100 protein-coding genes, 1 tRNA gene and 1 riboswitch (2 of these 102 cut by a window edge) are annotated in these 115,343 nt (G+C 63.9%); of the genes, 58 read left to right on the top strand and 43 right to left on the bottom strand.

The genetic code is table 11. The features are described from left to right. Positions 1-7, bottom strand: partial view of an ABC transporter permease gene (locus BFN03_RS14900; RefSeq protein ID WP_232320287.1) — the 5' portion only. The gene continues 1,046 nt to the left of window position 1, outside the view; only the first 7 of its 1,053 coding nucleotides appear in the window; the start codon lies at positions 5-7; its stop codon lies off the left edge, out of view. A 223-nt stretch (positions 8-230) separates the two neighbouring features. On the opposite strand from BFN03_RS14900, the gene BFN03_RS14895 reads away from it, so the two are divergent. Beyond that, positions 231-644 (top strand): VOC family protein, encoded by a 414-nt coding sequence (locus BFN03_RS14895; protein ID WP_070379655.1) that lies wholly within the window; start codon positions 231-233, stop codon positions 642-644. Between the two features lie 13 nt (positions 645-657). Here BFN03_RS14895 and BFN03_RS14890 read toward each other — a convergent pair whose 3' ends face one another. Continuing rightward, the gene (locus BFN03_RS14890; RefSeq protein WP_070380956.1) at positions 658-1,338 is read right to left on the bottom strand and encodes a TetR/AcrR family transcriptional regulator; all 681 of its coding nucleotides are present in this window, start codon (positions 1,336-1,338) and stop codon (positions 658-660) included. Positions 1,339-1,436: 98 nt separating this feature from the next. Here BFN03_RS14890 and BFN03_RS14885 point away from each other — a divergent pair, with 98 nt between their 5' ends. Beyond that, a complete protein-coding gene (locus BFN03_RS14885; RefSeq protein ID WP_070379654.1) occupies positions 1,437-2,171 on the top strand; it encodes an NAD(P)-dependent oxidoreductase in 735 nt (244 codons plus the stop codon). Then, the gene (locus BFN03_RS14880; protein WP_070379653.1) at positions 2,168-2,899 is read left to right on the top strand and encodes a DUF4386 domain-containing protein; all 732 of its coding nucleotides are present in this window, start codon (positions 2,168-2,170) and stop codon (positions 2,897-2,899) included. The genes BFN03_RS14885 and BFN03_RS14880 overlap by 4 nt, the downstream gene beginning before the upstream one ends. Before the next feature lie 166 nt (positions 2,900-3,065). Here BFN03_RS14880 and BFN03_RS14875 read toward each other — a convergent pair whose 3' ends face one another. Next, positions 3,066-4,148 (bottom strand): sulfite oxidase, encoded by a 1,083-nt coding sequence (locus BFN03_RS14875; RefSeq protein ID WP_070379652.1) that lies wholly within the window; start codon positions 4,146-4,148, stop codon positions 3,066-3,068. 175 nt (positions 4,149-4,323) lie between these two features. Between BFN03_RS14875 and BFN03_RS14870 the strand changes: the two genes are divergently transcribed. After that, positions 4,324-6,591: a thiamine pyrophosphate-dependent enzyme gene (locus BFN03_RS14870; protein ID WP_070380955.1), complete on the top strand. Its 2,268-nt coding sequence runs from the start codon at positions 4,324-4,326 to the stop codon at positions 6,589-6,591. Positions 6,592-6,642: 51 nt separating this feature from the next. Here the strand turns inward: BFN03_RS14870 and BFN03_RS14865 are convergent, their stop codons facing one another. The 3 genes from BFN03_RS14865 to hutG all read right to left on the bottom strand — a co-directional run bounded on the left by BFN03_RS14865 (position 6,643) and on the right by hutG (position 9,644). Further along, a complete protein-coding gene (locus tag BFN03_RS14865; RefSeq protein ID WP_070379651.1) occupies positions 6,643-8,040 on the bottom strand; it encodes a cytochrome P450 in 1,398 nt (465 codons plus the stop codon). A 184-nt stretch (positions 8,041-8,224) separates the two neighbouring features. Then, positions 8,225-8,428 carry a transcription antiterminator/RNA stability regulator CspE gene (gene cspE / locus BFN03_RS14860; RefSeq protein ID WP_070379650.1) on the bottom strand — a complete coding sequence of 68 codons (204 nt, stop codon included), beginning with the start codon at positions 8,426-8,428 and terminating at the stop codon, positions 8,225-8,227. Positions 8,429-8,639: 211 nt separating this feature from the next. Next, positions 8,640-9,644, bottom strand: a complete 1,005-nt coding sequence (hutG, locus tag BFN03_RS14855; RefSeq protein WP_070379649.1) for a formimidoylglutamase — start codon at positions 9,642-9,644, stop codon at positions 8,640-8,642. Between the two features lie 255 nt (positions 9,645-9,899). Between hutG and BFN03_RS14850 the strand changes: the two genes are divergently transcribed. Further along, the gene (locus tag BFN03_RS14850; protein WP_070379648.1) at positions 9,900-11,369 is read left to right on the top strand and encodes a peptide MFS transporter; all 1,470 of its coding nucleotides are present in this window, start codon (positions 9,900-9,902) and stop codon (positions 11,367-11,369) included. A gap of 33 nt (positions 11,370-11,402) precedes the next feature. Here the strand turns inward: BFN03_RS14850 and BFN03_RS14845 are convergent, their stop codons facing one another. After that, positions 11,403-11,864: a GNAT family N-acetyltransferase gene (locus BFN03_RS14845; RefSeq protein ID WP_070379647.1), complete on the bottom strand. Its 462-nt coding sequence runs from the start codon at positions 11,862-11,864 to the stop codon at positions 11,403-11,405. A gap of 95 nt (positions 11,865-11,959) precedes the next feature. Between BFN03_RS14845 and BFN03_RS14840 the strand changes: the two genes are divergently transcribed. Both BFN03_RS14840 and BFN03_RS14835 read left to right on the top strand, forming a co-directional pair. Continuing rightward, positions 11,960-12,454, top strand: coding sequence for a GNAT family N-acetyltransferase (locus BFN03_RS14840; RefSeq protein WP_070379646.1), 495 nt, complete (start codon positions 11,960-11,962; stop codon positions 12,452-12,454). A gap of 20 nt (positions 12,455-12,474) precedes the next feature. Further along, positions 12,475-12,999: a GNAT family N-acetyltransferase gene (locus BFN03_RS14835; RefSeq protein ID WP_157109626.1), complete on the top strand. Its 525-nt coding sequence runs from the start codon at positions 12,475-12,477 to the stop codon at positions 12,997-12,999. A 28-nt stretch (positions 13,000-13,027) separates the two neighbouring features. Here BFN03_RS14835 and BFN03_RS14830 read toward each other — a convergent pair whose 3' ends face one another. Next, entirely contained in the window at positions 13,028-14,005 is a 978-nt protein-coding gene (locus BFN03_RS14830) for a TIGR00341 family protein (protein ID WP_070380954.1), read from the bottom strand. A 147-nt stretch (positions 14,006-14,152) separates the two neighbouring features. On the opposite strand from BFN03_RS14830, the gene BFN03_RS14825 reads away from it, so the two are divergent. The 3 genes from BFN03_RS14825 to BFN03_RS14815 all read left to right on the top strand — a co-directional run bounded on the left by BFN03_RS14825 (position 14,153) and on the right by BFN03_RS14815 (position 17,602). Beyond that, positions 14,153-15,091, top strand: a complete 939-nt coding sequence (locus tag BFN03_RS14825) for an ABC transporter ATP-binding protein (RefSeq protein ID WP_070379644.1) — start codon at positions 14,153-14,155, stop codon at positions 15,089-15,091. Further along, positions 15,081-15,869, top strand: a complete 789-nt coding sequence (locus tag BFN03_RS14820) for an ABC transporter permease (protein ID WP_070379643.1) — start codon at positions 15,081-15,083, stop codon at positions 15,867-15,869. The genes BFN03_RS14825 and BFN03_RS14820 overlap by 11 nt, the downstream gene beginning before the upstream one ends. 263 nt (positions 15,870-16,132) lie before the next feature. Beyond that, positions 16,133-17,602, top strand: a complete 1,470-nt coding sequence (locus tag BFN03_RS14815; protein WP_070379642.1) for an MFS transporter — start codon at positions 16,133-16,135, stop codon at positions 17,600-17,602. 94 nt (positions 17,603-17,696) lie between these two features. Here the strand turns inward: BFN03_RS14815 and nhaA are convergent, their stop codons facing one another. Next, the gene (gene nhaA / locus BFN03_RS14810; protein ID WP_070379641.1) at positions 17,697-19,019 is read right to left on the bottom strand and encodes a Na+/H+ antiporter NhaA; all 1,323 of its coding nucleotides are present in this window, start codon (positions 19,017-19,019) and stop codon (positions 17,697-17,699) included. Positions 19,020-19,632: 613 nt separating this feature from the next. Here nhaA and BFN03_RS14805 point away from each other — a divergent pair. Continuing rightward, on the top strand, positions 19,633-19,917 hold the full coding sequence (locus BFN03_RS14805) for a DUF2277 domain-containing protein (RefSeq protein ID WP_070379640.1): 285 nt from the start codon (positions 19,633-19,635) through the stop codon (positions 19,915-19,917). Here BFN03_RS14805 and ipdC read toward each other — a convergent pair. Genes ipdC through echA20 form a run of 4 tightly spaced genes read right to left on the bottom strand, consistent with a single transcriptional unit; the run spans position 19,886 to position 23,387 of the window. Beyond that, entirely contained in the window at positions 19,886-20,959 is a 1,074-nt protein-coding gene (gene ipdC, locus BFN03_RS14800; RefSeq protein WP_070379639.1) for a (3aS,4S,5R,7aS)-5-hydroxy-7a-methyl-1-oxo-octahydro-1H-indene-4-carboxyl-CoA dehydrogenase, read from the bottom strand. The genes BFN03_RS14805 and ipdC overlap by 32 nt on opposite strands. Continuing rightward, entirely contained in the window at positions 20,956-21,717 is a 762-nt protein-coding gene (gene ipdB / locus BFN03_RS14795; RefSeq protein WP_070379638.1) for a cholesterol ring-cleaving hydrolase subunit IpdB, read from the bottom strand. The genes ipdC and ipdB overlap by 4 nt, the downstream gene beginning before the upstream one ends. Beyond that, a complete protein-coding gene (gene ipdA, locus BFN03_RS14790) occupies positions 21,714-22,607 on the bottom strand; it encodes a cholesterol ring-cleaving hydrolase subunit IpdA (protein WP_070379637.1) in 894 nt (297 codons plus the stop codon). The genes ipdB and ipdA overlap by 4 nt, the downstream gene beginning before the upstream one ends. A 3-nt stretch (positions 22,608-22,610) precedes the next feature. After that, positions 22,611-23,387: a (7aS)-7a-methyl-1,5-dioxo-2,3,5,6,7,7a-hexahydro-1H-indene-carboxyl-CoA hydrolase gene (gene echA20 / locus BFN03_RS14785; protein WP_070379636.1), complete on the bottom strand. Its 777-nt coding sequence runs from the start codon at positions 23,385-23,387 to the stop codon at positions 22,611-22,613. 114 nt (positions 23,388-23,501) lie between these two features. Between echA20 and BFN03_RS14780 the strand changes: the two genes are divergently transcribed. From BFN03_RS14780 to BFN03_RS14755, 6 genes are all read left to right on the top strand, one after another. Next, positions 23,502-24,278 carry an SDR family oxidoreductase gene (locus BFN03_RS14780; RefSeq protein ID WP_070379635.1) on the top strand — a complete coding sequence of 259 codons (777 nt, stop codon included), beginning with the start codon at positions 23,502-23,504 and terminating at the stop codon, positions 24,276-24,278. Continuing rightward, complete coding sequence (locus tag BFN03_RS14775) at positions 24,275-25,189, top strand: SDR family oxidoreductase (protein WP_070379634.1); 915 nt, start codon at positions 24,275-24,277, stop codon at positions 25,187-25,189. The genes BFN03_RS14780 and BFN03_RS14775 overlap by 4 nt, the downstream gene beginning before the upstream one ends. 150 nt (positions 25,190-25,339) lie before the next feature. Then, positions 25,340-26,203 (top strand): LLM class F420-dependent oxidoreductase, encoded by an 864-nt coding sequence (locus BFN03_RS14770; protein WP_070379633.1) that lies wholly within the window; start codon positions 25,340-25,342, stop codon positions 26,201-26,203. Between the two features lie 89 nt (positions 26,204-26,292). After that, positions 26,293-27,540, top strand: coding sequence for a glycosyltransferase family 4 protein (locus BFN03_RS14765; protein ID WP_070379632.1), 1,248 nt, complete (start codon positions 26,293-26,295; stop codon positions 27,538-27,540). Continuing rightward, positions 27,534-28,274, top strand: coding sequence for a class I SAM-dependent methyltransferase (locus tag BFN03_RS14760; protein ID WP_070379631.1), 741 nt, complete (start codon positions 27,534-27,536; stop codon positions 28,272-28,274). The genes BFN03_RS14765 and BFN03_RS14760 overlap by 7 nt, the downstream gene beginning before the upstream one ends. Beyond that, positions 28,271-29,359: a prenyltransferase gene (locus BFN03_RS14755; protein WP_157109625.1), complete on the top strand. Its 1,089-nt coding sequence runs from the start codon at positions 28,271-28,273 to the stop codon at positions 29,357-29,359. Before BFN03_RS14760 ends, BFN03_RS14755 begins: the two co-directional genes overlap by 4 nt. Here BFN03_RS14755 and BFN03_RS14750 read toward each other — a convergent pair. The 4 genes from BFN03_RS14750 to BFN03_RS14735 form a co-directional block, all read right to left on the bottom strand. Then, positions 29,335-29,997 carry a class I SAM-dependent methyltransferase gene (locus tag BFN03_RS14750; RefSeq protein WP_070379630.1) on the bottom strand — a complete coding sequence of 221 codons (663 nt, stop codon included), beginning with the start codon at positions 29,995-29,997 and terminating at the stop codon, positions 29,335-29,337. The two genes, BFN03_RS14755 and BFN03_RS14750, sit on opposite strands and share 25 nt — an antisense overlap. A gap of 49 nt (positions 29,998-30,046) precedes the next feature. Further along, positions 30,047-30,712 (bottom strand): GNAT family N-acetyltransferase, encoded by a 666-nt coding sequence (locus tag BFN03_RS14745; protein WP_070379629.1) that lies wholly within the window; start codon positions 30,710-30,712, stop codon positions 30,047-30,049. Positions 30,713-30,830: 118 nt separating this feature from the next. Continuing rightward, positions 30,831-31,286: a nitroreductase family deazaflavin-dependent oxidoreductase gene (locus BFN03_RS14740; RefSeq protein ID WP_070380952.1), complete on the bottom strand. Its 456-nt coding sequence runs from the start codon at positions 31,284-31,286 to the stop codon at positions 30,831-30,833. Positions 31,287-31,362: 76 nt separating this feature from the next. Then, positions 31,363-32,526, bottom strand: coding sequence for a steroid 3-ketoacyl-CoA thiolase (locus BFN03_RS14735; protein WP_070379628.1), 1,164 nt, complete (start codon positions 32,524-32,526; stop codon positions 31,363-31,365). Between the two features lie 162 nt (positions 32,527-32,688). Between BFN03_RS14735 and BFN03_RS14730 the strand changes: the two genes are divergently transcribed. Then, positions 32,689-33,945 carry a cytochrome P450 gene (locus BFN03_RS14730; protein WP_070379627.1) on the top strand — a complete coding sequence of 419 codons (1,257 nt, stop codon included), beginning with the start codon at positions 32,689-32,691 and terminating at the stop codon, positions 33,943-33,945. Between the two features lie 76 nt (positions 33,946-34,021). Here the strand turns inward: BFN03_RS14730 and BFN03_RS14725 are convergent, their stop codons facing one another. Genes BFN03_RS14725 through BFN03_RS14705 form a run of 5 tightly spaced genes read right to left on the bottom strand, consistent with a single transcriptional unit; the run spans position 34,022 to position 38,586 of the window. After that, positions 34,022-34,435, bottom strand: coding sequence for a nuclear transport factor 2 family protein (locus BFN03_RS14725; protein WP_070379626.1), 414 nt, complete (start codon positions 34,433-34,435; stop codon positions 34,022-34,024). A 10-nt stretch (positions 34,436-34,445) separates the two neighbouring features. Beyond that, complete coding sequence (locus BFN03_RS14720; RefSeq protein WP_070380951.1) at positions 34,446-35,309, bottom strand: TIGR03619 family F420-dependent LLM class oxidoreductase; 864 nt, start codon at positions 35,307-35,309, stop codon at positions 34,446-34,448. 14 nt (positions 35,310-35,323) lie between these two features. After that, positions 35,324-36,529 (bottom strand): thiolase domain-containing protein, encoded by a 1,206-nt coding sequence (locus tag BFN03_RS14715; protein WP_070379625.1) that lies wholly within the window; start codon positions 36,527-36,529, stop codon positions 35,324-35,326. After that, the gene (locus BFN03_RS14710; protein ID WP_070379624.1) at positions 36,529-37,593 is read right to left on the bottom strand and encodes a thiolase domain-containing protein; all 1,065 of its coding nucleotides are present in this window, start codon (positions 37,591-37,593) and stop codon (positions 36,529-36,531) included. Before BFN03_RS14710 ends, BFN03_RS14715 begins: the two co-directional genes overlap by 1 nt. A 12-nt stretch (positions 37,594-37,605) precedes the next feature. Continuing rightward, positions 37,606-38,586 carry a Zn-ribbon domain-containing OB-fold protein gene (locus BFN03_RS14705; RefSeq protein WP_084385631.1) on the bottom strand — a complete coding sequence of 327 codons (981 nt, stop codon included), beginning with the start codon at positions 38,584-38,586 and terminating at the stop codon, positions 37,606-37,608. A gap of 79 nt (positions 38,587-38,665) precedes the next feature. On the opposite strand from BFN03_RS14705, the gene BFN03_RS14700 reads away from it, so the two are divergent. Further along, positions 38,666-39,703 carry an LLM class F420-dependent oxidoreductase gene (locus BFN03_RS14700; protein WP_070379622.1) on the top strand — a complete coding sequence of 346 codons (1,038 nt, stop codon included), beginning with the start codon at positions 38,666-38,668 and terminating at the stop codon, positions 39,701-39,703. Positions 39,704-39,778: 75 nt separating this feature from the next. Here the strand turns inward: BFN03_RS14700 and BFN03_RS14695 are convergent, their stop codons facing one another. Both BFN03_RS14695 and BFN03_RS14690 read right to left on the bottom strand, forming a co-directional pair. Then, positions 39,779-40,696, bottom strand: a complete 918-nt coding sequence (locus BFN03_RS14695; protein ID WP_070379621.1) for a bile acid:sodium symporter family protein — start codon at positions 40,694-40,696, stop codon at positions 39,779-39,781. 135 nt (positions 40,697-40,831) lie between these two features. Continuing rightward, entirely contained in the window at positions 40,832-41,566 is a 735-nt protein-coding gene (locus tag BFN03_RS14690; protein ID WP_232320546.1) for a crotonase/enoyl-CoA hydratase family protein, read from the bottom strand. Positions 41,567-41,754: 188 nt separating this feature from the next. Here BFN03_RS14690 and BFN03_RS14685 point away from each other — a divergent pair, with 188 nt between their 5' ends. Beyond that, entirely contained in the window at positions 41,755-43,410 is a 1,656-nt protein-coding gene (locus BFN03_RS14685; protein WP_070379619.1) for an acyl-CoA synthetase, read from the top strand. Next, positions 43,411-44,526: an NAD(P)H-dependent flavin oxidoreductase gene (locus BFN03_RS14680; RefSeq protein ID WP_070379618.1), complete on the top strand. Its 1,116-nt coding sequence runs from the start codon at positions 43,411-43,413 to the stop codon at positions 44,524-44,526. Here the strand turns inward: BFN03_RS14680 and BFN03_RS14675 are convergent. From BFN03_RS14675 to BFN03_RS14665, 3 genes are read right to left on the bottom strand one after another with little or no spacing between them, the layout of a single operon-like run. Then, a complete protein-coding gene (locus tag BFN03_RS14675) occupies positions 44,519-46,102 on the bottom strand; it encodes a long-chain-fatty-acid--CoA ligase (protein WP_070379617.1) in 1,584 nt (527 codons plus the stop codon). The genes BFN03_RS14680 and BFN03_RS14675 overlap by 8 nt on opposite strands. Then, positions 46,099-47,220, bottom strand: coding sequence for an acyl-CoA dehydrogenase family protein (locus tag BFN03_RS14670; RefSeq protein WP_070379616.1), 1,122 nt, complete (start codon positions 47,218-47,220; stop codon positions 46,099-46,101). Before BFN03_RS14670 ends, BFN03_RS14675 begins: the two co-directional genes overlap by 4 nt. An 11-nt stretch (positions 47,221-47,231) precedes the next feature. Continuing rightward, positions 47,232-48,434: an acyl-CoA dehydrogenase family protein gene (locus BFN03_RS14665; protein ID WP_070379615.1), complete on the bottom strand. Its 1,203-nt coding sequence runs from the start codon at positions 48,432-48,434 to the stop codon at positions 47,232-47,234. A gap of 247 nt (positions 48,435-48,681) precedes the next feature. On the opposite strand from BFN03_RS14665, the gene BFN03_RS14660 reads away from it, so the two are divergent. Beyond that, positions 48,682-48,873: a ferredoxin gene (locus BFN03_RS14660; protein ID WP_070379614.1), complete on the top strand. Its 192-nt coding sequence runs from the start codon at positions 48,682-48,684 to the stop codon at positions 48,871-48,873. 143 nt (positions 48,874-49,016) lie between these two features. Here the strand turns inward: BFN03_RS14660 and BFN03_RS14655 are convergent, their stop codons facing one another. After that, a complete protein-coding gene (locus BFN03_RS14655; protein WP_070379613.1) occupies positions 49,017-50,177 on the bottom strand; it encodes an RNA-guided endonuclease InsQ/TnpB family protein in 1,161 nt (386 codons plus the stop codon). A 116-nt stretch (positions 50,178-50,293) separates the two neighbouring features. Here BFN03_RS14655 and BFN03_RS14650 point away from each other — a divergent pair, with 116 nt between their 5' ends. From BFN03_RS14650 to BFN03_RS14600, 11 genes are all read left to right on the top strand, one after another. Then, positions 50,294-51,211 (top strand): 3-oxoacyl-ACP reductase, encoded by a 918-nt coding sequence (locus tag BFN03_RS14650; RefSeq protein ID WP_070379612.1) that lies wholly within the window; start codon positions 50,294-50,296, stop codon positions 51,209-51,211. 573 nt (positions 51,212-51,784) lie between these two features. Beyond that, entirely contained in the window at positions 51,785-52,549 is a 765-nt protein-coding gene (locus BFN03_RS14645; RefSeq protein ID WP_070379611.1) for an MlaE family ABC transporter permease, read from the top strand. Positions 52,550-52,569: 20 nt separating this feature from the next. After that, positions 52,570-53,421 (top strand): MlaE family ABC transporter permease, encoded by an 852-nt coding sequence (locus tag BFN03_RS14640; protein WP_070379610.1) that lies wholly within the window; start codon positions 52,570-52,572, stop codon positions 53,419-53,421. A gap of 12 nt (positions 53,422-53,433) precedes the next feature. Then, positions 53,434-54,609 (top strand): MCE family protein, encoded by a 1,176-nt coding sequence (locus BFN03_RS14635; RefSeq protein ID WP_070379609.1) that lies wholly within the window; start codon positions 53,434-53,436, stop codon positions 54,607-54,609. A 2-nt stretch (positions 54,610-54,611) separates the two neighbouring features. Next, a complete protein-coding gene (locus BFN03_RS14630; protein WP_070379608.1) occupies positions 54,612-55,628 on the top strand; it encodes an MCE family protein in 1,017 nt (338 codons plus the stop codon). Positions 55,629-55,630: 2 nt separating this feature from the next. Continuing rightward, positions 55,631-56,686 (top strand): MCE family protein, encoded by a 1,056-nt coding sequence (locus BFN03_RS14625; RefSeq protein WP_070380950.1) that lies wholly within the window; start codon positions 55,631-55,633, stop codon positions 56,684-56,686. Beyond that, positions 56,683-57,966, top strand: a complete 1,284-nt coding sequence (locus tag BFN03_RS14620) for an MCE family protein (protein WP_070379607.1) — start codon at positions 56,683-56,685, stop codon at positions 57,964-57,966. The genes BFN03_RS14625 and BFN03_RS14620 overlap by 4 nt, the downstream gene beginning before the upstream one ends. Further along, the gene (locus BFN03_RS14615) at positions 57,963-59,222 is read left to right on the top strand and encodes an MCE family protein (RefSeq protein WP_070379606.1); all 1,260 of its coding nucleotides are present in this window, start codon (positions 57,963-57,965) and stop codon (positions 59,220-59,222) included. Before BFN03_RS14620 ends, BFN03_RS14615 begins: the two co-directional genes overlap by 4 nt. Next, positions 59,219-60,637 carry an MCE family protein gene (locus tag BFN03_RS14610; protein WP_070379605.1) on the top strand — a complete coding sequence of 473 codons (1,419 nt, stop codon included), beginning with the start codon at positions 59,219-59,221 and terminating at the stop codon, positions 60,635-60,637. The genes BFN03_RS14615 and BFN03_RS14610 overlap by 4 nt, the downstream gene beginning before the upstream one ends. Then, positions 60,604-61,422 (top strand): hypothetical protein, encoded by an 819-nt coding sequence (locus tag BFN03_RS14605; protein ID WP_157109624.1) that lies wholly within the window; start codon positions 60,604-60,606, stop codon positions 61,420-61,422. The genes BFN03_RS14610 and BFN03_RS14605 overlap by 34 nt, the downstream gene beginning before the upstream one ends. Next, positions 61,419-61,967 carry a h domain protein gene (locus BFN03_RS14600; RefSeq protein ID WP_442971850.1) on the top strand — a complete coding sequence of 183 codons (549 nt, stop codon included), beginning with the start codon at positions 61,419-61,421 and terminating at the stop codon, positions 61,965-61,967. Before BFN03_RS14605 ends, BFN03_RS14600 begins: the two co-directional genes overlap by 4 nt. 36 nt (positions 61,968-62,003) lie before the next feature. Here the strand turns inward: BFN03_RS14600 and BFN03_RS14595 are convergent, their stop codons facing one another. Both BFN03_RS14595 and BFN03_RS20665 read right to left on the bottom strand, forming a co-directional pair. Next, positions 62,004-63,551 (bottom strand): alpha,alpha-trehalose-phosphate synthase (UDP-forming), encoded by a 1,548-nt coding sequence (locus BFN03_RS14595; protein WP_070379603.1) that lies wholly within the window; start codon positions 63,549-63,551, stop codon positions 62,004-62,006. 48 nt (positions 63,552-63,599) lie between these two features. After that, entirely contained in the window at positions 63,600-63,770 is a 171-nt protein-coding gene (locus BFN03_RS20665) for a hypothetical protein (protein WP_198163275.1), read from the bottom strand. A 169-nt stretch (positions 63,771-63,939) separates the two neighbouring features. On the opposite strand from BFN03_RS20665, the gene BFN03_RS14590 reads away from it, so the two are divergent. Then, a complete protein-coding gene (locus BFN03_RS14590) occupies positions 63,940-65,643 on the top strand; it encodes an ABC transporter ATP-binding protein (protein WP_070379602.1) in 1,704 nt (567 codons plus the stop codon). Beyond that, positions 65,640-67,388, top strand: a complete 1,749-nt coding sequence (locus BFN03_RS14585; RefSeq protein ID WP_070379601.1) for an ABC transporter ATP-binding protein — start codon at positions 65,640-65,642, stop codon at positions 67,386-67,388. The genes BFN03_RS14590 and BFN03_RS14585 overlap by 4 nt, the downstream gene beginning before the upstream one ends. A 29-nt stretch (positions 67,389-67,417) precedes the next feature. Here the strand turns inward: BFN03_RS14585 and BFN03_RS14580 are convergent, their stop codons facing one another. Next, entirely contained in the window at positions 67,418-68,353 is a 936-nt protein-coding gene (locus BFN03_RS14580; RefSeq protein ID WP_070379600.1) for a methionyl-tRNA formyltransferase, read from the bottom strand. A gap of 110 nt (positions 68,354-68,463) precedes the next feature. Here BFN03_RS14580 and BFN03_RS14575 point away from each other — a divergent pair, with 110 nt between their 5' ends. From BFN03_RS14575 to BFN03_RS14560, 4 genes are all read left to right on the top strand, one after another. Then, complete coding sequence (locus tag BFN03_RS14575; protein WP_070379599.1) at positions 68,464-69,267, top strand: alpha/beta fold hydrolase; 804 nt, start codon at positions 68,464-68,466, stop codon at positions 69,265-69,267. 203 nt (positions 69,268-69,470) lie between these two features. After that, complete coding sequence (locus tag BFN03_RS14570; protein ID WP_232320544.1) at positions 69,471-86,189, top strand: non-ribosomal peptide synthetase; 16,719 nt, start codon at positions 69,471-69,473, stop codon at positions 86,187-86,189. A 159-nt stretch (positions 86,190-86,348) separates the two neighbouring features. Beyond that, positions 86,349-87,698 carry a lysine N(6)-hydroxylase/L-ornithine N(5)-oxygenase family protein gene (locus tag BFN03_RS14565; protein ID WP_070380947.1) on the top strand — a complete coding sequence of 450 codons (1,350 nt, stop codon included), beginning with the start codon at positions 86,349-86,351 and terminating at the stop codon, positions 87,696-87,698. Next, positions 87,695-87,934: an MbtH family protein gene (locus BFN03_RS14560; protein WP_070379598.1), complete on the top strand. Its 240-nt coding sequence runs from the start codon at positions 87,695-87,697 to the stop codon at positions 87,932-87,934. The genes BFN03_RS14565 and BFN03_RS14560 overlap by 4 nt, the downstream gene beginning before the upstream one ends. 94 nt (positions 87,935-88,028) lie before the next feature. Here BFN03_RS14560 and BFN03_RS14555 read toward each other — a convergent pair whose 3' ends face one another. Further along, the gene (locus tag BFN03_RS14555; RefSeq protein WP_070379597.1) at positions 88,029-89,462 is read right to left on the bottom strand and encodes a threonine/serine ThrE exporter family protein; all 1,434 of its coding nucleotides are present in this window, start codon (positions 89,460-89,462) and stop codon (positions 88,029-88,031) included. A 1-nt stretch (position 89,463) separates the two neighbouring features. Continuing rightward, positions 89,464-89,844: a nuclear transport factor 2 family protein gene (locus BFN03_RS14550; protein ID WP_070379596.1), complete on the bottom strand. Its 381-nt coding sequence runs from the start codon at positions 89,842-89,844 to the stop codon at positions 89,464-89,466. A gap of 90 nt (positions 89,845-89,934) precedes the next feature. Between BFN03_RS14550 and BFN03_RS14545 the strand changes: the two genes are divergently transcribed. Further along, a tRNA-Thr gene (locus BFN03_RS14545) sits at positions 89,935-90,009 on the top strand. A gap of 55 nt (positions 90,010-90,064) precedes the next feature. Here BFN03_RS14545 and BFN03_RS14540 read toward each other — a convergent pair. Beyond that, positions 90,065-90,877 (bottom strand): hypothetical protein, encoded by an 813-nt coding sequence (locus BFN03_RS14540; RefSeq protein ID WP_070379595.1) that lies wholly within the window; start codon positions 90,875-90,877, stop codon positions 90,065-90,067. A gap of 173 nt (positions 90,878-91,050) precedes the next feature. Between BFN03_RS14540 and BFN03_RS14535 the strand changes: the two genes are divergently transcribed. Then, complete coding sequence (locus tag BFN03_RS14535) at positions 91,051-91,536, top strand: hypothetical protein (protein ID WP_157109623.1); 486 nt, start codon at positions 91,051-91,053, stop codon at positions 91,534-91,536. Positions 91,537-92,468: 932 nt separating this feature from the next. On the opposite strand, the gene lpqV is transcribed toward BFN03_RS14535, so the two are convergent. Continuing rightward, positions 92,469-92,912 (bottom strand): lipoprotein LpqV, encoded by a 444-nt coding sequence (lpqV, locus tag BFN03_RS14530; RefSeq protein WP_070379593.1) that lies wholly within the window; start codon positions 92,910-92,912, stop codon positions 92,469-92,471. Positions 92,913-93,144: 232 nt separating this feature from the next. Here lpqV and BFN03_RS14525 point away from each other — a divergent pair, with 232 nt between their 5' ends. The 3 genes from BFN03_RS14525 to BFN03_RS14515 all read left to right on the top strand — a co-directional run bounded on the left by BFN03_RS14525 (position 93,145) and on the right by BFN03_RS14515 (position 94,961). Further along, positions 93,145-93,639, top strand: coding sequence for a hypothetical protein (locus tag BFN03_RS14525; protein ID WP_157109622.1), 495 nt, complete (start codon positions 93,145-93,147; stop codon positions 93,637-93,639). 580 nt (positions 93,640-94,219) lie between these two features. Then, positions 94,220-94,597: an ArsR/SmtB family transcription factor gene (locus tag BFN03_RS14520; RefSeq protein WP_232320284.1), complete on the top strand. Its 378-nt coding sequence runs from the start codon at positions 94,220-94,222 to the stop codon at positions 94,595-94,597. Beyond that, positions 94,566-94,961, top strand: a complete 396-nt coding sequence (locus tag BFN03_RS14515; protein WP_070379590.1) for a VOC family protein — start codon at positions 94,566-94,568, stop codon at positions 94,959-94,961. Before BFN03_RS14520 ends, BFN03_RS14515 begins: the two co-directional genes overlap by 32 nt. Before the next feature lie 40 nt (positions 94,962-95,001). Here the strand turns inward: BFN03_RS14515 and BFN03_RS20465 are convergent, their stop codons facing one another. Beyond that, positions 95,002-95,487: a hypothetical protein gene (locus tag BFN03_RS20465; protein WP_232320283.1), complete on the bottom strand. Its 486-nt coding sequence runs from the start codon at positions 95,485-95,487 to the stop codon at positions 95,002-95,004. 332 nt (positions 95,488-95,819) lie between these two features. Here BFN03_RS20465 and BFN03_RS14505 point away from each other — a divergent pair, with 332 nt between their 5' ends. Together BFN03_RS14505 and BFN03_RS14500 are read left to right on the top strand one after the other, a co-directional pair. Further along, on the top strand, positions 95,820-97,031 hold the full coding sequence (locus BFN03_RS14505) for a PucR family transcriptional regulator (RefSeq protein ID WP_198163274.1): 1,212 nt from the start codon (positions 95,820-95,822) through the stop codon (positions 97,029-97,031). A gap of 179 nt (positions 97,032-97,210) precedes the next feature. Next, positions 97,211-98,023, top strand: a complete 813-nt coding sequence (locus BFN03_RS14500; RefSeq protein ID WP_070379588.1) for a class II aldolase/adducin family protein — start codon at positions 97,211-97,213, stop codon at positions 98,021-98,023. Between the two features lie 23 nt (positions 98,024-98,046). Here BFN03_RS14500 and BFN03_RS14495 read toward each other — a convergent pair whose 3' ends face one another. The 3 genes from BFN03_RS14495 to BFN03_RS14485 form a co-directional block, all read right to left on the bottom strand. Then, positions 98,047-99,210, bottom strand: coding sequence for a cytochrome P450 (locus tag BFN03_RS14495; protein WP_070379587.1), 1,164 nt, complete (start codon positions 99,208-99,210; stop codon positions 98,047-98,049). Between the two features lie 191 nt (positions 99,211-99,401). Next, positions 99,402-99,716, bottom strand: a complete 315-nt coding sequence (locus tag BFN03_RS14490) for a DMT family transporter (protein ID WP_070379586.1) — start codon at positions 99,714-99,716, stop codon at positions 99,402-99,404. 10 nt (positions 99,717-99,726) lie between these two features. Then, positions 99,727-99,791, bottom strand: a riboswitch (guanidine-III (ykkC-III) riboswitch). 92 nt (positions 99,792-99,883) lie between these two features. Next, positions 99,884-100,309, bottom strand: a complete 426-nt coding sequence (locus BFN03_RS14485; protein WP_070379585.1) for an HIT family protein — start codon at positions 100,307-100,309, stop codon at positions 99,884-99,886. Positions 100,310-100,354: 45 nt separating this feature from the next. Here BFN03_RS14485 and purD point away from each other — a divergent pair, with 45 nt between their 5' ends. Then, on the top strand, positions 100,355-101,608 hold the full coding sequence (gene purD, locus BFN03_RS14480; protein ID WP_070379584.1) for a phosphoribosylamine--glycine ligase: 1,254 nt from the start codon (positions 100,355-100,357) through the stop codon (positions 101,606-101,608). Between the two features lie 14 nt (positions 101,609-101,622). Here the strand turns inward: purD and BFN03_RS14475 are convergent, their stop codons facing one another. Beyond that, the gene (locus BFN03_RS14475; RefSeq protein ID WP_070379583.1) at positions 101,623-102,693 is read right to left on the bottom strand and encodes a methyltransferase domain-containing protein; all 1,071 of its coding nucleotides are present in this window, start codon (positions 102,691-102,693) and stop codon (positions 101,623-101,625) included. Positions 102,694-102,867: 174 nt separating this feature from the next. Further along, the gene (locus tag BFN03_RS14470; protein ID WP_070379582.1) at positions 102,868-103,704 is read right to left on the bottom strand and encodes an alpha/beta hydrolase; all 837 of its coding nucleotides are present in this window, start codon (positions 103,702-103,704) and stop codon (positions 102,868-102,870) included. 119 nt (positions 103,705-103,823) lie between these two features. Here BFN03_RS14470 and BFN03_RS14465 point away from each other — a divergent pair, with 119 nt between their 5' ends. From BFN03_RS14465 to BFN03_RS14440, 6 genes are all read left to right on the top strand, one after another. Further along, positions 103,824-105,020 (top strand): pyridoxal phosphate-dependent aminotransferase, encoded by a 1,197-nt coding sequence (locus tag BFN03_RS14465; protein WP_070379581.1) that lies wholly within the window; start codon positions 103,824-103,826, stop codon positions 105,018-105,020. Positions 105,021-105,191: 171 nt separating this feature from the next. Then, positions 105,192-105,605 (top strand): DUF1707 SHOCT-like domain-containing protein, encoded by a 414-nt coding sequence (locus BFN03_RS14460; protein WP_070379580.1) that lies wholly within the window; start codon positions 105,192-105,194, stop codon positions 105,603-105,605. Between the two features lie 98 nt (positions 105,606-105,703). After that, positions 105,704-106,333: a TetR/AcrR family transcriptional regulator gene (locus BFN03_RS14455; protein ID WP_070379579.1), complete on the top strand. Its 630-nt coding sequence runs from the start codon at positions 105,704-105,706 to the stop codon at positions 106,331-106,333. Positions 106,334-106,355: 22 nt separating this feature from the next. Next, positions 106,356-107,777 carry an adenylosuccinate lyase gene (gene purB, locus BFN03_RS14450; RefSeq protein ID WP_070379578.1) on the top strand — a complete coding sequence of 474 codons (1,422 nt, stop codon included), beginning with the start codon at positions 106,356-106,358 and terminating at the stop codon, positions 107,775-107,777. A 14-nt stretch (positions 107,778-107,791) separates the two neighbouring features. Then, positions 107,792-108,490, top strand: a complete 699-nt coding sequence (locus BFN03_RS14445) for a dienelactone hydrolase family protein (RefSeq protein WP_070380945.1) — start codon at positions 107,792-107,794, stop codon at positions 108,488-108,490. Positions 108,491-108,570: 80 nt separating this feature from the next. After that, positions 108,571-108,987, top strand: a complete 417-nt coding sequence (locus BFN03_RS14440; protein WP_070379577.1) for an HIT family protein — start codon at positions 108,571-108,573, stop codon at positions 108,985-108,987. Position 108,988: 1 nt separating this feature from the next. Here the strand turns inward: BFN03_RS14440 and BFN03_RS14435 are convergent, their stop codons facing one another. Continuing rightward, complete coding sequence (locus BFN03_RS14435) at positions 108,989-109,750, bottom strand: NRDE family protein (protein WP_070379576.1); 762 nt, start codon at positions 109,748-109,750, stop codon at positions 108,989-108,991. A gap of 92 nt (positions 109,751-109,842) precedes the next feature. Here BFN03_RS14435 and BFN03_RS14430 point away from each other — a divergent pair, with 92 nt between their 5' ends. From BFN03_RS14430 to BFN03_RS14405, 5 genes are all read left to right on the top strand, one after another. Beyond that, positions 109,843-110,337, top strand: a complete 495-nt coding sequence (locus BFN03_RS14430; RefSeq protein ID WP_070379575.1) for a MarR family transcriptional regulator — start codon at positions 109,843-109,845, stop codon at positions 110,335-110,337. Positions 110,338-110,348: 11 nt separating this feature from the next. Further along, positions 110,349-111,230: an ABC transporter ATP-binding protein gene (locus BFN03_RS14425; RefSeq protein ID WP_157109620.1), complete on the top strand. Its 882-nt coding sequence runs from the start codon at positions 110,349-110,351 to the stop codon at positions 111,228-111,230. After that, the gene (locus BFN03_RS14420; protein WP_070379574.1) at positions 111,190-112,005 is read left to right on the top strand and encodes an ABC transporter permease; all 816 of its coding nucleotides are present in this window, start codon (positions 111,190-111,192) and stop codon (positions 112,003-112,005) included. The genes BFN03_RS14425 and BFN03_RS14420 overlap by 41 nt, the downstream gene beginning before the upstream one ends. A 748-nt stretch (positions 112,006-112,753) precedes the next feature. Continuing rightward, entirely contained in the window at positions 112,754-113,572 is an 819-nt protein-coding gene (locus BFN03_RS14410; RefSeq protein WP_232320541.1) for an ABC transporter ATP-binding protein, read from the top strand. Then, positions 113,532-114,347 carry an ABC transporter permease gene (locus BFN03_RS14405; RefSeq protein WP_070379572.1) on the top strand — a complete coding sequence of 272 codons (816 nt, stop codon included), beginning with the start codon at positions 113,532-113,534 and terminating at the stop codon, positions 114,345-114,347. Before BFN03_RS14410 ends, BFN03_RS14405 begins: the two co-directional genes overlap by 41 nt. Positions 114,348-114,353: 6 nt before the next feature. Here the strand turns inward: BFN03_RS14405 and BFN03_RS14400 are convergent, their stop codons facing one another. Continuing rightward, on the bottom strand, positions 114,354-115,343 hold the 3' portion of the coding sequence (locus tag BFN03_RS14400; protein ID WP_070379571.1) for a D-2-hydroxyacid dehydrogenase. 42 nt of this gene lie beyond the right edge of the window; 990 of the gene's 1,032 nt are visible here — the last part of the coding sequence; its start codon lies off the right edge, out of view — the gene reads right to left on this strand; the stop codon is at positions 114,354-114,356.

Raw genomic sequence — 115,343 nt, 5'->3', positions numbered from 1 at the left:
CGCGCATGAGCACTCCCCGGAGGCGGGCGGATAGAAATTCATCAATCAATGAATTGAAGGTAGGCGCTGCCCGGGGAGACGTCAAACCTTCGACTCGGACGCTATGGAATCGTGACCGGCGTGGCGGGGAATTCGGCCATGGTCCCGTTCCGGCCAGAAGACCGATCTCGAGGACGATGATGGGCACTGCGGCCTGGTCGCTTCCATTACCGACGAGACGGGAGAACATCATGTTGCTCGACGGCATCAACCACATTGCGTGGATCTCCAAGGACGTCGCCCGTTTGGCCCAGTTCTATGCCGAGGTGTTCGATGCCGACGTCGGGCCCACGCGTCCCCACGGCCAGGGCGGGAACGAAACGATGACCAACATTCGCATCGGCCCGCATACCGGGCTGAACATCGTCGTCATCGAAGGCAACACCGAACCCGAACGCCAAACACCGATGTGGGGGCGTGGCCGCATCGACCACTTCGGGCTGCAGGCCGCCTCGCCCGAGGCGTTCGCCACGATTCGGCAACGACTTATGGACAACGCTGCCAGTGACGGCACCATCAACGACTTCGGCGCCGTCCACAGCATCTTCTTCCGCGACCCCGATGGGCTCGAGGGTGAGGTTGTGATTGCTAAGCCGTCGAGCTAGGTCGCCGATGCCGTCATCGAACCTTGCTGCGTAGCGCTTCGAGACCGTCGAGGATGAGGTCGAGTCCGAACTCGAACTCGTCGGCGTAGTTGTAGCCGGGTTTCATGGCATGGTCGACGATCATCTCGGTGAGATACGGGAACTCGTCGGCGGGCATGTGGTCGAGGATCGTCTCGGCGACGTCCTCGAGCTCGCCCGGTCCCTCGAACGGCAGATTGAGCTCCTGCAAGACGAAGCCGTACAGATAGCTGTCGATCAGCGAGATCGCATGGGCCGCGCCGGCGATGTCGAAGCCACCTCGGCGCAGGATTCCGATCACGGCATCGTGGTGTCGGAGGGTCGCCGGCCCGGGATTGCCCCTCGAGTCCATCAGACCGATAGCCCACGGGTGGCGAACAAGGACGGCGCGCGCCGAGATGGTCCGCTCGCGCATCGCTGTCCGCCACTCGCCGTCGCTTTCCGGCAGATCGATCTCGGCGAAAACGGTGTCGACCATTCCGTCGAGGATGGCGCCCTTGTTGGCGACGTGGTGATACAGGGACATCGCCTCGACTCCGAGGTGATCGGCGAGTTTGCGCATCGAGAGTGCGGAGACCCCTGCGCGGTCGGCGAGGTCGACGGCCGCGGTGAGGACCGCGTCGAGCGTCAGTGGCGAATGGGGTCGTGCACGACGCGCTGATTTCTCTGTGGGCAAGGGGCCTCCTGCTCGGGTGAACAACTTCAGGGATTGACCCACCTTACTGCGTAAGGTTACCTTACAGTGTAAGTCAGTACTCGACGTGAGGAGATCGCATGGAAACCGCTGATACCCGAGAGAACGGAAACCCGAAGGCAACCGGGAAGGTGTGCATCGTCGGCGCCTCAGGCAAGCTGGGCCGCTACATGGTGCGGCACGCACTCGATCGGGGGTACGACGTCGTCGGCGTCTGCCGCGAGAAGAGCGTGGGCAAGCTAGCGGAGTTCGACGGCCGGATCACCGTCGTCCCCGGAGCGACCAACGATCGCGAGGTCATCGCGAGAGCGGTGGCGGACTGCGACGGCGTCCTGACCGTGCTGGTGCCGTGGGGCATGAGCCACTACGCCTCGGGTACCGCGCAGGCCGTTCTGGACCACGCGCGCCCGGGTGCGCGGCTCGTGTTCTCCTGCGGCTGGCACATCACCCGCGACGGCAAAGATGTCTACACACGCAGGCTGAAGGCGTTCGTCGCGGTTGTCAGTCGGTTGGCCAGGCTCGCGCGGGTGGTGGACATCGACGATCAGGTGGAGGCGTGCCGGCGAATCTTCGCCAGCGACACCCGGTGGACCGTTGTCCGCGGCAGCGACCTGGAAGAAGGTGAGAGCCAGGGGCTGCCGGTCTGGAGCAGGCATGTCGGAGATCCTGTGCTCGCGAGCAACTTGACCCGCCGCGTGGACTTCGCGATGTTCATGGTCGAGGCCCTGCGTGACGACGCACTCGTGCAGGAGGCGCCGGCCATCGTCGGATGCCGGACGCCGTCCGCGCTCGCGTACGCCGAGGGGGCAGCATGAGCGCCACACTCGCATCGTCGGTCACCGCGTCGCCCGCCCAGCCTGCGGGGCCGACTACCGACCGCCTCGCGCGGACCACCGGCTGGTTGTATCTGGCACTGGCTGGATTGGGAATGCTGGGACCGCTCACGCTGGAATCGTTCGTCGTTCCCGGCGACGCTTCCGCGACGGCGGACTCGATCGCGCAGTCGCCGTGGCTCTTCGACATCAGCCTCGTCACCTGGATCGCGATCGTGGCGGTGGACGTCGTACTGTCGGTGACTCTCTACCTGCTGCTGGCACCGGCGGGCCGGGCGCTCTCGCTGACGGCGGCCGCATTCCGGCTGGTCTACTCCGCTGTTCTGGGGGCGCTGCTGATCCTGCCGTTTCTCGCCCGCGCACTGCTTACCGATGGGTCGGGGGATGCGGTCGACCCGCAGAATCAGGCGCTAGCCGCGCTCGAGGCCTTCGCTCGAGGCTTCCTGCTGGCTCTCGTGTTCTTTGGATTCCATCTCCTGACCCTCGGACTACTCCTACTCCGGTCTCGCTACGTCCCACGGATATTCGGTGTTCTTCTGGTGGCGGCGGGTGCCGGCTATATCGCAGACAGCTTGCTGCAACTGATCACCGACGCCGGTGGCGGTGCGATCTCCGCCGTGTTGCTCACTCCTGCCGTCATCGGCGAGATCGGGCTCGCCGTCTGGCTGCTGGTCAAGGGTGTCCAGACCGGGGGAGTCCGGACGCGGTGATCCGGGTGTCTTCGCTGCCGAGGCCGGGTGGTCCGGACGCCCGCCCGCCTGACTCGAGCTCGCCGGATGTGACATTGGTGCGATCAGACCGAACTGATGTCACATTGGACAGCAGGCACGGGTGAGGCGGTGACCCGTGCGGGCACGTCCGTCCGCCGGATTGTCGTCAGGTGACGGTCAGATTCGCGCTGGGCCAGGAGTTGTTGACGTATCCGTGTGGGTTCCACAATTGGGCGGCCGATTCGGGTTGCATGGCAGCGGTGGTGTCCCAGGCCCGCGCGGTGATCGTCAGCGGTCCGGGTGTCGCGTCGACGACCTGTGACCAGCGGCGCCACGACCACGGACTCACCTCGGCGGCGAGTTCCGCTTGCGCCCACGTGCGACCGCCGTCGAGGGATACGTCCACCCGGGCGATCCCGCGACCGTCCCCCGCCAGCGCGTATCCGTGGACGGAAAGTGGCCCCGCCGGGACGGTTGCCCCATCGGCCGGCTCGAGAATGTCGCAGTTCAGTGCGACCGAGGAGAGGGGGATGCCGTCGCCTGGGCGCGCGGAATCGGGGTCTGCGTCGGCAGGGAGGATGTGGTACACGGTGGACTGGAAGTAATTGTCGGACGGGTGGTCCTGAACCTTGATGCCGGTAATCCACTTCACGCTGCGGGCACCGATGTACCCCGGAACCACCACCCGGACCGGGCCGCCGTGAACCCGGGGGAGGGGTTCGGAATTCATCTCCCATGCCAGCAGAACTTCATCCGACAGGGCTTTGGACAGCGGGATCGAGCTGCCGTATTGCTGTGGTGGTGTCGCCTCGTCCGCGACGTCCGGAGCGGTGAACTCCACGTGAAGGGGCCCGTCGGTGCGCACTCCGCAGGCGCTCAGGACGTCCGACAGTCGCACTCCGCGCCACTCGGCGGTGGATGTCGCCCCAGATTCCCAGGGTTCGCCCGGGATATCGCGCACCGCGATGAGGCCCGCCCTGCGGTTGCCCGCACATTGCAGTGTCGCCACGAGGCTGCGGGTCTCGAAACGGCTTTCGAGGTCGGAGAGCGTGAAGTCCTGTTCATGGTTCACCAGTCCGGTGACCGAGAGTCGCCACTTCTTGCCGGGAATGTCAGGGATCTCGCCGTGGTTGCGGCAGTAGAACGTGTCCAAGGCGGTGACCTCGCCGTCCACCAACGCCGAACCTGCAGGTTCGGCGTTATACGGGGACTCTTCGTGGACTAGCATGTCTTCGCGTTTGCCCCACATATGTGCACCTGCAATTCATCTGTGTGCGTGCCGATCTCGTCTGGGCGCGAGCGGTGATACTTGATATCGACTGTAACAAAATCGGGGTTCGGGGAACCTTCTACAGAACGACCTCCCCTCGGCGCCTGTAGAAGGCAGAGTGGACGTATTCCGCCGATTTCAGGAGACGCGATTCATGGCTGAGCCCATCGACGAGTACTTCACCACCACTGTCTCTGCGATGAGTCCTGTCTCTGCGACGAGGCGCGGTGCAAGTGGCGGTTTCGGCGACCGGAACGCACCGCTTCGCGAAGGAGACTTGCTGACGGTAGGGCAGGCGCTCGGGCTCTTCGATTCGCAGTTGGGCAGCCGCCATCTCGATCTGGCGGCGCGGTGGCTTCGATCGCGTGGGGACGGCTTCTACACCATCGGTTCGTCCGGCCACGAAGGGAACGCTGCGGTGGCTGCTGCTTTGCGTCCTACCGACCCGGCTCTGTTGCACTACCGGTCCGGCGGGTTCTTTCTCGAGCGGGCGAGACGGATTCCCGGTAGTGACCCGCTGCGCGATGTCCTGCTCGGGGTCGTCGCGGCTGCCGAGGAACCGATGTCGGGCGGGCGCCACAAGGTCTTCGGTCGCCACGATCTCAACGTGATTCCGCAGACCTCGACGATCGCCTCGCATCTGCCGCGTGCGGTCGGGGTGGCCTTCTCCATCGGCAGGGCCGCCAAACTGCACGTTGCCTCGCCTTGGCCCGCGGATGCGGTCGCAGTATGCAGCTTCGGCGACGCCTCCGCGAACCATTCGACCGCGGTGGGCGCGATCAATACGGCTATTGCGGCCGCGTATCAGGGTCTGCCGCTGCCGCTGCTCTTCGTCTGTGAAGACAACGGGCTCGGGATCAGCACGAAGACCCCGGCAGGGTGGATCGCGTCCGCATTCGGAGCCAGCGAAGGCCTCGAATACTTCGCGGCCGACGGCTCGGACCTATCGGCGGCATTCGCCACTGCATCTGCCGCAGCGCAATGGGTCCGAACCCATCGGCGTCCCGCGTTCCTGCACCTGCACACCGTACGGCTGATGGGGCACGCCGGGTCCGACGTCGAATCCGCCTACCGCAGCCCGGACGAGATCACCGCGGACTTCGACCGCGACCCGGTGCTGTGCACGGCGCGACTGCTGCTCGAGGGCGGTCACCTGACCCCCACCGAGGTGCTCGATCTCTACGAGAACAAGCGTGCCGAAGTGCTCGACCTTGCCGAGCGGGTTGCCACGCAGCCGCAACTCGGCAGTGCCTCGGCGGTGATGGCTCCGTTGCGCGAGAGCCTCGACGAAGCCGCCGCCGCCACCCCTCGGGATCTCGAATCCGCTGGTCGTACGACGGTTCTCAGAACGCCTCTCCCGGAGGACGAGGGCCCCTTGACCCTAGCTTCGTCGATCAACCGAGCCCTGCTCGAGATACTCGCGCTCTATCCGGAGGCGATGGTTTTCGGTGAGGACGTCGGCCGCAAGGGCGGCGTCTACGGGGTGACCAGGGGACTGATGAAGAAGGCTGGCGCCGCCCGAGTATTCGACACCGTGCTCGATGAGCAGGCGATCCTGGGCCTCGCCCTCGGCGCAGGGGTGTCGGGGCTGCTGCCGATCCCGGAGATTCAGTATCTCGCCTATCTGCACAACGCCGCAGATCAGATCCGTGGGGAGGGTGCCACGCTGCAGTTCTTCTCCGACCGGCAGTATCGAAATCCGATGGTGGTGCGAGTCGCCGGGTACGGCTATCAGAAGGGGTTCGGGGGACACTTCCACAACGACAACGCGCTAGGTGCGCTACGCGACATCCCCGGAATCGTGATCGCCTCACCGGCGCGTCCGGACGATGCGGCAGCCATGTTGCACACTGTCGCAGCGGCCGCGCACACCGCAGGGGTGGTGTGTGTATTCCTCGAACCGATTGCGCTGTACCACAACCGGGATCTGTTCGCCGATGGCGACGAGCAGTGGTTGGCGCCGTACCCGGGCCCGGTGACCCGAGCGCAGAGCGAAGTTGCGATCGGAAGGGCGCGAACCTACGGGGACGGAACGGACCTGACCATCGTCACGTTCGGAAACGGGGTGCGGATGAGCCTGCGGGTTGCTCGCCGGCTTCAGAGGGAGAACATCACTGCGCGGGTGGTGGACATGCGATGGCTTGCGCCCCTGCCCATGCCGGACATCCTCCGCGAGGCCGCCGCCACCGGTCGGGTACTCGTCGTCGACGAGACCCGTCACTGCGGGGGTGTGTCCGAGGGCGTGATCACCGCGCTCGTCGACGAAGGCTTCACCGGTCGCTTAGCCCGGGTCACGAGCGAGGACAGCTTCATCCCTCTCGGTGACGCCGCACTCGAGGTTCTGCTGTCCGAAGACACCATCGAGGCTGCTGCGATCGCACTTGTCCGATCGCCGAATGTCACAGCGGTGCAGTCCAAGTGAACCGATGTGACATTGGGTGGGCGTGGACGTCGAGGAGCACGGCAAAGATGGTCAGCGCCGGCGTAGCTGCAGGGTGAACCCCTCAGGCATCAGGGTCAGCCGTTCGGATACCTTCAAGCGGTAGTTGGGGTCACCGACGATTTGGTAGCGGTGCAGGATCGTGCCGAGGACGAGCACTGCCTCGTGCAGAGCGAACTGGCGGCCTATGCACGCCCGTTTGCCGGTGCCGAACGGTTTGTACACGTGCGCAGGACGGGCCCGGACGCGTTCGGGAAGGAAATTGTCCGGGTCGAATGCCTCGGGATCGTCGCCCCACACGGGATCGCGATGTAGGGACGGGATGAGAACGAGGACCCAGTCGCCGACGTTCATCGGATACTTGCCGACGAGGGTCGTAGGGACCTTCGCTTCGCGGCCATATGCGGGAGCGGTCGGCCACAGCCGCAACGACTCGTCGAGCACGCGTCGCACATAGCGGAGTTTGGCGATCTGCTCGAATGTCGGGGCCTCGTCACCCCAGACGGTGTCCACCTCGGCCTGCGCCTTCGCGAGGACCTCGGGGTGCCGCGACAGGTAGTACAGGGCGAATGACAATGCTCCGGAGGTTGTTTCGTGTCCCGCAACGAGAAAGGTGACCACCTGGTGGCGGATGTTCAGTTCGTCGATCCGATTGGGGTCATTTTCTCTGGCGGCTCTCAGCATGAGTTCGAGGAGGTCCTCGGGACCGGCTTCGGCACTGTCACGGCGGCTGCGGATCACCTCGTCGACGACCTCCGCCAGGTACTCGATGTTGGCGACGTTGCGGCGATCGGACCGCCGGGTCAGGAGACGCCCGAGAGTAGTCGCTCTTACGAGTGAAGTGCGTTGCGAATGGCTGAGCGCATTCACCATCGCCTGCACGAATGGATGTGGGCGTTCCCGCTTGAACGAGTCGAACGAGTAGCTGAACCCGGTGCGGCCGATGGTTTCGAGGGTCACCTTCGTCATGTCCGAAGACACGTCCACAGCCCCGCCGTCCACGAACTGGTCCCAGTGCTCGGTCAGTTCGCCCGCGACGTCGAGCATCGTGTCGTGGTACGAGCGCATCGCGGACTTGGTGAATGCTGGAACGAGGAGATGGTGGGCCTTGTCCCAGTTCGGCTCGTGGTCGTACGCGGTGAAAAGGCCGTCACCGCCGATCTCGCGCAGCGAATCGACACCGGGTGCGAGGTGTTTGCCGAACCGGGAATCGTCGGAGAGTTCGGCGACCATTTCGGAACCGGACACGAACACGAACCGAATACCGAACACCCGGCGTTCGAAGATGGGTCCGAGTGGCCTACCGGCCTCCATCGAGTTCTGCAGTGGAGTCCGGATACTGAGCCCGAACACATCACCGAGGACCGGGACGCGCCAGCGTGGATGCGGAATTCTTGCCTTTTGCGCAGCAGGCGCTGATTCGACGCTCATTGGCGACCTTCGTATCGATGGCTGTGGTGCTGAATCGATGTCTGATACGCAAGGTATCACCTACCGGACCGGTGTCAAGTAGTGCGCAGAGCGTGCTGCTGAGGAGCTCACCATGGTCGGGTGGCCTACCCAGCAGAACAGGGGCCGCGTTACTCGGGGTGCGGCCCCGAGTTCGAGCGGTCTGTCAGAGGGCTCGAACGTTCTGAGCCTGCGGGCCCTTCTGGCCCTGGCCGACCTCGAACTCGACGCGTTGGTTCTCGTCGAGCGTCTTGTAGCCGCTGCCGGAGATCTCCGAGTAGTGCACGAACACGTCGGCACTGCCATCGTCCGGTGCGATGAATCCGAAGCCCTTCTCGCTGTTGAACCACTTCACAACGCCCTGCGCCATATCTATCTCTCCCTGAAACTGTCGGGATCTCACATCGAGATCTCGATCGGTGGAAACTCCATCCTGTCATCCCTGAGCCGGAACGGCCTGTTTTCCGTCGGCGGGTCTGGCGAAGTGTTCGGCGGCTGCCATATGGGTGGGTGCTCGAGGACGTGTCACCGGCAATCCGATGCGGATATTGATACTCGCCGGTAGTCGGCAGGACGGTGACTCATTTCAGGCCCCGCGCAGCGCTGCGGGCCGGTAGGGAACCCAGTACCGGTGGTGGAATTCGCTTGGTGACGATTCGGTGGATCAACCGAGCGGCGGTTCGCGCCGTGCGATTGTCGACATCGAAGGCCGGATTGAGTTCGGCCACATCGCAGACTGCGAGCTTTCCGCTTGCTGCGATGGCATCGCAAACGAACTGGATCGTCTCTAGCGGAACACCGTACGCGGCGGGAGCGCTCACTCCCGGGGCGACGCTCGCGGGAAGAACATCGAGGTCGATGCTGAGGTAGACGAGATCTGCATCGGACAGGAAGTTGCTGACGAAGACCGCCACCCGATGGCGGTCGGTGACGGAGCAGTCGTCGTCGAGGAGATATCGGGCGTCCAAACTGTGCGCTGCCTCGAACAGCGCGGTGGTGTTGCTCGGCTGGCTGATGCCGAGAACGGAGTACTGCAGCGAAGTGCCGGCAGCTCGTTCCCGCTCGATCATTTGACGGAACGGGGTACCTGAATTCGCGACCGGATCGGCACGAAGATCGAAGTGGGCGTCCAGATTCAGTACTCCGATCCGTAGATGGGGGCTGCGAGCGGACGACTGCGCGAGACCGAGGTACGTCCCGTATGCGACCTCCTGGCCTCCCCCGAATACGAGCGGGAACTGGCCGGCGTCCAGAGCCGCTGCGACTGTTGCGCCGAGCGCCTCCTGGCCGGCTTCGAGCTGGTCGTCGGCGACCACAATCGTGCCGGCGTCGCAGGCTCGGATGGGCTCGGCGACCGCCATCGACGACAGCGCATTTCGCAGGGCGTCCGGTCCCGCGGCGGCGCCTCGACGTCCCTTGTTCCGCGCTACCCCTTCATCACTCGCAAATCCTATGAAAACACAGGCACAGGAATGGGATTCGTCTCTCAGGGGCGTTACCGCCTGGTGCCACCGCAGATGTTCCTGTGTGGTTCCGTCCACCTGTCCGGTCCAGGTGGGTGGGGGAGCAACCGGATTCTCGGTCATCGTGCACTCCTCGGGCGTCGAGTGGAGGGTTCGGGTACCGGACGTCGAGCGGAACTCTGACGAAAGATATCCGTGTCTTGCCACCTGTCCTGGTCCCAGTGTGCTCTGCTTCGCTCGATATTTCGCCCATGTACGCAACCGTGCATGGAGAAATTCGTCAGATGTGTCCCTCGCGGCAGCCAGCAGATGCAGTCCGGCCAGGTCACCGCTATCTCGGGAGAAACCCGGAGCTCGCCAAGTCTGTAATCTTTAGCAATGGGAAACAGTTCTGTTTCGGAGCAGGACCAAGCGTCTGGCAGCACCTTCCTGGGGCAGCCGGCCGCGCTGGCGAACCTGTTCGGTGTCGAAATGTGGGAACGGTTTTCGTTTTATGGGATGACCGCCATCCTCATCTACTACCTCTATTACCCGGTCACTGACGGTGGCCTTGGTATTTCCCAGGCGGCCGCCACGAGCATCGTCGGTGCATACGGCGGAACGGTGTACTTCTCGACGATCATCGGTGCATGGGTGGCAGACCGACTACTCGGATCCGAGCGCACCCTCTTCTACAGCGCGGTGCTCGTCATTATCGGGCACGTAGCGCTGGCAACCCTGCCCGGACTACCCGGCGTCGGTGTCGGGCTGGTGCTCGTCGCGCTGGGGAGCGGGGCGGTCAAGGCGAACGCCACCTCCATGGTCGGCGAACTGTACGGAGCTGGCGACAACCGCCGCGACGCCGGGTACTCGATCTACTACATGGGGCTCAATCTCGGGGTGTTGGTCGGCCCGTTGCTGACTGGGCTGGTCAATGACATTGCCGGTTTTCGCATCGGATTCGCACTGGCCGCGCTGGGCATGTCGGTGGGACTGACCCAATACGTGCTCTATCGCGGGCGGCTTTCGGGAGTGAGCGCAGAGGCCGCGAACCCGCTGCCAAGGTCGGACCGGCTGAGGTATTCCGCAATTGCCTTGGGTGTGGTGGTGGTCGTCGTGGCGGCATCTGTGACGCATTTGCTCACTGCCGACAACCTCTCCGGCGTCGTGATCGTGGTGACGGTGCTGGCGGCATTCGGGTACTTCACGATCTTTCTGTCGAGCAGGAAGGTTACCGCCGTAGAACGCAGTCGGATTGTCGCGTTCATCCCGTTGTTCATCGTCAGCGCGGTCTTCTGGTCCTTGTTCCAGCAGCAGTTCACGGTCCTGGCGATTTACGCCGACCAGAGACTCGACCGCAACGTGTTCGGTTGGGAATTCCCGGCCGCATGGGTACGGTCGATCACCCCGGTGTTTCTCATCATCTTTGCGGGACTGTTCGCAGCCATGTGGACAAGACTCGGCCCACGTCAACCGACCGCCCCGATCAAGTTCGCAGCCGGCACGGCTTTCACGGGTCTGGCGTTCTGGGCATTTCTGATGTTCGCCGGGAGCGGGCCGAATGGTGCACCGCTTCTCGGAGTCGTCTTCATATGCTTGTTGCTCACCTTCGGTGAACTTCTCATCGCACCGGTAGGGCTGTCACTGGCTTCGAAGCTCGCGCCGGCCGCGTTCCATACACAAACGGTCGCCCTGTACTACCTGTCGATCGCCCTCGGCACCGCCGCCGCCGGCACCCTGGCGCAGTACTATGACGTCGACAACGAGGTTCCCTACTTCGCGACGGTCGGGTCGTTCTCGGTAGGGGTCGGCGTGATCACGGCGCTGATTTCACCGTGGATCATTCGGAGAATGCGCGGTGTGCGGTAGGTGGTTGCCGTGACGGTCGTCGAGTAGTACCTGTCACAGCGGCAGTGTCATGAAGGTGCTGTTCGGGTCGTCGAGGTAGTCGCCGAAAGGCGGGCACTCGATGAAGCCCGCTCTGGCATATAGACGTCGCGCCGGTGCGAAGAAGTCCATAGAGCCGGTCTCCAACGAGATCCGTGTAACCCCTCGACTCCTGGCATCCTGAATCAAGTATTGGAGCAGAGCGTGTGCAACTCCTTGCCCCCGTAGGCGGGGATCGGTGCGCATACTCTTGAGCTCCTCGTGGCCCGGTTCGAACTGGGCAAGCGCGCCGGTCGAGACAACCTCATCGCGATGTCGGACAACCCAGAGACGGACAGACGGCTTCATGAGCCCGGACATGTCGAGAGCATGCTGGCTTTCATCAGGTGCCGTCGGAGCGATGTCGTCGAGGTGCGCCTGCAGGAAGGCAGCAAGACTCTTGTCGCCAAAATCAGCGCGCTCGACTACCAGATTCACACGCGAATTCTGACATGCGCAGATGCCATACTTTGGTCAGTCCCTACGTACCGTCGACACATCGATTGAGGGACAGTCGAAGTGAGAGACCACCCATGTTGAACATCGAGCTGGCGGAAGCCGAAGACGCCCGGGCTATTTTGGCTTTGCGACATGCAGCCACGGCGTGGCTCGCCGAGCGTGGGATACGACAGTGGGACCACAGTGAGATGCCGATGCCCACAGTGCTCGAACACGTTGGACGAGGTGAGTATTACGTTGTCCGTCGGGAATCGGGCGGATCCGTGCTCGGTGCGATCCGTCTTGTGTGGTCGGATCCGGAAATCTGGGGCCACCAGCAAGAATTCTCCGGATACGTGCACGGGTTGGTGATCGACCGTTCTCAATCGGGTACGAAGCTCGGTTCACGGTTGCTCGAATGGGCCGCCGATCGAGCCCGTGATGCCGGCGCCGAGCTATTGCGGCTCGACTGCACCGAACACAACACGGCACTACGCGAATACTATGCGCGAGCCGGATTCGTCGAGGTCGGGCGACGCGACTTCGACGACCTCTGGTACAGCCTCGTTCTGCTCGAGCGCCGTATTTGACGGGAAGAATCGAGCCGGCGATGAAGGGAACTCCCATGTTGAATGTCGACTTGGCGACAGAGGAAGACGGCCATGCAATCCTGGCGTTGCAGAATGCGGGCGAAGCCTGGCTCGCCGAGCGCGGGATTCGGCAATGGGATCGCCGCGAGATGTCCCTGCCAACCGTGCTCGAGCACATTCGACGGCGTGAATACTACGTAGGCCGCGAAGAGCCGGGCGAGGCGGTACGGGCCGCATTTCGGCTGTTGTGGTCGGACGAGGCTGTCTGGGGGCATCAGGCCGAATTCTCAGGCTATGTGCGCGGTTTGGTCATCGACCGTTCCTGTGCCGGCAGGGGGCTCGGTTCGCAGTTGCTCGATTGGGCCGCCGAACGAGCTCGCAATGCCGGTGCGGCGCTGCTGCGCCTGGACTGCGGTCAGGACAATGCTGCGTTGCGCGATTACTACGCGCGGGCCGGATTCGTCGAAGTCGGCAGACGAGACTGCGACCCCCACTGCGGATACGGTGCCGTTCTACTCGAGCGCCGAATAACGAACGCTCACTGACGCGATCGTGACCGGGGTTGAGCGGGCCCTACTCACTACCTTCGATGCGCGCACCGACAGCGTGCAGGACGATGATGCCCGGACCCCAGGGCACCACTTCGGCCACTGATTGTTCGAGGTCGGAGATTGGCGGTAGGTTTCGTGGACCCAGGACTTCGATGACCGCGGTATTGCCTTGCCAAGTGACAGATCCGACGACGGCGTCGGGAGTGTCAGCCAGCCATTGTTGGGTCGATTTGCGGATGTCGTCGGCCCAAACGGTGGCCAGTGAGTTCAAGACCATGGGTATGGCGACGACGACCAGTGCAGCACCCAGTATGGCGTAGATCCGGCCGCGCCGGCTCGAGGCGCTGGAGTCGGATTCGCGAGTGTAGCCGGCGACCGCGAAGACCACGGTCGACGTGATCACCATGGCGACCACGTTGGACGCGAAAAGTACCAGGGCACCGGCGGCCAGCGAGGGTGCGCCCGATCCCAGGCAGACACCTATCACCGCGAGCGGGGGCACGAGGGAGATCGCGATGGCAACCCCTGGTAGTACGTCACCGACATCGCGACGGGTGACGGCGATTGCCCCGGCCAACCCGGTGGCTATCGCGGCCGCGAGATCGTTCAAGGTCGGCGAGGTCCGCCCGGAGACTTGTGAGTTGGTCAGCACGTTCGTGGGGTTGGGCAGCACCTGTGAGAAGAGGTATCCCACAACCGCGACCAGCACGACGCCGGCCAGAACATACAAGATGTTGCGGACCACTGGCCGGCCTCGGCCGGTGACGATGCCGAGACCGATCCCCAGGATCGGTGTCGACAACGGGGCGATGATCATTGCGCCGATCACGGTCGCGGTCGAATCTCCTACGACGCCGGCCGCAGCGATCACTCCGGAGAGGGTGAGCATGATCCAGAAACCTGACCGCTTCGCCCTGCTGTCGCCCGTGTCGAGATCCAGGCGATCCTCGAGTTCCGCCAAACTTCGTCGTTGGCTGTCCGGTACGAGAGCGAAGAGCATCATGGTCCTTTCGACCGGGCCAGAGGGTCTCTCGCAACCGTAAGCCCTCGTCCGATCGAATCGGCGTATTGCGGATCCGGCGATTGTCAGGAGACTCACCCTGCTGAGGTGATGCCCCGGTGTGAACAACTGTTCAATAATCGCTGCATGGATCCTGGTGATGTGAAGGCGTCAGCGTCGGTTATCGACGTCGCGGGTCTCACCCGCCGATTCGGGTCCCGCCGAGGCGTGACCGACCTCGATTTCTCGATAAGTGCCGGTGAAGTGTTCGGGTTCCTCGGACCGAACGGTGCCGGGAAGTCCACCACGATCCGGCTGTTGCTCGGCTTGTATCGGGCCGACTCCGGAACCATGTCCGTTCTCGGCCACGATCCCGTGCATGAAAGCGTGCACATCCACCGGCGTGTGGGTTATCTGCCCGGCGAGGTCGCCCTCTACCCGATGCTGACCGGACGCCGCCACCTCGACACGGTCGCGCGGATACGCGGCCTCACGGATTTGTCGTACCGTGACGAGCTGGTCGAACGCTTCGGCGCCGAACTCGACGCCCCGGTGCGAACACTGTCCAAGGGCAATCGGCAGAAGATCGGTCTGGTGCTGGCCTTCATGCACAAGCCGGAGTTGCTGATACTGGACGAGCCGACGTCAGGGCTCGACCCATTGCTCCAGCAGGAATTCGTAGTGCTGGTCCGGGAAACCGTTGCGCAGGGGCGGACGGTGTTCTTGTCCTCGCACGAGCTCGACGAAGTGCAGAGGTTGGCCGATCGGGTGGCGATCATCAGGGAGGGCCGGCTCGTGGTCACCGACACCGTTGAGAGGCTGCGGCACAATGCACCGCGCACCGTCGAGCTTCGTTTCGACCACGACATCGACACCACGGCGCTGTCGAACCTCGAGGGAGTTCGCGTTGTCACCGACGTCGATCGCCGGGTCACTCTCGCGGTCGCAGGACCTATTGCCCCACTCTTGCGAGTGGTCGCCGACCTCGAACCTGCGGATATGACCGCTCGCGGCGCCGATCTCGACGAGCTGTTCCTGACCTACTACCGCCAGGAGCCTAAAGGGGAGGCCACCGATGCTCACTGAGCTGACCCGACTGGACCTACGACTGCGCCGCCGATCGCTGATCGGCTATTCGTTGGGGATCGCGGTGTATACGTTCGTTATCGTCGCGCTGTATCCAGCCTTCAAGAACGACGCGGGGCTCGACGACTTTGCACAGAGCAACGCCACGATGGCCGCTCTGTTCGGTGTCGGCGACTCGTTGACGAGTTCATCCGGGTGGCTGAACGCCAACCTGTACGCCAACTTCCTGCCTTTGGTGGTGCTGCTCCTCGGAATCGGATACGGGGCATCTTGCTTGGCCGGACAGGACGAGGACGGCACCCTCGGCGTCATGGTCGCTATGCCGATCTCTCGGCGACGTATCGCCGGCCAGAAATTCGCCGCGCTGGGTCTGATCGGAATCCCGGTCGCCATCGTGGCCGCCCTGGTGGTCATATTGGGGCGGGGTTTCGAGTTGACGGTGGACCTCGGGAATCTCGCTGGGGTCACGCTCGGTGTCCTGCTGCTCGGCATCTGTTTCGGTGCACTTGCCATGCTGGTCGGCGGGTTGAGTGGAAGCCGTGGTCTGGCATTGGGCATTTCCTCGGCAGTCGCAGCAGCGTCCTACCTGATCAACTCCCTTGCCCCCATCGTGGATTGGATTCGGCCGGCGCGTTATGCGTCGCCGTTCTACTACGCGATCGGTGACAACCAACTCGAGAACGGTTTGCGCCTGTCCTACGCCGCGGTGCTGGTCGCGGTTGCACTTGCCCTGTTCGCTGCGGCCGTCCTCGCCTTCGAGCGCCTCGACGTGCACTGAAATTCGTCGGGCGCCGAATTTTGTCGGGTGCCGAGTCGTCGCGGTGCTCCGGGAATCGGAGGACGCCGGGTCCGCCTATACTTCTCACGCCTCAACGATCTGAGAAGTGAGCGAGAGTTTGTCGCGGCGTCATCACGTGCCACAGGCACGTAATCCCACTCTCTTACGTTGTTAAAGATCGCTAGAGATCGCCCGCGCCCACCCTTGGAAGCCGACGACGTCTGATTGGGACTGCGCGGGTCGCCACATCGAGAGGATCGCTGATGACTGCAACCGCAGATGCCATCGTGAAGACACAGGTACCGGACTTCGAGTATCAGAGACGGGGGCGGTGGCTCGACCACTGGAATCCCGAGGACGAGCGATTCTGGGAATCGGGCGGCAAGAGGACAGCCTGGAAGAATCTGGCACTGTCGGTGTTCTCCGAACACCTGGGGTTCAACGTCTGGGTGATCTGGACCATTGTCGTCACCAATATGGGTAACGCTGGGTTCGCGTTCATGCAGGGTGAGCAGGCGCTGAACAACGCATTGCTATTGACGTCCGTCCCGGTGCTGGTCGGCGCGGCGCTGCGGGTGCCATACACCTTCGCGATCCCGAAGTTCGGTGGCCGCGCATTCACCGCGTTCAGTGCATCCATGCTGTTGTTCCCGTGTCTCGGACTGGCGTACTTCATCAACCAGCCGAACACCTCGATGGGTGTGTTCCTGGTATTGGCCGCGCTGGCCGGCTTCGGAGGCGGTAACTTCTCCTCCTCGATGGCGAACATTTCCTTCTTCTTCCCGGAGGGTAAGAAGGGCGCGGCGCTCGGCATCAACGCCGCGGGAGGCAACCTCGGTGTCGCGGTGACCCAGCTCGCTCTTCCGCTGGTGATCGCGCTGGGCACGACAGTCGTCGCAAAGTCGCCGGAAGGCTACCGACTGGGGCTTACGATGGCGGCCCTGATCTGGGTGCCCTTCATCGTGCTCGCCGCGATCGGAGCCCTGCTGTTCATGGACAGCATCACCAGCGCCAAGCCTGACGGCCAGTCATACAAGCTGGCGATGACCAACAAGCACAACTGGGTGATGGCTTTCCTCTACGTCGGTACGTTCGGATCGTTCATCGGTTTCTCGTTCGCCTTCCCGACCCTCATCCGGGCAAACTTCCCCGAACTCGAGAACGTCGGAATTCTTGTCGCGCTCGGTAACCTGGCGTTCCTCGGGGCGCTGGTGGGCTCGTTCACCAGGCCGTTCGGTGGCTGGCTCGCCGACCGAATGGGTGGCGGCGCGAAGATCACTCTCGGCGTGTTCGTCAGCCAGGCCGCGGGTATCGGACTGATTCTGATCGCTCTCGAATTGCACAGCTTCCCGCTGTATCTGGCAGCGTTCCTGATCCTGTTCGTCCTCACCGGTATCGGCAACGGCTCGACCTACCGAATGATCCCGACGATCTTCAGTGCCCAGTCCAAGAAGAGGGCCGCCGAGATCGGGCAGGACCCTGCGGAAGCTGCGGCGTCGGCGAAGCGGCAAGCCGGTGCGGCTCTCGGTGTGGTCGGTGCGGTCGGCGCCTTCGGTGGATTCCTGTTGCAGCAGGCCCTGCGCCTGTCCAATATCCACCTGGGCAGCATGACGCCCGCGTTCGGCGCCTATGCAGTGCTGTTCTTGGTGATGGGCGGCGTGACGTGGTGGTTCTACCTGCGCTCGGAGTTCGCGGTGCAGAGGATCCCGTCACTGGCGTACGCGAACGTATAGTTCGTCGAGTTCTCGAAGACGTCGGCCGCGCCGTTGCGGCCGACGTCTTCGTGTGCGGTGCGGATCTGGCGAATGGGCACCCGGCTCGAGCGATTCAGGTCACGTCCCGATCCCGGGTCTCCGAGTACACGTCGGGGATTCCGTCGTGGTCCGCGTCCAGCTCCTCCTGCTCGGCAATCTGTCGGTAGGCGCGGTTGCGGATCCGCAACACGATGGCGGCGAGGAGCGCGGCGATCAGAGAACCGAACAGCACGCCGATCTTGACGTAGACGTCTCGCTCACCCGTGCCGTAGGCGAGTTCGCCGATCAGCAATGACACCGTGAACCCGATCCCGGCCAGCATCGCGACGCCGAAGATGTCGATCCACCGCAGTCCGGAATCGAGTGTCGCCCGAGTGAATCGGGACATCATGAAGGTGGTGCCGAAGATTCCGAAGGTCTTGCCCAGCACGAGGCCGGCGATGATGCCGAGGGTGATCGGGTCCCGCAGGGCGTCTTGCAGCCCACTCAGTCCTCCGATGGTGACCCCGGCCGCGAAGAACGCGAACACGGGCACCGCGAAGCCTGCGGAGACGGGACGAATCCGGTGCTCGAAGTGCTCGGCCAACCCCGGCCCTGCATCGGGCCCGCCCGCGGCCTTGCTCCGCATCACGGGCACGGTGAAGCCCAGTACCACTCCGGCAACCGTGGCGTGTACGCCGGATGCATGAATGAGCGTCCATGCGGCCGCGGCAAGCGGAAGCAACACCCACCACGACCGAATCCTCCGCTGCACCGCAAAGGCGAAAGCGGCCAAGGGGACCAATGCCGCTGCCAATGGCGCTACCGACAAGTGGTCGGTATAGAAGACGGCGATGATCGTGATCGCGAGCAGATCGTCCACCACTGCCAAAGTCAGCAGGAAGATGCGCAGCGTCGAAGGCAGGTGGGTGCTGACGACGGCCAGGATGGCGACGGCGAACGCGATATCGGTGGCCGTTGGAATTGCCCACCCCTCCAGTGCGCCGTCGCCGGTACGAAGGTTGATCAAGACGAACACCAGCGCCGGCAGCGCCATCCCGCCGAGCGCCGCGGCGATCGGCAGCGCGGCCCTCGCGGGATCACGAAGGTCGCCGGCCACGAACTCCCGTTTGAGTTCCAGGCCCACGACGAAGAAGAAGATCGCCAGCAGGCCGTCGGCCGCCCATGTCCCCAGGGACAGGTTCAGATGCAGCGCTTCCGGGCCGAACGTTATATCCCCGAGCGCGGTGTAACCGTCTTTCCACGGCGAGTTCGCCCACACCAGGGCGACGACGGACGCCACCAGCAAGAGTGCACCGCCGACGGTCTCCTTCCGGAGGATCTCGCCGATGCGTGAGGCTTCCGCCCACGATCCGCGAGGGAACAGGGGAGGTCGTGTTGTTGGCGAAGTGCTCACAAAGATTCTTTTTCTTTCTGTACGGGAGGCGTAGACCGGGCCAATCCTGCGATACCAGGTCGTATTCCCTGCACCGCAGCACGACCGCAACGCGGGAGGTTGCGGATGTCTACGCCGAGTAGCAACCGCATCCGCCGCGACGGATCAATGGACCTACACGGACCAATGGAACTGATTATCCGTTTCCACTCCCCGGCCGTGGCCCCTCCGTGTCGGAGATCGATCCTCCAGGTCGGCAGCGGGTGTGACGAGCTGCCGAGACAGCGGTGCCGGGCGGACGTGCTGTACCAGGGAACCGGACCAGCATATCCAACTGCCACGACCCGTCCAGTGCACGGTTGCGTGGGTGACTTGTCCCGTCGGCGGTGATGCACTCCGCGGACGGCAGGGTTGCCTTCGTTGCCTCGGGAGAGTCTTGGCCGGGGTGCAAACCACCGTGCCGTGCACGGAACCCCACGCTCGATCGCGATGCGTGTCATGAGGTCCCCAATTCGTCAGCACATCGAAAAATGACCGACCAGACTTCCCGGTGCACCACTTCCACTCTATCGCTGCATACCGTGGATCAGGTCAGACATCCCACGGACGTGCGATGCATGGCTATCGTCGAATCATGTGCCGAAACATCACCGAGCTACGCGGACTCGAGCCGGCGGCTACCGCAGAGGAGATCGAAGCGGCGGCGCGTCAGTACGTAAGAAAGGTCAGCGGAATCCAGAAGTTGTCGGACGCCAACCGCGAGGCTTTCGAAGACGCGGTTGCCGTGGTTGCGGAGGCCACTACGAAGTTGCTCGAGGCACTGCCGCCCCGGAAGCAGCCGCCGCAAACGGTGCCCCCGCTGCGGCGACCGGAGGTGCGGGATCGCATCATCGCCGCGAAGGCCGCGTCGTCAGGCTGAGCGCCTCGATGCGGTCGGCGGCGTCGGCAACGATCGTCTCGATGAGGTCTTTGCAGGTAGGGAGATCGTCGAGCAGGCCAACTACCTGGCCGGACGCGAGAACCCCCGCGTGGGTGTTGCCGTCGACGAGTCCGGCTTTGAGCAACATCGGAGTGTTGGCGGCCATGATGATCTGCTGCCAGGTGCGATCGCTAGACCTCTTCATGGAGAGACCGTCCCGGACGAGTGTGGACCACTTCATGCCGGTCATGGCCTTGAACTTCGATGCATTGCGGGCCGCCGCGACCAGGCCGCGCAGGTTGCCCGAGTGTTCGAGGCTGTCGACGAGGTCGGTATTGAGCACCCTGTGGGGCATGCCGTCCACTTTGCGGGAGACGACAGTGTCCTGTAGTCCGCGTGCCAGGTATTCCCGTTTCACCGAGTCGGGCACGGTCGATTCCTGGGTGAGCAGAAAGCGCGTGCCCATCGCAACACCGGCGGCGCCGTACGCCAGCGCGGCGGCGAGTCCGCGCCCGTCGTAGAAGCCACCGGCCGCGACGACGGGTATATCCACAGCGTCGAGCACCGACGGCAGTAGCAGGGTGGTCGCCACCGGGCCCGTGTGTCCGCCACCCTCGCCGCCCTGCACGATCACCGCGTCGGCGCCCCATGACGCCACCTTCTTTGCGTGCTTCGCGGCCCCGATCGACGGAATGACCACTACGCCTGCTGCCTTGAGTTGGGCGATCAGCTCCTTTTTCGGGGCGAGCGCGAACGATGCGACGCGGACGTTCTCTCGGATCAGCAGTTCGATGCGCTGTGGAGCGTCGGCGGCGTCGGCGCGAATGTTGACGCCGAACGGCTTGTCAGTGAGCGTCTTCGTCTTCGCGATGGCCGCTTCGAGTTCGGTGTATGTCATGGTCGCCGACGCCAGGATGCCGAGTCCACCTGCATTGGCGGTGCCGGCGACGAGTCGGGATCCGGCGACCCAGCCCATCCCGGTCTGCACGACGGGGTGCTCGACGCCGACCAGTTCGGTCAGTGCCGTTCGGAGAGTGCTCATACCGACACCTCCCGGTCCCGAAGGCTGCGGGGGTCGAGAACCTCGCGAATCAGCCGCAGTTCCTCTTCGGTGGGTTCGCGGGTCGGGGGGGCGTCATCCAATCCGGCCACTTCGAACGAGGTGTTGTCGGCGACCTGCTCCGGGGTGACGCCGGGGTGCAGGCTCAGGGCGCGGAAGGTGTGTCCGGGTCCGCCGAAGTCGAAGACCCCGAGGTTGCTCACGACATGATGGATGTGGTGGAACCGGTATGCGGGATTCTCGGGGTCGACGTGGTCATAGCCGACACCGGAGACGATGTCGACGCTGTCGCAGAACACCCGTGAAGAGTGCTTGCCCACCCAATAACTGGTGGCGTGGTTGATGGTATTTCCGGGCGCCCCCCGGACGCCGAACATTTGACGGGTCGGCTTTTGCAGGGGGCCGAAGGCGGAGAGATTCTGGTTGCCGTGACGGTCGATTTGGTTGGCTCCCATCACCACATGTCGCCGACCGGACGCGACCACGTCGAATACCTTGCGGAAGGGCATCCACCCCTCGATGGCTGCCTTCGTGCCCAGCTCGGGGGTGTCCGCGAGAATCAACGCCTCACCGTCGGTGATCAGTAGGTCGGGCTCGGTCGTGAGCCTGGCCAGCCTGGCCCCGATCAAGGGTAGGGTCGCCATCGGGCTGGCCATGATCTCACCCGCCCCGGAGAAGATTTCGGCGCACGCGATCGCGCAGTACTCTGCCCGCGTCACTCCAGCGATCGTCTGGCTCATGCCTGGTTCTCCTCTGCGAACTTCTTCACGGCCGACTGATAGTCGTCTTCGCTGCCGGACAGGAAGGTGTCGGCGAACTTCTCCCACGACTGGGGGTCCTTCGCCGATTCGGCGTAGTGCCGCTGAAACTTCTCGTCGCGGCCGTAGTCGTCGCCGGCGAGGGTGAAGTGTGCGCCGTTCGGTGCTTCGACGACGCCGTCGACCATCATCCTGTTGAGAATGAGATTTTGCAGCGGAACGGATTTCACCAGTTCCTCCGTCTCGACCACCCGCTCGACCGAAACGAACCGCCTGTCCGCGGCGCCGCAGAAGAGGTCGTCGAAGTAGGGATCTACGCCGGTGTAGGCAGCGTTGCCGTGCTTGTCCCCGAGATTCAGGTGCACCAGTGCCGCATCGAGTTTCAGTGCCGGCATCGCGATCAGCGTCTCAGTCTTGCCGGACGCATCGGGGTATGGGGACGTGACGGTGCGTAATTCGTCACCCCAGAAGTTTCGAACGTCCGAGCCGAGTCCGGCGCGGATCGGCAGGAACGGTAGCCGGGCGGCAGCCGCCTCGAGGCCGCACTTGACCATGCCCTCGTCCATCTCACGGACCTCGATCTCGCCTTTGGTGCGGGCCTTGGCGAACCACGGATCGTAGAACGGCGGCGAGTCGAGCGAGACGAAGCCGTAGTAGGCCTTCTTGACCTTGCCGGCCGAGCACAGCAGGCCCAGGTCGGGTCCACCGTAGGTGACGACGGTGAGATCGGTGACGTCTGAGCGCAGCAGCGCGCGAACCAGCGCCATCGGTTTGCGGCGGGAACCCCAACCGCCGATGCCGATCGTCATTCCGGTGCGGAGTTCGCCCACGACGTCGTCGAGCGACATTCTCTTGTCACGTTTGCCGGTCATGGTTCAGCCTTCCCGGGCGTTCGAGTTGGAGCGGGGCTTTCCGGTCTCGACGAATTCGTCGCGGTGCTCGTCGGAGACACCGATCAGATTGAGCTCGAAGGTGTAGCCCTGCTCGAGGCGGTAACTGCTCTTCACGTCGACGGGATCGATCCCGTTGATGGCTTCCTTGGCGCACCGGATCACACGGGTGTCCTTGGCGGCGATCTTGGCGGCGATATCTCGGGCTGCGTCATCCAGCTTCTCTCGTGGGACGACGTCGTAGACCGAACCGAAGTGCTGAAGTTGCTGCGCGGTGACGTTTTGGGCGGTGTAGTACAGCGTGCGCATCAAGTGTTGCGGAACGAGTCGAGCAAGGTGGGTCGCGGCACCGAGGGCTCCGCGATCGACCTCGGGAAGCCCGAAGACGGCGTCGTCTGACGCGACGATCACGTCGGCGTTCCCGACCAAGCCGATGCCGCCGCCCACACAAAAGCCGTTGACCGCGACCACCACGGGTACGGCGCAGTCGTAGACCGCGGCGAATGCGGCGGCGCAACCGCGGTTGGCGTCGACCAAGGCACCGTAACCCTCCGTGGCCTGCATTTCCTTGATGTCGACCCCGGCGTTGAACCCACGTCCCTCCGCTCGCAGGATCACCACGTGGGTGTCCGGGTTCCGACCGGCGTCGAGTACGGCCTCGGCCAACTCGAACCAACCCTTCGACGGGATGGCGTTCACAGGCGGGTAGTCGACGGTGACCGTGGCGATGCCGGTTCCGTCGGTGGTGGAGGTAATGCCCATGGCATATTCCTAACGTCAGCTACCAAACCAAGCGATTGCTTGGTAAGTTAGCACACGTGCGGCCCGGAGTGCGCTGAGCTGGGTCGGCGGGGACACGCGACAGCGGAGGTATTGGTGACTTCAGGGCTAGACGGCGCGGTCGTGCTCGTGACCGGTGGTGTTCGCGGGGTCGGTGCGGGTATCAGCCGCGCCTTTCTGTTATCTGGCGCGACGGTGGTGACCTGCGCCAGGCGCCCGGCGGAGTCGACCGTGGAGGCGGCGGGACGCTCGGTCGAATTCTTCCCGTGCGATATCCGCGATCCCGCGCAGGTCCACGGTCTCGTGGACCGGATCGTGGAACAGCACGGTCGGCTGGACATCCTCGTCAACAATGCCGGCGGATCGCCGTATGCGCTGGCGGCCGAGGCAAGCCCAAATTTCCATTCCAAGATCATCGAGCTGAACCTCCTTGCACCACTCCTGGTCTCGCAGATCGCGAATGCGGTTATGCAGAAACAGGACTCGGGTGGTGCAATCGTCAACATCTCGAGCGTCAGCGGTTCGCGCCCCTCACCCGGCACTGCGGCATACGGTGCCGCGAAGGCCGGCATCGACAGCCTCACCGGCAGCCTTGCGATCGAGTGGGCGCCGAAGGTGCGTGTGAACTCGGTGGTGGTCGGCCCGGTTCGTACCGAGTTGGCGCACATCCACTACGGGGACGAGAACGGCATCGCGGCGGTGGGGGAGACAATCCCGTTGGGGCGCATGGCCTGCCCCGAGGATGTCGGCAACTGCGCGGTGTTCCTGGCTTCACCGTTGGCTGCATATGTCAGCGGATCGACTCTGACCGTCCATGGTGGCGGCGAACTCCCCGCATTCTTGGCGGCGGCAACAACCGAGGAGAGCAAATGAGTGGATTGGTCGACGGCCGCGTCGTGATCGTGACGGGAGCCGGGCGCGGTATCGGAAGGGCACATGCCCTGGCGTTCGCCGCCGAAGGTGCAAAGGTAGTGGTCAACGATATCGGGGCTGGTCTCGACGGCTCGGCTACCGGGGAAAGCCCCGCAGAGCAGGTGGTCGCCGAGATCGTGTCCACCGGTGGCGAGGCCGTCGTCAATGGTGACGACGTCGCGGACTGGGCTGGTGCCGCGAACCTCGTACAGACGGCCCTGGACAACTACGGCCGTCTCGACGTGCTGGTCAACAACGCCGGGTTCCTTCGCGACCGCATGCTTGTCGGGATGAGTGAGCAGGAGTGGGACGCTGTCGTGCGGGTGCATCTGAAGGGGCACTTCGCGACCTTGCGTCACGCCGCCGCGTACTGGCGTAGTGAGGCGAAGGCCGGAAACGTTGTCGACGCTCGTATCATCAACACGAGTTCCGGTGCAGGGCTTCAAGGTTCGATAGGGCAAGGTAACTATGCGGCCGCGAAGGCCGGCATTGCGGAGATGACGATTCAGGCCGCGGCGGAACTGAGGAACTACGGCGTGACGGTCAACGCGATCGCGCCCGCGGCGCGTACCCGGATGACGGTCAGTGCGGGTGGCGCGATGGCCGAGGCGATGGCCGCACCCGAGGAGGGTTTCGACGCCATGGCGCCGGAGAACATCTCCCCCCTCGTCGTCTGGTTGGGCAGTGCCGAATCGAAGGACGTCAGCGGACGTGTGTTCGAGGTCGAGGGCGGGAAGATCACCGTCGCCGAGGGGTGGCGGCACGGTCCCAGCCAAGACAAGGGCGCGCGATGGGATCCGAGGGAGATCGGACCCGTCGTCGCCGATCTACTCGGCAAGGCAGAGGAGCCCGTTCCGGTCTATGGCGCATGATCACGTCGTTCGTAGCAGAGGGACGTCGTCACCTATCTGTAACCCGGGGCGCCCGAAAGGTGCGTGAATAGTTATGTGTATTCATTGATGCGGCAAGCGTCTAGTTATTAGCCTGCAAAGAGGAAACGGGCTCGGGGCCGAGGAGAATTCGTGAAGTTCGGTGTCTCGCTTTTCACGAGTGACCGCGGGATCGGACCTGCCTCTGCTTCGCGGGGTGCGGAGGCACACGGATTCGACTCCTTCTATGTCCCCGAGCACACGCATATTCCGGTGGCGCGCGTTGCGCCGCATCCTCGAACTGGTGACGCGTCGTTGCCGGACGACCGATACATGCGCACTCTCGACCCGTGGGTGGCGCTGGCGTCGGCGTCGGCGGTCACCGAGCGGATCGAACTGGGGACTTCGGTGGCCTTGCCCGTGGAACACGACCCCATCGCGCTGGCCAAGACCATTGCCTCGCTCGACCACCTCAGTGGCGGCCGTGTGATTCTCGGGGTGGGGTACGGGTGGAACCTGGACGAGCTTTCCGACCACAACGTCCCGCCGAGTCGGCGCAGGACGATGCTGCGCGAGTACCTCGAAGCGATGCGCGCCTTGTGGACCCAGGACGAGGCGTTTTATGAGGGTGAGTTCGTGAGTTTCGGTCCGAGCTGGGCATGGCCCAAGCCGATGCGTGTGCCCCCGGTCATCGTCGGGGCCGCGGGGACCGAGAAGAACTTCAGGTGGATCGCCAAGTCTGCCGATGGTTGGATGAGCACCCCACTCGAGCCGAAGATCGACGACCGTATCGAGGCATTGCAACGCATGTGGCGCGAGGCGGGCAGGGAGGGTGCTCCGCGGATCCTGGTGCTCGACGGCAGACCCGACGTGGACAAGCTGATGCGGTGGAGAGACCTCGGTGTCACCGAGGTTGTCTACGGGTTGCCGGATCGTAGCGAGCAGGACGTCCTGGCCTACCTCGGACGCCTCGCCGAGAAACTGGACGGATTACGCGAGTCCACCGCGGCGGGGTAACCGAGTGCGTTTGGATTGGCTACGGGCACTCGCGAGTGTGAAGATGTTCTGGCATCGTTTGCCCGCTGCTCGAGGAGAGGCCGACCTACGTGCGCATTGCACTCCTGTCGTATCGAAGCAAGCCCCACTGCGGTGGGCAGGGTGTGTATATCCGTCATCTCAGCCGTGAGTTGGTAGAACTCGGCCATCAGGTCGAGGTGTTCTCGGGCCAGCCGTACCCTGAGCTCGACCCCGGAGTGACGCTGACGAAGGTTCCCAGCCTCGATCTCTACCGCGAACCCGATCCGTTCAGAACGCCGCACCTGCGCGAGTTTCGTGACGCCGTCGATGTGCTCGAGGTCGTGACTATGTGGACGGCGGGCTTTCCCGAGCCTCGCACTTTCAGCCTGCGCGCCGCACGACTGTTGAGAGAACGCGCGGACGAGTTCGACGTGGTGCACGACAACCAATGCCTGGGTTCCGGACTCTTGAAAATTCGAGAATTCGGTCTGCCAGTGGTGGCCACGATCCACCACCCCATCACCCGCGACCGAGAACTGGACCTCGCGTCGGCGAAATGGTGGCGCAAGGCCGCGGTGCGGCGGTGGTACGGCTTCCTGCGCATGCAGAAGCGCGTGGCGCGAGCCCTCCCGACACTGCTGACGGTCTCGCAATCGTCCGCTGGCGATATCAGCGCCGCCTTCGACATTCCCCCCGAGAACCTGCGAACCATCCCGCTGGGGGTGGACACCGAGGTTTTCCGTCCACCGACCGCGCAGCGCGTACCCGGCCGGGTGGTTTGCGTAGCCAGTGCCGATATGCCGCTCAAGGGGGTTTCGACGCTCCTCGAAGCGATCGCGAAGATGCACACCGAACGCGCCGTGGAACTGGTACTGGTCGCCAAGCTCGCGCCAGAGGGGCCGACCGCGAAGCTGATCGAAGAGTTGGCCATCGGCAACTTTGTCCGCACTGTGTCGAGCATCGACGACACGGAACTGGCTGCCTTGCTGGGATCGGCGGATATCGCTTGCGTCCCCTCGCTGTACGAGGGCTTCTCGCTCCCCGCCGTCGAGGCGATGGCGTGCGGCACCCCGTTGGTCGCCAGCCGTGCGGGGGCAATTCCTGAGGTCGTGGGCACGAACGGCGAGGCCGGTATCCTGGTCCGTCCGGGCGACCCCCAAGAACTCGCGGATGTGCTGGGTGCATTGCTCGACGACCCGCAACGTAGATCCGAACTCGGGGTCGGCGGCCGTCGGCGAGTGCTCGAGCGCTACAGCTGGGCAGCGGTGGCGGCAAAGACAGCGCAGGCATATGTCGGCGCGATTGCGCAGGCTCGTGAAGGAGATCGATCGTGCTGACCGTGGACTTCGAACGACTGGGTGTGGTGCCGGGCAACAAGGTGATCGACATCGGAGCGGGCGCAGGCCGGCACTCGTTCGAAATGTATCGACGTGGTGCCGATGTCATCGCCTTCGATCAGAACGCCGATGAGTTGGCTGACGTCGAGAAGATGTTCGTCGCGATGGCCGAAGCCGGAGAAGTTCCTGCGGGAGCCTGCGCCCGCATCGAGGTCGGTGATGCGCTGAACCTGCCGTATGCGGATGAGACGTTCGATGTCGTATTGATCTCCGAGGTCCTCGAACATGTTTCGCGTGACGGCCGAGCCATCTTCGAGTTGACGCGGATCTTGAAGCCGGGTGGTGTTGCCGCGGTGACGGTTCCGCGCTGGTTGCCGGAAAAGATCTGCTGGGCACTGTCGGATGCGTATCACGAAGTGGAGGGTGGGCACGTCAGGATCTACCGTGCCGATGAGTTGGCGGAGAAGTTGGAAGCCGCCGGGCTGAAGGTCACGGGTAGCGACCACGCCCATGCCCTGCACTCTCCGTACTGGTGGCTCAAGTGCGCGGTCGGGGTGGACAACGACGACAACCCCCTTACGAAGGTCTATCACCAGATACTGGTGTGGGACATGATGAAAGCCCCCTGGATCACGCGTACCGCAGAGAAGATCCTCAATCCGGTGCTCGGCAAGAGCGTGGTGTTCTATCTCGAGAAGCCGAGGGAATCGAGCGTGGTGAGGGCGACGCGGTGACGCCGCCGCTGGTTCCGTCGGTACCGAATGTGGTGTCCGGGAGCCAGATCAGGCAGACCGCAAAATCCATCGCAACTGTTCAAGAACCGTCCGGCGCACTACCGTGGTTTCCTGGCGGGCACACGGATCCGTGGGATCACGTGGAATCAGCCATGGCCCTGGCAGTTGCAGGACTGATCGATGAAGCGGAAGGCGCGTACGACTGGTCGCGCCGGACGCAGCGTTCGGATGGGTCGTGGCCGATGATGTTCCGCGATTCGGTAGTGGAGAATCACGATTCCGACAGCAACTTCTGCGCTTACCTGGCGGTCGGGGTGTGGCACCACTACCTCATCACGGGCGATCAAGATTTCGTTGACAGGATGTGGCCGTCGGTGCGAGCGGGCCTCGACTTCGTCGTCGACATGCGCTCATCGGGCGGCGAGATCTACTGGGCCCGGGGGGAGAACGGCCAGGACTGTCAAGAGGCCCTGCTGACGGGGAACTCGAGCATCCACCACAGCCTGCACTGCGGACTCCTGTTGGCCCGTTTGGTCGATGATCCGCAGCCCGAATGGGAATTCGCGAAATACACCCTCGGCCATGCGATCAGGCACCACCCGGGGTCATTTTCCATCAAGGATGAATACTCGATGGACTGGTACTACCCGATTCTCGGGGGAGCGGTCCGCGGTGGAGCTGCAGTCGCCCGCATCGTGTCGCGGTGGGACGAATTCGTCGTGGAGGGGCTGGGTATCCGCTGCGTGAATCACCGTCCCTGGGTGACGGGTGCCGAGACGTGTGAGCTGGTGTTGGCGCTCGACGCAATCGGAGAAGACGAGCGTGCGCTCGAGCAGTTCGCCGCGATGCAGCACCTGCGCGACCCGGACGGCTCGTATTGGACCGGACTCGTCTACAGCGACGGCAAGCGATGGCCGGTGGAGCAGACCACCTGGACGGGCGGCGCGATGATCCTCGCTGCGGATGCGCTGTCGCGCACCACGCCCGGGCACGGAATCTTCCGGGACGCTGAGTTGCCGGTCGGACTGCCGATCGGGTTCGACCGCTGCGGTGACCACTGTCAGGTCAGTGGTTCGCCCGTCTGACCGCTCACCCGTTCGAGGACCCGCAACGATCCGGTAGCCGAGACTTCCTTGAACTGCTCTGTTGCCAGGGCTCTTTCGTAGATCTCGAACGGGGGCCGTCCACCGTCCGCCGGGTTCGGGAACACGTCGTGGATCAGAAGAGCGCCCCCGACCTCGACCCACGGTGCCCACCCCTCGAGATCTGTAGATGCCGCCTCCGACGTGTGACCACCGTCGATGAACACGAAGCTGACGGGGGTGCGCCAGAACTCCGAAACCGCCGACGATCTGCCCAGGATCGCTATCACGTACTCCTCGAGCCTCGAATCCGCCATCGTGTGCCGGAACCGTCCGACGGTGTCGAGCAGCCCCGTGTGCGGGTCGACGAATGCCGGTTCGTGGTACTCCCAGCCTGGCTGGTGTTCCTCGGAGCCGTGGTGGTGATCGATCGTGACGATTCGGGCGTCCCTCGCTTTGGCCGCGGCCGCCAGGTAGATCGTGGACCGGCCACAGTAGGTGCCGATTTCGACGCCAGTATCGCCGTGTCCCAGATACCGCATGGCTGCCTCGTGGAGGGCGGTGCCCTCATCCTCGGGCATGAAGCCCGGTGTGGCGTCTATGAGTTCGAGGATGCGGCGGTTGAGGTGTTCAGTACTCACAGCTACGTGGTCTCCGTTCCGCCACCCGTCGCACCGGGATGTCTGGGAGTCAGGCGGGCGCGCGGACGACGAGGGTCGTTCCCGGGAACTCTGCCGCGAACTCGCGACGGCTGTGTTTCACGGCGGCGGTGCCGTAACCCTTCTTCCGGGAGCCGGGGTCGATCCAGATGGCGACGTCCACCTCGTGTCCGGACAGTTCCCCGAAGATCAGCCCCACGGCCCGGTTCTCAGCAGTGTCCTCACAGACGAACCACGCTGCGGACTCGTCACCGATACGGCTCACCCCCTCGGTACGTTCCTTCTCGATGCGATCCTCGGACCACCGGACGCCCGCGTCGTCGACCTGCTCGGCGCAGCGGCGTCGGAACAGCGCAGCGTCAGCCTCGCTTTGTGTGAACGGACGTAGCCGGACCTGCTGGCCAGTACTTGCCGGGCGGTCCGCCGCCGTCCACTCCAGCGTGGAGTCGAGGTCTTCGAGTTCGTTTTGGGTACGCCGCCGTTCGACTTTGGTCAGGCGGCGAAATGTCAGGTTGAGGACGGCTTCCGCATACGCCTCGGATGTGTCGAGCAGGCCGGCCACAGCCGTCAGTGCTTCACCGTGGTCCTCGCTCTCGACTACGGCATCGAGAATCTCGTGGCGCCGTTCGAATGCGCGCAGCAACGCCGCGGTGAGCTCTCGACGATCGTGGACTCGATCTTGAACTTCGGTACTCATTCTGCAATTCCTCGCGTTCTGCAGTTCCCCGCGCTCGGCCATGATGCAAGTTGCGTGTGGGTCCATACTGCAAGATGTTTTCCCGCCGCGGCACCCTTACTCGGCGGTACGTACATCGCTATCGGGGATCGCAGATGACGACGGGAATGGTGCGGTCTGTCCAGGACTGGTAGCTGTCGAATTCGGGGTACATGTCGACCAGTCGCGGCCACAGCCGAGCCCGTTCATCGGGTGTGGCGACCCGTGCGGTCATCGGACGAATCCGCGACCGCACCTGGACCGTTACCTCAGGGTTCGCACGGAGGTTGAGATACCACATCGGGTGTTTCGGAGCGCCACCCTGTGAGGCGACGAGGACGATGCGGTCGTCGTCCTCGAGGAACAGCAGGGGACTGAGCCGCGGCTCACCGCTCTTGCGGCCGGTCGTGGTGAGGAGAGTGACGGGGATTCCGCGGGGGAAGGCGCTGCCGAACCGAAATTTGCTACCCAGCCGCCCGCCGGTTCGCAGGTACAGCGCGACGTTGATCTTCGAGCTCCATTTCATGAGGACCTTGCCCGTCGCCATCCACTTCATGAGTGCGAGCGACCACTTCAGGATCGGGGCGAACGGTTGACGGGGCGCGCGAGTCTGGGATTCCACGGTCGACAGCCTAGACCCTCTCGATGATGGTGCCGGTTGCAAGCGCTCCGCCCGCGCACATCGTGATCAGCGCCGTCGACCCGTCGGTGCGCTCGAGTTCGTGCAGCGCAGTGGTGATGAGCCGAGACCCGGTGCTACCCACGGGATGTCCCAGTGCGAGCGCGCCGCCATTGACGTTGACCTTGTTCATGTCCGGTTCGTGCACCGACGCCCAAGACAACGGCACCGAGGCGAATGCTTCGTTGACCTCGAACAGATCGAGGTCGCCGATCTTCATTCCGCTGCGCTCGAGAACTCGCGTCGTGGCCTGGACGGGCCCATCGAGGTGGAACTCCGGTTCCGATCCGACGAGTGCCTGGGAGACGATCCGTGCTCTCGGTGTCAGTCCGAGCGCCCGCGCTTTGTCCTCGTCCATCAGCATGACCGCGGCTGCCCCGTCGGAAATCTGTGAGGATGTTCCCGCGGTGTGGATGCCGCCGTCGAGAACCGGTTTCAGCTTCGCCAGCGACTCCGCGGTGGTGTCGCGCAGGCCCTGGTCTCGATCGACGATCCGCGTCTCGCCGGTGAGGTTGCCATCCTTGTCCACGACCGGTGCGGTCACCCTCAGTACCTCGCGGTCGAATCGCCCCTCGTCCCACGCCTGCTTGGCGCGCGCCTGCGACCGCACCCCGAAGGTCTCGACATCCGCCCGGGTGATCCCGCGGCGGCGAGCTATGCGTTCGGCGGCTTCGAACTGATTGGGAAGGTCGATGTCCCAGTCGGCCGGTCGGCGGGGTCCGGCGTTCTCACCGACGTTCGCGCCCAGCGGCACCTGGCTCATCGCTTCGATCCCGCACGCGATTCCGATGTCGATGGCGTCCGTGGCGATCAGGCCGGCGATCAGGTGGTTGGCCTGTTGGGCTGAACCGCACTGGCAGTCGATTGTGGTGGCGCCGACCTGCCAGGGCAGTCCCGCGTGCAGCCACGCTGTGCGGGTGATGTTGTTCGACTGTGCGCCGGCCTGGGTGACGCAACCGCCGATCACCTGCTCCACTGCCGCGGGGTCTATCCCGGAGCGGTCGAGAATTCCGCGCTGGGCTGCGCCGAGGATCTCGGCGGCGTGCAACCCGGACAGCCATCCGCCGCGCTTTCCGATCGGGGTTCGTACCGCCTCGACGATTACTGGTGTGCCCACGGGCAGGGCTCCTTTCCTTGTTCTCAGAAATTAGAACAGGTTCAGTCGAGCTTGCAAGGTATGAATGTTGTTCCCTTTGCTAGTCGCCTGGCTTGTGATTCAATGCTAGTAGAACGTGTTCCATATTACAGAGTGCGTATCGCTTCAGGGCAGGAGACAGCAGTGGCGCAGCCCCATCTTCCAGAGGGTTTCGACATCACCGATCCGGACATCTACGCAGAGCGAATCCCGTACGAGGAGTTCGCCGAGCTGCGAAAGACGGCGCCGATCTGGTGGAACCCGCAACCGCCGGAAGTCGGCGGATTCCACGACGACGGCTATTGGGTCGTGAGCAAACTCGAGGATGTCAAGGAGGTGTCACGGCGCAGCGACGTCTTCTCGACGCACGAGAACACCGCGATCGTCCGCTTCGCTGACGACATTCCCCGCGAGAACATCGAGATGCAGCGTGCCATCCTCATCAACAAGGACGCTCCGGAGCACACCAAGCTCCGCAAGCTCGTCTCCCGCGGGTTCACCCCCCGAGCGATCAACAGCCTGCGCGAAGAACTGACCGAGCGCGCGGAGAAGATCGTGAAAGCTGCCGCAGAGGCGGGAGCCGGCGACTTCGTCACGCAGGTGGCGTGTGAGCTTCCGCTGCAGGCGATTGCGGAACTGTTGGGCGTGCCGCAGGAGGACCGCCTCAAGCTCTTCGACTGGTCGAATCAGATGACGGGGTATGACGATCCCGAATTGGATATCGATCCAGAGGCAGCCTCGATGGAGATTCTCGGCTATGCCTATCAGATGGCCGACGAGCGCAAGAAATGCCCGGCGAACGACATCGTGACGACGCTCATCGAAGCGGACATCGATGGCGACGAACTCGCGCCGGAGGAGTTCGGGTTCTTCGTCATCCTCCTCGCGGTGGCCGGCAACGAGACCACGCGCAATGCCATCACGCACGGCATGATCGCCTTCCTCGACAACCCCGACCAGTGGGAGCTGTACAAGAAGGAGCGTCCAGCCACAGCCGCCGACGAGATCGTGCGGTGGGCCACCCCGGTCACGTCGTTCCAGAGGACCGCGCTCGAAGACACCGAGCTCGGGGGAGTGCAGATCAAGAAGGGGCAGCGAGTCGTGATGCTGTACGGCTCGGCCAATTTCGACGAGGACGCCTTCGATCACCCCGAGAAGTTCGACATCATGCGGAAGGATAACCCGCATGTCGGCTTCGGTGGCACGGGTGCGCACTACTGCTTGGGTGCGAACCTCGCGCGACTCGAGATCGATCTGATCTTCAATGCGATTGCAGATCATCTGCCCGACATCAGCAGGCTGGGCGATCCGCGGCGCCTGCGCTCGGGATGGCTCAACGGAATCAAAGAGTTTCAGGTCGACTACCAGACCGGTTCGGGTGGCTGCCCGGTCGCTCACTGACACCACGATCGTACTGCGGCCCCGATCCTGTACAGGATCGGGGCCGCAGTACGTGTCCTGTCGAAACCGACTGCCTTCAGACTTGACGTAGTGTCTTCATCGCCCGATCGACCTCCCAGAATGCGCGTAGGGAGGTGATCTTGCCGGCGTCGTTCACCCGGTAGATGAACACGCCCTCGGCGTCGATCTGCGCTCCCGCGACCGTCGATCGAACGGTCCCGATGTTCACGTTCTCGTTTCCACACACCAGAGAATCGTCGATGAGGAACTCGAGCGATTCCGTGTTCCCGATCGTCATATCGTAGAACCGGGAGATCGCCTCGATTCCGCGGTGTCCCTTGCCTTCCGGATCGAACCCGGAGGGTCCGACGGGATCTTCCACACACGCGTCCTCGGCGAACAGGGCCAGCCACTCCTCCTTGCGCTTGGCACTGGCCGCCTCTCGGGAAGCCTGCCCTGCGAGGCGGGCCGGATGGTCGGCTCTCGTCATCTTCGCACCCCTATTCGATGTACTTCTCGGCGAACCTGTGCAGCGACTCCTGCTTTGCCTCGAGAGGCCCCTCGAAACCGATACCGTCAAAGATCCAGGGGACGACGATGGTGTCGGTCACGCCCGCGTCAGCGAGCTGCGCGTAGCCGTCTTTGCCGAAACGGTCGATGCAGACCGCCTGGATCTCGAAGGGTTCTCCGGCCCTGCCGTATTGTTCGCGAAGTTCTCGCAGTCGGGCGATGACCTGCACGAGATCGTCGTACTTGATCATCGCGGACGTCCACCCGTCGCCGACACGGGCCGCCCGGCGCAGTGCTACGTCGGTGTGACCGCCGACGTAGAACGGTACCGGCCTGGTCGGCGCCGGGCTCATCTGCAGTCGGTCGAAGTCGAAGAACTTGCCGTGATACTCGACCATCCCGCCGCCGAGGATCAGTTTGATGACTTCGATCATCTCGTCGACGCGGGGCCCCCGATTCTTGTACGGTACTCCGCACCACTCGAATTCCTCAGGTGCCCAGCCGATCCCCACGCCAAAGCCGAATCGATTGCCGATGAGGTTGGCGACCGAGCCGACCTGGCGCGCCAAGAGCACCGGATTGCGCGAACCGAGCTTCAGTACCTGCGTGTAGAACTCGATCCTCGACGTCACCGCACCCAGCGCCGCAGCTGCGATCAGTGGATCAACCCACGGAGTTTCCTCGTTCCACATCCGTGACCCGTCCGAGGTGTACGGGTAGTCGGCGCTCTGCTTCTCCATGAAGAACAGGGAGTCTGGCAGTGCGATGGATGAAAACCCACACTCCTCAGCCGTTTTCACAAGAGCAGGCAACTGATCGAGCGGGTTCATTGCGACGCCGACGGTGAACTTCACGTTGGTACCCCCTGCTAGTTGTTCGGTCGGTCGGAGCCGACCACCCACATCGAGAAGTACTGTGAGCCTCCGCCGTAGGCGTGGCCGAAGGCTTTGCGCGCGTTCTGTACCTGATGATCCCCGGCGCGGTGCATCACCTGCATCGCCGCTTCGGCGAAACGGATCATGCCGGACGCGCCGATTGGGTTGGACGACAGGACACCACCGGACGGGTTGACCGGAAGCCTGCCGCCGATCGCCGTTTCCCCGGCCTCGGTCAACTTCCATCCCTCGCCCTCAGGAACGAAGCCGAGGTTCTCGAGCCACATCGGCTCGAACCAGGAGAAGGGGACGTAGATTTCGGCGGCGTCGATTTCGTCGAGCGGATCCGTGATGCCTGCGGCCTTCCACAGCGCGGCCGCGGCCTGACGGCCTGCCTGGGGATTTACCTGGTCTCGTCCCGCGTACGTGGTGGGCTCGGTGCGCATCGAAGTGGCGTGGATCCACGCGACCTCCCGCCCCTGCGCCGTCACCTCGGACGCGGCTTCCTCGTTGCCGATCACCATCGCGCAGGCGCCGTCGGATGACGGGCAGGTCTCGTCGTAGCGGATGGGATCCCACAACATCTGCGAGGCCTGTACGGATTCGAAGGTGATGTCGGGTTGCTGCAGGTGGGCGTAGGGGTTGAGACTGCCGTTGAGCCGGTCCTTCACCGCCACCATTGCGCCGATGTGCTCGGGTGCGCCGGAGCGTCGAATGTACGAGCGGACATGCGGCGCGAAGTAGCCACCCGCGCCGGCGCCCACGGGCATGTTGAACGGGATGGGAATCGACAGCGCCCACATCGCATTCGACTCGGACTGTTTCTCCCAGGCAGCTGTCAGCACACGCTTGTGAACGCCGGCCTTGACGAGGCTCGACGCGACGACCGCTGTCGACCCGCCCACCGAACCCGCCGTATGGACGCGCAGGAGTGGTTTGCCGTTCGCGCCCAGGGCATCGGACATCGCGAGTTCGGGCATCATCGAACCCTCGAACAGGTCGGGAGCTTTGCCGATTACTACGGCGTCGATATCGTCCCAGCCCACCCGCGCATCCTCCATTGCGCGGTCGATCGCCTCACGAACCAGGCCCGACATGGACACATCGTGGCGCTTCGCGACATAGCGAGTCTGACCGGTGCCGAGCACCGCGGCCAATTGCCCTGTTCGGGCCGGACCAGAAGTTGTGTTGTCGGACATCAGTTCCGCCCCTCCATGACTGCGACCAAATTCTGTTGCAGCACAGCGCCACTGGTAGCGTGCGCCAATGTTCGCTCGGCGTCGCCGTCCATGATGGCTTTGGCCGCGTAACCTATGCGTTCGAGTCCGGCGGCGAACATCGGGTTCCCGCTCAGGGGGCCGCCGGACGGATTGACAATCGTCGCATCGGTGAGCCCGATGGCCTCGCGCAAGATCAGCTCCTGATGGGTGAATGGTCCGTGAAGTTCGGCGACGTCCAAGCCGCCGAGGTCGCCTCCGGTCGCGCCGCGCGCGGCGGCAGTCGTCGACGGTGAGACCGTCAGGTCGCGGGCCCCGAAATTGGGGGAGTCGATCCGATGATCGATCCCGGTGATCCACGCCGGGCGCTCGCAGAGTTGGCGGGCACGGTCCCCCGATGCGAGGACGATCGCTGCTGCCCCATCGGTGATCGGTGCGCAGTCGTGCGCGCGAAGGGGGTCGGCAATGAATGGGGTGTCGAGCAAGGTCTCTACGTCTACGCGTCCCGACAGTTGCGTGTTCGGATTCGTTTCTGCCGCCGCCCTGCTGCGTACGGCTACCGCGGCCATTTCTTCGGCCGTCCACTTGCCCGAGTCGAGTCCGAGCCGAGCCTGAAGTCCGGCGATGGACACCGAGTCGAGTCCTAGCGGTGTCACCAGATAAGGGTCGAGTTGCATCGACAGTGTCTTGCGAAGGTTGCCCGCGGAGGACTTGCCGAACCCGTAGACGAGCGCGGTGTCGACCTCTCCGGTCATGATCTTGACCCAGGCCTCGTACAGGGCCCAAGCGGCGTCCATCTCGACGTGTGACTCGTTGATCGGCGGCACCGCGCCGATGGAATCGACCGCGGAGATGAAGGAGAATGCTCTGCCGGCCAGGTAGTCCGACGAACCCGAGCACCAGAACCCGATGTCGGACTTCGTGATTCCAAGCTCCTCGTAGAGCTCTTGGAAACAAGGGACCAGCATCTCGACGCCGTTGGTGGTGCCGGTGGTCTCGCGCACGTGCGGTGCATGCGTGAATCCGACGACTGCGATATCTGACATTGTGTCGCGCCCCTACAGGTGGTGTTTGAAGGTTTCGTAGTCGGCGTCGGGCTCACCCGTCGGCCTGAAGTACTCGATGTTCTCGAGGGTGTAGCCCCACTCCTCGCGGGGTTTCCACTTGGCTTCCACCCGCATGCCCATCCGAACGTCGGCGGCGTCGCACTCGAGGATCAGGTGCAAGAACGCGATGTCCGCGCCGTCGAGCAGCACGTAGGCCGCGACATACGGGGGCTTGATCCGTTGCCCGAGGAAGGGGACATTGACGATGCAGAATGTGGTGACGATGCCCCGGTCGGGCAGTTCCACCTGTTCCTTGGTCGGGATGCCATCGGTGGGGTTGGCGCCGCGCGGCGGGATGTACACCTTCCCGCCCGGCCCGGTGCGGCCTCCGATCAGCTTTCCCTCCTTCAGCCCTCGGAGGTAGAAGCTCTCCTCCGCGGACGCCGAATGCATGAAGTCGAGGTCGACCGGAGTCGTGATCATCGTGACCGGTTCGGCGTCGACCGGGGCAGGTTGTCCGTCTGTCGATTCGCCCGGCTCGAAGCACACGATGTCGTGGATACTGCCGGTACGTTCCTCGGCCCATCTCGCGCGCACCCGCATTCCGGTCCTCATCCTTGCGGGAGAGCCCACGTCCACTGCGTGCAGGAGCGACGTGTCGGCGCCGTCCAGCATGATCAGGGCCCAGGCGAACGGAGTGGTGAGTGGCTGTCCGGCAATGGGTTCCGGCATCCATGTCCAGCTCACCACGGTCCCGGCATCGGAGACATCGACGAAATCGGTGAGGGGCTCCGCGGTGCGCGCGTCGAATTCGGGCGGCGGTACGTAAACGCGCCCGTCCGACCCTCGGGCACCGATGACCCTGCGGTCACGCAGCGCGGTCACGAAGGCTCCGATCGTCGGACCCGTCGATCGCGTGTAGTCGAAGTGAAGTTTCAGCGGGGCGCTCAACGGTTCGTTCGAGAATTTTTCTGTCACGGCGCTCTTTCCCATGCTCACAACTTCGAGTAGAACAGGTTCTAGTGTTTGTGGCAAGCACCACTTGTGACGACGGACGATACGGAGGCCTTTGATGAAGCTCGGGTTGCAATTGGGGTACTGGGGAGCGCAGCCGCCGGCGAACGCGCCGGAGTTGATCGCCGCCGCGGAGGCGGGAGGGTTCGACGCCGTGTTCGCCGCCGAGTCGTGGGGTTCGGACGCCTTCACCCCTCTCGCCTGGTGGGGTTCGAGCACCGAACGGGTGAGGCTGGGTACCTCGGTCGTCCAGATCTCCGCGCGCACGCCCACCAGTACCGCCATGCACGCTCTGACGCTCGACCATCTCAGCGGAGGCCGGGCGATCCTCGGACTCGGTGTGTCCGGCCCTCAGGTGGTCGAGGGGTGGTACGGACAGCCGTTCACGAAACCCCTTGCACGCACGCGTGAATACGTCGAGATCATCCGGAAGGTGCTCGCCCGTCAGGAACCGGTCACCAACGACGGCCCGCACTTCCCGCTGCCCTACACCGGACCCGGTAGTACCGGTCTGGGCAAGCCGTTGAAGCCGATCACCCACCCACTACGCGACGACATTCCGATCTGGCTCGGAGCAGAAGGCCCCAAGAATGTGGCCCTCACTGCCGAAATCGCCGACGGTTGGCTCGCCATCTACTATTCGCCGCGCCTTGCGCCGATGTACAACGAATGGCTCGACGAGGGGTTTGCACGCGCCGGCGCACGTCGCAGCCGGGAGGACTTCGAAGTGGCCGCTACCTGCCAGGTGATCGTCACCGAAGACCGTGCCGCCGCCGTCGCCGGGCTCAAACCGATCACCGCTCTCTACGTCGGTGGGATGGGCGCCCCCGAACTCAACTTCCATGCGCAGGTCTACACACGCATGGGTTATGGCGAGGAGGTCGAGGAGATCGGCCGACTGTTCCGTGCCGGCCGCAAGGAGGAAGCCGCCGCCGTCGTACCGGACGAGATGGTCACCGAGACAATGATCATCGGCAACCTCGACGAGGTTCGCGCCGACGTCAAGCGCTGGGCCGATGCCGGAGTCACCATGCTCCTCGTCTCCTGCCACAGCGCCGACCACGTCCGCCAATTGTCGTCGGCGGTTCTCGGCTGATCCTCTGTCGGTGACCCCCATCGGGGCGAATATGCCTCTCATCGACTCTAATGCGCTGAGAGGCACATTCGCCCGCTAGTGTTTCTCGGCCGCCCTTTCGGCTTCGTGGGGGATGGGGAGGGTGCTCGCTGCCCCGGACCCTCTGCCCCGGCTGATCAGCCAGCCGAAGATCGCGGCGGCCGGGAACATCACCACGCCGTAAACGGCGCCGGGGATCGCGATGTCGACGCTGCCGAGGACGCTGATCGCGATCGCGATCGCGAGGGTGCTGTTGTGGATGCCGATCTCCATCGAGCACGCGATGGACTGGCGCTTGTCGGCGCCGAGGAGCTTCGGAATCCAGTAGCCCACAGTCAAACTCGCGAGACAGAACAGTGTTGTTATCGCTCCGACGTCGGCCAGGTAGCTGCCGACGTTCTCGCTCTCGGCCGCGATGGTGCCGACGATGACGAGCACCAGGACGCCTGCCGACGCGATCCGCACGGGACGGTCCATGCGCCTCGCAAAGTCGACGCGTCTGGCGCGCACCAGCATGCCGATCACGACGGGGACGAGCACGATCGCGAAAACCTGCAGCACCTTGGTGAACTGCATGCCCATCGAGGTCCCGGTGTCCGGGTCGAAGTAGCCGAGCGCGAAGTTCGTGACGATCGGAAGCGTCACCACCGCGATCACCGAGTTCACCGCGGTGAGAGTGATGTTCAGTGCGACATCACCCCGGTAGAGATGGCTGAACAGGTTCGCCGTGGTCCCGCCGGGCGAGGCGGCGAGCACCATCATGCCGACCGCGAGCAGCGGTGGCAGATCGAACAGCAGCACCAACCCGAACGCGACTGCGGGCAGTATCAGCAACTGGCACGCCAGCGCGATCGTCACGACGCGGGGATGACGTGCGACGCGGGCGAAATCGGCCACCGTCAACGACAGCCCGAGTCCGAACATGATGATCGCCAGTGCCGCGGGCAGGCCAACGGTGGCCAGAGGTGAATCCAAGTCGATCGCCGTCCTCGTGTGGGGGTGTCTCGCGCACGCTAGCGGGACCGGAACGTCCGTGTAGTCGATTCGCCCGAATTGGCCACGCCTATTCTGCGAGGCGAACTCTGACTAGCCGTGCGCGATCCCCCAGAGCTACCGCCCTTCGAACTTGGGGCGGCGCTTTTCGGCAAAGGCGCGTGGGCCTTCCTTCGCGTCGGCGCTCTTGAAGACCTCGGTACCCAGGGCGGCATCGATTCGGAATGCCTCTTCCTCGTGCATACCTTCGGTGTCGCGAATAGTCTTCAGGATCGCTTGAACCGCGATGGGGCCGTTGGCGGCGATGAGGTCGGCGATCTCGAGGGCCTCGTCGAGCGCCTGCCCGTCCGGGACGACGTGTCCGATGAGGCCGATCTCCTTGGCCTCGGCCGCCTTGATGTGACGCCCGGTGAGCAGGATGTCGGCCGCGACCGTGTACGGAATCTGCCGCACCAGGCGCACTGCGGATCCACCGAGAGGGAACAGCCCCCACTTCGCTTCGGAAACGCCGAATTTGGCGCTCTCGCCGGCTACGCGAATGTCGGTGCCCTGGAGGATCTCGGTGCCGCCCGCGATAGCGGGGCCTTCGACGGCGGCGATGAGCGGCTTGGTGAGTCGTCGGCCCTTGAGAAGTGCCTCGATCTTCGACAGGTCCCACCCACCGCCGGAGAAGGAGTCGCCGGGGTGTTGCGTGGTCATGGCCTTGAGGTCGGCGCCCGCACAGAACGCTCCGCCCGCACCGGTGAGGATGGCGACCCGGATGTCCGGATCGGAGTCGACCTGATCCCACGCGTCCCTCATGATCGCCATCATTTCGCCGGACAGCGCATTCTTCGCCTCGGGGCGGTTCATCGTGACGATCAGAACGTGCCCGCGCTTCTCGACGAGGCAGTGCGGCGATTGCGTCGAAGCGTCGGAATCTTGGGTTGTTGTGGAGGAGGTGGAGGACGTGGAGGACACTGAAAATCTCCCGAAGGGTGTGTGAGCTGGCTCTCAAATTGGGTCTTGCCAGGAACGGTAACACGTTCTACTTTGTTGACGTGGCCCTTAATATCGCAGACCTCGTAGAGCACACAATCGACCTCGTCCCCGACCGTGTCGCGCTTCTGTCCGGCGATCGAGAGGTGACATATGCGCAGTTGGAGGACCGGGCCAATCGCCTAGGCAATTACCTGCGCGAACAAGGCGTTCAACCCGGAGACAAGGTAGGCATCTACTGCCGTAACACCATCGAAGCGATCGAAGCCATGGTGGCTGTCTTCAAGATCCGCGCCGTGATGGTGAACGTCAACTACCGCTACATCGAGAACGAGTTGCAATACATCTTCGACAACTCGGACATGGTTGCGCTCATCCACGAGCGTCGATACTCCGACAAGGTAGCCGCGGTCCAAGCTCGGACGCCCCAGCTGAAGACCACCATTGTCGTCGAGGACGGCACCGATCTCGACTACGACGGAGTCGAGTACGAGTCTGCGCTGGCGCAGGCTTCACCCGATCGAGACTTCGGTGAACGCAGTAACGACGACCTCTACATGCTCTACACCGGCGGCACCACGGGGAAGCCCAAGGGCGTGATGTGGCGCCAAGAAGACGTGTGGCGAGTGCTCGGTGGCGGCATCAACTTCCTCACCGGCGAATACGTCCAGGACGAGTGGGAACTCGCCAAGGTCGGCGCCGAGAACCCCAGCATGGTCCGCTTTCCGATTCCGCCGATGATCCACGGCGGCAGCCAGTGGGCAGTGTTCCACAGCCTGTTCGGCGGCGGCACGTGCGTCATGCACCCGGAGTTCGACGGTCACGAGATCTGGCAGGTCATCGACAAACACAAGGTCAACCTCATCTTCATTACCGGTGACGCCATGGCGCGTCCGATGCTCGACGCCCTATTGGAAGGCAACAAGGAGACCGGTGAGCCGTACGATCTGTCGTCGTTGTACGTGATGGCGAGTTCGGCGGCGCTCTTCTCGCCGAGCATCAGGGAGAAGTATCTCGAGCTGCTACCGAACCGGATGATCACCGATTCGATCGGTTCGTCCGAGACTGGCTTCGGCGGCCTCGCGGTGGTCGCGAAGGGCGAATCCCACGGCGGCGGCCCGACGGTGAAGATCGACGCGTCCACCACGGTTCTCGACGACGACGGCAACCCGGTGAAGCCGGGTTCGGGTGTGATCGGGGTCCTCGCGCGCAGTGGACACATTCCGCTCGGCTACTACAAGGACGAAGAGAAGACGAAGGCCACCTTCAAGGAATTCAACGGGATCCGCTACGCCATTCCCGGTGACTTCGCGCGGGTGGAGGAAGATGGCACGGTAACCATGCTCGGTCGCGGTTCGGTGTCGATCAACAGTGGGGGCGAGAAGATCTTTCCCGAGGAGGTCGAGGGCGCACTGAAATCGCATCCCGACGTCTTCGACGCCCTCGTCGTCGGTGTTCCGGACGACCGGTTCGGTCAGCGTGTCGCCGCGGTCGTGCAGGCGCGCGAAGGCGCCCGGCCGAGCCTGCAGGATCTCGCCGCTACGGTTCGCAAGGAGCTTGCCGGATACAAGGTTCCACGCAGTCTGTGGTTCGCCGACCAGATCAAGCGTTCGCCGGCCGGTAAGCCCGACTACCGGTGGGCCAAGGAGCAGACCGAGGCTCGTCCGGCCGACGACCAGAACGGCAGCAGCGAGTCCGAGAACGGCCGGGGTGCGTAGATGCACACAGGGCTCAGTGAGAAGTTCGGCATCGAGTACCCGATCTTCGGGTTCACACCGTCCGAACACGTGGCCGCGGCGATTTCCCGGGCCGGCGGCCTGGGAGTCCTCGGCTGCGTCCGCTTCAATGATCCCGAGGAACTCGACTCGGTTCTGACGTGGTTGGACGAGAACACCGACGGCAAGCCGTACGGTGTCGACGTCGTGATGCCGGCGAAGGTTCCGACCGAGGGCACGTCGCCTGACCTTGAATCGCTGATCCCTGCCGAGCACCGTGCGTTCGTCGACCGAACCCTGTCGGAACTGGGTGTACCGCCGTTGGATTCGGGCGTAGAACACGCGGCGGGTGTTCTCGGCTGGCTGCATTCGGTGGCGCGCTCACACGTGGATGTGGCGCTGGGCCACCGTATCGCGCTGATCGCCAATGCCCTCGGATCGCCACCGAAGGATGTGATCGACCAGGCCCACGAGAAGGGTGTGCCCGTGGCGGCGCTTGCCGGTGCGGTCGAGCATGCGCGTAGGCACGTGGCTAACGGAGTCGACCTCGTCATCGCGCAGGGCTACGAGGCCGGCGGGCACACCGGTGAGATCGCGTCGATGGTGCTCGTTCCCGAGATCGTTGATGCTATCGGTGATTCCGCCGCAGTCCTCGCGGCCGGGGGAATCGGGAGTGGGCGCCAGGTTGCGGCAGCGCTGTCGCTGGGGGCGTCCGGTGTGTGGATGGGGTCGTACTGGCTTACCACGACCGAATACAAGCTGGGCGGAGCGTCGGCCGATAAGCCCTCGGCCGTTCAGCAGGCCTTCATTCGGGCAACATCCTCCGACACGGTTCGGTCGCGGATCTTCTCAGGTAAGCCTGCTCGTTTGCTCAAGACCAAGTGGACCGAAGCCTGGTCGAAGCCGGAAGCGCCGGCGCCACTGCCGATGCCGCTTCAGAACATCTTGGTCAGTGAGGCGCATCAGCGGATCTCCGCCTCCGAAGACCCGGACGTCGTCGCGATGCCGGTGGGTCAGATCGTCGGACGGATGAACGAGATCCGTCCGGTGGCCGAGGTGATGGGCGACCTCGTTGCAGAATTCGACTCGGCGGTCTCTCGCCTCGAGGGCTTCAAATAGTGTCCCGGTAAGGGCTGTAGCCGGCCCCGTCGCGAATCCAGACGGGGTCACTGCAGCGCTCCGCTTCGGCGCTGAGCACTCGGGTGAGAACTTTGAACGTTGCGGTCCTGGGAAGTTCGGTACACACCCGGATCAGGCTCGGGCGTTGCTTCGGGCCCAGATCGGACTGTGCGTCCAAGAAGCCGGCGAAGGCGACGGGATCGAAGTCGCGCGTCGGAACGACCGCCGCCATGACGCGATCTCCTACCTCTGGGTCGGGTACCGCATACACCGCGACCTGGGCGAAGCCGTCGTAGCGCTGCAGGATGCGCTCGATGGGCGCGGAACCGATGTTCTCGCCATCGACACGAAGCCAACCAGAACTGCGTCCGGCGAAGTAGACGAAACCGTCCGCGTCCCGGTAGGCGAGGTCGCCGCTCCGGTACATGCCGCCACGGATCCGTTCGGCATCGGCGGCGGGATCGTTGTAGTAGCCGGCGAACGCCCCAGGGCCGGTGGTGTTGACGAGTTCACCAGTCGCCGCATCGGCATTGACCAATCGACCGGAAGCGTCGAACTCTGCCGGGGGGCAGGGATTCCCGGTGTCGCTGCTGAGGATCGCGACTCCGTCCGGGAGCTTGCCCAGCGAGCCCGAGGGCGCTCCGGGTGTGGAGGAAATGGCGATTCCGCCTTCCGTGGAGCCGAACCCGTCGACCACCGCAGTCCCGAACCGCCGCGAGAATGCGGCGACGGCGGATGCAGACCCCTCGTTGCCATACATCAATCGGAGGGTGTTGTCAGCGTCGTCCGGCAGCTCGGGCGTCGCCAGCACGTATGACAGCGGCTTGCCGACATAGTTTGCGTACGTGACTCCGTACTTGCGGACGTCGCTGAGAAAGTTCGACGCTGAAAACTTGCGTCGCAATGCAATCGAGCTGTGTCCGGCCAGTGCGACGGACCACGCTGCCATCATGGCGTTGGAATGGAACATCGGCATCGACATGTACACCACATCGTCCGGCGACAACCCGAAGCGCTGGGCGAGCATGATCCCGGGACCGGCAACCTTCGCGTGGGTGCAGCGAACCGCCTTCGGGTCACCGCTGGTCCCCGAGGTGAAGATGAGCATGAACAGATCGTCGGGCGTTGCTGCCCGAGGGGTGAATTCGGTGTACCCTTCGGACAGCAAGACCGACCAGGCCTCGGAGTCCACATCGATGACCGGAACCGGGAGATCAAGTCCGTCGAGTAGCCCTGTACTGCCGCGTTCGGTGAAAATCACCTGACAGTCAGCGAGTTCGATGTCGCGTGCCAGCGCTTCCCCCCGGCGGGTGGTGTTGAGACCCACCAGCACGGCGCCGGAGAGCGCCGCCGCGCCGGCGAGTAGCGAGAACTCCGGGACGTTCTCCATCAGCACGCCGAGATGCGGGGGCTTGTTCGCATCGAGCAGATCCTCGAGAATCGCTGCTCGATGCGAACTCCCCCGCACGTGATCGGACCACGACAAGAAGTGGTCGCCGAAGTGCAATCCGTGCTCGTCGTCGTCGGCGACGCCCAATAGTAGATCCGTCACCGTCGGCGCGAGCACCGCTGTCATGCGGGGACGGTAGCCAACTCGGAACCGAGGGTCCGCAATTGCGCGGTGGCCGAACCCAGCCGGAACTCGAGAGCCTTGGCGGCCAAGAAGTACCGGTGTACGGGGTGGTCTTCGTCGAGTCCCACGCCGCCGTGGACGTGGATGACGGTATGAGCGACCCGGTGCCCCGCATCGGAGGCCCAGAAGTTGGCGGTCTGGACGTTTCCCTCGCCGGGCAGTCCCTCGCTCAGACGCCACGCGGCCTGCCACAACGTGAGCCGGACGCCTTTGACATCTATGTAGGCGTCGGCGAGCCGTTGCGCCACGGCCTGGAAGCTTCCGATGGGACGGTCGAACTGCACTCGTTCGCGAGCGTATGCCGCGGTGAGCGTCAGCGCCTGGTCGAGCACTCCGTATTGATACGCGCAGGCGCCGAGCGAACCACGCTCGACGAGCCAGTCGACGATCTCACCGCCCTGTTCGATGGTTCCGAGAAGTCGGTCTTCGCCCACCACGACACCGCGCAGGGCCAACTCTCCGACGCTGGACAGGTCGACGGTCTGTTGACGGGTGACGGTGACACCTGCATCGTCCGGCCGGACGAGGAAGACGGCGACACCCTCGGGGGTCGCGGCCGGGACCAGGAACAGATCGGCCGACGGCGCAGCGTCGACTACGACCTTTGTGCCGTCGAGCGTCCAACCCCGAGGGGCGCGTTCGGCGCGTGTGGTGGGCGCACCCGGGGTGTCGCACAGCTCTTCGTCGAGCGCGACGGTGAGGATCTTGTTGCCCTCCGCTGCCTGCGTTCCCCATTCGGAACGCTGTTGCTCGGCGCCATATTTCGCGATGGCACCGGCGGCCATGACGATCGTGGACAGGTAGGGGACCGGGGCGACCGCGCGTCCGAGTTCGATGAGGATGCTGCACTGTTCGAGCACACCGAACCCGTCGCCGCCCACGGACTCCGGGAGCGCAGCGCTGAGGATGCCCGATGTCGCCAGGGCCGACCAGAGGTGACGGTCGAGCCGGTCTTCTGCCGCGTCGAGTTCGCGCAGCCGATCGTTGGTGACGAGTTCAGAGGCGATGCCGCGGGTGAGGCCGGCCAAGTCCTTCTGGGCCTCGGTATGTGTGAAATCCATGGTCGTGTGTCCTAACGCTTGGCTGGGGGCAGGCCGAGGGCGGTCATTCCGATGATGTCGCGTTGCACCTCGTTGGTTCCGCCGCCGAAGGTCAGGATCAGCGACGAGCGGTGCATCCGCTCGAGGCGTCCACGCAGCAGGACGCCGGGAGAGTTCTGACGCAGTGTGGCCGACGGCCCGAGGATCTCCATCAGGAGCCGGTATGCCTCAGTGGCGAATTCGGTGCCGTACACCTTGTTCGCGGATGCGGCTTCGCGACCGGGAGCGTGATCTGTGTTTGCGCCGTCCGCCGAAGTACCCGAAGCGATCTCCCAGTTCATCAACTTCAGGTACTCGGCCTTGGCATGCACCCGGGCGAGGTTGATCTGGACCCATTCCTGGTCGATGACACGGCGACCGTCGGGCAACTTGGTGTTCTGGGCCCATTCGCGCACTTCGTGCAGGGCGGTCAAGACCGGACCGGCGGATGTGAGGGCGACGCGTTCGTGGTTGAGCTGGTTGGTGATCAGAGCCCAGCCGCCGTTCTCGGGTCCCACGAGCGCCGTCGAGGGAACGCGCACGTCCTGATAGTAGGTGGCGCTCGTATCCGGGCCGGCCATCGTGTGGACCGGGGTGTACGAGAAGCCTTCGGCCGTCGTCGGAACAATCAGAACACTGATGCCCTTGTGCTTCTTGGCGTCGGGATCGGTACGGCAGGCCAGCCAAACGTAGTCGGCGTAGGCGATCAGGCTGGTCCACATCTTCTGACCATTGATGACGTAGTCGTCGCCGTCCTTGTTGGCGGTGGTGCGAAGCGCGGCGAGGTCGGTTCCCGCTCCGGGTTCGGAGTAGCCGATGGAGAAATGCAGCTCACCCGCGGAGATCTTGGGCAGGAAGTACGACTTCTGCTCGGGTGTACCGAAGTGCATGATGGTCGGCGCGACCGAGTTGATAGTGAGGAAGGGGACGGGCGCGCCGGCAATGGCCGCCTCGTCGGTAAAAATCAACTGCTCCATCGCCGAACGCTCCTGGCCGCCATACTCTCTGGGCCATCCGAGAGTCAGCCAGCCGTCCTTGCCCATCTGGGCAACGACCTCACGGTAGACGTTGCCCGCCCCGTATTCTCCGGTTGTGGCGGCCAGGGCTTCGCGGCGCTCCGGCGTCATCAGCTTCGCGAAATACGCCCGCAGTTCTTCCCTCAGCTCTTGCTGCTGCGGCGTGTAGGTGATGTGCATCGAAATACCTCTCCGGTCGAGAGCTGGAATCAGCGAAATCTGGCACAGGTTCCAGTCACTGCGGCGCAATGGCGGAATCGGTCCCGCCTGGTCCCGAAGCGAGCCAGGTGGGACCGCTCGCAGTCGTGAAACGAATCATTGCACACGACTGGAACAGGTTCTAGTCTAATGAGAGTAATGGTGTGCGACCACAGCCCGGTCGCGCCCATTGCGTAGGCAGTGCGACGAGGAGAGATGAGGGTTTTTTATGGAGGTCAGAGTCGATTTCGACCGTTGCGAGGCCAATGGCGTCTGTGTGGGGATCGCGCCGGACATCTTCGAGCTCGACGACGACGAGCAGTTGCACATCACGAGCCCAGTTCCGCCCGCTGACCGGGAGGATGACGTGCGCACCGCGATCGCTCAGTGCCCGCGGGCTGCGCTCACCGAGCATCCCTGACCGTTGTTGCCCCGAATAGGAACACGTTCTACAGTTGATCCGTCCTGCCGTCTGGGCGGGGTTCCCGACTTACGGCGAGTGCACGGAACCAGGAGAGCGTGTTCTTAACGGTTCCCCACGGCTGAAGCCGGGGGATTTCAAGCTCAGGCCGCACATTCACCCGACCCGGAGGAGGGATGCACATGTCTTATGCCGTCGACGCTTGTGTGGCCCCGTTCTGCCACAGCCAGAATCACTCTGGCGGCGTTCCTGTCCCGGTCGTCGGTGTGTCCGCAGCATCGGCACAGGAAAGTGCGTTCATCGAGTCCGAGTTGCTGCTTGGCTCTCGCGAAACACCTCGAACACGTCATCGTCGTGTACGCGGGCTTGACCAACACCACCTTCCGGCCAGCCCGCAGACCACGGTCGACAAGTTCGCGTTTCGCCGCCCCGATCGCGGCGTCGGCGGCTTTACGGGCCATCGTCGACCTGGCCAGGAACTTCGGTGCGAAATCCTCCACCGCAAGCAACTGGTGGTTGTCGACGACCTGTTTGGCCCATACCCGCGAATCGTGCCGGGTTTGCCGGGCCGCTTTCTTGTGCAAACGCGCGGCCTCCCCTCTCGCCCGCCGGTATCCGTTCGACTGGGGACCACGTCTACCGCTGTGCCGTCGCGCCGTTTTCCGTTGGGCCTTGGCGAGTTCGGCGGCACACCGCTGCCGGTGCCCCACATAGGGCAGGTCGTGGGCCCTGTCGGTGGTGGTTGCGGTGGTGGTGACACCCCAGTCGATCCCGACCCGGCTCCCGGGGTCGACCTCCGGGGCAGGTGCGTTCTCGCGTCGGACGACGAACGAGGCGTACCAGTGACCCAGGCTGTCTCGAAAGACGCGAACGGAGGCCGGTTCGGACGGCAGCTCCCGGGACCACACCACCGGGATCGTGACGCCCTTCGGCAACACCAATCTACGATCCCGGATGGAGAAGCCTCGAGTGTTGTACTCGAGCGACGGCAGCGTCTTCTTCCGGGCCTTGACCTTCGGGCGCCCACGGCCTTTCACCGTGAAGGAGTGGCTCAGGGCCTGCGTGTAGGTCCGGAGCATCTGCTGCTGGGCGTTCTGGGAGCCGTCTCGCAGCCAGTGGCTTCCCCTGCGGGCTTCGGTGAGGAGCTTGCCCAGCTTCTTCAGGTCCGGCCCGTTTCCCGACTTCTGTTGGTGGACGGCTTCGTTCCACAGGAACCGGCAACGATGCCATTCGGCGAGCAGTGCGCGTTCGGCCTGCGCACCGGGGCGCAGGCGGTAGGTGTAGCGCACCACTTCTTCGGCCACGACCGGAAACCTAATCGACACCACCGACACAAAAGGAGAATGCCCATGTCGGATGCAATACCTGGCCGCCCTTTCCTCCCCGCGGCTAAAGCCAGGGGTTTCCCGGGCGGTGTTCGATGAACGCTGTAACCGACCGTGATGTGAGCTTGGACGGCAAGGTGGGCGTCGTGACCGGTGCGGGATCCGGTCTCGGCAAGTTCGAGGCGATTGCACTCGCACGTGCCGGCGCGTCCGTCGTGGTCAATGACTTGGCCGTCGGCGACGCCGTGGAGGAGACCCTCGAGGAGATTCGGAAGCTGGGCGCGAAGGTCGAGTTCGTGGCCGGCGACATCGGCGAACGATCCACCGCGGACGCGATCATGGAGGCGGCACACGACCGACTCGGCGGCCTCGATGTCCTCGTGAACAATGCGGGCATCACCCGAGATCGAATGTTGTTCAACATGTCCGATGAAGATTGGGATCTGGTTCTCAAGGTTCATCTTCGCGGCCACTTCCTGCTGTGCCGGTCTGCCGCATCGTATTGGCGGGCCAAGTCGAAGGAAACCGGGTCGCTCGTGTACGGGCGGATAGTCAACACGTCTTCAGAGGCGGGTCTGCTGGGACCTGAGGGGCAGGCCAATTACGGAGCGGCCAAGGCCGGTATCACGGCATTGACGCTCTCGGCTGCTCGCGGGTTGTCCCGCTACGGCGTCCGCGCCAATGCGATCTGCCCTCGCGCCCGGACATCGATGACGGAGAACGTCTTCGGTGAGGCTCCTGCGGAGGGAGTCGATCCTCTGTCGCCGGAACACGTGGCCTCTCTGGTCGCGTATCTCGCATCACCCGCCGCAAGTTCCGTCAACGGACAGGTCTTCGTGGTGTACGGACCGATGGTGGCATTGATGGCGGCACCGGTCGTGGAGCGACGCTTCGACGCGGTGGACGGGCAGTGGACACCCGAAGCGCTCGCGGCCGAACTCGGCGGCTATTTCGGTGATCGCGATCCGTCCAGGATGTTCTCCGCTTCCGCGGCTCTGCGCGAGCTGGGTTGATCTCACGCGCCGGAGCGTCTTCGCGACAGGAGGTTCACGATCCGCATCTTTCTTGCCGGCAATTCGCTCCTGATGGGTGATACTGAGGTCGCCGCAGACGGCTCCAAGGGGGAGGAGGCGGGGTGACCTTGAATCGGGGTGCGCGAAAGCGTGCCGAGATCGACAAGAAACGTGTTTCATTTTCTGGTGTCGGCGCCGGAGGTGAACGTTCGCGATGGCCCCGTTCGGTTGCGGCCGGATACCCGTGGCCCGACGCCGCCGATGTGCTGGCGTCGATTCACCGAATACGCTCTGCGCCGACTGCGAATATTGATCAAACTGGTTGTGCTATACGTTATTCAGAGAATTGATCTGGAGTCGTAGATTGTCATTGCGAGTCGTTTCGGAGAATTTCCGCAAACATGTTCGGATGAATCCCCTCTTCGCTGTGGGTTGGGTATCCAAAGATCCTGACCGATGGTTGCTTTTTCTTTTGACAGGTAAACACGTTCTCATTAGTATGATCCGGGTCACAGGCAGGGTCGCCTAGTGAGACGGTCTGTGCCAGGCGCGATCTGAAACGGGGAGGGGTGGATGGTGGACCTCCTCGAGGTGCCGTTACGTGCGGTCGGCGGGTTCTTCATGATGGCAGGCGAGACCTTGAAGGCAATGTTCCAGAGGCCCTTCCAGCGCCGCGAATTCGTCGACCAGGCCTGGTTTATCGCCCGGGTCTCGATGCTGCCCACGGTATTGGTCGCCATTCCCTTCACAGTCCTGGTGAGTTTCACGATCAATATCCTTCTCCGCGAGATCGGGGCGGCGGACCTCAGCGGCGCCGGTGCCGCGCTCGGTACCGTCACTCAGGTCGGCCCTATCGTTACCGTGCTGATCGTGGCCGGCGCCGGCGCGACTGCAATCTGCGCAGATCTCTCCGCTCGCACCATCCGCGAAGAAATCGACGCGATGCGTGTGTTGGGTATCAATCCGATCCAACGACTCGTGGTACCCCGCGTGTTGGCGTCGACAGGGGTGGCACTCCTGCTCAACGGCTTGGTCTGCACGATCGGCATTCTGGGCGGCTTCGTTTTCTCGGTCTACATCCAGGACGTCAATCCGGGCGCGTTCGTCAACGGCATCACTCTGCTCACCGGGTTGGGTGAGCTGGTGATCTCGGAAGTCAAAGCCGGCCTGTTCGGCATGATCGCGGGCCTCGTCGCCTCCTACCTGGGTCTCAACGTCAAGGGTGGCGCGAAGAGTGTCGGTGACGCGGTCAACCAGACCGTGGTGTTCTCGTTCATGGCACTGTTCGTGGTCAACGTTCTCGTTACAGCCGTCGGCATCAAGCTGACGAGCGGGTGATCGACATGGCGGTGAAGTAGATGGTGCTGGCTGCAACCGGGCGCTTTCCTCGAACTCGCCGACGATTCGCGTCGGCATCTCGTTCAATCGATCGGCTTGGTGAACAGGCGCTGTTCTTCGTGAGGGCCATCGGTTCGGCGCCACGCGCCTTGATTCACTACCGCCGGGAGACACTGCGGCTGATCGCCGAGATCAGCATGGGTACGGGTGCGTTGGCCGTCATCGGTGGCACGGTTGTGATCGTCGGCTTCCTCACCCTGTTCACCGGCGGCACCATCGCCGTGCAGGGCTTCAGTTCGCTCGGCAACATCGGTGTCGAGGCACTCACTGGTTTCTTCGCGGCATTCATCAACGTGCGCATCGCGGCCCCCGTCATCGCGGGCATCGGATTGGCCGCCACGATCGGCGCCGGCTCCACCGCCCAGCTCGGCGCGATGCGGGTCTCGGAGGAAATAGACGCGCTCGAGACGATGGCGATCCCGTCGATCCCCTATTTGGTGAGCACCCGCGTGATGGCAGGAATGATCGCGATCGTCCCGCTGTACGCGCTGGCGGTCATCGCGTCCTTCGTCGCGAGCCGGTTCGCTACCGTTGTGCTCTACGGCCAGTCAGCCGGCGTCTACGACCACTACTTCTCCACGTTCCTGATACCAACGGACATCTTGTGGTCGTTCGCCCAGGCCATCGTGATGGCGATTGCGATCATGCTCATCCACACGTACTACGGATTCAACGCCTCCGGCGGCCCCGTCGGTGTTGGAGTCGCTGTCGGCAATGCAGTGCGTTCTTCGCTCATCGCCGTCGTGACCGTTACCCTGCTCATCTCGCTCGCCATCTACGGCGCGTCCGGCAACTTCAACCTCTCGGGATAGGACTGCCGGTAGATGACCGACTCGGGTGTGAAGAAGAAGCTTGCGGCGCTCGTGCTCGTCGCGAGCCTTGTCGCAATCATCGCAGTCTCGCTGGCGATGTTCAGCGGGACCTTCACCAAGTCCGTGCCCGTCACCGTCACGTCGAATCGCTCCGGGCTGGTGATGGACCCTGACGCGAAGGTAAAGCTCCTCGGCGTCGAGGTCGGTCGCGTCGGATCAATCGAGTACGTCACGAACGGCGCAGAGCTGAAGCTCGACATCTATCCCGACATGTTGTCGTTGATCCCCTCCAACGTCTTGGTGGACATCACCTCCACGACAGTGTTCGGCGCGAAGTACGTGAATCTCACGATGCCCGCTGACCCGTCGTCCACCCATCTGCAGTCCGGCGACGTCATTTCCTCCGACAACGTCACCGTCGAGTTCAATACCGTCTTCCAGCACCTGTCCGACGTGCTGGCCCAAGTACAGCCTGAGAAACTCAACGCCACCCTGGGTGCCATCTCTACTGCGCTGCGAGGCCGGGGCGATGAACTCGGCGCTCTGCTCGAGCAGGGAGACGAGTATCTGGCAAAGATGAATCCGAGTCTTCCCCAGTTGCAAGAGGATCTGTCGAAGGCGGCACAGGTCAGTGCCGTATACGCCGACACCGCACCGGATCTGCTGCGAGTGGCCGACAATGCAACGGTGACCAGCGCCACCATCGTGGACGAACAAGACAACCTGGACGCAGTGCTGCTCAACGTCATCGGCCTGTCCGACACCGCCAACATACTGCTCACCGACAACGAGCAGAACACGGAGTCCCTCCTCGACCTCCTTGTCCCGACGACGGAACTGCTGGATGAGTACTCGCCCGGATTCACCTGCTTCATCGTGGGGCTGAACGACCTGATCCCACTGGCGGAAGAAATAATCGGAGGCAATCAGCCGGGCATCGCCATGAATTCCGGCTTCGTGTACGGGCAGGAGCCATACACCTATCCGAAGGACCTGCCAAAGGTCAATGCGACAGGGGGGCCGGCTTGCCACGGTCTTCCGAATCCCGACCCGAATGTGAATGCGAAGTTCGTGGTTGCCGACACGGGAACGGTGCCGTTCGTGCCCTCGACTGAGGTCCAGTTCAACCTGCCAAAGGTTTTCCAGCTTTTGTTCCCGGGCATGTATCCCGAGCAAGGCGGGCGGTAACTGTGCGAGCAACCTCGGTCAAGCTGCTGATATTCGCGACGGTGATGTCGATGATCTTCGCTGGTCTCGCCCTGGTGTTCAGTCAGTACCGGTTCAGTAGTTCCCACGGCTACCACGCCGTATTCACAAGCGTTTCCGGACTCGCCGCCGGTGACAAGGTGCGAATTGCCGGCGTTCCGGTAGGTGCCGTCGACAAGGTGAGCATTAACGACGACAACCTGGCCGTGGTCGATTTCAGCGTCGACACCAAATACTCGTTGTTCGACGGCACCAAGGCGACAGTGCGGTACGAGAACCTCGTCGGCGATCGCTACATGGAACTTCTCGAAGGGGCAGGGTCGGTGGAACCACTGGCTGCCGGCGCCACGATCCCTGTAGCCAACACCTCTCCCGCTCTCGATCTGGATCTGTTGCTCGGTGGCTTCAAACCGCTGCTGCGGGCACTCGATCCGCAGCAGGTCAACGATCTGTCCGCGGCGCTGGTTCAGGTGTTCCAGGGGCAAGGGGGAACGTTGGTGTCGTTGCTCGGCAGCACGAGTTCATTCACGAACACTCTGGCCGACCGGGATGAATTGATCGGCGATGTGATCGACAACCTCAATGAGGTTCTCGGCACGATCGACGAGCGTGACGACCAGTTCCGATCGACGCTGGACTCGCTTCAGCAGTTGGTCAGTGGACTTTCGCAAGATCGCGAGCAGATCGGCGACGCCATCCCTCGAATTTCCACGGCCACCGGAGATCTCGCGAATCTACTCGAGGGCGCACGACCCCCGCTCCAGAGCACGATCTACGAAGCGAACCGGACCGCCACCCAACTCCAGGCCGGAGAAGAGCACGTCGAGTGGGTCCTGCAGAACCTACCGGACGCCTATCGCAAGCTCATCCGAATCGGCACGTACGGCAGCTTCTTCCAGATGTACGTGTGTAGTGTCCGGTTCAAGTTCTCCGGACCGGACGGAGCGGATCTGATCCTCAACTTGCCGGGCGCTCAGACGACGGGGAGGTGCGCACCGTAGTCATGAAGAGTGAACGCGATCCCGTGCAGGTGGGAATCATCGGTATTGCCGTGACGGCCATGATCGTGATTGCCACCCTGCAATACGATCAGCTGCAATTCCTTTCGGGTGGAGCGCAGTACTCGGCCAGATTCGAGGACGCGGGCGGTCTGATGACCGGCGATACCGTGACGCTCGCCGGTGTCGACGTGGGCAAAGTTGCCGAGGTCGAACTCGACGAACAACACGTGCTCGTCACGTTCACGATCGAGGACGGTATCGCCCTCGGCGATGCGTCCGAGGCGAATATCAAGACCAATACCGTCCTCGGGCGCAAGTCGCTCGAGGTCACACCTCGCGGTCAGGACACGATGCCCGTCGGGTCGACGATTCCGTTGGAACGCACGAACTCTCCGTACTCGCTCAACGATGCGCTCGGAGACTTCACCACGACGGCGTCAGAGCTCGATACGGACGAGATCAACGATGCGCTCAACGCGATGTCCGGTGCGCTCGAGAACACCCCGCCCGAACTCCGCACGGCTCTCGACGGGATGACCCGGTTGTCCGAGTCCATCAACTCTCGGGACGAGAGTCTGAAGCAGCTGCTCTCGCGCGCGGAGAACGTGACGGGAATCCTTGCCGAGCGCAGCGACCAGATCAACTCCCTGATCGTGGAAGGGAACGAGTTGTTCGCCGAACTCGATCTGCGGCGGGCGGCGATCAGTCAGCTGATCGTGAATATTTCAGCGGTGTCTCGGCAGTTGACCGGTCTGGTCCTGGACAACCAGGAGCAGATGAAACCGACACTGGACAAACTGAACTCGGTGGTCGACGTTCTGCAGAGGAACAACGAAAATATCGCGCAGGCTCTCGAGGGCCTCGCACCGTACGCGACTCAGCTCGGCGAGACTGTCGGTAGCGGACCGTTCTTCATGGCCTACGTCTACAACATCGGCATCGGGAATCTGCTCCAGGGACTGAGCGATGCGGTGACCTGGCCGGAGCACCTTCCGAATGACCTCGAAGCCTTCACCGAGTCGGGTCCGTCCTTCGAGCTGAGAGAGCCCCAGCCATGACCATCACGGATGCTGTTCGTACCCGGAAGACCTGGTGGATTCGGGCAGGTGTCGCCGCCGTCGCGGTGTCGCTGGTGGTCGGTGCCGTGGTGATCTTCGTGCCCAGAATCTTCCAGGTCACGATCACCGCAGACTTCCCTGCCACCACCGGTCTGTATTCGGGAGACGACGTACGCGTCCTGGGTGTCAAGGTGGGCACGATCGACAGCATCGAACCCGGCGCAGACTTCTCGCGGGTGACGATGTCCGTCGACAGGAGCGTCGAGATTCCTACGGACGCCCTGGCCGTCATCGTCGCTCCTAGCCTGGTGTCGGGGCGGTTTATCCAACTGACGCCGGTGTATGAGGGCGGGCCGACGATGGCCGACGGCGCGAGCATCCCGATCGAGCGCACGGCCGTGCCCGTGGAGTGGGACGAGATCAAGACCGAGCTGACCAAGCTGTCGGAGGCGCTCGGCCCGCAGGGGGCCGACCCGCAGGGCGCGCTGGGTACGTTCATCGACACTGCCGCTGACAATCTCGACGGAAACGGTGAGTCACTGCGCAGCACCCTGCGGGAACTGTCGGAAACCATGCGGATCCTCTCGGACGGCCGGACCGACCTTTTCTCCACCGTCCGCAACCTACAGACGTTTGTGGCGGCCCTGTCGTCGAGCAACGAGCAGATCGTCCAGTTCGAGGGCCGGCTCGCATCGGTATCGAGCATGCTCGCCGACAATTCCGATGAGCTCGGAGCGGCTCTGAACGATCTCGACATAGCGATCGGCGACGTCAACCGGTTCGTGACGGAGAACCGGGCCAGCTTGAGCGAACAGGTGGCCCGCCTCGCCGACGCCACCCAGGTGCTCGCCGACAAGCGGCCCCAACTCGAACAGGTTCTCCACGTCGCCCCCACAGCCCTTGCCAACTTCAACAACATCTACAAGCCGGCGCAGGGGTCGGTGGTCGGCGCGATTGCGTTCTCGAACTTCGCTAACCCCGTCAACTTCATGTGCGGCGCCATTCAGAGCCTGGAATCCAATCAGTCCGACCGCAGCGCCGATCTGTGTACACAGTATCTGTCTCCGGTACTCAACTCCCTGACGGCGAATTACCTGCCCATTCTGACCAACCCGACCACTGGAGTGAATGCGTTTCCGGACCAGATCGAGTACAGCCCACCCAGCCTGGAGGCATCCATGCCGCGGCAGTCTGCTCCGGTGATGACCATTCCGGGGATGCCTCCCGTCGACGTACCCAAGAGTCTGCGAGACCTTCTGACACCGGGGGGTGGGCGATGACAAGACATTCGGGCGCTCGCCGCACCGGTATCGCGGCAGCGGTGGTCGTGGTGTCCCTGACGCTGAGCGCATGCGAGTGGGGAGGGCTGAACTCTCTTCCGTTGCCAGGGACGGAGGGTAGAGGCGACGACGCCTACACGGTCGAGATCCAGATGCCCAATGTGACTACGCTGTCCCAAAACTCGCCGGTACGCGTGAACGACGTGACGGTGGGCACCGTGACCGGAATCGAGGTTCAGGACTGGCATGCGCTCGTGTCCGTCTCGATCAACGGTGACGTCCAGTTGCCGGCGAACGCGACCGCCAAGATCGGCCAGACCAGCCTCCTGGGCTCTCAGCATCTCGAACTGGCTCCGCCCGTCGACACCGAGCCCGAAGGAAGGTTGGAGGACGGCGACGTCATCCCGATCGAGCGGGCGGGCGCCTACCCGACCACGGAACAGACGCTGTCGTCGTTGTCGGTGGTGCTCAACGGTGGCGGGATCGCACAGATCCGCGACATCACCCAGGAACTCAACGCCGCACTGGACGGGCGCGAAGAGTCGATCCGGGATCTACTTCCCAAACTCGACCAACTCGTCACCAGCCTCGACCAGCAGAAGGGCGACATCATCGGTGCGATGGAGGGTCTCGACCGGTTGTCGGAGACCGTCAACGCTCAGAAGGCCACCCTCGACGCGGCACTGGACGGCATCCCACCCGCACTGGCAGTGCTCGTGGAGCAACGCCAGAATCTGACGACCGCACTGGTCGAGGTCGGCAAGCTCAGCGACATCGCGAGTCGGCTGGTGGAGAGCAGTGGTGAGAATCTGACCGAGAATCTGCGCAATCTCACACCGGTTCTGCGGGAACTGGCGAACTCCGGAAGCGCGCTCACCGGGGTGCTGACCCTGCTGCTGACGTATCCGTTCCCGATGACGACGATCGACAGAGTGATCAAGGGGGACTATGCGAACCTCATGATGACGATCGACATGACCAACGAGCGCATCGACAAGAACTTCCTCACGGGGACGGCTCTTCAGGGATCGCTCGGTGGTGTCGAGGGTGCGGTGGGCGCGCTTGCCGGAGTGGCCGGGGAGTCGAGCGATCCGTTGCGGGCGCCGTTGCTGCCGCCGGCCGATCCGGCACCCGCGTTGCCGCCGATCCCCGGGCTTCCCCAGATACCAGGGCTTCCGCAGATACCGGGGCTGCAGATACCCGGACTGCAGATACCTGGACTTCCGCCGCAACTCGGAGGGGTGCCGGCACCATGAGAATGACGCGGTTCGTCCGAATTCAGTTGATCCTCTTCTCGATTCTCACCGTCATCGGCCTGACGGTGATGTCCATCCAGTATGTGAGGGTGCCGATGCTGCTCGGCATCGGCCGCTACGAGGTGACGGTAGAGCTGCCGGCCACGGGAGGGTTGTACCCGCACGCCAACGTCGCGTATCGCGGCACCAATATCGGCGTGGTCGAGGAGGTCACACTCACCGCTGCCGGTGTCGACGCGAAGTTGTCACTCGACAGCAACTACAAGATTCCGGCCGATGCCGACGCCGCCGTCAAGAGCGTGTCGGCGATCGGGGAGCAGTATGTCGATCTGATTCCGCGGGTCGACGGTGCCGACGCCGACGGACCGTATCTCGCGGCCGGAGACGTGATCCCCCTAGGCCGCACAAGCATCCCGCAGGATGTCGGCGAGATGCTCGACCAGGCAGACGTTCTGCTTGCGAGCATTTCGGACACTCGCCTCCAAACGGTGATCGACGAAGCGTTTATGGCATTCAATGGGTCGGGCCCAGAGTTGCAGCGGCTCATCGACTCGGCGCGGCTCTTCGTCGAGGAGGCGGACGCGAACAGTGAGGCAACCCGAGACCTGATCGACCGGGCTGGTCCTCTGCTCGACACGCAGATCGTCAGCAGCGACGCGATCCGTTCTTGGACAAGAGACTTGTCGATCTTCACCGATCAGCTACGAGCAAGTGATCCGAATCTGCGGTCGGTACTCGAGAAGGCTCCGGGCGCAACGCAGGAAACCACTCAGCTGTTTCAGGATTTGCAGCCAACCCTGCCGATCCTGCTCCGGAATCTGGTGAGTGTCGCCGAGGTCGGGGTCATCTACAACAAGAGCATCGAACAGGTCCTGGTCATCTACCCGCCGCTGACCGCGGCGCTCGTGACATCGGCGACGGGCGGACCAGTCGAGGACGGCGCGATCGTCGACTTTGCGCTGCAACTGACGGATCCCCCAGCCTGTACTACGGGATTCCTGCCCGCGGACCAGAGGCGCAGCGGCGACCAGACAGATCTGATCGACACACCGAACAACCTGTACTGTAAGACCGCCCCGGACGACCCGTCCGTCGTGCGCGGTGCACGAAACCTGCCGTGCATGGAGTTCCCTGGCCGCCGCGCGCCGACCGTTGAGGCATGCCGTGACGGCGGCTGGGAGCCGGTGGGCAACAACCCACCCTACGGGCCGGTCATGCCCCCGGATGTACCGTCATACATTGCGGTTCCGAGTTCATACGAAGGCGCCGATAGTGCACCGGTCGCGTCCGTTCCCTACGATCCGGCTACCGGTAGCTTCATCGGTTCGGATGGAATGACATACACCCAAACGGATCTGGCGGGGCAAGGGAAGGACTCCACGTGGCAGACGATGATGACAGACCAGCAGCTTTGAGCTCCACTACGAACGGGCACCCGGCAGAGTCCGTGGACGGATCGACGACCGTACGGGCGCCCGCACAGGCGGGTCGAAACCGGCGAAGGGCTGTCCGCCACGCGGGCCCGCCGGAGGGGAAGGCCGAGGCTCCGGATCCGGTCGTGCTGACGAAATCGGCTGGGCCGATCCCAGAATCCGCTCCTGCCGAGTCCGCGACGGAGCGTATTGCGACGAGTGGACCCTCGTCGGTGTCGGTTGCGGCACCGATGGCGCCGTCGACCGGCAGCGCATCGCCTGCCGCGGAACCGAGGCCCCGCAGTCGGCCGAGGTTCTCCCTCGGGTGGGGATTGACCGGATTGTTGATTGTCGCGCTTCTCGCGGCGACGGTGGTTCTGCTGTTCGACCACCGTTCCGCACAGGAGCGGGACAACCGCCGCCAGGCGTTCGTCGATACTGCCCGGCAAACCGTTTTGAACCTCACCACCATTCACCCCGAGACCGCGAAGGAGGACGTCGACCGGATTGTTGCCGGTGCATCCGGCGAGTTCCTCGACGAGTTCAGGGGGCGTGAGGGACCGTTTGTGGATGTCGTGAAGGCCGCGGAGGTGACCACAACAGGCGAGATCGTCGAGGCGGGCATCGAGTCGGAGACCAACATCTCGGCAAAGGTACTCGTGGCCGCCCGAACAATGGTGACCAGTGCGGACCAACCGGCACCCTCACCGCGCGACTTCCGAATGCGCGTGACCGTTAGCGAAGTCGATGGCAAATTGACGGCATCGAAGGTGGAGTTCGTCCCATGACCGAGAACAATGCTGGGAGCCCGACGGAACCCGCGACCGTCGAAAGCGGGACGAAGCTGGCCGGGAACAATCCGATGGTGCTGAAGATCGTGGCGGCGGTCGTGGTCGTCGCACTCGCTGCGGTGGTGGGTTTCCTCTCGTACGACCGTTGGCAGGACGATTTGGCGCAGCAGGCACGCACCGAGGCCGTCGAGGCCGCAAAGGATCAGGCCGTGGCGATGCTGGCATACGACTTCACCGACGTCGACGACCAATTGGCCTCTGCTGCGGACGGTCTCACGGGCGGGTTCCGTGACGAGTACACCACGCTGGTGCGAGACACTATCGGCCCCGGAGCCAAGGAGAAGCAGCTCACCGTGCAGGTAAGCGTTCAGGCCGCTGCTCCGGTGTCGACCACGCCGACCGAGGCCGTAGTCCTCCTGTATCTCAACCAGATCACCACGAGTGCCGAGGCCCCCGAGGCCAGAACCTCGGGTAGCCGGGTGCGAGTCTCGTTGCAGAAGATCGATGATCGTTGGCTCGTCGATCGGCTCACTCCGGTGTAGCGGCGTCGGGGCTCAGGAGCCGGCTGAGCCGCCGAGTCAGTTCTCTCCGGTGGACTGCCCCGAGTAGTTCGATTCGCCGGCCTCTGCCGGCTCGATCAATGCGGGACCCGCCGCGCCGTCGTGAGCGAGGGCATTGAGGAACGACTTGGCCCACCGGTCGACATCGTGAGTCAGTACCTGTCTGCGTAGGGCACGCATGTGGCGGCGGCCATCCTCGCGCGGCTGGAACAGGGCCTGCTCCATTGCGTCCTTCACGCTGTCGAGGTCGTGGGGGTTACACAAGAACGCCTGCCGCAGTTCGGCTGCCGCACCGGTGAACTCGCTGAGCAGTAGGGCTCCACCGAGATCGCTGCGACAGGCCACGTACTCCTTGGCGACGAGGTTCATGCCGTCGCGCAGCGGTGTCACGAGCATGACGTCGGCGGCGACGAAGAAGGCGATCAAATCGTCGCGGGGGATGGGCCGGTGTAGGTAGTGCACCACGGGCTTGCCGACCTCGCCGTATTCGCCGTTGATCCGCGAGACCATGCGCTCGATCCCGTCGCGCATCTGCACGTAGCTCTCGACCCGTTCCCGGCTCGGCGTGGCGAGTTGAACCATGACCGTCTCGGTTGGGTCGATTCGGTGCTCGTCGAGTAGTTCCTTCAGAGCCGACAGCCGGACATCGATCCCCTTCGTGTAATCGAGGCGATCGACGCCGAGCATGATGTATTTGGGGTTGCCCAGTTCCTTGCGGATTGCTCGGGCGCGGTCGCGGATGGCTTTCGACCTGGACTGTTCGTCCAGCTTTCCCGAGTCGATGGAGATCGGAAACGCGCCGACACGCACCGTGCGGAAACCCACCTGCACGACGCCCAGCTTGGACCGGACCCCCACGTTTCCGCGGGATGTCTGCTGCCCCGCGAGTCGCCGTGCCAGGAACAGGAAGTTCTGGGCGCCGCCCGGCAGATGGAAGCCGATCAGGTCGGCACCGAGGAGACCCTCGACGATTTCGGTGCGCCACGGCATCTGCATGAACAGTTCCACCGGTGGGAACGGAATGTGCAGAAAGAACCCGATGGTCAGGTCGGGGCGCAGCATGCGCAGCATCTTGGGCACGAGCTGCAGTTGGTAGTCCTGCACCCAGACGGTGGCACCGTGGGCCGCAGCCTTCGATGTGGCCTCCGCGAAACGGCGGTTGACCTCGACGTAGGTGTTCCACCAGTCCCGGTTGTATTCGGGCTTGACGATGACGTCGTGGTAGAGCGGCCACAGGGTGGCGTTGGAGAAGCCCTCGTAGTATTCGGCGATCTCCTGGGAGCTCAATGGGACCGGGTAGAGCTCGAGTTCATCCTCGACGACGGGGTCGAGTTCGGCGTCCGCGACGCCCGCCCAGCCGACCCACGCGCCCTGGTTGCGGCGCAGGATCGGCTCGAGCGCCGTGACGAGGCCACCCGGACTGCGTTTCCAACGTGTCGTGCCGTCCGGGAGGCGTTCGAGGTCGACCGGTAGTCGGTTCGCGACCACGACGAAGCTAGCTTGCTCGGAGACAGGATCAACTCTCGAGCTCGAGGACGGTTCTGACGATTCCGAGCTTGCAGCCACTGGCTTCCTTCGCAGTCGAAGTGGATGACTTCTCAGTCGAGCCCTTTTTCAGTCGAGCTTGTTGGGTCCGATTCCGAGCATGGCGAGCAGCATCCTGCACTCGTCGGCATTGTCAGCGTAGGCAGCAACAACGCGCTGTGCCTGATGGGCAGTCTCGTCGGCCAGAGGTTCGAGTTCCTCGTCCATGGTGTCGTCTACGGCGGTCGTCTTCGCAACCATCACTAAATTCCTCTCGGGCTTGCATCTTCCGGCGTGCGCAGAAGTGCGTATCGGCGACTCTATGAGAACCGGGCACGTCGACGCCAGTTGCGCATCGATTAGGGTTCATCAGTTAGGGTCCACTTACTTTATTGGTGGGCGTGAGACGCCGGCGTTTGGAGTTACACGCGTGAAGACTGGTGGCACCGCAATTCTGTATCGCACCCTGGTGCGCAGCCGTGCCCGGCTCGGGATCGGCACCGTTCTGCTCTGCGTTCATCAGGTGGCAGAAACGTTGGTCCCGATTTTGATCGGCGTCATCGTCGACCGAGCTGTCGCAACCGGTGACGTCGTCGCACTCTCGGTGTGGCTGTGCGCGCTGGCGCTGCTGTTCGTTGTTCTGACCATTTCGTGGCGCTACGGTGCGCGCTTCGTCGTGGTGGCAATGCAGAACGAGGCGCACCAGTTGCGGATGGAGGTAGCTCGCCGGATCCTCGACCCTCGCGGTGTGCGCACCGATCTCCGCGCAGGCGAGTTGCTCTCCGTATCCACCTCCGACGCCGACCGCACCGCCTGGATAGTCGATATCGCACCGCGTGCGGCCGCAGCCCTGACTGCGGCAATCGGTTCGGCGGTCGCCCTGCTTGTGATCGACGTTCAGCTCGGACTCGTCGTTCTGCTGGGCACCCCTCTCATACTCGGGCTTCTCCAACTCGCGGCGCCACTCATCACCCGCCGAGCCACTGACCAGCAGGCCTCCGTCGCAAGGGCATCCGCCATGGCGACAGATCTGGTGAGCGGCTTGCGTCCGCTACGGGGGATCGGTGCAGAGAGCTCGGCCTCTTCGCGATACCGGAAAGCCAGTCGTGAGGCCCTCGGCGCCACTGTCCACACGGCCAAGAGCTCCGCGATCTTCGTTGGGGTGTCCATGACCGTCAGCGCCCTGCTCGCTGTCGGTGTGGCTGGGGTTGCGGGCTGGTTCGCACTTCAAGGCCGTATCACCATCGGCGAATTGATCACCGTTGTAGGCCTGTCCCAGTTCTTCATCGAACCGCTCGGTGAGCTGGCAGGCCTGCCCGGACTTCTGGCGCTCGCACGTGCGTCGGCGGATCGTCTCGCGCTCGTCCTGGACGCACGGCCGATGCTCCCCGCCGCGGCCGGCCACATGCCCGACGGCTTTGAGCTGAGCCTGACCGGGGTGTCGTACAGGTCGCTGCGCGCCGTGGATCTCCGGGTCGCGCCCGGAGAATTGCTGGGCGTCGTGGCCTATCGGCCCCAGGATGCAGAGGCGTTGGCTGCGTTGTTGTCGGGTCAGATTCCGCCCGATCACTACGAAGGCGAGTTGACGGTGGGCGGAGTGCGCCTGTCGGATGTCGATCTAGCGCATGCACGGCGGGCGGTACTCGTCGAACCGCACCACGGTGATCTGTTCTCCGGCACTCTCGCGTCGAACGTGACCGCGGGTAGGTCCGACTCCACGTCTACGGAGGTGAGGGCAGCGCTCACCGCCTCCGCGGCAATCGATGTGATCGACGCCCACCCGGCAGGCATCGAAGGCGAGGTGGCCGATCGGGGGACCTCACTGTCCGGCGGGCAGAGACAGCGGGTGGCCCTCGCTCGCGCACTGGTGTCGCGGGCCCCGGTGATGGTGCTGCACGATCCGACGACGGCCGTGGACGCGGTCACCGAGCATTCGATCGCACGCGGTATCGCCGATCTGCGTCATCGGGACATCACGGCCGAGCAGACCACGATTCTCATCACGAGTAGTCCTGCCCTGCTGTCTGTGACCGATCGGGTGGTCGTGCTCGACGAGGGAACGGTCGTCAGTGAGGGAGCACATACCGAATTGGTGGCCGAGGACCCCACCTACCGGCGGGTGGTCCTGCGATGAGTGACCTGCTGCCCGTTGCGAACGCACGCGACACCTGGGCCTGGCTGGCATCGGAACTAGGCCGACGGCGCACTCGAAGCATATGCACGCTGCTGGTCGCAGCGACGGCAGCGGGCATGGCATTGGTGCCTGTCTACGTATTCGGTGTGCTCGTCGACCGGGTTGCGGCTGGCGCGCCACCGTCGACGATCGGATGGGTCGTTGCAGTAATCGCCGGGGCAGCGGTTGTCGGCGGCGTCTGTGCCGGGTTCGCGTCGTATCTGATCCGCAGTGTGGGCGAGGCGATCCTGGCGGATCTGCGAGAACGCACTGTCGACCGCGCGCTGCGGTTGCCGATCCAGACCGTCGAGCGCGTCGGCAAGGGCGACTTGCTCTCGCGGGCGGGCGACGACGTCGCGGTGATCGGTAAGGCCGTAACCGATGTCGTGCCCAGTCTGGTCGCGGCGGTCCTGTTGGTCGTGCTGAGCATGATCGCGATGCTCGGCATCGATTGGCGGCTCGGACTCGCAGGCATGGTGGCGCTCCCGATGTATGCGCTGGCGATGCGCTGGTACCTGCCTCGATCTGCGCCGGTCTACGCCGCCGAACGTGTCGCGATGGGGGACCGTTCACAGGCCCTGATCAGCAGCATGCAGGGCGCCCGCACCGTGCGCGCCTACGGCCTCGAAGAAAGCCACCTCGAGCAGATCAACGGTGCGTCAGGCAAGGCTCGTGACTTGTCGGTGGGCGTGTTCTCGCTGTTCACGAGGTTGATCGGGCGAGGAAACCGGGCCGAGTTCGTGGGGCTTGCCATCATTCTCGCCACCGGTTTCGCGTTGGTCAGAGCGGATATCGTCACCGTCGGGCAGACCACCGCCGCAGCGCTGCTCTTCCATCGGCTGTTCAACCCGATCGGCATGCTGATGTACACGTTCGACGAGGTGCAATCGGCGGGTGCGAGCCTGGCGCGGCTCGTCGGCGTCGTGAAACTCGAAGACGAATCTGGCGGGGGAGCGGTCGCTGTCGTCGAGCCCAGGGATTCGACGCTCGAACTCGCCGGGGTTCGCCACACCTACGACGGCGGCCACGAGGTGCTGCACGGCATCGATCTGCGGGTGGGACCTGGTGAACGAGTCGCCCTGGTCGGCTCGACCGGAGCGGGCAAGAGCACCGTCGCGGCGATTGCGGCCGGGTCGATCTCCCCGACTTCCGGTTCGGTGACAATCGGCGGAAGCGCCCTGTCGGAATTGGGGCAGGCGACTCTCCGGCGCCGGGTTGCCATTGTCAGCCAGGAAGTCCACGTGTTCGCGGGACCCTTGATCGACGACCTTCGGCTCGCGGCCCCCCATGCTTCCGAGGAGGATGCGGCGATGGCGCTGAAGACCGTGGGCGCGGGTGGCTGGGTGAATGCCCTAGACGACGGCATTCAGGCCGTGGTCGGAGAAGGCGGACACGAACTCACCGCAGCGCAGGCTCAGCAGCTGGCCCTGGCCAGGCTGGTTCTCGCGGACCCAGCTGTCGCTGTTCTGGACGAGGCAACCGCAGAGGCGGGCAGCGCAGGCGCGCGCGAGTTGGAGGCATCGGCAGACGCCGCGACCCGAGGTCGCACGACATTGGTGGTCGCCCACCGATTGACGCAGGCGGCCACCGCAGATCGGGTAGTGGTCCTCGAACACGGTCGGATCGTGGAGGAAGGGCCTCACGCACAGCTCGTCGCAGCAGGTGGCCGGTACGCCCAGTTGTGGTCGGCATGGGAGGGGCGGTAGCGAACCCCGGTGGACGACCGAGCAGTTAGCTACCTGCAGTAACCCCCGCCGTGGGGGAAGAAGTCGGTTCCCGCGAGTTCGGTGCCGTCGTCGAGGCGGACGCGTTGAATCTTCAGCCCCTTGCCCCGGCCGGTGCGGGCGTCGGGGCCGGCGACGATGACCATGCCGTCACCTTCCCGGATGAAGACACGCCCGGGGGTTCCGCCGTAATTTCCATTGGACACGGCGGCTTTCAAGACCCGAATTCGCTGGCCCTTGTAGTGGGTGAACGCGTTGGGGTACGGATCGGACTGTGCGCGGACGAGACGCTCGATGGCGTCGGCGGGCCACGTCCAGTCGATGTGGCTGTCTTCGGGTGCCCGCTTGTGGAAGAACGTAGCCTGCGACCGGTCCTGTGGTGTCCAGTCCGTGCGACCGGACGCGATGAGATCGAGCGCGTCGAGGGTGATTGGGCCGATCATGTCGACCGTGCGGTGGAACAGATCGGTGACGGTGTCCGTGGGCCCGACGGGTGTCGACCGCTGCAAGACGATGTCACCGGCGTCGAGTTCCTCGTCCATCAGGTGCGCGGTGAGGCCCACCTCTTCTTCGCCGTTGATCAGTGCCCAGATCAGCGGAGAGAATCCCGTGTACTTGGGCAACAGCGAGTCGTGGATGTTGAGGGTGCCGTAGCGCGGGGCATCGAAGACGTCCCTTGGCAGCCATGTACGCCAGTTGTTGGCGACGACGATGTCGGGGTCGGCCCGCTTCAGTGCTGCCTTGAAGTCTTCGTCCGGCTTGGTGGCGATGTGCACCGGAACCCCGTGATCCGTCGCGAGGTCGGCGACCGAATCGGCCCACATCTGCTCGTAGGCATGATCGCTCGGAGGATGCGTAATCGCGAGTACGACCTCATGTTCCGACTCGAGAAGGGCCTGCAGGGTACGGTGACCCCAGGTTTGATATCCGAGTGTGGCGACTCTCAACGCGGTCCTCCTGGACGAGCTTGTCGGTCAGTGCCGCACACGAGCGGCAGCGCAGCCAGCTTAGGCTATCCAACCTTGATTGGTGAACCGTCACTTGGAAGGAAGCAGACATGACGATCGCTACGATCAACGGAATTCCCTTGAATTACCAGGTCAAGGGTTCCGGAGATCTTGTGGTGCTCATCATGGGAACCGGTAGTCCGGGCCGCGTGTGGGACCTGCATCAGACGCCGGCGTTGATCGATGCGGGCTACAGCGTCTGCACGTTCGACAACCGCGGCATCGCCCCGTCCGGGGAGAGCGTCGACGGGATCACCATGGACGACATGGTCTCCGACACCGCGGGGTTGATCGAGCACCTCGGGGGTGGAGCGGTCCGTGTCGTCGGCACGTCGATGGGCGCTCGCGTCGCTCAGGAACTCGCGTTGTCACGCCCCGACTTGGTGCGCAAGGCGGCGTTTCTTGCCGGGCATGCCCGGATGGACTATTTCCAGAAGACGCTGAGCGAGGGTGAGAGTGCCCTGTACGACAACGGCGTCGAGCTGCCGGCCAAGTATCAGGCTGCGGTCACTGCGGTGATGAATCTGTCTCCGGCGTCGCTGGTCGATCCGCACACCGCCCGCGACTGGCTCGACCTCTTCGAGTTCAGTGGGGGCAAGATGTCGGAAGGCGTGCGCGCCCAGATGAGGATGGATCGCAGCTTCGATCGCCGCGAGGCATACCGGGCGATTACCGTGCCGTGCCTGTCCATCGGGTTCGCCGATGACCGGATGATTCCGCCGTATCTCTCCCGTGAGGTGGCCGAAGTAATACCGTCCGCCCGGTACTACGAGATCTCCGACGTGGGCCATTACGGCTACCTCGAGCGTCCCGATGTGGTGAACAAGGTGCTGCTCGAGTTCCTCGCCGGATGACTTGGGGTTCGAGTGACACCCGCTCGTCCTGTGGAAGTCGGGTTGTTGTGAGTGGGTAGCCTAACCTAAACTCCATCGCGGGCTCGTCGCGCCGGCGAGTGCTCTCGACGGACGATGGGATCATCATGTCTCCGGACCATGCGGTGTCTCCGGACCACGCGGCGGCTGCCCGCCCTCAGTCGTCCTCCACGCTGCCCTCTTCGATGCGCACAGTGCTCCCACTGACTGCCGCTCAGACAGAGGTGTGGGTCGGGCAACAATTGCACCCGGAGAGTCCCGTCTACAACGTGTCGATGGCCGGCGAAGTCAACGATCCGATCGATATCGATCGTCTGATCACCTCGATCCGCAGGACCGTGGAGCGGGCCGAAGCCGTACACGTGCGCTTCGAAAGGGGCGAGGGCAAGGACCTGAGACAGGTTCCCCGCGATCCCCAGGATTGGACGCTGGAAGTAGTCGACCTGCGCGGTGAAGAGAATCCCGACGCGAGCGCTCGCGCATGGATGGATCGCGACATGCGGACCGTAATCGACCTCGGTGCAGACGCCCCCATGTTCCGGCAAGCCCTGCTTCGTACCGGCGACGAATCGCTGGTGTGGTACCAGCGTTATCACCACGCCGTCATGGACGGCTACGGGGTCGCCTTGCTGGTTGCCGAAGTAGTCGAGCGATACGACAGTCCTGACTTCGAGGTCGAGCCTGTCCCTTGGCCTCTCGACGCTCTCGTTACATCCGATCGCGAGTACCGCGCATCGAAGCGCTTCGCCGCTGACCGTGACTTCTGGATCGGGCAGGTGATCGATGCGCCCGAGCCGCCGAGGCTGCTCCCGCACGTCGTGGACGGTTCCGCTATCCCGATCTCCGCCTTGGTCGAGATTGACGGTGACGACGCCGACCAGCTCTACGCCTACGCCGCGGACGCCGGTATCAGGCGGACTCGTTTGCCGCTGGCTGCCGTCGTGGCATACATCCACCGTATGACGGGTGTACGCGACCTCATGCTGTCGTTGCCGATGACCGCCCGGGTGGGCCGCGACATGCGCCGCATTCCTGGAATGTGCTCGACGATCCTGCCGCTACGTATTCAGGTCGATCCGGACATGACAGTAGGCGAGTTGGCGAAGCGGATCGACACCACCCTCATTTCGATTCTGCGCCATGGGCGCTACCGCGGCGAGGATCTCGCCCGCGACCTTCGGTCGATCGATCCGGATCGTCAGATATTCGGTCCCGGTATCAATTCCATGATGTTCGAGCACGCGCTGACGCTCGGTGGCTTTCCCACACGGGTGCGCAGTTCAGCCACCGGAGTGGTGCGCGACCTCGACTTCTCGATTCGCGGCGGGCAGGATTCCGAGCCCATCGAGATCGACCTGCGGGCGCCTGCCGGTCTTCATGCTGAACTCGACGAGCACCGTCGCAGGCTCTCGCACTTCTTGGGTCAGTTCGTCGCCGAACCTTCGCTGAGCATTGCGTCGCTCGATCCGATGACGCTCGATGAGCGCAGGCAGTTGCTCGAGGAGTTCAACAACACTGCTGCTCAGCAGGAATCGACGACAGTCTCCGCTTTGTTCGAGGCGCAGGTGGCCAGCACCCCGGATGCCGAGGCGCTCGTCTCGGGGGCGGTGCGCCTGACCTACCGAGAGCTGGGAGAGCGTGTTGCGCAGCTCGCGCATCACTTGAGGGCCCGAGGAGTGGAGTCGGAAGAGGTTGTGGCGGTGGGTCTGCCGCGATCAGCCGAGATGGTGATCGGGCTGCTGGCCGTCATGTGCGCCGGGGGTGCGTTCGTACCGCTCGATCCGTCCTGGCCCCAGGATCGCCGCAGGTCGGTGCTCGCGGATGCCGGGGCTTCGCTCGTTCTCACCGGTCCCGGCGGCGTAGCTGACGCTGGGGAGTGGGCAGTGCCGGTAGATCTCGAGGATTGGGCGCATGCCGCGCAGCCCCCGGAGCTTCCTGTCGAGGCTGTTCAGGGTTCTTCACTGGCCTACGTCATCTTCACCTCGGGTTCGACGGGCCGTCCCAAGGGCGCGATGATCCGGCACGAAGCCGTGTGCGCGCGACTGCTGTGGCAGCGCGACGAGATCCTGCGCTTCGGCCCGGGGGACGCGTCGCTGTTCAAGGCGCCGCTTTCGTTCGATATTTCCGTGAACGAGATATTGCTGCCCCTCGTGTCGGGGGGGCGATTGGTGGTGGCCGAGCCAGGTGGGGAACGTGATCCGCAGTATCTCCTCGACCTGATCGCACGCGAGTCGGTGACATTCGTCTACCTGGTGTCCTCGATGCTCGACGTTTTGCTCGATCTGTCCCGCGGAACGGATCTACTGTCCGAGCTGAAACACGTTTGGTGTGGCGGCGAGGTTCTCACCCCGGAACTGTTCGAGAGGTTCAGGTCCCAGCTCGCGACCACGCTGTATCACGGCTACGGCCCGGCGGAGACGACTATCGGTGTGTCGCATGTGATCTACCGATCCGATGCCGCACGGATCGCGACCTCGATCGGCCGGCCGAATCCGAATACCCAGCTATACGTGCTGGACGAGCACTTGAACCCAGTGCCGATCGGGGTCGGTGGTGAACTGTATGCGGGCGGATTCCTCCTCGGGCGCGGGTATGTGAGTGCGCCCGGGCTTACGGCTGCCCGATTCGTTGCCAATCCCTTCGCGGACGACGGGTCGCGACTGTACCGGACGGGCGACCGAGCACGATGGACCGCGGACGGATCGCTGGACTTCCTCGGCCGCGCCGACAACCAGGTCAAGATCCGGGGCATGCGCCTGGAACTCGAGGACGTCGAGGCGGGGCTGGTGTCGCATCCGAGCGTCCGGCACAGCGCCGTCGTCGTTCGCCAGATTCCTTCCGGCACGAAGTATCTTGCTGCATACGTGGTCGCGGAACAGGGCATTGACCTGGATATCGCCGATCTGAGGGTGTGGGCGTCGTCGAAGTTGCCCGAGTACATGGTGCCGTCAGCGTTCGTCGTCCTCGACAGCTTCCCGCTCACACCCAATGGGAAGTTGGATCGCAGGGCACTACCTGAACCCGACCTCGCTGCGGCGAGCGAGGACTTGGCGCCGCGGACCGCGGTCGAGGAAAGGCTGTGTGCGCTCATTGCCGGCGTCCTCGGAGTGGAGACGGTGGGCGTGACGGACGATTTCTTCGCCCTCGGCGGTGACAGCATCGTCGCGATCCAATTGGTGAACCGTGCTCGACAAGAAGGGTTCTCGATCAGTCCCCGAGAGGTCTTCCAGCTCCGCACGGCCGAGGCGCTCGCCCGGACACAGGACGGCCGCGTTCGAGTCGAGGTCGACTCGGATGATGTCGCGGTTGGCGAGGTGCGAACCACCCCGATCCTGGCGCGTACCGGCGAGCGGGGCGCCGACGTCGCGGCGTTCCACCAGTCGGTGCTCGTGCAGACTCCTGCCGATCTGGCCGCGGAGACCGCCCGTACCGCCCTGGCCGCGGTCCTCGAAAGACACGACGCACTGAGAGCCAGACTCGTTCGCGGTGTGCGCTGGACGCTGTCGGTGCCGGAGTGGGATCCGGCTGCAGCCCACGACGTGCTTCGCGTCGTCCAGTTCGACGGCAGTCAGGCGCAACTCGATTCGGAAACCCGTGCGGCTGTCGGTCGCCTCGATCCCGACGCTGGGGCAATGGTGCAGGCGGTCCTGTTTTTCGACCAGGACGGTCCCGGGCGGATGTTGCTGGTCGCCCACCATGCGGTGGTAGACGGGGTGTCCTGGCGCATCATCCTCGAAGACCTTGCGAGCGCGGCCATGTCGGTCATGGCGGGTGGCACTCCCGAACTAGCGAAGGTCGGGATGTCGCTGCGACGGTGGTCGGAAGTGCTGAACGAGCATGTGAGGGAGGGCGCGTTCGACCACGAGTTGCCCTTCTGGTCCGAAGCGATCGCTACTCCCGATCCGAACATCGGTTCGCGGGCATTGGATCCGCTGCTCGACAAGGCCGGAGATGCGCAATCCCTCACGGTGGCATTGCCACCGGAGTTCACACACCCTCTTCTCACATCCGTACCGGCGGCGTTTCACGCCCAGGTGGGCGATGTGCTGCTCACTGGGCTTGCCGTGGCGTTGCGGAAGTGGCGTGCCGCGTGCGGAGCCGGCACGGATTCGGGCGCAGTACTTCTCGATCTCGAAGGTCATGGACGCGAGGAAGACGCGCTTCGTCGCGACGACGGAGGAATGGTCGACCTCTCCCGAACCGTCGGATGGTTCACCACCGTCTACCCGGTGGCGATCGACCCGGGGACGACGACAGCAGAGGAGGACCGCGAAGCGGACATGGCCCGTGCTCTGAAGGCGGTCAAGGACCAGCTTCGCCGGATTCCGGGGTCAGGGTTCGGCTACGGAGCTCTGCGCTACCTCGGCACGCCGAGACCGGAACTCGAGCGGGCACCGATCCCGCAGGTGCTGTTCAACTACCTCGGCCGGGTGCCGTCGGCGGCGGACGTCGACTGGCTTCCTCGTGCCATGAGCGGCGCCGACGACCCGCGAATGCCGCTCGGCCACGTACTGACCTTCGACGTGATCGCTGAGGAGGGCCCTGACGGCCCGGCGCTGACCAGCACGATGACCTGGGCGCCAGGGGTTCTCACGCGCGCGAGCGTCGAGGCGCTTGCCGAGGAGTGGACGGCGGCGCTCCGGGTGCTGGCCGGAGCGCAGCGCCACGGCGGGCATACGCCCTCGGACTTCCTGCTGGTCTCGCTGACTCGAGCGGACGTCGAGGCGCTACAGGGTACGGCGTCAACGGGAAGACTGGCGGAAGTCCTGCCGTTGACGCCGTTACAGGAAGGGATCTACTTCCAATCGGCTTTCGAGGACGCCAATTCCGATCCCTATGTGGTGCAGCAGGTGATCGAACTGACCGGACCCGTCGATGCGGCAGCGTTGCACCGTGGACTTCAGACAGTCGTCGACCGGCACGCCGCTCTCCGCGTCGGCGTTCAGGCGGTGTCGGACGGCCGGATCGTGCAGGTTGTCCGGGACGGCGTGCGGGTGCCGATGGAAGTGGTGGACCTGACCGCAGAAGCGGAACCGGCACAGCGAGTGGATGAGTTGCTGGCCGCCGACCGGGCCATCGGTTTCGACCTCGGACGCGCGCCCCTGGTGCGCTACACGCTTGCAAGGATCGCGGACAGGGATGCGGACGGAGTCGCGGCACCGAAGTTCCTTCTGCTGCAGTCGATCCACCACATCGTCGCGGACGGCTGGTCGGTACCGGTCATGCTGCGTGAACTGATGGCGCTCTACAGCGCCGAGGCAACACCGCCGACGCTGCCGGCACCCACGCCGTACCGCAGCTACCTCGAGTGGCTCGGGTCCCGGGACCGTGCGGCATCGCTTGCCGTGTGGCGGGAAGTGCTCGCCGATCTACCGGAACCCGTGGAGCTTCCGAATCCCCTGCTGCAGGGCCAATCCGGGATCCGCAAGATACGGATGCAGCTTCCGCCGGAAGAGACTGCCGCACTCACCACAATGGGTCGCGCTCGCGGACTGACCCTCAGCACGCTGGTCCACGGAACGTGGGGACTGGTTCTGGGCAGGCTGACGGGCGTAGAAGACGTGGTGTTCGGGTCGACGGTATCGGGTCGCGGCGGCGATCTACCCGGTATCGCGACCATGGTGGGCTTGTTCATCAACACCATTCCGACCCGGCTGCGATACCGGCCCGCCGACACGGTGGTGGATACCCTCGCCCGGTGGCAGCACGAGCAGTCGACGCTACTCGACCACCAGTATCTCGGTCTGTCCGACCTGCGCCGGGAAGCCGGACTGCACAACCTCTTCGAGACGCTGGTCGTCTTCGAGAACTATCCGCTCGGGGAAAGCGCCCTCACCGACCCCTCCGGTGCGGTGCAGGTGACGGACATTCGATTCGACGAACGCCCGCCGTATCCCATGACCTTGATCGTCGTTCCCGGCGGCGAGCTCACGCTCGACCTCGATTACGACGCGGCGCGCATCGACGAGACGACCGCGATCCGGTTCGCGGAGTCGACCGTCGCATATCTCACCGAGTTGACCCGCGACATGGATCAGAGTGTGTCACGAGTCGCGCTGGCCTCGCGTGAGTCGATCGACACGGCACTGCGCGAAGTACGGGTGGAGTTCCCTCGGACGACGGTGACGGCCCTCCTCGAGGAGCAGGCGAAGCGGACACCCGACGCCGTGGCGGTTGTGAGCGAGGACGAGCAACTTACGTATGCGCAGTTGCATGAGCGGGCCAACCGTCTGGCCCGGTTGCTCGTTGAGCGAGGGGTGGCACCGGAGTCGAAGGTGGCGGTGGCGTTGCCCCGTTCGCTGGACCTGATGGTCGCTCTCCTGGCGGTGGGGAAGGCGGGCGGCGCATACGTGCCACTCGATACCAGCTACCCCGTAGACCGATTGTCGTACATGCTCGATGACGCCGAACCGGTGTGCCTTCTGACCGACTCGGCTGCACCATTCGCCGGTGTCGACGTTCCACAGGTCCGGGTTTCCGATGCCGTGGGCTACTCGTCCGAGCCGCTGTCCGGTGTCGCGCTCGCTCCGCAGCACCCGGCTTACGTGATCTACACCTCGGGGTCGACCGGTCGCCCCAAGGGGGTTGTGGTACCCCATGCCGCAATCGTCAACCGATTGCTCTGGGAGCAACGCTTCCGGCCGATGACGGCCTCGGACAATGTGTTGCAGAAGACTCCCTCGAGTTTCGATGTGTCGGTCCCGGAGTTCTTCGGGCCGCTGCTGGCCGGCGCGACACTCGTCCTGGCGAGGCCGGACGGTCACAAGGATCCGGCATACCTCGCGGATGTCATCATCCAGCGGTCGATCACTCGGGTGCGGTTCGTCCCGTCGATGCTCGAGGCGTTCCTCGCCGAGCCTGCCGCAGCGCGATGCACCGGATTGCGCATCATCTCCTGCAGTGGGGAAGCGCTGCCGGTGACGTCGGCCCGGCGAGTTGCCGAAGTCCTGCCCGGAGTGGAACTCGACAACCTCTACGGTCCTACCGAGGCGTCGGTGGAGGTCAGCTTCGCGGCGTCCGTCCAGGGAATCGAAGCCTCGGCGCCGTCTGTGCCGATCGGCTTGCCGACCTCCAACACCGGTCTGTACGTGCTCGACCGCTACCTGCAACCGGTGCCGGATGGTACTTCGGGTGAGCTGTATCTGTCCGGGGCGCAACTGGCCAGGGGGTATTTGGGCAGGCCCGCACTCAGCGCCGAGCGTTTCGTGGCTGATCCGTTCTCTGCTAAGGGATCTCGGATGTACCGGACCGGTGACATCGCTCGAATCGGCGCGGGGGGTGCTGTCGAGTACGTCGGTCGGGCAGACGATCAGGTGAAGCTGCGAGGCTTCCGCATCGAACTGGGCGAGATCGAAGCTCAGATGGCCGCGTGCCCCGGTGTGCGGCAGGCGGCCGCAATCGTGCGCTCGGATCGGCCGGGCCTGCAACAACTGGTCGGGTATCTGGGCGGTGACGCCGATCCGGACGACGTCCGACAGCGCCTGACTGCCACCCTGCCGGAGTTCATGGTGCCGGTCGCGTTCGTGACGCTGGCGGAGTTCCCGGTCAGCCCGAGCGGCAAGCTGGATCGCAAAGCCCTGCCTGCGCCAGACTTCTCGGCGCATGTCACTACCACTCAGATTGACGTGGCAACGGTTGACCACAGTGGTGTGGCAGCGGTGCTGGCCGGCCACTATGCCCAGATCCTCGGCCTTGAAGCAGTCGGCCAGAATGATGACTTCTTCGCGCTCGGCGGCGACAGTATCCTCGCCATTCGCCTGGTGAATCTTGCTCGCCGCGAGGGGATCACGATCACTCCGCGGCAGATTTTCGAGCATCGAACGCCGTCTGTACTGGCAGGAGCGGTCAGCGGGTCCGGCGTTGCCCCGCTCGCCGCAGTGGACGACTCCGGGACCGGCGTCGTGTGGCCGCTTCCGGTTGTGCACCGGCTCTCGGAGTGGAGCGGCGGAAAGAACCGTTTCAATCAGGCGGTACTCCTGAACACTCCGGCCGGCACCAGCACCGAGGTGCTCGGGCGCGCCCTGCACGGGGTACTCGACCACCACGACGGCCTGCGGCAGCGGCTTACTCGGCACGCGCCGGGGGTGTGGTCGCTCGAGATCACCGAATCAGCGGAACTGGCTCTGCGACGCATCGATGTCACCGGTCTCGATGACGTTGCACTGCGTGAATCGGTGTCGGCGGAATCCGATGCGGCCACCGATCGCCTCGACCCCGACAGCGGAGTCATGCTCTCTGCGGTGTGGTTCGACGCCGGTCCGGATGACCTCGGGAGGCTCTTGCTCGTCGCTCACCACCTCGTGGTCGACGCGGTGTCGTGGCGGATCTTGGTCGAGGACCTGGCCATGGCGTGGGTGGCCACCGACAGCGGTCAACCCGCGGCACTCGACCCGGTGGGTACGTCGCTGCGCGGATTCGCGCGCGTACTCACCGAGCAGGCACACGAACCCGCCCGGCTCGGGGAGCTCGATCACTGGCTGCAGGTCACCGAACCCGGTGCGGAACTGGTACCCGGTGCCACCGGTCATGCGGTTGTCAGCAGCGGAGCACGGCGCACCGTACGTGTGGACGCCGAGCTCACGAAGACCCTGTTGACCAGGGTTCCAGGAGTCGTCGGCGCCGATGTCACCGATGTGCTGCTCGCGGGGCTGGCTCTGGCCGTCGACCGGTGGTTCGCCGGCCGCGAGCACGGTCCGGACCTGCTGGTGGACCTCGAGCGGCACGGACGCGAGGAGTTGGCCCGGGGCGTGGATCTATCCCGCACCGTCGGCTGGATCACCAATGTCACCCCGGTCCGGTTGGGCAGCCGGGGAGATGCACTAGAGACGCTGAAGGACGTCAAGGAACGGTTGCGCGGCGCGCCCGACGGCGGAATCGGCTACGGAATGCTCCGGTACCTCAACGCCAGTACCTCGAGAGTGCTCGAGGCAAGGTCGGAGTCGCAGGTGCTGTTCAACTACCTCGGCCGCCTGCCGCAGGCGGAGACCGGTGTCTGGACGTATGCTGCCGAATCCGATTCCCTGGCAACCGATCCCGACGGAGACTTGGGTGGACCCTATCGGCTCGTGATCAATGCGCTGTGCGAGGAAGCCGAGCATGGCGCCGAACTGCAGGCGGTCTTCGCCTGGTCGGAGGACGACCTCAGCGAGGACGATGCGATCGCGATCAGCGACGGCTGGGTGAGGGCGCTGCGCGATCTCGCCGACGCCGCGGCGGCACACGACGGACCGGCGATCCTGACCCCGTCCGATCTCCCGCTCGTGACGCTGAAGCAGCGAGAGGTCGATCGGATAGTGGCGGCAAGTCCTACCGGGGTCGACACGATACTGCCGCTGTCGCCGCTACAGGAAGGTCTGTACTTTCAGGCCGGGTTCGACGCCGGGTCCGACATCTACACGGCGCAGTTCACCCTGGACTTCGGGCATCGCCTCGACATCGAACGCCTCGCCGGCGCTCTGCGAACTCTCCAGCGCCGCAATCCCACCCTGAGAGCGGGTTTCGTCAGCGAAGGACTCAGCGCGCCTGTACAGTTCGTCGCTTCCGGCCTAGACGTTCCGATCGTCGAGTTCGATCTTCGTGAACTCGACGAGGGCGATCGAAACGCCCGCGCTGCCGAGTTGGCGGCACAGGATCGGCTGACGCCGTTCGATCTCACCTCACCCCCGCTGTGGCGGGTCATGGTTCTGCGTCTGACGGACACGCACGATCGCCTGGTGGTCAACCGCCAGTTCCTGCTGTGGGACGGATGGTCCAATTCGATCGTGGTGAGCCAGTTGCTGGCTCTCTACGAATCGGGTGGCGACGACTCCGGGTTCGGTTCCCCCGAAGGTACATTCGAGGACTATCTGACCTGGCTCGCCGCGCGGGACACCGGCGCCGCGCAGGCCGCGTGGGCCGAGGCGCTGCGCGGACTCGAGGAACCGACACAGCTCGCGGTGAGTTCCCCAGGGGATCCGCTGCCGCCCCGGCAGTACGATGCGGTGCTGCCTGAGGAACTGAGCGAGCGACTGCGCGCGAGCGCCAGAGGTGCGGGTGTCACGCTCAATGCGGTGCTCAGCGCGGCTCTGGCCGTCGTTCTCGGGGTCGAGACTGGGCGTCAGGACCTGGTTTTCGGCACCACCGTCGCCGGTCGCCCGCCGGAGGTTCCGGGGCTGGACGGGGTGGCTGGGATGTTCCTCAATACGGTTCCCGTCCGGATGACGTTGCGTCCGAACGAGAGTGTGGTCGACCTACTGCGCCGGACACAGTCCGACCGGTTGTCGCTGAGCCCCTACGACTATCTCGGGTTGGCATCCATTCAGCGGGTCACCGAGCATCGCCGGCTGTTCGACGTGTTGTACGTGCTGCAGAACTTCGTGGACGAGAAGCAGGTGTCGGCCCTCAACGATGCGCACGACATCAGTGGCGGCGACAGCATCGATCACACCCACTACCCGGTCACGGTCGTCGTGACGCCGGGGGCGAGTGTGAAAGTGAAGTTCGAGTTCCACCCCGAGACGGTCGCGGACTATCGCGTCGAACGCATGCTGTCCCGGTTCGTGGCCGTTCTCGAGCAATGGTCCACCGACGTCACGGGCGCGGTCGCCGGAATCGTCGGAGCCGCCGAGCCGGTGCCCAGCGAGCCGAGGCCGCTACCCGACGCGACGGTTGCAGAGTTGCTCGGGGATATCGCGCGCGTTCAGCCCGACGAGACTGCCCTGGTCTTCGGTGAACGGACGGTGAGCTACGCCGAACTCGACGCCGACGTGAATCGGATGGCCAGGCTCCTGCTCGGTCACGGGGCAGGCCCCGAACAGATCGTGGCTCTTGCCCTGCCTCGGTCGGTGGAGATGGTGGTGGCGCTGTTCGCTGTGCTGCGCACCGGTTCGGCATACCTGCCGCTCGAACTCGATCACCCGGCAGAGCGCTTGATCGGAATGCTCGAGGACGCGGGCCCGACCACACTGGTGACCACGTCGTCGCTCGCGCAGACCCTGGCCGCGGCCGCGGTGGACGTGCTCGTCCTCGACGAAGTGGACTTCACGGCAGTCCCGTCCGCGCCACTGTCCGATGCCGAACTCCGCGGTTTCGCGCCCGGAAATCCCAGGCGACTCGAGCACCCGGCATACGTCATCTACACCTCGGGATCGACGGGGAAGCCGAAGGGTGTCGTGACCGGGTACCGCGGTCTGACCAATATGCAGCTCAATCACCGCGAGGCGATCTTCGACCCCGCGGTGAGAGCGACGGGTGGACGGCGACTGCGAATCGCGCACACCGTGTCGTTTGCATTCGACATGTCGTGGGAAGAGTTGTTGTGGCTGGTGGAGGGCCATGAGGTACACATATGCGACGAGAACCTCCGACGCGATGCCGAGGCCCTCGTCGCCTACTGCGACGCCCGCGAGATCGACGTCGTCAATGTGACGCCGACGTACGCGCAGCATCTCTTCGAGGAGGGGCTACTCGAAGACAGCCCAGGACGCCACCGGCCACCACTGGTGCTGCTCGGCGGCGAGGCAGTGTCGGATTCGGTGTGGAACCGGTTGCGCGACACCGACGGGACCTTTGGATACAACCTGTACGGCCCGACCGAGTACACGATCAACACTCTCGGCGCGAGTACCGCGGACAGTGCCACGTCGACGATCGGCGCGCCGATCTGGAACACGTCAGCCTACGTGCTCGATCCTTGGCTTCGTCCGGTTCCGGACGGTGTCACCGGCGAGTTGTACATCTCCGGGGTCGGGTTGGCTCGAGGCTATCTGGGCCGATTCGCGCTGACGGCGGAGCGTTTCGTGGCGAACCCGTTCGAGGAGTCCGTACGTATGTATCGGACGGGCGATCTGGTGCGTCGCCGCATGGACGGAAACCTCGACTACCTCGGCCGCACCGACGATCAGGTGAAGATTCGTGGTCATCGGGTGGAGTTGGGCGAGATCTCCTCGGCGCTCGAATCGTTGGACACTGTGCGCCAGGCGACTGTCGTGGTCGATTCGGGCCCCGGTGGATTCACCCGTCTGGTCGGGTACGTGGTGTCCGCACGCCCTCGCGGCTCGCAGGGTGCCGACCAGTACCGTCCGGCGGTGCGTGGGCTGCTGCCCGACTACATGGTGCCGGCCGCGATCATCGAGGTCGACAGCTTGCCGATGACGATGAACGGCAAACTCGACGTCAAGGCGCTGCCGTCCGCGGATGAGGTTCTGGGTGCCCGCGGTGGCGAACGGACGCAGCCGAGCAACGACACCGAACGCATCCTGGCCGGTCTGTTCGGAGAGGTTCTCGGGGTTCCGACTCCCGGCATCGACGACAACTTCTTCGATCTCGGTGGTCATTCGCTGCTGGCGACGAGGCTGATCAGTCGTGCACGGAGTGCGCTCGAGGCGGACTTGACCATGCGCGATCTGTTCGAGGCACCCACTGTCGCGGAGCTGGCTTCCCGTATCGGCAACGACACGAGCTCGAAACGGCCCGCCCTGGTAGCACGGCCGAGGCCCGAGAATCTGCCGCTCTCTGCTGCGCAACAACGACTCTGGCTGTTGCAGCAGATCGACGGGGCATCTGCTGCATACAACTTCCCGATCGTCCTGCGGCTGCAAGCAGCACTCGACCCGGGGTTGTTCCAGCAGGCACTGACCGACGTGGTGAGGCGGCACGAGTCTTTGCGGACGGTCTTCGGAGAGCACGACGGCGAACCGATTCAGTTGATCCTGAACGACGTTCGCCCCGAGGTGACCGAGTGTGACGCCACGGAAGCCGAACTCGCCCAATTGGTCGCCGAGACCGTGGGCCGCCCGTTCGATTTGGGCGCGGAGATCCCGATCCGGGCAAGGCTGATCACGGTCGCCGGGGAACAGGTGCTGGCGATAGTGCTGCACCACATCACCACCGACGAGTGGTCGGACCGCCCATTCCTGCGCGATCTGATGACCGCGTATACCGCCCGGGCGCAGGGAGCGGCACCATCGTGGGAACCGCTCGGCGTGCAGTATGCCGACTACACGCTGTGGCAACGAGATCTGCTCGGTGACCCGGACGACCCCTCGAGTGTCATGAGCGGTCAACTCGGCTACTGGGCAAAGACACTCGATTCGGTCCCGGAGGAGTTGGCGCTCCCCACCGATCACACTCGCCCCGCCTGGCCGAGTTTCACAGGCGGAGCAATCGAGATGACACTCGACGCCGCGACCACACGGGCCCTACGGTCTCTCGCACGGGCGTCGGGAGCCACCATGTTCATGGTTCTGCACGCGGCGTCCGCAGCGTTGCTGCACCGGCTTGGTGCGGGCGATGACCTGCCGCTCGGCGCGCCGGTCGCCGGGCGCAGCGAGCAGGGACTGGACGAGCTGATCGGCTTCTTCGTCAACACCGTAGTGTTGCGGACCGACGTGTCGGGCAACCCCACCTTCGACGAACTGCTGGCTCGGGTCCGCGACACAGACCTGGCGGCCTTCGCGAATGCGGACGTCCCCTTCGAAACCGTTGTGGAGAGGGTGAATCCCGCACGCACTCCGGCCCGGAACCCGCTGTTCCAGGTGATGGTCGGCTACCACACCCGGGCGTCCGACTCGGTGGTTGCGGAAGGGGCCGTCCCGGTCTCGTTCGAAGAGCGCACGGCCAAGTTCGATCTGGTGTTCAACTACACCGAGTACCTCGACGCCGAGCGCGTGGAATTGCGCCTCGAGTACGGCTCCGACCTCTTCGATCGCGATACCGCGGCGAAGATCGCGCGCCGTCAGATCGCGGTTCTCGATGCACTGGCGTCCGATTCCGGTGTGGTGATCGGCGATCTCGACGTCTTTCTCGACGACGAGCGTGATCTGGTGTTGCACGGGTTCAACGACACAGGGCAGGAGGTACCGGAGGAGACGTTCTTCGAGGCGTTCATGCGCCACGTCGCGTCGACCCCGGAGGCTGTCGCTGTGATCGACTCGCACGGTCAGGTGACATATGCAGAACTGAGCGACCGAGCCGACCGCATTGCCGCACTCTTGCATCGGCGCGGTGTATCCGTCGAAAGCGTGGTGGGATTGGCGCTACCGCGGTCGATCGAGATGGTGGCGACAGTCGTCGGTGTGCTCAGGCTCGGAGCGGCGTACCTGCCGCTCGATCTGAACCACCCGGCAGAGCGCATCTCCTACATGCTTGCCGATTCGGCCGCACAGGTGTTGGTGACAACGGTGCGGGACAGCACCTACATCGCCAAGGCAAACACACTCGACCGCGTTGTCATCGACGATCCGTCGATCATCGCCGAACTCGACGGCGCCGATGGTGTGGACCTGCCACACCCGCCGAGCGGCCTGGACCATGCCGCGTACGTCATCTACACATCGGGTTCGACCGGCAAACCCAAGGGCGCGGTCCTTACTCACGACGGAATTCCCAGCCTCGTCGCCACGGCCGAGGAGAGAATGCGACTGGTTCGCGGCTCGGTGGTGATGCAGTTCGCCTCGATCGGATTCGACGTCGCCGTGTTCGAGCTGTCCATGGCGCTGTGCACGGGTTCGCGTTTGGTGATCGTGCCGGACGAGTCCCGTGTGGCGGGCCCGGAGCTCACCGACTTCATGGCCGAACACGCTGTGACGCACGCGATCATTCCGCCGTCGTTGATGGCGGCGCTACCGCCCGGATGCGATGTCCCGGCAGGGTGCACGGTGCTGGTGGGTACGGAGACCGTGCCGCCCGAACTGATCGGCCGCTGGGCCGAGCGGCTGAATCTGTTGGCGGCATATGGTCTCACCGAAGCCACCGTCAACAACACCCTGTGGCAGGCCCGGCCTGGATGGGACTCGGCAGTACCGATCGGAATTCCTGATCCCAACGAGCAGGCGTACGTACTCGACGATCTGCTGAATCCGGTTCCGCCCGGGGTGGCGGGCGAGTTGTACATCGCCGGACGCGGTCTCGCCCGCGGATACCTGGGGAAGTCTGCCCTCACCTCCGGACGATTCGTATCGAACCCGTTCGGTGAGGCTGGATCTCGGATGTACCGGACCGGCGACCGTGCGCGCTGGCGGGCGGACGGAAATATCGACTTCCTCGGACGTGTCGATGATCAGGTGAAGATTCGCGGATTCCGTATCGAACTCGGCGAGATCATCGCGGCCCTCGGTAGCCACGCCGATGTGAAACAGTCGGCGGTGCTGGCGGATCGGGAGGGCGACATCGTCCGCCTCGTCGGCTACGTGACCGTGTCCGATGGCCGGGCCGAGCGCGTCGATCCACAGGCACTGCGTGCCCATGCCGCCGACCGCCTGCCGGACTACATGGTGCCGACCGTGGTCGTCGTTCTCGACGGCGATCTGCCGCTGACCCCCAACGGCAAACTCGACCGCAAGGCGCTTCCGCGACCGGACTGGTCGGCGCTGACCGGGGTCGTCGCCGCGCAGACCCCGCAGCAGAAAGAGATAGCGGAGGTATTCGCCGAGATCCTGCACCTGCCCTCAGTGGGCATCCACGACAACTTCTTCGACCTCGGCGGCAACTCCATGGCGTCGATGAGGTTGGTTGGAACCCTTCGCAAGCGGTTCGGAGTCGACCTGACCATCAGGGACGTGTTCGACAGTTCCACTGTGGCCGGACTCTCCGAGATCGTCGCCGGCGCGGCCAGATCCGGCCGGCCGGTACTGGTGCCCGCAGGCCCAAGGCCGGAGACGCTACCGCTGTCCGGACCGCAACGGCGGTTCTGGAGGCAATTCCGCGCGGGGGGCGCCGAGGCGCAGGCCAGTCACGCACTGTCGGTGCAGATTCGCGGCACAGTTGATCCGGAAATCCTGGCACGGGCACTCGACGACGTCACGTCCCGGCACGAACCACTGCGCACTGTGTACGCCGAACTCGGCGATACCGTTGTCGCGCGGGAAGCGGTTCGCCCTGTTCTCGCAGTCGTCGACGTCGGTGGCGGTGACGTACACCGGACGGTCTTCGAGTTGGCGCAACAGCCAATGGACCTCACCGAACAGGCACCGCTACGGGCTCATCTCGTCAGCGCTGCGGACGGCACGCAGGTGCTGCTCCTGGCGATGCACTACATTGCGGTGGACGAGTGGTCGGTGGTGCCGCTGCTCAGCGATCTGATGGGCGCGTACGCTTCCCGGTCCAGCGGCGACGAACCCGACTGGGAACCACTAACTGTCGAGTACCCCGATTACGTCGTGTGGCATGAGGCGCTGACCGGCGATCCCCACGATCCGGACAGTCGATATTCCCGCCAGCTCGCCTACTGGCGGGAGAGATTGGCCGGCATGCCGCCCCGGCTCGAGCTACCGGCACCGAGCGGGTCCGGATCCCGGACCCCAGAAGTGACTCTGCAGTTGATACCTGTCGAGATCGACTCGGAATTGCATTCTTCGATCGATGCTTTCGCTAGGGATACCGGAACGAGTCTGTTCATGGTGCTGCAGGCCGCTCTCGCGACCGTGCTGACCCGTCACGGCGCCGGCACGGATATTCCGCTCGGATCGCTGGTTGCGGGTCGCTCCGAGCAAGCACTCGACGCGCTGATCGGTTGCTTCTTCAACATCGTTCTGTTGCGAACGGATACGAGCGGCGATCCGGATCCCGTAGAGCTGCTGCAGCGTATCCGCAGATCGAATCTCGATGCGCTCGACAATCAGGACGTGGCCTTCGCGGATGTCGTGGACGCTGTGGGAGATGGGTCGGCCGTGCTGCGCCCGCAGGTCATGCTCGTACACCACGAACAGGCGAGGCTCGATCATCTGGACGCATTGGGTGCACTGATGCCGGTCCCGGTGGGCGTTCCGGATGTGGATCTGACGCTCAGTTTCTACGAACCGATCGACGACGGGCCCGTGCACGCGTACTTCTCGTTCTCCTCGGAAGTACTGGACGTCGAGACGGTCCGCTGCTGGGCATCGGAGATGTCGAGCCTGGCCGCTCAGTGGACTGGCAACATTCGATGATCAGGGGTGACCGAGATCTCATTTCTGTGAACAATGGGGCCTGAGTTCAGCGATTTACGGCTTGTTACGGGAACCTAAATAAGGATAGGCTTCGCTACAGTTTCGAGCGGACGGTGGCTGGGCCGAGTACGGCACGGCGTCGAGGACGGATGACGAATGATGAGTGAATCGCCGAAGATTGTCGGAACCGATGATCTTCCAGAGCGAGATATCGTGGGTGTCGGGTTCGGGCCCGCGAATCTCGCTCTGGCCATTGCCATCGAGGAACACAACGCCACGTGTGCGCCGGGCGAGCGGATCAGCGCACAATTCTTCGAGGCACGGAACCGATTCGAGTGGCATCCCGGCATGCTCCTCGACGGTGCGACGATGCAGATCGCCTTCCCCAAGGATCTGGTCACGTTCCGCAATCCACGTAGCGCATTCACCTTCTTCAACTACCTCTTCGAGCAGGGCCGTCTCGTCGATTTCGTCAATCACCAAACCTTCTTCCCCACGCGGCACGAGTTCAACGACTACCTGAAGTGGGCGGCCCGGCACGTTGAAGCCGACGTCCGCTACGACACAGCGGTGGAGTCGGTGCGCGGAATCCGGGGCGAGGACGGCGTCGTCGATCGGCTCGAGGTCAGGGCGTCCGGAGGTGCCAGGGTGATCGCGCGCAACGTGGTGATGGGTCTGGGCCTTCGGGAGCGAGTACCGGAGTGGGCCAATCTCTCGACGCGCTGCTTCCACAATCACCAGTTCCTCTATCGTGTCGCCGAGATGCCCGCCCCGGTACATCAGCGGTTCGTCGTTCTCGGTGCGGGCCAAAGTGCCGCGGAGATCGTGCAGTACCTGCACACCAACTATCCCGAAGCCGAAGTCCACAACGTCTTCTCGCGATACGGTTACAGCCCGGCCGACGACAGTCCCTACGCCAACCGCATCTTCGACCCTCAGGCCGTCGACGATCTCCACGGTGCCCCGGAGGACGAGCGCCTTCGACTGCTCGATACACACAGAGGCACCAACTATTCGGTGGTCGACATCGACCTCATCAACGAGATCTACGCGACCGAGTATCAGGAGCGTGTGCGCGGGCATCGTCGTCTGTTCATGCGCCGTGCCTCTGAGGTGGTAGCAGTCGAGGAAACGTCGGACGGAATCGATGTTGCTGTGCACAGCGCGCTCGATGGCCTCACCGATTCGCTCACGTGTGATGCACTGATCCTGGCCACCGGGTTCGCGCCCGCACCTCTCGACCCGCTTCTCGGCGATCTGGCGCCAGAAGCCGACGGGCCATACGCGGTGGGTCGTGACTATCGATTGGCGGTTTCGCCCGACGTCGCAGCGGGAATCTACATGCAGGGCGGGACGGAGAAGACGCACGGAATCACGTCGTCGCTCCTGTCGAACGTGGCCGTGCGAGCAGGAGAGATCGTGACATCTGTCGTAAGAAGACGTGGTCGCGACGGCGCCCTTGCTACTGTGAAAGCACAGGACACGTACGTGACAAGCGAGGCGAAATGAGCACCAATCCGTTTGATGACGAAGAAGGCCGCTTTTACGTGCTGGTGAACGACGAGGAACAGCACTCACTGTGGCCCACGTTCTCTGAGGTGCCAGCGGGCTGGCGCGTGGTTTTCGGGGAAGAAAGCCGGGCGGCATGCCTCGAATACGTGGAGAAGAACTGGACCGATATGAGGCCTAAGAGCCTGCGTGAGGCCATGGAGGCCGACGAGAAATCGAGAGTCGACAATAGCTGAGGCTTGTGGCGCTGCCGGCCGCCCGAAGGCGGGCAGCGCAGCGCTGGATTCTTAGTGGCCTTGGTTCCTGAGGTAGCGGTGCATGACGCCTGTGTCAGGCCACCTTTTCAGCTTCGAGCGGCCTTCGTCTGCGTGTCTTGAAGACGGGTCGACGGATGTCGTCTACGCGACGCAACATGCGCGGTTTCCGCAAGGTCCGCGCGATCCATTCACCGAGTGAGACTCCGGCCGCGAGTGCGCAGCCGATACCGAATGCGGACAGCAAAGCGCTGAGTCCGACCAGTAGTTGGTCGTTGAGTAGGGAGTACAAGCCCCTGTACAGGGACAGTCCCGGCAGTAGGGGCATGATCCCGGCCACCGCGACCACGAGAGGCGGCGTCAGCGCGCGGCGGGCCATCAGGCCGCCGGCGAATCCGACCACCGTCGCGGCAAGAGCGGCCCCGATGACCGGGCCGACACCGAACTGTTGCGTCACCACGAAGACCAGGGCGCCGGCGGCGCCTCCGATCCAGGCGACTGTGAGTGCACGCTTCTCGGCGTAGCAGGCCAGCGCGTAGAACATCGCTGCGAAAGCACCTGACAGCACCATGACGGGTACCCGTGCGAGTTGCGTGGCCTCCACGTTGACGGGTGGCAGCGTCGAGCCCAACATGCCGGCCAGGCGCAGCGATATGGCCACACCGGCGATGATTCCGCCGGTCATCATGAGGACCTCGAAAAACCGGGCCGCCGCAGTGATCGGTGCTCCGGTGATGGCGTCCTGTACGGAGCCGACCATCGACAGGCCGGACAGCAGCACCACCACGCCGGCCGCGATGATCTGTGACGGTCTGATTTCCACACCAAGTTGGTCTTGGAACGTGTACAGCGTCGCGGCAGGGGCGGCTGCTACGAGACCGCCTACCACCTGCTGGAAGAAGAAGGGCAGGCCAATGCGGTTGAGGACGCGGTTGACCCGGTAGATCACCATCGTCGTGAGGAAGGCAACTGACGCGACCAGCACGCCGCCACCGACCAACACCGAGATCGACGCAGCCATCCCAGACCACGCGAGCGTGGCGATCCACCGGTTGTACGGGTGCGGCGCAGTTGTCACCGTGGTGAGGGACTCGTGCGCCTCCTTCGGAGTGATCGCTTCCCGGCGGATCCGTCGCGTGAGCCGGTCGACGGCCGCGAGTCGGGTGAAGTCCATCGACCGGTAGTGCACGATCCGCATGGTGCTCGCCGGGGGAAGCGTCGGACCGCGATATGCGGACAGCACGATGGAGTTGAACGTGACATCTACATCGCACTGGGCAAGACCGTAGGTGGCGGCGATGAACTGTACCTGCTCGGCGGTGTCCATCGCGCCGGTGCCCGATGCGAGAAGTACCTCACCGACACGGACGGCGAGGTCGAGTGCTTCGGCAACCGCGGCGTCGTCGGTGAGATCGATCGGCTGCAGCGGAGACGGTGCAGTGGTGAGCACATCGACGGTGGCGCGCCGGTCGCCCGTGACGCGCGGGAAGGAGTTTGTGAGTTTGGCCATACTATGAGTCAGAGACGAGGTCTTTCTCGGTCAGATCGGTACTGGAGAGTGCAAGCTCGAGGGTCTCATGGCGGAACGTGGAGATCACCTGATCATTGACGACACGAAATGCGGACGCCACGATACGTGATTCCGCAGGATCGGTGGTCGACCTGGCTTCTTGCTCGACCACCAGAACACCGTTGTAGTAGTACATCCTCCTGGGCGTCAAGGTGATACCGGCGGTCGATGCCCACTCTCTCAGTGCGGGAAGCCCTTGACTGGCACCCGTCGGGCCACCCAGCTCGATGTCATCGCTCGACAGGGAAAGCAGTGTGTCGATGTCACCGGCGTTGAGGGCGTCGTGCCAGGCGAGGACGGTGGCGATTTCCGAGGTACTCATGGCTTCAACGCTATCCAAAACGGGCGGGCGTCGGCGACGACTCGGCTATGGATATGATGGGCGCGCACGTTCGCCTCCCGGCGCGCGTCCGCCTCCTTAGCTCAGTGGTAGAGCACTCGCCTTGTAAGCGAGCGGTCGTCAGTTCAATCCTGACAGGGGGCTCCATCGGAACGGCCCGCCGCCTCGTGTGAGGCGGCGGGCCGTTTTGTCGTCTCCGAGGTCAGCAGTCGCCGCGCTCGATCATCTGTGCCGCCTCGATGTAGGAGGCTTGCGTGTCGGGTGTCGCGGACGTCCAGTTAGTGCTGGTCTGCATTAACTCAAGTATGACCTGGGGATCGTCGGTTCCAAGTTGGCCCATGGCGGTAGTCAGCTCGTCGCACGCCTGGCCAAGGCTCACGTCCGACGACGGCGCGGCGTCCGCCTCCGTTGTGGCGGCCGATGTCGTTTCTGAGGGTGCGGTCGGTGTTCCTGCCGCGGCGGTGGGGGTTTGGGTCTTCGTTGCGACGACTTCGTCGTGGTTCGGCATCCGCGACGGCGGGGCCGATTCGGGAAGACCGGTAGCAGTCCATGTGGCGGCTGGGAACATTCCGTCCGCGAGATAGGAGATTTCCTTGACCTCGAGGCCGGGTTCTCCTGTCCAGGTAACCATTCCGGAACGTTCATGCCCGGCCGGCACCTCGCCTGTGGTGTCGATGTCGTCCGACTCGCCACCGATCGACAGGTTCATGGATCTGCCATCCACCAGGACTGCCTTGAACGCGTTCGAGTACAAAGGAGTCTCGCCACTGATCGATCGGACGGAGACAGCCGCCCGATACTGGTGGTCCGGCTTGATCTCGCCGTAGTAGTCCATTTCGCGGGTGATCAGGTCCGAGACGGTGATCTCTGCTTCCCAGCCGTCACCCTTGACGGTCTGCGACTTGCCGAGTTCGGCGGTCGGTACCGAGTTCGATGAGCCTGTGTCAGAGTTGGAGCACGCCCCGAGCACCAGCGCGGCGGTGGATAGGGCGACTGCGGTGATAGTGCGTTTCATCGGGATATGAAACCATCCGGTCGGTCCTTAACTCGATCCGCCCTCCGTCAAATGGGGCGCAAACCCTCCCTGTCCTGTTCAGCTTCGCCGACTGTCTACCGACCTTTGCAACCCGACCTGTCGGTATCTATGGCACGATCGCCAGTCACAACATCACCGACGAAAGGGAAACCTTGAAGGCATCTGTCCGCACGGCCGTGACGGCAGTGGTCGCCGCCCCTCTCCTGGCTACTGTATTCGCGGCACCGGCCAACGCCGCCCCCGAGGACGTGACTGCTTCGGCGACCGTCGAGGGCAAGAACATCACCGTGACCGTCGTCAACGGCTCTCCATACAATCTGGGTTGCGAAATCACCTCGATGCGCGACGCGGAACCCAGGTTTCAGTATTCGACCCACGGTTCGGTCGACCCCTATTCCACCGAGGACATCGTCGTGTTCGATGTCGCCACCAGCGATTACAAAGTTCACTGGAGGTGCTTTACGGTAGAGACGGACGAGCAGTGGGGAACTTGGGTACTCGGAGCGCAACCGACGGCTGACCCGATCCCGCTCACCGTCGGCAACGCGCTAACCGGCTCACTCGAGATGCTCGGCTCGCTCGACCTGTGGGGCTCGCTCGACGGGGACGGTTCGGTGGGTGCGATCCTCGGTAGCTGATCCACCACGCGACAACGCCCCCACCCCACCAGGCGGTTTCAACTGGTCGTCGAGACTCCTGAAGGCTGGGAGTTTTCGACGAGTTGACGCGCCCCCGGGGTGGGGGCGTTTCGTTGTCTCTACAGTTCCGCTGGCCGCTAGTTCCCGCACAGACCGCGCTCATCCGGTCAGGTGCAGTTCGTGCCGGGTCTGGGCGTCTCGTAAGTCTTTGCGCCGCTGAGATTGCGCGGACCTTCCCGGCAAAGTGTGGAAACGTTTCAAATTCGGGTCGGCTCCAATTTGTACGTGAACAAATCCAACCTGATTGGGTGGCACCCCTCGTAAGACTGCTTTAATTTGTCTTAATCCCAGCAGGTTTCGGTGCCTGTATGTATCCCGTCGGTGATGCTGCTGACCACCGGCTAGACCAGGCGCCTACCGTCAGGACCCTAGTATTTCGGGCGCGGGAGGACAGATTTCGGCGAGATTTTAATGGGGTTCAACTGCGTCGCCCCGATCCAAACATTCTTGTAAGTGTGAGTGCCCAGTCGTCGATCGACCAAGGCGTCAGCCTGAATGTCCGGCGCCGGAGGGAGATATGGATTCACCGAGGGGTCCGTCAGACTCATATGCTGTTCCCTACTACCGAAGGTCGGTGGAGCACGCTGGCCGGCATGGTGCGTCCCACAGGCGGCCTTCTTCCCTTGCCTTTGATTGGGCTGACACCATCGCAGGCGCCGTGTGGCCGCCAAACTTGACCCTCTGCTTCACCGACGCCATGATCGCCGCAATCGACGACCCCATCGCTCACGCCGACGGCGACAGTGCGGGCTGGCGGGAAACGGCGCACCCCACGACTCCACCAGCACCGGCCGACTCAGGTCGCTGACATGACACACGTCCCGCCACCTCATCCGAGGTGGCGGGACGTTTCGTTGTCTCGGGATCGGTATTCAGCATTCGCCGTTCGCGGCCGCATTCACCGATGCGATAAACCCGGCCTGTTCGGATGGTGTGTTGCTTGCCCACGACCCGTCCGACTCGAAGGTGACGTTTTCGGTCGAATCCTCGACTTCGAGCTGAGCGATTGCCAGGAACGATTCCGCGTCGTCGAACCCGTACATTTCAAGCGCCATTTTGGCTTCGCTGCACCACTGTGCAAGTTCCTCCGATGACGCGGTTATCGGCGCGTTCACGGCAGTCGTCACGCCATTCTCCGACACCTCGTAAATGCTCGTGGTCTCCTCCGACGGATCGACAGTCGCGGTCACCGACTCGGTGGTCGTCGCTGCGACCGGCGTAGAGCTGGGAGCTGCCATGTCGGCGGACTCACCCGACGAGCAGCCTGCGAGAAGCAGTGTGGCGGGGGCCACCAGTGTGAGAAGTGTCCGTTTCATCCGGGTATCAAACCATCCGGTCCGGTCCGGCCTCGCGCCGGTCCTCCCGCTTCCATCCGGGGTGCGTAGTGTTCCTCGTTCTTCTCGAGGGTTGTCACGCTCGCCGACGATGGTGTTTGAGGGTGGGGCGTTTCGCTGTTCCGAGGTGCGCACCCACCGACCCTCCGCAACCCGACCCGTCGGTATCTGTGGCACCATCGCCAGTCATAACATCACCGACGAAAGGGAAACCTTGAAGACATCTGTTCGCGCGGCCGTGACGGCAGTGGTCGCCGCCCCTCTCCTGGCTACTCTATTCGCGGCACCGGCCAACGCCGCCCCCGAGGACGTGACCGTTTCGGCAGCCGTCGAGGGAAAGAACATCACTGTGAGCGTCGTCAACGACTCCCCATACAATTTGAGTTGCGATTGGACCGCGAAACGCGACACCGAACCCAGGTATCAGTACGGGACTCAAGATTGGGTCTTCCCCGATTCCACTGAGGACTTCGCCGTGTTCAACGTTGCGACAGGCGATTACAAGGTTCACTGGAGTTGCGTTACGGTAGAGACGGAAGAGCGGTGGGGAACCTGGGCCGTGTCAACGCAGCCGACGGCTGACCCGATCCCGCTCACGGTCGGCAACGCACTGACCGGCTCACTCGACGCGCTCGGCTCGCTCGACCTCTGGGGCTCACTTGACGCGTTCGGTTCACTCGGTTCGGCGGGTTTGCTCCTCGGTAGCTGATCCACTACGCAACAACGCCCCACCCCATCAGGCGGTTTCAACTGGTCGTCGCAGCTCCGCAGGCTGGGTGTTGCGAGGAGTTGCCGCTCCCCGGGGTGGGGCGTTTCGTTGCCTCATAGGTTCGCGGGTTCGGCACCGCGCCCCGCTCTGCCCACATTTTGCCCACACTTGAAAGCCATGCAGTGCCAAGCAACGCCAGCAGGCGCCTGATAATGCCAGTTCAGAGAATTTCTACCCGCTGCACCACGGGGTCGAGAACAGTTCAATCCTGACAGGGGGCTCTGCTCCTGCAGAAGAAGTTCTATAGGTGAGGCCCGGTTTCCGAGAAGGGAGACCGGGCCTCATGCATTCTCTGCCCACACGAAGAACCAAGGCATGGACGTCGATGCTCGCTTCCTGAGATCCCCGGAAAAGAACGGTGGAAATCCTCGGAGAGGCCTCGAACTCGGTCACTGCGCCACGTACCTCGTTGTTGACGGCGATAACGAGGTGGAGTGCGAACGCAATGCCCGCACGGTGGCTGGAAGTCAGGGTCCACGGCGCGCAGCCATAGCCTCAGTTTTGACAGGCAAGTAATTTCTTGCCTATCGTTTCTGGCGTGGAGGACATCTTCAAGGCTTTGGCGGACTCCACGCGCTGCACGATCCTCGACGAGTTGACCGACCGAAACGGCCAGACGCTTTTCGAGATCTGCTCGCGTTTGACAACCAAGCACGGCATTGGTCTTACGAGGCAAGCGATTTCACAGCACCTCGGCATCCTGGAAGCCGCCGGACTGATCAAGACCATGCGCAAAGGCAGATACAAGCTCCACTACATCAACACCAAGCCGCTCGAACCGATCGTCCAACGGTGGCTTGACAAGAACGCGGCCAACTATATCGATGACGACCACGATGCCGGCACTGTCGACAGAAGGGACCACGATGAGAATCAACCTAACCAGCGTGCTCGTTGACGATCAGGACAAAGCGCTCCGTTTCTACACGGAGATCCTCAAATTCACAGAGAAGAACAACATTCCACTGGGTAAGTTCCGTTGGCTCACCGTGGTGTCACCCGAGGATCCTGATGGCACCGAACTCCTACTCGAACCCGACGACCACCCAGCGGCCAAGTCATACAAGACCGCACTGGTAGCCGACGGCATACCGTGCACCTCGTTCGCCGTGGACGACGCGCAAGCCGAGTACCAGCGGCTGCGTGGACTCGGGGTGCACTTTACCCAGGAACCCGTCGATATGGGCTCGGTAACTACCGCCGTCTTCGACGACACGTGCGGCAATCTAATCCAAATCGCGCAGCAAGCCGCTGGTAGATGACCCGTGAGCCAATCGGCTTTCGCCCAAGATCTCTGAACGGTCAGTTCCCGGTGAGGTTCTCCACGCATTCATCGACCGCCCGTACGCGGCTGTCGCTGGTCTGAATACCCAAAGATTCGCGTGCCCTGGGCCAATTGGTGTCGTTGCGTGCCCGATCTGTCGACGAGTAGACCTGGCCCTCGAACACCACCCACACATCCGCCCGACTCTGAACGCTCCCCGCATTGTCGACAACTGTTGCACCGAAGAAAGTCAGGGCACCGTCTTCGATCACTGTTGCGTTGGTCAAGCTCCGATTGGGCTTTGTCAGACCTGACGAGACGAGGTCGATGAGTGCCGGGTCTGCGGGTTTGCAGCGGGGATCGGAAGTTGAATCGGGCCGCTGCGCCGAAGCGCCGGTGTCATCCATGGGTGGGCTTACGATCAAGCCGATGATCGCGAATACCGCGAACGCGGTCGCCAAACCGAACAGCAACTTCTGCCAGATCGGACGCTTCTTCCCTGGATCCCCTCGAGTCCCGGTCATGCGCGTATCAAACCATGCGTCCTGTTGCGTCGTGGGGAAATCGGAGCGTCGGATGATCTTGGTTGCAAGAAAGGCCGGATGGTCGGCTCCCGTCGCACCGACGTTCCCGAGAGCACATGGTCGGAGCTCTTCGGAAGTCCACCGGTTGTCGGAGCCAGTTTGTTGTTGATCCAGATTCGGCAGATGCCGCGAGTCATTCGACGCTGGGGGATTGGACGCTGGGGGATTGGACACTGGGGGATTGGACACTGGGGGATTGGACGCTGAGGGATTGACAGTTGCTCGAACCGGGCACTCAGATGATGTGGGGCGCTACTTCGAGGAGTGCGGTATTGCGGACCGACAACCTGCAGGAGATGGTCGATCGCTTGGCGGTGCGGCTGCAACGATCCGTCACGGTCACTGACCCAGAGATTCGAATTCTTGCCGCGAGCGCTCACTACGACGACGAGGACGAGGCCCGGGTTCGGGCCGTGCTGGCTCGGGTTGCGCTACCCGAGGTCTATCGACATATCCACTCCTTCGGGGTCAGAAGTTGGAGCGAGCCGGGCACCGTTGCTGCCGCACCGACGTTGGGTTTCGAGCAGCGATTCGTGATACCGATTCGGCAAGGACGAACCTTGCTGGCGCTGCTCATGATTATCGATCGGGACGCGAACGGGCTGACCGACGTCGAACTGAATGCGGCGATGCAGACGACTCGAGCGATGGTCGGCATTCTCGATCGAGACCAAGCGGACCTGCAGCGACGCCAGGCGCAACGGTCCCAACTCCTCTCCGACCTTCTCAGCGATCATGACGCTGTGCGAGAGCAGGCTCGCTCGCAGGCGGCCCACATCATGGGCGGTCCCGTCGATCAAGCCGTGGTGATGACGATGAAGATCGGTAGCCCCGGGCGCTACGGCGCCGAGGTCGGCCTCGAGGTCGATGCCGGAATTGCAAACGTGGAGCTGAGAGAGGGCTCTCGACTCGCGCACGTGTACCAGGACGGAACTGTGACGATATGCGCGGTCACCGAGCACCCACCAAGTGAGGAGAGCATTCGCGAGCAAGGAAGGCGCATCCTGGACTCGGTCAGTTCACTTCTTGACGAGAACGCCTGTTGCACAATGGGATTGTGCGACGAACCGACGCAGCTGAGCATGATACGCACGGCGCACAGAAGATCGCGACTGGCCGCCGAGGCCGCAACGTGGCTCCCCCAGTTCCGGCCGGTGGCGGCGTATTCCGACCTGGGAGTGTTCTCCGTCCTCCTTCGGCTACGGCGTGAAGATCTCGAAGAGGCAGTTCCATCAGCTCTGTGCCGGCTTCTCGAGGACGACACGCACGGTGTGCTCGGCGAGACGCTGGCGCTGTACCTGGTATCGGGCGGATCGATACCTGTTACCGCCCAGGGTCTTAGACTGCACCGAACGTCGCTCTACTACCGCTTGAACCAGATCGAAACGCAGCTCGGGATGAGCCTTCACGATGGCGAAGCACGCCAAGTTCTCCACCTCGGACTCAAAGCGATGGAACTGCTTGACGCGTACACCCGCTCGTGATCGGTTTCATAGTCGACGCAGAAGTGGCGCGACGAGGGTCTTTCTACGAAACGTGAAAGTCGCCGTCGCATCTCGCGACAAAGTGCGGTGGTGCGCTCCGACGCTCGCGCCGACGATGGCTTTAGGCATCCGAGAAAGGTTGCGAACACGACATCGAGCGGCCGAAAAGGAGAGACGTCATGACCGAGACAGTGGAGCGCCAATCCATCTACCAACCTCAGCAACAGGGGCTGAAGTTCCCTGAGCTACCGACATTTAAGTCTCTGGAGGAAGACCGCCTGCATCGAAAGGAACGGCTCGCCGCCGCATGTCGTGCTTTCGGCAAGTTCGGCTTCAGCTACGGAACGGGCGGTCACCTCACGGTCCGCGATCCCAAGGACCCCGATCTCTACTGGACGAATCCCTTCGCCGTGCCGTTCTCACACGTCAAGGTGTCGAACCTGATCCTCGTCGATCACGGCGGCAGGGTCGTGGAAGGTGACCATACCGCGAACCGGGCCGGCTTCGTCCTGCACTCCGCCATACATGAGGCGAACCCCGACATTGTGGCTTCGTGCCATGCCCACACGGTTCACGGTGCGGCCTGGGCCGCCATGGGGCGATTGCTACCGCCGAACACCCAAGATGCCTGCGTTTTCTTCGAGCACCACACCGTCATCGAGGAAGAAGCCGGCGCGATCGTCGTCGAAGTCGACGCGGGCAAGGCTGTCGGTTCCAAGTTCGGCAACAACAAAGCCGTCGTTCACCAGAACCACGGGCTGTTCTCGGCCGGAACGCACAGCATCGACGAAGCGGCCTGGTGGTTCATCGCCCTCGAGCACGCCTGCCGGGTACAGCTGTTGATCGAGGCATCGGCAACGCCGCCCAAGCCGGTCGCGCCCGACGCAGCGAGGCACACCCGCCACCACTTCGGCACCCCGTACATGGGGTGGCTCAACTTTCAGCCGATCTACGAGAGCCTTGTCCACGAGGAGCCCGACCTGTTGACCTGACGAGAGTTCCGACGCTGACCCCGCTACCGCAGTGTGTCCAAATCGGCGGTAGCGGGACTGTAAGTCGCGCGTGGCAGCCCGAGCACGGTAGGCAAGGCGTTGGGTGCATGGACCCGCGTGGACGGCCGCAAACTGATCTCCCGGTCGGGGGCGAGTCGCGCGTTCGGGTACGTGGTGAGGAACTCTTCGAGTGCGGTGGTGAGCTCGAGTCGTGCCAGGGATGCTCCGATGCAGTAGTGAATACCGTGCCCGAAGCTCAAGTGCTGCTGAGCTCCGGCGTTGGTTTCGCGTGTGGCCAGAAGTATCGTGCTGCCGGAGGGGATGACCGTGTCACCGACCTCGATGTCGGTGGTGGGGAAGCGGCGTATCGCATGCTTCACCCCGTCGTGGAGGCGAATGATGTTCTCTCGGAGCGGGTCGCTGATTGTTCCTGTGCGGGTGAGGGATTCGGTGATTTCTGCTGCGAGATCCCCGGAGGTGAGTACGGCATGCAACGTGTTGGTGAGCAGGTTCGCGGCATTCTCGTACCCCGCGCCGAGGAGCAGGAAGGCCAGGGATAGCAACTCGTCATCCGTCAACGCGTCGCGGTTATCGCGTGCGGCAATCAGGTCGCTGATCAGATCGTCCTGGGGCCGGTTGCGTTTCGTGGCAATCAGCTTCATCAGATAGAGGACGATCGCGCCGGCAGCCTGCTTGACGGATTCTGGATCAGTTGTGGCGTTGTTCACCAATGTCGTTGTCCAGCGAGAGAAGTCCTCCGTGTCTTCTACAGGTACACCCAACAGATCGGCGATTGCCCGACATGGAATCACACTGGTGAATGCCGGGATCAGGTCGACGACGCCGTGCTCGTCAGCCTGGCCGGGCAATGCGGCAAGAAGTTCCTTGCACGTGGAGCGCACGTGCGGCTCGAGTGCTTCGGTTCTGCGAGTGGTGAATGCTGCGGCTACGAGTTTTCGGATGCGAGTGTGTTCCGGTGGGTCCATGTTCAGCAGGTTCGCATCGAGTGCGGGGGGCAACGAAAGCCCTGTATAGCCACTGGTGGAGTGTTTCCGGTTCAACGACAACCGCTGATCGCCCAGGAGATGCCGAACAGTGTCGTAGCCGGCGATCTCCCAGGCCGTGGTCGAATCGGGCAGGGTGATGCGCTCGATGCGTGTGTCGGCACCGACGGGAACAGACGTCATGGGTGTCCTAGTCCGAAGGGGTGAAATGCCCTGAGAGTTTACGAGCTGGCTCGCGCGCCGGAACTACATCCCTCGAGTGGGACAGCAGCAGGGGCCAGCATTTAACGACGGTTCGTATCACGCGAAACGGATGCCATGCGAAATACGTACCTTCTTGCCGGCCCCTGCCACAACCCCTCGACTATTGCGAATCAGTGCAGAACCTTCAGGCCGACGACGCATCCCACGATTCCCACTATCAGCAGGACTTTCACCAGCGATGCGGCCTCGCTACCCGTCAGCATTGCGTAGGCAACGGTCAACGAGGCGCCGATTCCCACCCAGACTGCATAGGAGGTTCCGGTGGGAAGATCGCGCATCGCGTATGCCAGACCCGCCATGCTGAGAATCAACGCAACACCGAAGAGGGCGCTGGGTCCGAGTTTGGAGAATCCTTCAGAGCGGCCGAGGGCAGTGGCCCAGACGGCCTCCAAGATTCCCGACACCACTAATACGATCCATGCCATGACGAGCTCCTGTGCACCGTCTTGTCGCTGGCCGGGTACGGTGCGCTCGTCCGGATGTCGTATCGACGACCAATATGTTACCCAACTGGGGGCTCGGGGCAAGTGAGCGTGACCCCGGCCCGAGTGCGTCAGGTCGTCGAGTGGTGAGTGGGCAAGGAAGCCTTCGATCAGACGGGGACCGTGTCGGCGTACCCGAGTTCACGAAGGCTTGCCTTGATCTTGTCAGCTGCCTCGTCGAGGGATTCCGGAGACGGGTTCGGATCCGCGTTGCTGATGTTGAAGTCGCCGAGGCCGTAGGCAGGGAAGACGTGCACGTGTAAATGGGGTACCTCGAGGCCTGCAATGAGCAAACCTGCGCGAGGGGCCTCGAATGCGGGGCGTACAGCGCGGCCGATCGTCCGGGAGACATCCATGACCTTGGTCCACACGTCATCGTCGACGTCCTGCCACTGGTCCACCTCCCTGCGCGGCACGACCAGGGTGTGACCCTGCGTGACGGGCGCGATGGTGAGGAACGCGACGACGTCGTCGTCCTCCCACACGAATCGTCCGGGCAGATCTCCGTTGATGATGGCACTGAATACAGATCCCATGTGGTGAGGTTATGCGCTCGGACGGGCGCGCCGTAGGCTGACCTCGTGCGCGTACTCGTTATAGGCTCCGGAGCCCGTGAACATGCCCTCCTTCTCGCCCTCTCTCGCGACCCGAGTGTCACTGCCCTGATGTGTGCACCCGGCAACGCCGGGATCGGCAAGATCGCCGAGCAGCACCCCGTCGATGTCGCGTCAGGGGAGGCCGTGGCATCTCTGGCGAAGAAACTCGACGCCGACCTCGTCGTCATCGGCCCCGAGGTGCCCCTCGTCCTCGGCGTCGCCGACGCCGTTCGCTCGGCCGGCATCGCCTGCTTCGGCCCCTCGGCGGGGGCCGCACGCATCGAGGGTTCCAAGGCGTTCGCCAAAGATGTCATGGAAGCGGCCGGTGTCCGAACCGCGCACAGTGAGATCGTCGACAATCCCGCCAAGCTGGACGAGGCCCTGGATCGCTTCGGACCGAACTGGGTGGTCAAGGACGACGGCCTGGCCGCGGGCAAGGGCGTCGTCGTCACCACCGATCGTGACACCGCCCGCGATCATGCTGCCGAGTTGCTCGAGAACGGTCACCCGGTCCTCCTCGAATCCTTCCTCGACGGACCCGAGGTATCGCTGTTCTGTGTCGTCGACGGTGAAACCGTGGTGCCACTGCTTCCGGCTCAAGACCACAAGCGTGTCGGCGATGGTGACACGGGGCCCAACACCGGCGGCATGGGCGCCTACACGCCGCTGCCGTGGCTGCCCGACGAGACCGTCGCCCGCATCGTCGACGACGTCGTGAAGCCGGTCGCTGCCGAGCTCGTCGCGCGCGGTTGTGCGTTCACCGGTCTGCTGTATGCCGGTCTGGCGATCGGCAAGGACGGCCCGGCCGTGGTCGAGTTCAACTGCAGGTTCGGTGACCCCGAGACGCAGGCGGTGCTGGCTCTGCTGAAGAGCCCGCTCGGCGAACTCCTGAACGCGGCGGCCACGGGAACGTTGGATCAGGTCGCGCCACTCGAATGGCATGACGGCTCCGCGGTGACGGTCGTCGTCGCTGCCGAGTACTACCCGGCGACGCCGCGCACGGGCGACGTGGTCACGGGAGCCGATGGCGACGGGATTCTGCATGCGGGTACGAAAATTGTTGAGGATCAAGTAGTTTCGTCCGGCGGCCGCGTCCTCAGTGTTGTCGGGGTCGGACCCGATCTGACCGCCGCGCGCGACGACGCCTACAACAAGATCGCCACCGTCAAGCTGCCCGGAAGCCACTACCGCAAAGACATCGGCCTCGCCGCGGTCGAGGGGCGGATCGCTGTTCCCTGACGGAGAACCGCGGCTCAACAGCAGGAGCTGTCCTGAGATCCCTCGGAACCTGCTTGGGTGAATGGTACGTCCGTGCCGCAGCCCGCGAAGATGCCGTAGTGGCGCGAGAAGTCTCCCAGGAACTCGAAGTGCGGGGAGAAGCGTGTGTCGGACAGCATGCGCCAGGTGTTGCCGCACACGGGAAATACCTTGCCGGTTTCGATCTCGTGGTGCTTGTCGAGTAGGAAGCTGTCCGACTGTCCTTCTATGCCGCCTCGGTAGACCACCGCCTGGCCGTAGTCTTCGCAGGCGCTCTCCAGGTTCTCCAGTTTGAACAGCCGGTACGTTGCGGAGTGGAAGCGAATGTTCCCGGTCTTGGAGGCAACCTCGGCATTGGTGATGTCGAGCGGACGATCGGTCACGAGCCGCGGATCGGCGAATCCGGCGCGTTTGGCCAGGGTCAGGAAATCGTTCCAGTACAAGGCGCCACTGAGGCACTCCCCATAGAGAACCTCGTCCTTGCGGAGCTCTTCGGGGATCCTGCGATCTGCATATACATCCGAGAAGTAGAACTCGCCACCAGGCTCGAGCAGCCTGAACACGCCGCGCAGTACGGCCTCCTTGTCGGCGGCGAGGTTCACAACGCAGTTGGAAACGATGACGTCGAAGCTGCCGGGCTCGAGTGGAAGGGCCTCGAGTTCCTCGATGTACCCCTTCAGGAAGGTCGTGTTGGCGAAGCCGAAACGTTCGCTGTGCCAGTCTTGATGGGCGCGCGCCACGTCGAGCTGCTCATCGGTCATGTCGACGCCGGTGACGTGGCCTCCGCTGCCTGCAAGTTGCGCCAAGGCGTAGACGTCACGCCCGGTTCCACAGCCGAGATCGAGAACGCGACGGCCATCGAGCATGGCCGGGGCCACCAGTCCGCAACCGTAGTAGCGGGCGAGCACTTCCGGGTGGATGGCGGACAAGACCGGTTTCAGCCATTCGGGGACATTCTCTGCGTCACAACACGCGCTGGTCTGGAGGTCTTCGGTGCTTTGAAGCTGCTTGCCGTAGTAGTCGCTGACTGACTGCCGGAGGCTCTCGACGGCGACGGTGTCGTTCATGATGGTTGTGCTCCCGATTGTCTGGTTTGCGAACCTGGCAACGGCTGTGCCAACTATGGCCGACCCCCGGGCTTACCTCGGCATAACCGCCGCCCTCACCATACGCCCGAAAATACGGTGCTGCCGGGCACGATTTCGAGGTAAATCGGCGGTGAATCGGGGGTGTACGGCACCCTACGGCCGCCCGACAGTCCGGTCCGCCAGAGACTTGACGGCGTCGACGACCTCGCGGCCGAACATGACGGCGTCGTTGTGTCCGGCGCCGTCGATCCTGACGATTTCGACGGGCCCGTTTGCTGCTTCCGCGACGGCGATGCTGTGCGCGGGCGGCACAACCTCATCGGCGCCGCCGTACACGACCGTCGTCGGAACATCGATCTGCGAAACCGCTTCCGCGACAGCGAAGCGATCGAACAGGAGGAATCCGATCGGCAGTCCGAAGAAAATCCCTCGCGCAAGCGATTCGAGATCGGTGAGTGGCGACCGGAGCAACAGTCCGGCCGGCGGGTGCGCTAGCGCGAGTTCGCTCACTACCGCGGTACCGAGGCTCTCCCCGAAGTACAGCATCCGATCCGGTGGCACTTGCTTCCGTTCGACAAGGAACCGGTATGCAGCTTCGGCATCGCGCCCTAGTCCCGCCGAGGTGGGATGTCCCGGGTTTCCGCCGTATCCCCGGTAGTCGAAGAGCAGCACCGCGAATCCTTCGGCTGCGAGCTCACCCGCCAATGAAGCCCGGTCCGAACGGTTCCCGGCGTTTCCGTTTGCGATCAGCACGGTCGCATCACGGTCGGCGTTCATCGGAGGCACGTACCAGGCGCCGAGTTCGAGTCCGTCGGTCGTGGTCAACTGAACGTCCTCGGCCCCGGGCAGCACAATCGATGCCGGCGGGACGGGGGACGAGTCGGGGAAGTAGATCAGCCGTCGCTGAAAGACCCACAGCGCCGCGATCAGCGCAAGTGACAGCACGAGAACCGTCACCAGAATGCGTACCCAGGTCGACGCGGGCAACATAATTCCAGTGTGGTCTGATGGTGTCGCTGTGGATAGCCCCCGAAGGTGCAATCGAGAAACGGGCGAGTCGTCGCGACATAGTGTTTCCGCGAGTGAGCGAGCCGCGATAGCGTCGTTGGGTGCGCCACGAATCCCAGCGATCAAACATTCAGACCTTTCATGTCATGGACGTGTGGAAGGCGGCCATCGAGCGGCAAGGCACGCACGGCGATGTGCTGACGCTAGCGGCGGGGCAGCCGTCCACTCCCGCCCCACAACCCGTTCTGCGAGCGACGCGCGAGGCGCTTGACGGGCAGCTGCTCGGCTACACCGAGACGTTCGGAATCGCGCCGCTGCGCGAGGCCATTGCCGAGTACCACTCCGCGAAGTCGGGCATCGAGGTCGATGCCGATGACGTGGTCGTGACGACAGGTTCGTCAGGTGGGTTCACGCTGCTGTTCCTCGCCGCCTTCGATGTCGGCGACACGGTAGTGATGGCCCGCCCGGGCTACCCCGGCTACCGGAACACGCTTGCCGCGCTCGGTTGCAAGGTCATCGAGATCGACTGCGGTCCCGACACCCGATTCCAGCCAACGGTCGCGATGCTCGAGGATTTGCCTGAGCCACCCGACGGCCTGATCGTCGCAAGCCCTGCCAACCCGACCGGCACCGTGATCGATCCTGAAGAGCTGGCGGCCCTGGCTCGCTGGTGCGACGATCACGGGACGCTGCTGATCTCCGACGAGATTTATCACGGCATCGGTTACGGCGACCAGGTAATGACCAGCGCTTGGGAGACGTCCCGCGAATCCGTTGTCGTGGGTTCGGTCTCCAAGTATTTCTCGATGACGGGCTGGAGGCTGGGATGGATGCTTGTGCCATCGGGACTACGCCCGGCATTGCAGCGCCTCGCATCGAACATGACCGTGTGCCCGCCCGCCCTCTCGCAGTACGCGGCGATCGCCGCATTTACCCCCGAGTCGAGGTTCGAACTCGACGGTCACGTCGAACGCTACGGCGTCAATCGTGAACTTCTGCTTTCTGGCCTGCCGGAACTGGGTATCAGCGATCTGGCCCCGGCAGACGGCGCGTTCTACGTCTACGCCGACATCGGGCACCTGCTCGAAGGAACCAGCACTGCAACATCGACCGCTGCAACATCGACCGCTGCAACATCGACACAGTGGTGCTCGCGGCTCCTACAGGAGACCGGAGTGGCGTTGGCGCCGGGCATCGACTTCGACACGGTCCGGGGCGATCGGACGGTCCGGATGTCTTTCGCCGGTGCCACCGCGGAGATCCGTGAGGCGTTGGTCCGGCTTGGTCGCTGGCTGTAGCGATAAGTTCGGCGGCACCCGCACTTGCGGCGGCATCTGCGACGCTGTTCGATGGAGGTGAATGTGATTCGAGGGTCGGGCGGGCGTTGCAGAATGTCGGGTTGACCAGGCACAGAATCACCCCACTGTGAGTATGATTACAGTATTACAACCCGGGATCGAGGCGGCGATATGAGCGACATCAGACATCCACAGCCACCAGTTCCCGGCGGAATACGAATCGGGACCGTGGAGCGGGAACGAGCTGCGACCGCTCTCACCGAGCATTTCGCCGCCGGACGCCTCGACACCGACGAGTTCGACACCCGGGTTCGCCAGGCGTACCTCGCCAAGACCGTCGCTGACCTCTCTGTCTTGTTCGCGGATCTGCCGAGCAAGCCGCACTTCGGCGAAGAATCCCCGAATGTGCAGCGACGTTCGAGTCGGGATCCGGCACCACTGCGGATGCTGGTGTTCTTGCTGGCTGTGCTTGCCGCCGTTCTGTGGGTGGTCACCGTCCGTGTCCCACCGCTGGTCTTCCTACCCATCGTCTGGCTGGTTCTCGCTCGGTTCTACGTCGGCCGCGGGTCGTGCCGAACGGGCTGACCCGAGAAGCTTGATTCGAGCTTCGGCCGGGACCACGGGCTTTTCGGTCTTGGTCGAATCCGCCGTGGTGCGATGCCCCCGCCTGGGAAGATAGAGCTGTGTCTACAGCGGTAACACCGAAGGGCGAGCGGCGCCGTCAGGCGCTCGTCAAAGCCGCTGCCGACCTGTTGCTCGAGGGTGGATTCGACGCGGTTCGGCACCGCTCGGTGGCTTCGAGGGCCGATCTGCCGCTGGCCTCGACCACCTACTACTTCGAGTCCCTCGACGACCTCATCGCGAAGGCTGTCGAATACAACGGCAACCGCGACCTTGCCGTCATGCGCTCGCGCGTCGAGGACGTCACGCACCGTCACCGCGGGCTCGAGTCCACCGTTGACCTGCTCCTCGATCTTCTCGTCGGACCTGCTCTGATCAGCATGGACTGCCGCGAACGACTGATCTCGCGGTACGAGCGCTTCACCGCGTCTGCACGCCGGCCCGAACTGCGTGGGGTTCAGTCGCGACTGGGCATGCAACTCCATGACCTGCTGACCGAAGCGCTGCGCCGCTCCGAACGGGTCGCTCGGCAGGAGCAGATGCGGCGTCTCGTTGCGGCAGTCGACGGAGCACTGTTGACGGCTCTTGGCGAGCACGATTCCGACGTGCGCGCGCTGACCCGCTCGATGTTGCTCGACGTCGTCGATGTGGTGGCGCCCGCGGTGCAGCAGCCGGGCCGCGCTCAGCCGTAGGCCCGCCGTAAGCTGGGGACTCGTGAGCCGCATCCCGAATGTTCTTGCCAATCGCTATGCCAGTCCGGAACTCACCTCGTTGTGGTCTCCCGAGCACAAGATCGTCCTCGAACGTCAGTTGTGGCTTGCCGTGCTGCGTGCCCAGGCCGAACTCGGGATCGATGTGCCTGCCCAGGCGCTCGCCGACTATGAGCGGGTGCTCGAGACGGTGGACCTCGAATCCATCGCCGCCCGTGAGCGCGTCACGCGCCATGACGTGAAGGCGCGCATCGAGGAATTCAACGCGCTCGCCGGACACGAGCACGTCCACAAGGGCATGACCAGCCGCGACCTCACCGAGAACGTCGAGCAGCTGCAGGTGCTGCGGTCGCTCGAGCACGTGTACGACCACGGCGTCGCTGTCGCTGCCCGTCTGGGCGAGCGGGCCGCCGAGTACACCGGCATCGTGATGGCCGGACGCTCGCACAACGTCGCCGCGCAGGCCACCACCCTCGGCAAGCGTTTCGCGTCGGCCGCCGACGAACTGCTGGTCGCGCTCACCCGTCTGCGTGAGCTCATCGACCGCTACCCGTTGCGCGGCATCAAGGGGCCGATGGGTACTGCCCAGGACATGCTGGACCTCCTGGGCGGTGATGCCGCGAAGCTCGAGCAGCTCGAGGCCAAGGTCGCCGAGCATCTCGGCTTCGCGCACGTGTTCACCAGCGTCGGCCAGGTGTACCCGCGCTCGCTCGATCACGATGTGCTCTCCGCGCTGGTCCAGGTCGGTGCCGCGCCGTCCTCGCTGGCCCACACCATCCGCCTGATGGCCGGCCACGAGCTGGTCACCGAGGGCTTCCAGCCTGGTCAGGTGGGCTCGTCGGCGATGCCGCACAAGATGAACACGCGCTCGTGCGAGCGAGTCAACGGCCTTCAGGTGGTGCTGCGCGGCTACGCCTCGATGGCCGCTGAGCTGGCCGGCGCGCAGTGGAACGAAGGCGACGTGTTCTGCTCGGTCGTTCGCCGTGTCGCGCTGCCCGACGCGTTCTTCGCGATCGACGGCCAGATGGAGACGTTCCTGACCGTCCTCGCCGAGTTCGGCGCCTACCCGGCCGTCATCGAGAACGAGCTGGCCCGCTACCTGCCGTTCCTCGCCACCACCAAGGTCCTCATGGCGGCCGTTCGTGCCGGGGTGGGCCGTGAGACCGCGCACGAGGTCATCAAGGAGCACGCCGTCGCCGTCGCGCTCGGCATGCGGGAGGAGGGCCGGGAGCCCGATCTGCTCGACCGGCTCGCCGCCGACGAGCGTCTGGGGCTGGACCGGGCCGCACTCGACGAGGCACTCGCGGACAAGAGCGCGTTCGTCGGCGCCGCGGGTGCGCAGGTCGATTCGGTGGTCGCCGAGGTGCGCAAGCTCGTCGATGCCAATCCCGATGCCGCCCGGTACGTCCCCGGAGCGATTCTGTGACAACAAATTCCGAAATCGAGACCCAAATGGTCGCGGTCGGTGACCTTGCCGCGCACCTGGCGCAGCCGGAGGGTGGCAGCGACAGCGTCATGCTACTGCTGCCGATGATCACCGGGATCGACGCACAGGTGCGCACTTTCGCCGCAGACGTTGCGGCAGCAGGGATTACCGCCCTGGTGTGGGATCCGTGGCATGGACCGAGCTTCGACGACACCCCGCAGGAGCGACTCTTCGAGCTCATGGGACAGCTCGACGACGAAACGTGTCTGTCCGAGATGGGTGCGTTGCTCGACTATGCGCGTACCGACCTCGGTGCCCGTCGGGTAGGCGTGATCGGCTGGTGCCTGGGTGGCCGGTTCGCGCTGCTGCTCGGTGCACGTGACGCCGGGCTGGCGAATGTCGTTGCCTACCACCCGTCGATCTGGGACTCGGCTACGAATCACACGCTCGATTCCGTCGCCCTCGCTGCGACGATTGCGGCACCGGCCATGGTGCTGCACGCCGGTGCGGACAACATCCTGACGACCGAAACGTTCGAAGCGTTGCAGGCGGCGCTGCAGTCGCGCGAGAGCGGGGCGACAATCCTGCATGCGTATCCCGGCGCCGAGCACGGGTTCAGCGCCCCCAACCGGCGCGACAACGCGGTGAACAAGGCGGCCTGGGAATTGTCCTGGCCGCAGGTGCTGGCCTTCGCGAAGGCGACTCTGGGCTGACCAGCGGCTAGCCACTGGCGACACACGCGCGGTACCTCGTCAATCGTCGTCTCGGGTATCGCCGCATACCATCGTCGAGCATGAGCCATTGCGTGTTCTGTGCCATCATCGCGGGCCGGGCCGAGTCGAGCGTCGTGTACCAGGACGAGCAGGTGATGGCGTTCATGGATATCCGGCCGTGGACGCCCGGGCATTTGCTGGTCATCCCGAGGCGGCATGCGAGTGGGCTCGCCGATCTCGATCCCGCCGACGGTGCGGCGGTGTTCTCTGCGGGTCAGCGGATCGCGACAACGTTGAGGAGCGGGTCGATGCGGGCCGAGGGAGTCAATCTCTTCCTCGCCGACGGAGTTGCCGCCGGCCAGGAGGTGTTTCACGTCCATCTTCACGTCGTACCTCGTGCGACCGGCGACGGATTCGGGCTACGCGGAGCGCCGAGTTCGCCGAGTCGCATTGCACTCGATCAGACGGCGGGAGTGATCCGTTCGTCCCTCACATGACCTACTCGAACGGGAGTCGGGTCTCGCCGGTCATGCCGTTCTCGTCGAAGCGGCGCTCGGTGATGTCGTACGTGCCGTCCGGCCGGACCCGCAACAGCGTGCAGGCGCGTGTCCCGTAGCCCTCGTAGCGGATGAACCGGGACGATAGTGCGAGTTCGAGTTCCGGGCCGACACCTGTGTCGGGTAGGTCGTCCCACGGCGCAGGATCGGCATCGGTGAGCACGTCGAAGTACGCCTCGAGGTCGGGGTCGGCGCTACCGTCGTCGGCGGCGAGTGCCGTGGCGAACGCACGAGTACCACCGGTCACCTTCGGCCACGGGGTGTCGAGTTGGGCATTGGACAATCCGTGGATTCCGGGTTCGACGCGCTGCCGGTGACCGTTCGGCCGATTGGTGGTCCACCACAGTTCGTCGGGGTCGCCGACGAGAAGGTTGAAGCTGCCGTATTCGGATCCGACCGCAGTCACCCGAGCGGCATAGTCGGCCGGCGATGTCGGGGCGCGGAGATACTCCACGGGCAGTGTGCCGCGGGACCGGGCTCCAGCGGTGGGCACGCCGTTGCGAACGTTGGTGACGGCCGCGAATCGGAGGTCGTCCGTGACGCCCATCCAGGTTCCCCCGGCGAGGAGATCGCGTCCGGCGACGAAGCCTTCGTCCCAGCGCTGGAGCGGCTCGGCAGGCCGTGCATAGAACTCGTCACGGTTTGCTGCGATCACCAGGGGCAGATCGGGCCGGGTATGCCAGGCGAATAGAACCAGGCACATTGACTGTTCCCTTCGGCGCGATCGACTAGCGAGATTACCTTCTCGAGCGTAGTCGCCATCGATTTACCTCTGAAGCAGAGCTATATTGAGGTATGGCACAGAATGAGGCTGTCGACCACTCGGCGATGCCGCCGGCAGAGCAACTGTTCAACGCAATCGGGTTACTCCGTCGGCACACCCGGCGAAGGGTGGGACGACCATGGCCGGAAACTCCGTTGACCGGTTCTCAAACAGAGTTGGTGCGGTTGCTGCGCAGGCACCCCGGAACTTCGGTCGCCGAGGCGGCGTCGGCTCTAGGCCTCGCGGCGAACACCGTTTCGACGCTGGTGCGCCAGCTCATCGAAGCCGGGTTGGTCGAACGAGAGCCGGACGCCAATGACCGTCGCGTCGCGAGACTGGCGCTGACCACTTCTGCGCGCTCGCAGGTCGAGCACTGGCGCGACCGGCGCAATGTTGAGGTCGAAGCGGCTTTCGCAAGTTTGAGTCCGCAGGACCGGGCCGCTATCGAATCCGCCGTTCCCGCGATCACCCGTCTCGCCCGCGCACTTCACCCCGAGCGGCACGACGCCGCGCAACCACTGCCATAGGAGGTTGGCACATGATATTTCCCCGGCGTGGGAACGCCTCATTTCCCTGGCGTGGCAACGCCTCCCGTGAGCCCACGCGCACGGTTTCGACGAGCGGTGCGCTGACACTGTCGAACGTGACCTACCGCTTCGGCGACTTCACGGCGGTGAAGAATCTGAGCCTCGAGATAGAAGCGGGGGAGTGCTTCGGGCTCCTCGGTCCCAACGGGGCGGGAAAGACGACGACAATCAGGCTGCTGGCTACTCTGCTTCCGTTGCAGGACGGGGACGTGAGCATCTTCGGGTACGACGTGCGCACGCAGTCCATGGCGGTGCGCCGGCTACTCGGGTATGTGCCGCAACAGTTGTCGATCGAAGGAGCCCTGACCGCCCGCGAGAATGTCTCCTGGTTCGCGCGCCTGTACGACGTACCTCGATCCGAGCGGCGAAGCCGGGTGAACGAGGTGCTGGAGATGGTGGACCTTGGCGACGTCGCCGACCGACTTGCGGCCAGCTTTTCGGGTGGGATGATCCGGCGTCTGGAACTCGCGCAGGCGTTGGTCAACCGGCCGTCATTGCTGGTTCTCGATGAACCGACGGTCGGGCTCGACCCGGTAGCGCGGGACTCGGTGTGGGCCCGGGTCACCGAGATGCAAAAGCAGTACGGAATGACGGTGCTGCTCACTACTCACTACATGGAAGAAGCCGAGGCGCTGTGTGATCGGGTTGGGCTGATGCATCGGGGCGAGTTGCGGGCCCTGGGTTCGCCGGCCGGACTCGTGGCCGAGCAAGGGCCGGATGCGACGCTCGAGGACGTCTTCCGTCACTTCACCGGTGACAGCCTCATCGAATCAGAGAGGGGAGGGTTGCGCAGTGTCCGTAGCTCCCGCAACGTCGCGCACCGTCTGGGTTGACGTATCGACCCGAAGTGCGCGCATGCTCTCACGTATCGCCACGTTCTGTCTGGTCGAGTTGCAGAGGCTTCGCCATGACCGATCGGAGCTGATGACCCGAGCGGTTCAGCCGATCCTCTGGCTCGTCATCTTCGGTGAAACCTTCACCCGCATCCATGCCATTCCAACCGGCGACGTGCCCTATCTCGACTACCTCGCGCCGGGAATCATCGCTCAGTCAGCTCTTTTCATCGCCATCTTCTACGGCATCCAGATCATTTGGGAACGGGATGCGGGGGTGCTGACCAAGCTTCTCGTGACCCCCACCCCCCGAGCTGCGCTGGTGACGGGCAAAGCCTTTGCGGCAGGCATCCGTGCGGTGTCGCAGGCCGTTGTCGTCGTGATCGTGGCAGCTCTGCTCGGGGTCGGTATGACATGGAATCCGTTGCGTCTGCTGGCGGTGGTCGTCGTCGTGGTCCTGGGCGCCGCGTTCTTCGCCTGCCTGTCGGTTGCCATCGCGGGTTTGGTGCTCAAGCGCGACCGGCTGATGGGAATCGGGCAGGCCATCACCATGCCGTTGTTCTTCGCGTCGAATGCGCTGTACCCGGTGGACGTCATGCCCGGCTGGCTGCAGGTGGTCAGCCACTTGAACCCATTGAGCTACGAGGTGAATGCACTGCGGGGTCTCCTGATCGGTCAGCCCACCAACTATTGGCTCGACTTCGGCGTGCTGATCGGGGCGGCCGTGCTCGGTATCGCGGTTGCGTCGGCGCTGCTGGGCAGGTTGTCACGGTAATATTCGCGAGCGGCGGTTCACTTCCCTGAGACGAAGGCGATCTCGTTGATCAGCGATTAACCGGGCGATTCTTCCGCCGCGTGAACTCGGGCCCCTCGCAATCGAACTCGAATCCTGTGCGTCTGAACTCTCTGAAACCGACGTGCTCGACACCGGGTCGGGCTTCGGGGGGAATTTCGTCTGAAACAGAGTTATATTGAGGTATGACGCGTTCGACGAGTCCCGCGTCGACGATCTGGCGCGCAAGCGTCGAGACAGTGTTCGCCGCGAGACCCAAACCTGCTGCCGCATCGGCGACCGAGATCCCCGGCCGACGCCGGAGCAGCCGCGCCAACTCCATGTGAGATTCAGTCAACGGGGTTTCGTGCCATCGTTGGCCCACACTTCGCCGGGCATGCCGCCGCAGCAGTCCGATTGCGGCGAAGAGTTGCTCGCCTGGCGGCACCTTCGCGTGGTCGAAAGTCTCTGCCTGTGTGCAGGACGAGTACGACCGTCCGATCGCAAGACTCGCGTTGACCGCTGCGGCGCGTTCGCGAGTTAGGACACTGGCGTGACCGCCGAAATGGCGAGGTCGAAGCAGCCTCCGCCAATTTGAGTCCCGAGGACCGGGCCGCCATCGAATCTGCCATTCCCGCGATTGCTCGTCATTGCCACGCGCTGTATCCGGACAGGACGACGCCGGGCAATCAATGTCACAGGAGGTCGGAATATGAGGTTCCAGAGCCAGGACAATCGGTCACTCCAGTTGATGCACTCGGGTTCACCTCAGGACGCACTGTCGTTGTCGAACGTGACCTACCGCTTCGGCGACTTCACGGCGGTGAAGAATCTGAGCCTCGAGATAGAAGCGGGGGAGTGCTTCGGGCTCCTCGGTCCCAACGGGGCGGGAAAGACGACGACAATCAGGCTGCTGGCTACTCTGCTTCCGTTGCAGGATGGTCAGGTGCGCGTCTTCGGGAAAGACTTGCGTACACAGTCTATGGCGGTACGCCGGCTACTCGGGTATGTGCCGCAACAGTTGTCGATCGAAGGAGCCCTGACTGCCCGCGAGAATGTCTCGTGGTTCGCGCGCCTGTACGACGTGCCTCGATCGGAGCGGCGAAGCCGGGTGAACGAGGTGCTCGAGATGGTCGACCTCGGCGACGTCGCCGACCGGCTCGCGTCCAGTTTCTCGGGCGGCATGGTCCGGCGACTCGAGCTCGCGCAGGCGTTGGTCAATCGGCCGTCACTGCTGGTTCTCGACGAACCGACGGTCGGGCTCGACCCGGTAGCGCGGGACTCGGTGTGGGCCCGGGTCACCGACATGCAGGACCAGTACCGGGCAACGGTGTTGCTCACCACTCACTACATGGAAGAAGCCGAGGCGCTGTGTGATCGCGTTGCGCTGATGCACCGAGGAGAGTTGCGGGCCCTGGGTTCGCCGGCCGGACTCGTAGCCGAACTCGGAGCGGATTCGACGCTCGAAGACGTCTTCCGCCACTTCACCGGCGACAGCCTCACCGAAGACGAGAAGGGAGGGCTCCGCAATGTCCGTATCGCCCGCAACGTCGCGCACCGTCTGGGTTGACGCATCGACCCGAAGTGCGCGCATGCTCTCACGTATCGCCACGTTCTGCCTGGTCGAGCTGCAGAGGCTTCGCCATGACCGATCGGAGCTGACGACCCGAACGATTCAGCCGATCCTCTGGCTCGTCATCTTCGGTGAAACCTTCAGCCGCATCCGTGCCATTCCAACCGGCGACGTGCCGTATCTCGACTACCTCGCGCCGGGAATCATCGCCCAGTCAGGCCTTTTCATCGCCATCTTCTACGGCATCCAGATCATCTGGGAGCGGGACACAGGGGTGCTGACCAAGCTTCTCGTGACCCCCACCCCCCGAGCCGCGCTGGTGACGGGCAAAGCCTTCGCGGCAGGCATCCGTGCGGTGTCGCAGGCCGTTGTCGTCGTGATCGTGGCAGCTCTGCTCGGGGTCGGTATGACATGGGATCCGCTACGTCTGCTGGCGGTCGTCGTCGCCGTTGTTCTGGGTGCCGCGTTCTTCGCCTGCCTGTCGGTTGCCATCGCAGGGGTGGTGCTCAAGCGCGACCGGCTGCTGGGAGTCGGGCAGGCCATCACCATGCCGTTGTTCTTCGCGTCGAACGCGCTGTACCCGGTGGACGTCATGCCCGGCTGGCTGCAGGTGGTCAGCCACCTGAACCCGATGACCTATGAAGTGAATGCCCTGCGGGGTCTCCTGATCGGTCAGCCCACCAACTACTGGCTGGACTTCGGCGTGCTCATGGTGGCCGCGGTGCTCGGTATCGCGGTCGCGTCTGCCTTGCTGGGCAGGCTGTCGCGGTAGGTCTGTTCAATACCCGGCGTCGAAGTCGAACTCGTTGATCAGCCTGTCGCCGGACAGGTGCCGCTCGAGATTCGCGATGAACAGATCGACGATCTTCGCGTTCTCCGACGGTACGTTCGCGGCACTGTGCGGGCTCAGGATGACGTTTTGGGCAGTCCACAGCGGCGAATCGTCGTCGAGCGGTTCGGTGGAGGTGACGTCGAGGACCGCACCGCCGAGCCGCCCGGACGACAGTCCGTCCGCGAGAGCATCCTCGTCGATGATCGGCCCTCGGCCGAGATTCACGACCACTGCTCCGTGAGGCAGGGCGTCGAGTTGCCGGCGCCCGATCAGCCCGCGAGTCGACCCGGTGAGCGCGCAGGAGACGACGAGGATATCGGCATGGGGTAGATGTTCTGGGAACTGATCTATGGTCGTCATGATGTCGAAGGGAGCGCTGTCGGTGCGTGGGTTGCGTGCGACTCCGGTAGATGTGACCGAGAAGTGACGGAGCAGTTCCGCTGTGCGAGTGCCGATCTTCCCGGGGCCGAGAATAACTGCATGGCTTCCCGCGAGTTCCGGAGCGCTCTGCTTGCGCCAGGTTCGGTTCTGCCGATCGTTGATCAAGTGGGGTAATCCCCGTGTGAAGTGCAGGATGCCGGCAAGAGCGAATTCCGCGAGTGGATCGGCGTGGACTCCAGAGGCTGTTGTCACGGTCAGCGGCGCATATGACAATCCGAAGCGTTCGATCGTCTCTCCTACGCCAGCGGATGTCGCTTGAACCCATTCCAGCTTCGGCGACTGTTCGAGCGTCCGGTCAGGGTGGCGCCAGTCGAAGTCGAACATCACTTCGGCGGTTTGCAGCATCGATGTCCATCGGTCGTGCTCGGCTACAGTCAGTTCGCGCGGCACTCCGACGTGATCGCTGCGCCATCGAGGGCGGGGAAGCAATTCGGGCGCATAAGTCACCCGCACCCGCGAGTCGCAGCGGGCAATTTTCTCGACCAGAGCCGGCTC

This window comes from Rhodococcus sp. WMMA185 (genome assembly GCF_001767395.1).
Lineage (GTDB): Bacteria > Actinomycetota > Actinomycetes > Mycobacteriales > Mycobacteriaceae > Rhodococcus_F.
This window is presented reverse-complemented; position numbering and strand designations above follow the sequence as displayed.

Bases quoted from the DNA above. Each gene is read 5' to 3' on its own strand.
- BFN03_RS14895 (WP_070379655.1), top strand. From the start codon at position 231: ATGTTGCTCGACGGCATCAACCACATTGCGTGGATCTCCAAGGACGTC.
- BFN03_RS14885 (WP_070379654.1), top strand. From the start codon at position 1,437: ATGGAAACCGCTGATACCCGAGAGAACGGAAACCCGAAGGCAACCGGG.
- BFN03_RS14880 (WP_070379653.1), top strand. From the start codon at position 2,168: ATGAGCGCCACACTCGCATCGTCGGTCACCGCGTCGCCCGCCCAGCCT.
- BFN03_RS14875 (WP_070379652.1), bottom strand. From the start codon at position 4,148: ATGTGGGGCAAACGCGAAGACATGCTAGTCCACGAAGAGTCCCCGTAT.
- BFN03_RS14870 (WP_070380955.1), top strand. From the start codon at position 4,324: ATGGCTGAGCCCATCGACGAGTACTTCACCACCACTGTCTCTGCGATG.
- BFN03_RS14865 (WP_070379651.1), bottom strand. From the start codon at position 8,040: ATGAGCGTCGAATCAGCGCCTGCTGCGCAAAAGGCAAGAATTCCGCAT.
- cspE (WP_070379650.1), bottom strand. From the start codon at position 8,428: ATGGCGCAGGGCGTTGTGAAGTGGTTCAACAGCGAGAAGGGCTTCGGA.
- hutG (WP_070379649.1), bottom strand. From the start codon at position 9,644: ATGACCGAGAATCCGGTTGCTCCCCCACCCACCTGGACCGGACAGGTG.
- BFN03_RS14850 (WP_070379648.1), top strand. From the start codon at position 9,900: ATGGGAAACAGTTCTGTTTCGGAGCAGGACCAAGCGTCTGGCAGCACC.
- BFN03_RS14840 (WP_070379646.1), top strand. From the start codon at position 11,960: ATGTTGAACATCGAGCTGGCGGAAGCCGAAGACGCCCGGGCTATTTTG.
- BFN03_RS14835 (WP_157109626.1), top strand. From the start codon at position 12,475: ATGAAGGGAACTCCCATGTTGAATGTCGACTTGGCGACAGAGGAAGAC.
- BFN03_RS14830 (WP_070380954.1), bottom strand. From the start codon at position 14,005: ATGCTCTTCGCTCTCGTACCGGACAGCCAACGACGAAGTTTGGCGGAA.
- BFN03_RS14825 (WP_070379644.1), top strand. From the start codon at position 14,153: ATGGATCCTGGTGATGTGAAGGCGTCAGCGTCGGTTATCGACGTCGCG.
- BFN03_RS14820 (WP_070379643.1), top strand. From the start codon at position 15,081: ATGCTCACTGAGCTGACCCGACTGGACCTACGACTGCGCCGCCGATCG.
- BFN03_RS14815 (WP_070379642.1), top strand. From the start codon at position 16,133: ATGACTGCAACCGCAGATGCCATCGTGAAGACACAGGTACCGGACTTC.
- BFN03_RS14805 (WP_070379640.1), top strand. From the start codon at position 19,633: ATGTGCCGAAACATCACCGAGCTACGCGGACTCGAGCCGGCGGCTACC.
- ipdC (WP_070379639.1), bottom strand. From the start codon at position 20,959: ATGAGCACTCTCCGAACGGCACTGACCGAACTGGTCGGCGTCGAGCAC.
- ipdB (WP_070379638.1), bottom strand. From the start codon at position 21,717: ATGAGCCAGACGATCGCTGGAGTGACGCGGGCAGAGTACTGCGCGATC.
- ipdA (WP_070379637.1), bottom strand. From the start codon at position 22,607: ATGACCGGCAAACGTGACAAGAGAATGTCGCTCGACGACGTCGTGGGC.
- echA20 (WP_070379636.1), bottom strand. From the start codon at position 23,387: ATGGGCATTACCTCCACCACCGACGGAACCGGCATCGCCACGGTCACC.
- BFN03_RS14775 (WP_070379634.1), top strand. From the start codon at position 24,275: ATGAGTGGATTGGTCGACGGCCGCGTCGTGATCGTGACGGGAGCCGGG.
- BFN03_RS14745 (WP_070379629.1), bottom strand. From the start codon at position 30,712: ATGAGTACCGAAGTTCAAGATCGAGTCCACGATCGTCGAGAGCTCACC.
- BFN03_RS14740 (WP_070380952.1), bottom strand. From the start codon at position 31,286: ATGAAGTGGATGGCGACGGGCAAGGTCCTCATGAAATGGAGCTCGAAG.
- BFN03_RS14725 (WP_070379626.1), bottom strand. From the start codon at position 34,435: ATGACGAGAGCCGACCATCCGGCCCGCCTCGCAGGGCAGGCTTCCCGA.
- BFN03_RS14715 (WP_070379625.1), bottom strand. From the start codon at position 36,529: ATGTCCGACAACACAACTTCTGGTCCGGCCCGAACAGGGCAATTGGCC.
- BFN03_RS14710 (WP_070379624.1), bottom strand. From the start codon at position 37,593: ATGTCAGATATCGCAGTCGTCGGATTCACGCATGCACCGCACGTGCGC.
- BFN03_RS14705 (WP_084385631.1), bottom strand. From the start codon at position 38,586: ATGGGAAAGAGCGCCGTGACAGAAAAATTCTCGAACGAACCGTTGAGC.
- BFN03_RS14700 (WP_070379622.1), top strand. From the start codon at position 38,666: ATGAAGCTCGGGTTGCAATTGGGGTACTGGGGAGCGCAGCCGCCGGCG.
- BFN03_RS14690 (WP_232320546.1), bottom strand. From the start codon at position 41,566: ATGAACCGCCCCGAGGCGAAGAATGCGCTGTCCGGCGAAATGATGGCG.
- BFN03_RS14680 (WP_070379618.1), top strand. From the start codon at position 43,411: ATGCACACAGGGCTCAGTGAGAAGTTCGGCATCGAGTACCCGATCTTC.
- BFN03_RS14675 (WP_070379617.1), bottom strand. From the start codon at position 46,102: ATGACAGCGGTGCTCGCGCCGACGGTGACGGATCTACTATTGGGCGTC.
- BFN03_RS14670 (WP_070379616.1), bottom strand. From the start codon at position 47,220: ATGGATTTCACACATACCGAGGCCCAGAAGGACTTGGCCGGCCTCACC.
- BFN03_RS14665 (WP_070379615.1), bottom strand. From the start codon at position 48,434: ATGCACATCACCTACACGCCGCAGCAGCAAGAGCTGAGGGAAGAACTG.
- BFN03_RS14660 (WP_070379614.1), top strand. From the start codon at position 48,682: ATGGAGGTCAGAGTCGATTTCGACCGTTGCGAGGCCAATGGCGTCTGT.
- BFN03_RS14650 (WP_070379612.1), top strand. From the start codon at position 50,294: ATGAACGCTGTAACCGACCGTGATGTGAGCTTGGACGGCAAGGTGGGC.
- BFN03_RS14645 (WP_070379611.1), top strand. From the start codon at position 51,785: ATGGTGGACCTCCTCGAGGTGCCGTTACGTGCGGTCGGCGGGTTCTTC.
- BFN03_RS14640 (WP_070379610.1), top strand. From the start codon at position 52,570: ATGGTGCTGGCTGCAACCGGGCGCTTTCCTCGAACTCGCCGACGATTC.
- BFN03_RS14635 (WP_070379609.1), top strand. From the start codon at position 53,434: ATGACCGACTCGGGTGTGAAGAAGAAGCTTGCGGCGCTCGTGCTCGTC.
- BFN03_RS14625 (WP_070380950.1), top strand. From the start codon at position 55,631: ATGAAGAGTGAACGCGATCCCGTGCAGGTGGGAATCATCGGTATTGCC.
- BFN03_RS14620 (WP_070379607.1), top strand. From the start codon at position 56,683: ATGACCATCACGGATGCTGTTCGTACCCGGAAGACCTGGTGGATTCGG.
- BFN03_RS14615 (WP_070379606.1), top strand. From the start codon at position 57,963: ATGACAAGACATTCGGGCGCTCGCCGCACCGGTATCGCGGCAGCGGTG.
- BFN03_RS14610 (WP_070379605.1), top strand. From the start codon at position 59,219: ATGAGAATGACGCGGTTCGTCCGAATTCAGTTGATCCTCTTCTCGATT.
- BFN03_RS14600 (WP_442971850.1), top strand. From the start codon at position 61,419: ATGACCGAGAACAATGCTGGGAGCCCGACGGAACCCGCGACCGTCGAA.
- BFN03_RS20665 (WP_198163275.1), bottom strand. From the start codon at position 63,770: ATGGTTGCGAAGACGACCGCCGTAGACGACACCATGGACGAGGAACTC.
- BFN03_RS14585 (WP_070379601.1), top strand. From the start codon at position 65,640: ATGAGTGACCTGCTGCCCGTTGCGAACGCACGCGACACCTGGGCCTGG.
- BFN03_RS14575 (WP_070379599.1), top strand. From the start codon at position 68,464: ATGACGATCGCTACGATCAACGGAATTCCCTTGAATTACCAGGTCAAG.
- BFN03_RS14570 (WP_232320544.1), top strand. From the start codon at position 69,471: ATGCGCACAGTGCTCCCACTGACTGCCGCTCAGACAGAGGTGTGGGTC.
- BFN03_RS14565 (WP_070380947.1), top strand. From the start codon at position 86,349: ATGAGTGAATCGCCGAAGATTGTCGGAACCGATGATCTTCCAGAGCGA.
- BFN03_RS14560 (WP_070379598.1), top strand. From the start codon at position 87,695: ATGAGCACCAATCCGTTTGATGACGAAGAAGGCCGCTTTTACGTGCTG.
- BFN03_RS14555 (WP_070379597.1), bottom strand. From the start codon at position 89,462: ATGGCCAAACTCACAAACTCCTTCCCGCGCGTCACGGGCGACCGGCGC.
- BFN03_RS14550 (WP_070379596.1), bottom strand. From the start codon at position 89,844: ATGAGTACCTCGGAAATCGCCACCGTCCTCGCCTGGCACGACGCCCTC.
- BFN03_RS14540 (WP_070379595.1), bottom strand. From the start codon at position 90,877: ATGAAACGCACTATCACCGCAGTCGCCCTATCCACCGCCGCGCTGGTG.
- lpqV (WP_070379593.1), bottom strand. From the start codon at position 92,912: ATGAAACGGACACTTCTCACACTGGTGGCCCCCGCCACACTGCTTCTC.
- BFN03_RS14515 (WP_070379590.1), top strand. From the start codon at position 94,566: ATGAGAATCAACCTAACCAGCGTGCTCGTTGACGATCAGGACAAAGCG.
- BFN03_RS20465 (WP_232320283.1), bottom strand. From the start codon at position 95,487: ATGACCGGGACTCGAGGGGATCCAGGGAAGAAGCGTCCGATCTGGCAG.
- BFN03_RS14500 (WP_070379588.1), top strand. From the start codon at position 97,211: ATGACCGAGACAGTGGAGCGCCAATCCATCTACCAACCTCAGCAACAG.
- BFN03_RS14495 (WP_070379587.1), bottom strand. From the start codon at position 99,210: ATGACGTCTGTTCCCGTCGGTGCCGACACACGCATCGAGCGCATCACC.
- BFN03_RS14490 (WP_070379586.1), bottom strand. From the start codon at position 99,716: ATGGCATGGATCGTATTAGTGGTGTCGGGAATCTTGGAGGCCGTCTGG.
- BFN03_RS14485 (WP_070379585.1), bottom strand. From the start codon at position 100,309: ATGGGATCTGTATTCAGTGCCATCATCAACGGAGATCTGCCCGGACGA.
- BFN03_RS14475 (WP_070379583.1), bottom strand. From the start codon at position 102,693: ATGAACGACACCGTCGCCGTCGAGAGCCTCCGGCAGTCAGTCAGCGAC.
- BFN03_RS14470 (WP_070379582.1), bottom strand. From the start codon at position 103,704: ATGTTGCCCGCGTCGACCTGGGTACGCATTCTGGTGACGGTTCTCGTG.
- BFN03_RS14460 (WP_070379580.1), top strand. From the start codon at position 105,192: ATGAGCGACATCAGACATCCACAGCCACCAGTTCCCGGCGGAATACGA.
- BFN03_RS14440 (WP_070379577.1), top strand. From the start codon at position 108,571: ATGAGCCATTGCGTGTTCTGTGCCATCATCGCGGGCCGGGCCGAGTCG.
- BFN03_RS14435 (WP_070379576.1), bottom strand. From the start codon at position 109,750: ATGTGCCTGGTTCTATTCGCCTGGCATACCCGGCCCGATCTGCCCCTG.
- BFN03_RS14430 (WP_070379575.1), top strand. From the start codon at position 109,843: ATGGCACAGAATGAGGCTGTCGACCACTCGGCGATGCCGCCGGCAGAG.
- BFN03_RS14425 (WP_157109620.1), top strand. From the start codon at position 110,349: ATGATATTTCCCCGGCGTGGGAACGCCTCATTTCCCTGGCGTGGCAAC.
- BFN03_RS14410 (WP_232320541.1), top strand. From the start codon at position 112,754: ATGCACTCGGGTTCACCTCAGGACGCACTGTCGTTGTCGAACGTGACC.
- BFN03_RS14405 (WP_070379572.1), top strand. From the start codon at position 113,532: ATGTCCGTATCGCCCGCAACGTCGCGCACCGTCTGGGTTGACGCATCG.